Source organism: Pseudogemmobacter hezensis, assembly GCF_013155295.1.
Classification (GTDB): Bacteria; Pseudomonadota; Alphaproteobacteria; order Rhodobacterales; family Rhodobacteraceae; genus Pseudogemmobacter; species Pseudogemmobacter hezensis.
Window position 1 is genome coordinate 57,672 of record NZ_JABJXT010000003.1, and the last position, 113,444, is coordinate 171,115.

The 113,444-nt window shown below is 62.9% G+C and carries 105 protein-coding genes and 1 tRNA gene (2 of these 106 cut by a window edge); 42 read left to right on the forward strand and 64 right to left on the reverse strand.

The window, feature by feature from the left end; translation table 11 throughout:
• The 3 genes in view from clpS to HOY34_RS04170 are tightly spaced (at most 31 nt apart) and all read left to right on the forward strand, a layout consistent with a single transcriptional unit that may run on beyond the window.
• Positions 1 to 20 carry the end of an ATP-dependent Clp protease adapter ClpS gene (gene clpS / locus HOY34_RS04160; protein WP_436645013.1) on the forward strand. Its footprint begins 262 nt before the window's first position, so only the last 20 of its 282 coding nucleotides appear in the window; its start codon lies beyond the left edge, outside the window; the stop codon is at positions 18 to 20.
• A 30-nt stretch (positions 21 to 50) separates the two neighbouring features.
• On the forward strand, positions 51 to 1,052 hold the full coding sequence (locus HOY34_RS04165) for a class I SAM-dependent methyltransferase (protein ID WP_172360135.1): 1,002 nt from the start codon (positions 51 to 53) through the stop codon (positions 1,050 to 1,052).
• A 31-nt stretch (positions 1,053 to 1,083) separates the two neighbouring features.
• Positions 1,084 to 1,896, forward strand: coding sequence for an SDR family NAD(P)-dependent oxidoreductase (locus HOY34_RS04170; protein WP_172360137.1), 813 nt, complete (start codon positions 1,084 to 1,086; stop codon positions 1,894 to 1,896).
• 42 nt (positions 1,897 to 1,938) lie between these two features.
• Here HOY34_RS04170 and gph read toward each other — a convergent pair whose 3' ends face one another.
• From gph to ubiG, 5 genes are all read right to left on the reverse strand, one after another.
• On the reverse strand, positions 1,939 to 2,583 hold the full coding sequence (gph, locus tag HOY34_RS04175; protein ID WP_172360139.1) for a phosphoglycolate phosphatase: 645 nt from the start codon (positions 2,581 to 2,583) through the stop codon (positions 1,939 to 1,941).
• Positions 2,580 to 3,272 carry a ribulose-phosphate 3-epimerase gene (gene rpe, locus HOY34_RS04180; RefSeq protein ID WP_172360141.1) on the reverse strand — a complete coding sequence of 231 codons (693 nt, stop codon included), beginning with the start codon at positions 3,270 to 3,272 and terminating at the stop codon, positions 2,580 to 2,582. The genes gph and rpe overlap by 4 nt, the downstream gene beginning before the upstream one ends.
• Positions 3,273 to 3,379: 107 nt before the next feature.
• On the reverse strand, positions 3,380 to 4,237 hold the full coding sequence (locus HOY34_RS04185) for a YihY/virulence factor BrkB family protein (RefSeq protein WP_172360142.1): 858 nt from the start codon (positions 4,235 to 4,237) through the stop codon (positions 3,380 to 3,382).
• 90 nt (positions 4,238 to 4,327) lie between these two features.
• Complete coding sequence (locus tag HOY34_RS04190) at positions 4,328 to 5,287, reverse strand: Lnb N-terminal periplasmic domain-containing protein (RefSeq protein ID WP_172360144.1); 960 nt, start codon at positions 5,285 to 5,287, stop codon at positions 4,328 to 4,330.
• Positions 5,284 to 6,036 (reverse strand): bifunctional 2-polyprenyl-6-hydroxyphenol methylase/3-demethylubiquinol 3-O-methyltransferase UbiG, encoded by a 753-nt coding sequence (gene ubiG / locus HOY34_RS04195; RefSeq protein WP_172360146.1) that lies wholly within the window; start codon positions 6,034 to 6,036, stop codon positions 5,284 to 5,286. The genes HOY34_RS04190 and ubiG overlap by 4 nt, the downstream gene beginning before the upstream one ends.
• A 49-nt stretch (positions 6,037 to 6,085) precedes the next feature.
• Here ubiG and pip point away from each other — a divergent pair, with 49 nt between their 5' ends.
• Together pip and HOY34_RS04205 are read left to right on the forward strand one after the other, a co-directional pair.
• Complete coding sequence (pip, locus tag HOY34_RS04200; RefSeq protein ID WP_172360148.1) at positions 6,086 to 7,054, forward strand: prolyl aminopeptidase; 969 nt, start codon at positions 6,086 to 6,088, stop codon at positions 7,052 to 7,054.
• A gap of 93 nt (positions 7,055 to 7,147) precedes the next feature.
• A complete protein-coding gene (locus HOY34_RS04205) occupies positions 7,148 to 8,554 on the forward strand; it encodes an SLC13 family permease (protein ID WP_216654637.1) in 1,407 nt (468 codons plus the stop codon).
• A gap of 30 nt (positions 8,555 to 8,584) precedes the next feature.
• Here HOY34_RS04205 and HOY34_RS04210 read toward each other — a convergent pair whose 3' ends face one another.
• Positions 8,585 to 9,676 carry a branched-chain amino acid aminotransferase gene (locus HOY34_RS04210; RefSeq protein ID WP_172360150.1) on the reverse strand — a complete coding sequence of 364 codons (1,092 nt, stop codon included), beginning with the start codon at positions 9,674 to 9,676 and terminating at the stop codon, positions 8,585 to 8,587.
• Positions 9,677 to 10,305: 629 nt separating this feature from the next.
• On the opposite strand from HOY34_RS04210, the gene purU reads away from it, so the two are divergent.
• Positions 10,306 to 11,190, forward strand: a complete 885-nt coding sequence (purU, locus tag HOY34_RS04215; protein ID WP_172360152.1) for a formyltetrahydrofolate deformylase — start codon at positions 10,306 to 10,308, stop codon at positions 11,188 to 11,190.
• Between the two features lie 243 nt (positions 11,191 to 11,433).
• Here the strand turns inward: purU and HOY34_RS04220 are convergent.
• Positions 11,434 to 11,518 (reverse strand) — tRNA-Leu (locus HOY34_RS04220).
• Positions 11,519 to 11,710: 192 nt separating this feature from the next.
• Here HOY34_RS04220 and HOY34_RS04225 point away from each other — a divergent pair.
• The 7 genes from HOY34_RS04225 to HOY34_RS04255 all read left to right on the forward strand — a co-directional run bounded on the left by HOY34_RS04225 (position 11,711) and on the right by HOY34_RS04255 (position 22,196).
• Positions 11,711 to 12,697, forward strand: coding sequence for a complex I NDUFA9 subunit family protein (locus tag HOY34_RS04225; protein ID WP_172360154.1), 987 nt, complete (start codon positions 11,711 to 11,713; stop codon positions 12,695 to 12,697).
• 1 nt (position 12,698) lies between these two features.
• Positions 12,699 to 13,502, forward strand: coding sequence for an undecaprenyl-diphosphate phosphatase (locus tag HOY34_RS04230; RefSeq protein ID WP_172360665.1), 804 nt, complete (start codon positions 12,699 to 12,701; stop codon positions 13,500 to 13,502).
• Between the two features lie 161 nt (positions 13,503 to 13,663).
• Entirely contained in the window at positions 13,664 to 15,100 is a 1,437-nt protein-coding gene (locus HOY34_RS04235) for an NAD(P)-dependent oxidoreductase (RefSeq protein WP_172360156.1), read from the forward strand.
• Positions 15,101 to 15,262: 162 nt separating this feature from the next.
• A complete protein-coding gene (locus HOY34_RS04240; protein ID WP_216654639.1) occupies positions 15,263 to 16,012 on the forward strand; it encodes a hypothetical protein in 750 nt (249 codons plus the stop codon).
• Positions 16,002 to 16,442 carry a GFA family protein gene (locus HOY34_RS04245; protein ID WP_172360158.1) on the forward strand — a complete coding sequence of 147 codons (441 nt, stop codon included), beginning with the start codon at positions 16,002 to 16,004 and terminating at the stop codon, positions 16,440 to 16,442. Before HOY34_RS04240 ends, HOY34_RS04245 begins: the two co-directional genes overlap by 11 nt.
• A 3-nt stretch (positions 16,443 to 16,445) precedes the next feature.
• On the forward strand, positions 16,446 to 20,984 hold the full coding sequence (gltB, locus tag HOY34_RS04250; RefSeq protein ID WP_172360160.1) for a glutamate synthase large subunit: 4,539 nt from the start codon (positions 16,446 to 16,448) through the stop codon (positions 20,982 to 20,984).
• Between the two features lie 123 nt (positions 20,985 to 21,107).
• Positions 21,108 to 22,196, forward strand: a complete 1,089-nt coding sequence (locus HOY34_RS04255) for a glycosyltransferase (RefSeq protein ID WP_172360162.1) — start codon at positions 21,108 to 21,110, stop codon at positions 22,194 to 22,196.
• 24 nt (positions 22,197 to 22,220) lie between these two features.
• Here the strand turns inward: HOY34_RS04255 and HOY34_RS04260 are convergent, their stop codons facing one another.
• Positions 22,221 to 24,068 (reverse strand): sigma-54-dependent Fis family transcriptional regulator, encoded by a 1,848-nt coding sequence (locus tag HOY34_RS04260; RefSeq protein ID WP_172360164.1) that lies wholly within the window; start codon positions 24,066 to 24,068, stop codon positions 22,221 to 22,223.
• A gap of 337 nt (positions 24,069 to 24,405) precedes the next feature.
• Here HOY34_RS04260 and HOY34_RS04265 point away from each other — a divergent pair, with 337 nt between their 5' ends.
• Positions 24,406 to 25,476: a 2,3-butanediol dehydrogenase gene (locus tag HOY34_RS04265; protein WP_172360166.1), complete on the forward strand. Its 1,071-nt coding sequence runs from the start codon at positions 24,406 to 24,408 to the stop codon at positions 25,474 to 25,476.
• A gap of 78 nt (positions 25,477 to 25,554) precedes the next feature.
• Complete coding sequence (locus HOY34_RS04270) at positions 25,555 to 27,357, forward strand: NAD(P)-binding domain-containing protein (RefSeq protein WP_172360168.1); 1,803 nt, start codon at positions 25,555 to 25,557, stop codon at positions 27,355 to 27,357.
• A gap of 21 nt (positions 27,358 to 27,378) precedes the next feature.
• Here the strand turns inward: HOY34_RS04270 and HOY34_RS04275 are convergent, their stop codons facing one another.
• Positions 27,379 to 27,912, reverse strand: coding sequence for a hypothetical protein (locus HOY34_RS04275; protein WP_172360170.1), 534 nt, complete (start codon positions 27,910 to 27,912; stop codon positions 27,379 to 27,381).
• 353 nt (positions 27,913 to 28,265) lie between these two features.
• On the opposite strand from HOY34_RS04275, the gene HOY34_RS04280 reads away from it, so the two are divergent.
• Together HOY34_RS04280 and HOY34_RS04285 are read left to right on the forward strand one after the other, a co-directional pair.
• On the forward strand, positions 28,266 to 28,463 hold the full coding sequence (locus HOY34_RS04280) for a hypothetical protein (protein WP_172360172.1): 198 nt from the start codon (positions 28,266 to 28,268) through the stop codon (positions 28,461 to 28,463).
• Between the two features lie 219 nt (positions 28,464 to 28,682).
• Entirely contained in the window at positions 28,683 to 29,093 is a 411-nt protein-coding gene (locus tag HOY34_RS04285; protein ID WP_172360174.1) for a YbgC/FadM family acyl-CoA thioesterase, read from the forward strand.
• Between the two features lie 50 nt (positions 29,094 to 29,143).
• Here the strand turns inward: HOY34_RS04285 and rlmN are convergent, their stop codons facing one another.
• Both rlmN and HOY34_RS04295 read right to left on the reverse strand, forming a co-directional pair.
• Positions 29,144 to 30,355, reverse strand: a complete 1,212-nt coding sequence (rlmN, locus tag HOY34_RS04290) for a dual-specificity RNA methyltransferase RlmN (RefSeq protein ID WP_172360176.1) — start codon at positions 30,353 to 30,355, stop codon at positions 29,144 to 29,146.
• A 131-nt stretch (positions 30,356 to 30,486) separates the two neighbouring features.
• A complete protein-coding gene (locus HOY34_RS04295) occupies positions 30,487 to 31,008 on the reverse strand; it encodes an invasion associated locus B family protein (RefSeq protein WP_172360178.1) in 522 nt (173 codons plus the stop codon).
• Positions 31,009 to 31,192: 184 nt separating this feature from the next.
• Between HOY34_RS04295 and HOY34_RS04300 the strand changes: the two genes are divergently transcribed.
• Together HOY34_RS04300 and HOY34_RS04305 are read left to right on the forward strand one after the other, a co-directional pair.
• Positions 31,193 to 32,221: an asparaginase gene (locus HOY34_RS04300; protein ID WP_172360180.1), complete on the forward strand. Its 1,029-nt coding sequence runs from the start codon at positions 31,193 to 31,195 to the stop codon at positions 32,219 to 32,221.
• Positions 32,222 to 32,289: 68 nt separating this feature from the next.
• On the forward strand, positions 32,290 to 32,634 hold the full coding sequence (locus HOY34_RS04305) for a DUF2794 domain-containing protein (RefSeq protein WP_172360182.1): 345 nt from the start codon (positions 32,290 to 32,292) through the stop codon (positions 32,632 to 32,634).
• A 74-nt stretch (positions 32,635 to 32,708) separates the two neighbouring features.
• Here the strand turns inward: HOY34_RS04305 and HOY34_RS04310 are convergent, their stop codons facing one another.
• The 3 genes from HOY34_RS04310 to HOY34_RS04320 all read right to left on the reverse strand — a co-directional run bounded on the left by HOY34_RS04310 (position 32,709) and on the right by HOY34_RS04320 (position 35,480).
• The gene (locus HOY34_RS04310; RefSeq protein ID WP_172360184.1) at positions 32,709 to 33,548 is read right to left on the reverse strand and encodes a C40 family peptidase; all 840 of its coding nucleotides are present in this window, start codon (positions 33,546 to 33,548) and stop codon (positions 32,709 to 32,711) included.
• Position 33,549: 1 nt separating this feature from the next.
• On the reverse strand, positions 33,550 to 34,938 hold the full coding sequence (locus tag HOY34_RS04315) for a leucyl aminopeptidase family protein (RefSeq protein ID WP_436645014.1): 1,389 nt from the start codon (positions 34,936 to 34,938) through the stop codon (positions 33,550 to 33,552).
• Positions 34,939 to 35,099: 161 nt separating this feature from the next.
• Positions 35,100 to 35,480, reverse strand: a complete 381-nt coding sequence (locus HOY34_RS04320) for an Hpt domain-containing protein (RefSeq protein ID WP_172360188.1) — start codon at positions 35,478 to 35,480, stop codon at positions 35,100 to 35,102.
• A 243-nt stretch (positions 35,481 to 35,723) separates the two neighbouring features.
• Between HOY34_RS04320 and HOY34_RS04325 the strand changes: the two genes are divergently transcribed.
• Complete coding sequence (locus HOY34_RS04325; RefSeq protein ID WP_172360190.1) at positions 35,724 to 36,371, forward strand: carbonic anhydrase; 648 nt, start codon at positions 35,724 to 35,726, stop codon at positions 36,369 to 36,371.
• A 93-nt stretch (positions 36,372 to 36,464) separates the two neighbouring features.
• Here the strand turns inward: HOY34_RS04325 and HOY34_RS04330 are convergent, their stop codons facing one another.
• Complete coding sequence (locus HOY34_RS04330; RefSeq protein WP_172360192.1) at positions 36,465 to 37,703, reverse strand: FAD-dependent monooxygenase; 1,239 nt, start codon at positions 37,701 to 37,703, stop codon at positions 36,465 to 36,467.
• Between the two features lie 129 nt (positions 37,704 to 37,832).
• On the opposite strand from HOY34_RS04330, the gene HOY34_RS04335 reads away from it, so the two are divergent.
• From HOY34_RS04335 to HOY34_RS04345, 3 genes are all read left to right on the forward strand, one after another.
• A complete protein-coding gene (locus tag HOY34_RS04335; RefSeq protein ID WP_172360194.1) occupies positions 37,833 to 39,164 on the forward strand; it encodes an amidase in 1,332 nt (443 codons plus the stop codon).
• A gap of 157 nt (positions 39,165 to 39,321) precedes the next feature.
• Positions 39,322 to 40,500, forward strand: coding sequence for an aminotransferase class I/II-fold pyridoxal phosphate-dependent enzyme (locus HOY34_RS04340; protein WP_172360196.1), 1,179 nt, complete (start codon positions 39,322 to 39,324; stop codon positions 40,498 to 40,500).
• A 14-nt stretch (positions 40,501 to 40,514) separates the two neighbouring features.
• Positions 40,515 to 43,799 carry a DNA translocase FtsK gene (locus HOY34_RS04345; protein WP_172360198.1) on the forward strand — a complete coding sequence of 1,095 codons (3,285 nt, stop codon included), beginning with the start codon at positions 40,515 to 40,517 and terminating at the stop codon, positions 43,797 to 43,799.
• Positions 43,800 to 43,942: 143 nt separating this feature from the next.
• On the opposite strand, the gene HOY34_RS04350 is transcribed toward HOY34_RS04345, so the two are convergent.
• Complete coding sequence (locus tag HOY34_RS04350) at positions 43,943 to 44,254, reverse strand: ETC complex I subunit (RefSeq protein WP_172360200.1); 312 nt, start codon at positions 44,252 to 44,254, stop codon at positions 43,943 to 43,945.
• Positions 44,255 to 44,438: 184 nt separating this feature from the next.
• Between HOY34_RS04350 and uvrB the strand changes: the two genes are divergently transcribed.
• Positions 44,439 to 46,631 (forward strand): excinuclease ABC subunit UvrB, encoded by a 2,193-nt coding sequence (uvrB, locus tag HOY34_RS04355; protein ID WP_172360202.1) that lies wholly within the window; start codon positions 44,439 to 44,441, stop codon positions 46,629 to 46,631.
• Between the two features lie 133 nt (positions 46,632 to 46,764).
• Here uvrB and HOY34_RS04360 read toward each other — a convergent pair whose 3' ends face one another.
• The 8 genes from HOY34_RS04360 to HOY34_RS04395 all read right to left on the reverse strand — a co-directional run bounded on the left by HOY34_RS04360 (position 46,765) and on the right by HOY34_RS04395 (position 53,743).
• A complete protein-coding gene (locus HOY34_RS04360; RefSeq protein ID WP_172360204.1) occupies positions 46,765 to 47,019 on the reverse strand; it encodes a GlsB/YeaQ/YmgE family stress response membrane protein in 255 nt (84 codons plus the stop codon).
• Positions 47,020 to 47,238: 219 nt separating this feature from the next.
• Positions 47,239 to 47,586 (reverse strand): H-type lectin domain-containing protein, encoded by a 348-nt coding sequence (locus HOY34_RS04365; protein ID WP_172360206.1) that lies wholly within the window; start codon positions 47,584 to 47,586, stop codon positions 47,239 to 47,241.
• A gap of 130 nt (positions 47,587 to 47,716) precedes the next feature.
• Positions 47,717 to 48,118: a F0F1 ATP synthase subunit epsilon gene (locus tag HOY34_RS04370; RefSeq protein WP_172360208.1), complete on the reverse strand. Its 402-nt coding sequence runs from the start codon at positions 48,116 to 48,118 to the stop codon at positions 47,717 to 47,719.
• 9 nt (positions 48,119 to 48,127) lie between these two features.
• A complete protein-coding gene (atpD, locus tag HOY34_RS04375; protein ID WP_172360210.1) occupies positions 48,128 to 49,567 on the reverse strand; it encodes a F0F1 ATP synthase subunit beta in 1,440 nt (479 codons plus the stop codon).
• A 20-nt stretch (positions 49,568 to 49,587) separates the two neighbouring features.
• Positions 49,588 to 50,460, reverse strand: coding sequence for a F0F1 ATP synthase subunit gamma (locus tag HOY34_RS04380; protein ID WP_172360212.1), 873 nt, complete (start codon positions 50,458 to 50,460; stop codon positions 49,588 to 49,590).
• Between the two features lie 21 nt (positions 50,461 to 50,481).
• Positions 50,482 to 52,020, reverse strand: coding sequence for a F0F1 ATP synthase subunit alpha (gene atpA / locus HOY34_RS04385; RefSeq protein WP_172360214.1), 1,539 nt, complete (start codon positions 52,018 to 52,020; stop codon positions 50,482 to 50,484).
• Positions 52,020 to 52,580, reverse strand: coding sequence for a F0F1 ATP synthase subunit delta (locus HOY34_RS04390; protein ID WP_172360667.1), 561 nt, complete (start codon positions 52,578 to 52,580; stop codon positions 52,020 to 52,022). Before HOY34_RS04390 ends, atpA begins: the two co-directional genes overlap by 1 nt.
• A gap of 359 nt (positions 52,581 to 52,939) precedes the next feature.
• A complete protein-coding gene (locus HOY34_RS04395; RefSeq protein ID WP_172360216.1) occupies positions 52,940 to 53,743 on the reverse strand; it encodes a class I SAM-dependent methyltransferase in 804 nt (267 codons plus the stop codon).
• 112 nt (positions 53,744 to 53,855) lie between these two features.
• Between HOY34_RS04395 and gloB the strand changes: the two genes are divergently transcribed.
• Together gloB and clpA are read left to right on the forward strand one after the other, a co-directional pair.
• A complete protein-coding gene (gene gloB / locus HOY34_RS04400; RefSeq protein ID WP_172360218.1) occupies positions 53,856 to 54,623 on the forward strand; it encodes a hydroxyacylglutathione hydrolase in 768 nt (255 codons plus the stop codon).
• A gap of 168 nt (positions 54,624 to 54,791) precedes the next feature.
• Entirely contained in the window at positions 54,792 to 57,110 is a 2,319-nt protein-coding gene (gene clpA, locus HOY34_RS04405; protein WP_172360669.1) for an ATP-dependent Clp protease ATP-binding subunit ClpA, read from the forward strand.
• 111 nt (positions 57,111 to 57,221) lie between these two features.
• On the opposite strand, the gene HOY34_RS04410 is transcribed toward clpA, so the two are convergent.
• A complete protein-coding gene (locus tag HOY34_RS04410; RefSeq protein WP_172360220.1) occupies positions 57,222 to 58,817 on the reverse strand; it encodes a peptidoglycan -binding protein in 1,596 nt (531 codons plus the stop codon).
• A gap of 3 nt (positions 58,818 to 58,820) precedes the next feature.
• Positions 58,821 to 60,128, reverse strand: coding sequence for a biopolymer transporter ExbB (locus tag HOY34_RS04415; RefSeq protein WP_172360222.1), 1,308 nt, complete (start codon positions 60,126 to 60,128; stop codon positions 58,821 to 58,823).
• A 229-nt stretch (positions 60,129 to 60,357) separates the two neighbouring features.
• Between HOY34_RS04415 and HOY34_RS04420 the strand changes: the two genes are divergently transcribed.
• The 5 genes from HOY34_RS04420 to pnp all read left to right on the forward strand — a co-directional run bounded on the left by HOY34_RS04420 (position 60,358) and on the right by pnp (position 67,662).
• Positions 60,358 to 61,578: a Na+/H+ antiporter NhaA gene (locus HOY34_RS04420; RefSeq protein WP_172360224.1), complete on the forward strand. Its 1,221-nt coding sequence runs from the start codon at positions 60,358 to 60,360 to the stop codon at positions 61,576 to 61,578.
• Positions 61,579 to 61,902: 324 nt separating this feature from the next.
• Positions 61,903 to 62,553, forward strand: coding sequence for an ABC transporter ATP-binding protein (locus HOY34_RS04425; RefSeq protein WP_172360226.1), 651 nt, complete (start codon positions 61,903 to 61,905; stop codon positions 62,551 to 62,553).
• Positions 62,540 to 64,294, forward strand: a complete 1,755-nt coding sequence (locus HOY34_RS04430; RefSeq protein ID WP_172360228.1) for a KpsE/RkpR family capsule polysaccharide export protein — start codon at positions 62,540 to 62,542, stop codon at positions 64,292 to 64,294. Before HOY34_RS04425 ends, HOY34_RS04430 begins: the two co-directional genes overlap by 14 nt.
• Positions 64,295 to 64,324: 30 nt before the next feature.
• Positions 64,325 to 65,386: a hypothetical protein gene (locus HOY34_RS04435; RefSeq protein ID WP_172360230.1), complete on the forward strand. Its 1,062-nt coding sequence runs from the start codon at positions 64,325 to 64,327 to the stop codon at positions 65,384 to 65,386.
• 137 nt (positions 65,387 to 65,523) lie between these two features.
• Positions 65,524 to 67,662, forward strand: a complete 2,139-nt coding sequence (gene pnp / locus HOY34_RS04440; protein WP_172360232.1) for a polyribonucleotide nucleotidyltransferase — start codon at positions 65,524 to 65,526, stop codon at positions 67,660 to 67,662.
• Between the two features lie 207 nt (positions 67,663 to 67,869).
• Here the strand turns inward: pnp and rpsO are convergent, their stop codons facing one another.
• On the reverse strand, positions 67,870 to 68,139 hold the full coding sequence (gene rpsO, locus HOY34_RS04445) for a 30S ribosomal protein S15 (protein ID WP_172360234.1): 270 nt from the start codon (positions 68,137 to 68,139) through the stop codon (positions 67,870 to 67,872).
• Between the two features lie 394 nt (positions 68,140 to 68,533).
• Between rpsO and HOY34_RS22280 the strand changes: the two genes are divergently transcribed.
• On the forward strand, positions 68,534 to 69,748 hold the full coding sequence (locus tag HOY34_RS22280; RefSeq protein WP_172360236.1) for a calcium-binding protein: 1,215 nt from the start codon (positions 68,534 to 68,536) through the stop codon (positions 69,746 to 69,748).
• Positions 69,749 to 69,959: 211 nt separating this feature from the next.
• Here HOY34_RS22280 and truB read toward each other — a convergent pair whose 3' ends face one another.
• The 8 genes from truB to HOY34_RS04490 form a co-directional block, all read right to left on the reverse strand.
• Entirely contained in the window at positions 69,960 to 70,862 is a 903-nt protein-coding gene (truB, locus tag HOY34_RS04455; RefSeq protein WP_172360238.1) for a tRNA pseudouridine(55) synthase TruB, read from the reverse strand.
• A 2-nt stretch (positions 70,863 to 70,864) separates the two neighbouring features.
• Positions 70,865 to 71,635 carry a phosphodiester glycosidase family protein gene (locus tag HOY34_RS04460; RefSeq protein WP_172360240.1) on the reverse strand — a complete coding sequence of 257 codons (771 nt, stop codon included), beginning with the start codon at positions 71,633 to 71,635 and terminating at the stop codon, positions 70,865 to 70,867.
• Positions 71,632 to 72,048, reverse strand: coding sequence for a 30S ribosome-binding factor RbfA (gene rbfA, locus HOY34_RS04465; RefSeq protein ID WP_172360242.1), 417 nt, complete (start codon positions 72,046 to 72,048; stop codon positions 71,632 to 71,634). The genes HOY34_RS04460 and rbfA overlap by 4 nt, the downstream gene beginning before the upstream one ends.
• Before the next feature lie 215 nt (positions 72,049 to 72,263).
• Positions 72,264 to 73,280 carry a tyrosine-type recombinase/integrase gene (locus tag HOY34_RS04470; protein WP_172360244.1) on the reverse strand — a complete coding sequence of 339 codons (1,017 nt, stop codon included), beginning with the start codon at positions 73,278 to 73,280 and terminating at the stop codon, positions 72,264 to 72,266.
• A gap of 319 nt (positions 73,281 to 73,599) precedes the next feature.
• A complete protein-coding gene (locus tag HOY34_RS04475) occupies positions 73,600 to 73,824 on the reverse strand; it encodes a hypothetical protein (RefSeq protein WP_172360246.1) in 225 nt (74 codons plus the stop codon).
• 3 nt (positions 73,825 to 73,827) lie between these two features.
• Positions 73,828 to 74,358, reverse strand: coding sequence for a hypothetical protein (locus HOY34_RS04480; protein WP_172360248.1), 531 nt, complete (start codon positions 74,356 to 74,358; stop codon positions 73,828 to 73,830).
• Between the two features lie 56 nt (positions 74,359 to 74,414).
• Positions 74,415 to 75,167, reverse strand: coding sequence for a hypothetical protein (locus tag HOY34_RS04485; RefSeq protein ID WP_172360250.1), 753 nt, complete (start codon positions 75,165 to 75,167; stop codon positions 74,415 to 74,417).
• Positions 75,164 to 75,352, reverse strand: a complete 189-nt coding sequence (locus tag HOY34_RS04490; RefSeq protein ID WP_172360252.1) for a hypothetical protein — start codon at positions 75,350 to 75,352, stop codon at positions 75,164 to 75,166. Before HOY34_RS04490 ends, HOY34_RS04485 begins: the two co-directional genes overlap by 4 nt.
• Positions 75,353 to 75,443: 91 nt before the next feature.
• On the opposite strand from HOY34_RS04490, the gene HOY34_RS04495 reads away from it, so the two are divergent.
• The 3 genes from HOY34_RS04495 (at position 75,444) to HOY34_RS04505 (ending at position 76,821) form a co-directional block, all read left to right on the forward strand.
• Positions 75,444 to 75,644, forward strand: a complete 201-nt coding sequence (locus tag HOY34_RS04495; protein ID WP_172360254.1) for a hypothetical protein — start codon at positions 75,444 to 75,446, stop codon at positions 75,642 to 75,644.
• A 410-nt stretch (positions 75,645 to 76,054) separates the two neighbouring features.
• Positions 76,055 to 76,339, forward strand: a complete 285-nt coding sequence (locus HOY34_RS04500; protein WP_172360256.1) for a hypothetical protein — start codon at positions 76,055 to 76,057, stop codon at positions 76,337 to 76,339.
• Positions 76,340 to 76,359: 20 nt separating this feature from the next.
• Positions 76,360 to 76,821, forward strand: coding sequence for a hypothetical protein (locus HOY34_RS04505; RefSeq protein WP_172360258.1), 462 nt, complete (start codon positions 76,360 to 76,362; stop codon positions 76,819 to 76,821).
• 194 nt (positions 76,822 to 77,015) lie between these two features.
• Here HOY34_RS04505 and HOY34_RS04510 read toward each other — a convergent pair whose 3' ends face one another.
• The 19 genes from HOY34_RS04510 to HOY34_RS04600 all read right to left on the reverse strand — a co-directional run bounded on the left by HOY34_RS04510 (position 77,016) and on the right by HOY34_RS04600 (position 89,352).
• Entirely contained in the window at positions 77,016 to 77,372 is a 357-nt protein-coding gene (locus HOY34_RS04510; RefSeq protein WP_172360260.1) for a phage tail assembly chaperone, read from the reverse strand.
• Positions 77,372 to 79,699: a phage tail tape measure protein gene (locus HOY34_RS04515; RefSeq protein ID WP_172360262.1), complete on the reverse strand. Its 2,328-nt coding sequence runs from the start codon at positions 79,697 to 79,699 to the stop codon at positions 77,372 to 77,374. The genes HOY34_RS04510 and HOY34_RS04515 overlap by 1 nt, the downstream gene beginning before the upstream one ends.
• Positions 79,700 to 79,708: 9 nt before the next feature.
• On the reverse strand, positions 79,709 to 81,313 hold the full coding sequence (locus HOY34_RS04520; protein WP_172360264.1) for a terminase large subunit: 1,605 nt from the start codon (positions 81,311 to 81,313) through the stop codon (positions 79,709 to 79,711).
• Positions 81,313 to 81,774: a phage terminase small subunit P27 family gene (locus HOY34_RS04525; RefSeq protein WP_172360266.1), complete on the reverse strand. Its 462-nt coding sequence runs from the start codon at positions 81,772 to 81,774 to the stop codon at positions 81,313 to 81,315. Before HOY34_RS04525 ends, HOY34_RS04520 begins: the two co-directional genes overlap by 1 nt.
• Complete coding sequence (locus HOY34_RS04530; protein WP_172360268.1) at positions 81,774 to 82,088, reverse strand: phage head closure protein; 315 nt, start codon at positions 82,086 to 82,088, stop codon at positions 81,774 to 81,776. Before HOY34_RS04530 ends, HOY34_RS04525 begins: the two co-directional genes overlap by 1 nt.
• Positions 82,085 to 82,498: a DUF3168 domain-containing protein gene (locus tag HOY34_RS04535; RefSeq protein WP_172360270.1), complete on the reverse strand. Its 414-nt coding sequence runs from the start codon at positions 82,496 to 82,498 to the stop codon at positions 82,085 to 82,087. Before HOY34_RS04535 ends, HOY34_RS04530 begins: the two co-directional genes overlap by 4 nt.
• On the reverse strand, positions 82,495 to 82,905 hold the full coding sequence (locus HOY34_RS04540) for an HK97-gp10 family putative phage morphogenesis protein (RefSeq protein ID WP_172360272.1): 411 nt from the start codon (positions 82,903 to 82,905) through the stop codon (positions 82,495 to 82,497). Before HOY34_RS04540 ends, HOY34_RS04535 begins: the two co-directional genes overlap by 4 nt.
• Complete coding sequence (locus tag HOY34_RS04545; RefSeq protein WP_172360274.1) at positions 82,905 to 83,216, reverse strand: head-tail connector protein; 312 nt, start codon at positions 83,214 to 83,216, stop codon at positions 82,905 to 82,907. The genes HOY34_RS04540 and HOY34_RS04545 overlap by 1 nt, the downstream gene beginning before the upstream one ends.
• A 3-nt stretch (positions 83,217 to 83,219) precedes the next feature.
• Positions 83,220 to 83,708 (reverse strand): hypothetical protein, encoded by a 489-nt coding sequence (locus HOY34_RS04550; protein WP_172360276.1) that lies wholly within the window; start codon positions 83,706 to 83,708, stop codon positions 83,220 to 83,222.
• Positions 83,709 to 83,713: 5 nt separating this feature from the next.
• On the reverse strand, positions 83,714 to 84,070 hold the full coding sequence (locus HOY34_RS04555) for an HNH endonuclease (protein ID WP_172360278.1): 357 nt from the start codon (positions 84,068 to 84,070) through the stop codon (positions 83,714 to 83,716).
• The gene (locus HOY34_RS04560) at positions 84,070 to 84,456 is read right to left on the reverse strand and encodes a hypothetical protein (RefSeq protein ID WP_253944205.1); all 387 of its coding nucleotides are present in this window, start codon (positions 84,454 to 84,456) and stop codon (positions 84,070 to 84,072) included. The genes HOY34_RS04555 and HOY34_RS04560 overlap by 1 nt, the downstream gene beginning before the upstream one ends.
• 13 nt (positions 84,457 to 84,469) lie before the next feature.
• Positions 84,470 to 85,606, reverse strand: coding sequence for a phage major capsid protein (locus HOY34_RS04565; protein WP_172360280.1), 1,137 nt, complete (start codon positions 85,604 to 85,606; stop codon positions 84,470 to 84,472).
• A gap of 1 nt (position 85,607) precedes the next feature.
• Positions 85,608 to 86,111: an HK97 family phage prohead protease gene (locus HOY34_RS04570; RefSeq protein ID WP_172360282.1), complete on the reverse strand. Its 504-nt coding sequence runs from the start codon at positions 86,109 to 86,111 to the stop codon at positions 85,608 to 85,610.
• Positions 86,111 to 86,503, reverse strand: coding sequence for a hypothetical protein (locus tag HOY34_RS04575; protein WP_172360284.1), 393 nt, complete (start codon positions 86,501 to 86,503; stop codon positions 86,111 to 86,113). Before HOY34_RS04575 ends, HOY34_RS04570 begins: the two co-directional genes overlap by 1 nt.
• Positions 86,490 to 87,731 carry a phage portal protein gene (locus HOY34_RS04580; protein WP_172360286.1) on the reverse strand — a complete coding sequence of 414 codons (1,242 nt, stop codon included), beginning with the start codon at positions 87,729 to 87,731 and terminating at the stop codon, positions 86,490 to 86,492. The genes HOY34_RS04575 and HOY34_RS04580 overlap by 14 nt, the downstream gene beginning before the upstream one ends.
• 83 nt (positions 87,732 to 87,814) lie before the next feature.
• Positions 87,815 to 88,090, reverse strand: a complete 276-nt coding sequence (locus HOY34_RS04585) for a MerR family transcriptional regulator (protein WP_253944206.1) — start codon at positions 88,088 to 88,090, stop codon at positions 87,815 to 87,817.
• A 100-nt stretch (positions 88,091 to 88,190) separates the two neighbouring features.
• The gene (locus HOY34_RS04590; RefSeq protein ID WP_172360288.1) at positions 88,191 to 88,376 is read right to left on the reverse strand and encodes a hypothetical protein; all 186 of its coding nucleotides are present in this window, start codon (positions 88,374 to 88,376) and stop codon (positions 88,191 to 88,193) included.
• A 26-nt stretch (positions 88,377 to 88,402) separates the two neighbouring features.
• A complete protein-coding gene (locus HOY34_RS04595; protein WP_172360290.1) occupies positions 88,403 to 89,056 on the reverse strand; it encodes a helix-turn-helix domain-containing protein in 654 nt (217 codons plus the stop codon).
• Positions 89,053 to 89,352 (reverse strand): hypothetical protein, encoded by a 300-nt coding sequence (locus HOY34_RS04600; RefSeq protein ID WP_172360292.1) that lies wholly within the window; start codon positions 89,350 to 89,352, stop codon positions 89,053 to 89,055. Before HOY34_RS04600 ends, HOY34_RS04595 begins: the two co-directional genes overlap by 4 nt.
• Between HOY34_RS04600 and HOY34_RS04605 the strand changes: the two genes are divergently transcribed.
• Both HOY34_RS04605 and serA read left to right on the forward strand, forming a co-directional pair.
• Positions 89,346 to 90,500: a phosphoserine transaminase gene (locus HOY34_RS04605; RefSeq protein ID WP_172360293.1), complete on the forward strand. Its 1,155-nt coding sequence runs from the start codon at positions 89,346 to 89,348 to the stop codon at positions 90,498 to 90,500. The genes HOY34_RS04600 and HOY34_RS04605 overlap by 7 nt on opposite strands.
• A gap of 66 nt (positions 90,501 to 90,566) precedes the next feature.
• Positions 90,567 to 92,162 (forward strand): phosphoglycerate dehydrogenase, encoded by a 1,596-nt coding sequence (gene serA / locus HOY34_RS04610; RefSeq protein WP_172360295.1) that lies wholly within the window; start codon positions 90,567 to 90,569, stop codon positions 92,160 to 92,162.
• Between the two features lie 101 nt (positions 92,163 to 92,263).
• Here the strand turns inward: serA and gnd are convergent, their stop codons facing one another.
• On the reverse strand, positions 92,264 to 93,673 hold the full coding sequence (gene gnd, locus HOY34_RS04615) for an NADP-dependent phosphogluconate dehydrogenase (RefSeq protein ID WP_172360297.1): 1,410 nt from the start codon (positions 93,671 to 93,673) through the stop codon (positions 92,264 to 92,266).
• Between the two features lie 191 nt (positions 93,674 to 93,864).
• Between gnd and HOY34_RS04620 the strand changes: the two genes are divergently transcribed.
• Positions 93,865 to 94,602: a metallophosphoesterase gene (locus HOY34_RS04620; RefSeq protein ID WP_172360299.1), complete on the forward strand. Its 738-nt coding sequence runs from the start codon at positions 93,865 to 93,867 to the stop codon at positions 94,600 to 94,602.
• A gap of 132 nt (positions 94,603 to 94,734) precedes the next feature.
• On the opposite strand, the gene pbpC is transcribed toward HOY34_RS04620, so the two are convergent.
• Entirely contained in the window at positions 94,735 to 96,759 is a 2,025-nt protein-coding gene (pbpC, locus tag HOY34_RS04625; protein ID WP_172360301.1) for a penicillin-binding protein 1C, read from the reverse strand.
• A gap of 29 nt (positions 96,760 to 96,788) precedes the next feature.
• Positions 96,789 to 102,251, reverse strand: a complete 5,463-nt coding sequence (locus HOY34_RS04630) for an alpha-2-macroglobulin family protein (RefSeq protein WP_253944207.1) — start codon at positions 102,249 to 102,251, stop codon at positions 96,789 to 96,791.
• Between the two features lie 211 nt (positions 102,252 to 102,462).
• Here HOY34_RS04630 and HOY34_RS04635 point away from each other — a divergent pair, with 211 nt between their 5' ends.
• On the forward strand, positions 102,463 to 105,357 hold the full coding sequence (locus tag HOY34_RS04635; protein WP_253944208.1) for a response regulator: 2,895 nt from the start codon (positions 102,463 to 102,465) through the stop codon (positions 105,355 to 105,357).
• 450 nt (positions 105,358 to 105,807) lie between these two features.
• Here HOY34_RS04635 and HOY34_RS04640 read toward each other — a convergent pair whose 3' ends face one another.
• Both HOY34_RS04640 and HOY34_RS04645 read right to left on the reverse strand, forming a co-directional pair.
• A complete protein-coding gene (locus HOY34_RS04640; RefSeq protein ID WP_172360045.1) occupies positions 105,808 to 106,041 on the reverse strand; it encodes a hypothetical protein in 234 nt (77 codons plus the stop codon).
• Positions 106,042 to 106,214: 173 nt separating this feature from the next.
• Positions 106,215 to 107,234 carry a ribose-phosphate pyrophosphokinase gene (locus tag HOY34_RS04645; RefSeq protein WP_172360303.1) on the reverse strand — a complete coding sequence of 340 codons (1,020 nt, stop codon included), beginning with the start codon at positions 107,232 to 107,234 and terminating at the stop codon, positions 106,215 to 106,217.
• 225 nt (positions 107,235 to 107,459) lie between these two features.
• Here HOY34_RS04645 and HOY34_RS04650 point away from each other — a divergent pair, with 225 nt between their 5' ends.
• Positions 107,460 to 108,287: an alpha/beta fold hydrolase gene (locus HOY34_RS04650; protein ID WP_366926912.1), complete on the forward strand. Its 828-nt coding sequence runs from the start codon at positions 107,460 to 107,462 to the stop codon at positions 108,285 to 108,287.
• Between the two features lie 8 nt (positions 108,288 to 108,295).
• Here HOY34_RS04650 and HOY34_RS04655 read toward each other — a convergent pair whose 3' ends face one another.
• From HOY34_RS04655 to HOY34_RS04675, 5 genes are all read right to left on the reverse strand, one after another.
• Positions 108,296 to 109,318: a threonine aldolase family protein gene (locus tag HOY34_RS04655; protein WP_172360305.1), complete on the reverse strand. Its 1,023-nt coding sequence runs from the start codon at positions 109,316 to 109,318 to the stop codon at positions 108,296 to 108,298.
• A gap of 12 nt (positions 109,319 to 109,330) precedes the next feature.
• Positions 109,331 to 109,798 carry a YcgN family cysteine cluster protein gene (locus HOY34_RS04660; RefSeq protein WP_172360307.1) on the reverse strand — a complete coding sequence of 156 codons (468 nt, stop codon included), beginning with the start codon at positions 109,796 to 109,798 and terminating at the stop codon, positions 109,331 to 109,333.
• Between the two features lie 91 nt (positions 109,799 to 109,889).
• Complete coding sequence (locus HOY34_RS04665) at positions 109,890 to 110,813, reverse strand: bifunctional riboflavin kinase/FAD synthetase (protein WP_172360310.1); 924 nt, start codon at positions 110,811 to 110,813, stop codon at positions 109,890 to 109,892.
• Positions 110,814 to 110,862: 49 nt separating this feature from the next.
• Positions 110,863 to 111,315, reverse strand: coding sequence for a MaoC family dehydratase (locus HOY34_RS04670; protein ID WP_172360681.1), 453 nt, complete (start codon positions 111,313 to 111,315; stop codon positions 110,863 to 110,865).
• Positions 111,316 to 111,449: 134 nt separating this feature from the next.
• Complete coding sequence (locus tag HOY34_RS04675) at positions 111,450 to 112,343, reverse strand: TIGR01459 family HAD-type hydrolase (protein ID WP_172360312.1); 894 nt, start codon at positions 112,341 to 112,343, stop codon at positions 111,450 to 111,452.
• A gap of 169 nt (positions 112,344 to 112,512) precedes the next feature.
• On the opposite strand from HOY34_RS04675, the gene purE reads away from it, so the two are divergent.
• Positions 112,513 to 113,007: a 5-(carboxyamino)imidazole ribonucleotide mutase gene (gene purE / locus HOY34_RS04680; protein WP_172360314.1), complete on the forward strand. Its 495-nt coding sequence runs from the start codon at positions 112,513 to 112,515 to the stop codon at positions 113,005 to 113,007.
• Positions 113,000 to 113,444, forward strand: the beginning of a protein-coding gene (locus HOY34_RS04685; protein WP_172360316.1) for a 5-(carboxyamino)imidazole ribonucleotide synthase. Its footprint extends 632 nt past the window's final position; the window shows 445 of its 1,077 coding nt (coding positions 1-445); its start codon is at positions 113,000 to 113,002; its stop codon lies off the right edge, out of view. The genes purE and HOY34_RS04685 overlap by 8 nt, the downstream gene beginning before the upstream one ends.

Here is a 113,444-nt window from a genome sequence, read left to right on the forward strand (position 1 = left end):
GCACGATGGAAAAAGAATAGACGCGCAAACGGGCGCGACAGAGGCGGATCATGCGAGCATCACGGATTGAACTGGCCCTGGAAGAGGGCCTTTTTGCGCTTCCCGAGACGGGGCAGATCGCGGTTTTCCGCCCGCATCAGGGCGATGATCTCTCGGCCCTGCCGAAAGATCGGGTCGTGGTGCTGACAGGGTTCCGTCCCGACAGCGATTATTTCAAAGCCCGGGGCTATCAGGTCGAAAGCGCTGCGCCAGCGGGGGCGGCCCCCTATGCGGCGGCGCTGGTTTGCCTGCCGCGCGCACGCGATCATGCGAAAGCGATGCTGGCCGAAGCTGCGGTCCGGGTTGCGCCTGGCGCCACTGTGCTGGTTGACGGGCAAAAGACCGACGGAATTGAATCAATTCTGAAAGATCTGAAGCCCCGCGTCGCCCTGTCTGGCGCGATCTCAAAGGCGCATGGCCGTATCGCGGCTTTTGCGGCGGGGCCAGAGCTTGCCGATTGGGCCGATCAGCCGCGCCAGGTTGAGGGCGGCTTCATCACCCGCGCCGGGGTGTTCTCAGCGGATGGGCCGGATCCGGCCTCGGTTCTGCTGGCCGAACATCTGCCCGAAAAGCTGGGGCCGAAGGTGGTCGATCTGGGGGCGGGCTGGGGCTATCTTTCGCGGGCGATCCTGGCGCGTGCCAGCGTCAAACGGCTGGATCTGGTCGAGGCAGAGGCGCTTTCGCTGGAATGTGCCCGCCAGAACATCGACGATCCCCGCGCGAATTTCCATTGGGAGGATGCGACCGCCTTCCGCCCCGCCAATCTGGCCGAGACGGTGGTGATGAACCCGCCCTTCCATATCGGGCGCAGCTCTGATCCGACGCTGGGCATTGCCTTCATCACGGCGGCGCGGCGGATGCTGGCCCCGGATGGGGCGCTCTGGATGGTGGCCAACCGCCATCTGCCCTATGATGAGGCGCTGACGACCCATTTCCTTGAGGTCGAGACCGTCGTGCAGACCAATTCCTTCCGCGTGATCCGCGCCATCAAGCCGCGCCGCCAGGCCCGTTAAGGGCGGCGGCCCAGCCAGATCCGAGGCCAATATGTCCTTTTCCCTCTCCGGCAAGACCGCCATCGTAACCGGGGCCGCCAGCGGCCTGGGTCTCGCCATCGCGCGGCATCTGATCGACAAGGGCGTGCGCGTCATGCTGGCCGATTCCGATGAGGCGCGGCTGACGGCCGAGATGGGCGAGGCGGCGCAGGGCGACGGCCCGGTGCGGCTGTTCCCCGGTGATCTGACGCGCAAGCTGACGCTGGTGAACCTGGTTTCGGCCACGGTTGAGGCCTTTGACCGGATCGACATTCTGGTCAACGCCGCCCGCCGCTGCCAGATATCCGAGGTGCTGAACCCCGAGGCCGATCATGTCGAGGCGCTCTGGCAGCAAAATGTCCTCTCGACGCTGCGGCTCAGCCAGCTGGTGGCGAAGCGGATGATCCAGGTCGCCGAGGCGGCCGATCACCCTGAGCCCGGTGCCATCGGCTCGATCATCAATTTCTCATCGGTGGCGGCGGTGCGGGTGCAGCCGGAACTGCTGGCCTATTCGATGGCCTCGGCCGCGGTTGAACAGATGACCCGCACACTGGCCGTGGCGCTGGCGCCCAAAGGCATCCGGGTGAATGCGGTTTCCATCGGCTCCGTGATGAGCGCCAGCCTGCAACTGGCGCTGAAGGAATCGCCTGATCTGCGCGAGCGGATCGAAAGCGGCACGCCTTTGGGGCGGATCGCGGCCCCGGATGAGCTGGTCGAGACGATCCAGTATCTGGCGGCAGATGCCTCACGCTTTGTGACGGGGCAGGTGCTGGTGGTTGATGGCGGGCGCGGCCTGCTGGATGCGGTGGCCGCGCCCGCGTTCTGAGGCCCAGTTCTGAGGCTTGGTTCTGGGGATCAGTTTTGGGGCTTATCCCTGTTCCGCGACCAGCCAGGGCAGTTCGGCGAAATCGGAAAACCGGGCGGTTTGCGGCAGATCCTGCGCGGGCGATTTGCGATAGCCCTCGGTGTAAAGCAGGAAGGGCAGGTCTGCGGCCAGCGCCGTATCGGCGTCAACCTCACTGTCGCCGACAAAGATCGCGTGATCCGCGCCCAGCTCTGCCATGCAAAGGCGCAAAGGGGCCGGGTCGGGCTTTAGCGCCACCCGCCCGCCGCCGACGATCGACTGAAACCAGGGCGTCAGGCCCATCTGGTCCAGCACCAGCCGCGCCGCGCCCTCGGGTTTGTTGGTGCAGATGCCCAGCGGATGCCCAGCCTGGGCCAGCGCCGCCAGGGCCTCTGTCACGCCGGGGTAAAGCCTTGTGCGCAGGGTGGGCTCTGCCTCATAGGCGGCGGCGGTGGCCTGGAAAAGGCGCGGATGCGCGGCCGCATCAAGGCCACGCGCCTCAATGCCGCGCTGCACCAGATTGGCCATGCCCTTGCCGATGAAAGAGGTCACCGTCGGCAGATCAAAGGGCGCGACGCCCTCAGCCGCGAAGGCGCGGTTCAGCGCCGCCTGCAGATCGGGCACTGAATCGACCAGGGTGCCGTCGAGGTCGAAAATGACCGGGGTCATTCGCGTGCGGCCTCGGCCACGGCCCGCAGAGCGCTGATGTTTGCGGCATAGGGCGCGGGGTTTTTCACCGAGCCACCGCTGAACACGGCCGAGCCTGCGACCAGAACATCCGCCCCGGCTGCGACAACCAGCGGCGCTGTTTCCGTGGTGACGCCGCCGTCGATCTCGATATGGATCGGGCGGTCGCCGATCATCGCGCGCAGACGGCGGATCTTTTCCAGCTGCGAGGTGATCAGCTTCTGCCCGCCAAAGCCCGGGTTGACTGTCATCACATTGATCAGCTCGATCTGGTCCAGCAGATATTCGACCCCCTCGATCCCGGTGGCGGGGTTGATTGCGATCCCGGGTTTGACCCCAAGTGCGCGGATCGTCTGCAGGCTGCGATGCATATGCACCCCGGCCTCAAGGTGGACAGAGATGAAATCGGCCCCGGCTTTGGCGAAAGCCTCAAGATAGGCATCGACCGGGGAGATCATCAGATGGACATCCATCACGCCCTTGATATGCGGGCGGATCGCGGCGCAGGTGGCCGGGCCAAAGGTGATATTGGGCACGAAATGCCCGTCCATCACATCGACATGCACCCAGTCGGCGCCGGCGGCCTCGATGGCTTCACATTCGGCACCGAAATTTGCGAAATCGGCAGAGAGGATCGAAGGGGCGATTTTGATCGCACGCGAGAAGCTCATGATGCAGGCCTTTCAGCTGGGGATTGTGGCTGCAATAGCCGCAATCGGGGGGGCGTTCCAGTGGGGCCCGCTCCAATGGCGGAACTGGTCCCCGTGGAGTTGGTGGCCTATGCCATACGCCCCATCTGGCGGCGGATGCGGCGGGCCTGGTCCAGCTCGGCGTTGATGGCGCCCCCGGCCAGGATCGCCCAGACCGAAAGGTAAAGCCACATCATCAGGATCACCGCCGCCCCGATCGAGCCATAGATGCGGTTATAACTGTTGAAATTCTCCAGATAGAGCGAGAAGCCCATCGACACACCCGCCCAGGCCAGCGCCGCAAAGATCACCCCGCCGGAAAACCAGCGAGAGCGCTCATTGCGGGGCACATTTGGGCCGTAGCGGAACAGGATCGACAGGCAGACCAGCACCAGCAGCACCATCGCAGCCCAGGGCAAAAGCCGGGTCAGCCGCGGCGCGATCTGGTCCAGCGGCACCCAGGACAGCATCACGGGCACGATGACGATGGTGGCCAGCGCCCCGATCAGCGCCGCAATCAGCGAGAGCGTCAGCAGGAAATCACGGGCCATACCACCCAGCCACGAGCGCGGCACCGCGCGATGCACCACATCCAGCCCCTGGACCAGCGCGGACACCCCATTGCGGGCCGAGTAAAGCGCAACCAGCAGCGACAAAAGCGTGGCCCAGCCCAGCGTGGTGCGCGGCGCATTCACCAGCCCCATCACCTGATCGTGGATCAGACTGCTGGCATCGGGCGGCAAAAACCGCTCAGCCACCTGCAGATAGCCCGCAATCACCACCGGATCGGCCATCATCCCCCAGATCGCCACCACCGCCGCCAGCCCCGGAAACACCGCAAACATCGCGTAAAAGGCCACGCCCGCCGCGACGAGGCCGAAATGCCCGTCGCCCATCCGCTCGGTCACGGCAGTTATGAAGTGCCAGATTTTGCGCAGCAGTGTCATATGGGGGGTCGCCTGAATTGTTGTCGGGATGGTGGTCGGGGGCCTGTCCGGGGTGTGATTGGGGTGTGATCGGGGTCTGGTCGGCCTGGGCTATTCCCGGATCCATGCCGAGAAATCCGCATCCGGTGGCATGGCGCGCGCGCGGGGCGAGATCAGCGACCGCTCGCGCTTTTGTGGCAGCGTTCCGGGGCCTGTCAGAACCCCCAGCCGGTTCAGGTAGTCGGGCAGATAGCCGGGCAGGATCAGGCTTTTGTCCAAAGGCAGGCCGGGGGTCAGCTCGCGGGCCAGCCGCCAGACCACGGTAACGCAATTCGACAGAGCGGTGTTATACCAGGCGGGCGCGGCGTTCAGCTCATTCCCCAGCTCTACATAGCTGAGGAACACCGCCCGCAGCTGCGCGGGCGTCAGATCCAGCGGGTAAAGATGCACCTCTTCGCCCCGCGCCACCGCCCGCCATTGCACGATATCAGCCTCATCCGCTGCAATCAGCGACAGCTCGAACTGGCGGAAAAAGCCACCAAGCGCCGAGAACTTCTCGCCCTTTTCGCGGCGGATCTCGACCGAGAAGGTCAGCGGATCGGCATCGGCAAAGCGAAAGCTGACCAGCAGATGCGCGATCATCGGGTTGCCCCAGGATGAGGTGATCATATCTGCGCCGGTGAGTTTCGTCAGATCGACCACGCGGCTGGTCCAGGCCTCTTCAGCCTCGGTCGCGCTTTGCCAGCGAAAGCTGCGGATATTGTCGAGCCGGACAATATCGCCCTCGACCTGGCCCTTTACGATGCGGGAAACATCGCGGGCCCAGTCGCGGTCCTGGCGCGGCTGCATGCTGAAAAACCACAGCAAAAGCACAGCCGTCAGGGTGAAAAGCGCGATCCAGCCAAAGCCCGACCCCCAATTCGTGCCCAGCCGCGCCCAGGCAACCAGCGCGACCGCAACCGCCAGCCCGGCCAGCGCATAGGGCCGCGCCTGCGCGAACTGCACCCAAAGCGCAGCTGCGCCCCAGGCAGAGATCAGGGCCAGGATCAGCCAGAACAGCACTGCTTTCACCGCTTAACGCTCGTCGTTACGTAATTCACCGAAAGGTCGCGCGAAGACAGGCTCCAGCGCCAGGAGATGGGGTTGAATACCATCCCCTTGCGGTCCACCGGGTCAAGGCCTGCGCGGCGGATCAGGTCATAAAGCTCATCGGGCGTGATGAATTTCGCCCAGTCATGGGTGCCTTTGGGCAGCCAGCGCATGATCCACTCGGCACCGATAATCGCCATGGCAAAGCTTTTGGCGTTGCGGTTCATGGTCGAGCAGATCATCAGCCCGCCCGGTTTCAGAAGCTGCTGGCAGGCGGTCAGATAGGCCAGCGGATCGGCGACATGCTCGACCACTTCCATATTCAGCACCACGTCATAGCGCTCGCCGGCCTCGGCCAGCGCCTCGGCGGTGGTGTGGCGATAGTCGATCTTCAGCCCCGAGGCCTCGGCATGCACCCGCGCCACCGGGATATTGCGCTCGGCGGCATCGGCCCCGGTCACATCGGCCCCCAGCCGCGCCATCGGCTCTGACAAAAGCCCGCCACCGCAGCCGATATCCAGGATGCGCAGCCCCTCAAAGGCCTGCGGTGCGGTCAGATCCCGGCCGAACTCGCCCGCGATCTGGGTGGTGATATAGTCCAGGCGGCAGGGGTTCATCAGGTGCAGGGGGCGGAATTTGCCCTTTGGATCCCACCATTCCTCGGCCATGGCCTGGAATTTTGCCACCTCGGCGGGATCGACGGTTCCGGTGGTGGCGGCAGCGGCTGACATCTGATGTCCTCGTTCGACTTTGCGTTTCTTCCACGTTATATAGACCGCAATGGATCAGAGATCAGGACAAAAACGCGCAAGCGACTTCCTTTACCCGCCGATCGAGCCTTTCGATCAGCGCATGATGGATATGGGCGACGGCCATCAGGTCTATGTCGAGCAATGCGGCAACCCCGCAGGCATGCCGGTTTTTGTCTTTCACGGCGGGCCGGGCGGCGGCTGCAGCCCGCTGATGCGGCGCTATTTCGATCCGGCGTTCTTTCGCGTTGTGCTGTTTGATCAGCGCGGCTGCGGGCGATCAGTGCCGCGGGCGACGGTGATCCGCAACACGACCTGGGATCTGGTCTCCGACGCCGAGCGGATCCGTGAGGCGCTTGGCATCTCGCAATATGTGGCCTTTGGCGGCAGCTGGGGGGCGACGCTGGCGCTGATCACCGCGATCACCCATCCGACCCGCGTCTCGCATATGGTGCTGCGCGGCGTCTTTCTGATGACCCGGGCCGAGCTGGACTGGTTCTATGGCGGCGGCGCGGGGAGGTTCTTCCCCGATCTGTGGCGCAATTTCATCGGCCCGATCCCCGAGGGTGAGCGAGGCGATCTGATCCAGGCCTATCATCGGCGGCTGTTTTCGGGGGATCGCGCTGAAGAGGTGCGCTTTGCCCGGCTGTGGTCGGGGTGGGAGAATGCGCTTGCCTCTATCCACAATGACGGCTGGTTCGGTGAAAGTCCCGCCGATTATGCCCATGCCTTTGCCCGGCTGGAAAACCACTATTTCATCAATGGCGGTTTCCTGGATCATGACGGCTGGATCCTGGCCAATCGCTCGCGCATTGCCCATATCCCGGCCGAGATCGTTCAGGGCCGCTATGACATGGTCTGCCCGCCGCAATCGGCCTGGAGCCTGGCCGAGGGCTGGGACCGTGCCCGCATCAATATGGTGCCGATGGCCGGGCATGCCCTGTCCGAACCCGCGATTTCCGAGGCGCTGGTGCGCTCGATGGACCGTTTGCGCGGCTGATTTCTTACCTTCCGGTTGCTGGAGCCCACTGGCCCCCCTTCGCATCAGGCACTAGCGTCGCGCGAAATTCCTGAACGCGGGGGCGCGCGCGGCATGCAAAAGACTGAAAAATCCGGGACGGGCCTTGGCCTGCCGCAGGCGGTGGCCGGGCTGGTTTTCATGCTGGCGGGATTTGTGGCGCTGGTTCAGCCCTGGGGGCTGTCGAGCCTGCAGGCGCAGATGCTGGCGGTGATCCTGGTGACGCTGGTTCTCTGGGCGACGGCACTGGTGCCGGGCTATCTGGCCAGCCTTGGGTTCTTTGCCTTCGTGCTGGTGCTGGGGCTGACGACGCCGGATCTGGTGTTCAGCGGTTTTTCCTCGGCGGCGGTCTGGCTGATCGTGTCGGGCTTTGTGATCGGGGCGGCGATCGGGCTGACCGGCCTTGGGGCGCGGCTGGCAGCGGTGCTGGCGCCTTTGCTGGGCGGCAGCTATCCGCGGCTGATTGGCGGGCTGATGGTGACGGCTGCGCTGATGGCCTTTGTGATGCCCTCATCGGTGGGGCGGGCGGCGGTGCTGGCGCCTTTGGGGATCGCGCTGGCGGATCGGCTGGGGCTGGTGCCTGGCTCGCAGGGGCGGATCGGTGTGGCGGTTGCGGTGGCGATTGGCTGCAATATCCCGGGCTTTGCGATCCTGCCCGCGAATATCCCGAATATGGTGCTTTCGGGCGCGGCGGATACCATCCTTGGGATACATCTGGGCTATATGCAGTATCTGATCCTGCATTATCCCATCATGGGGCTTTTGAAATCGGCCCTGGCCGTGGTGCTGATCCTGCGTCTTTTCCCGGCCTCGACCACTGAGGCGAGCGCGCCGCCCGTTGTTGCGCCTGCCGCTGGCGACACCGGGGCGCAGCTGCGGGTGGGCCTGGTTTTGCTGGTGACGCTGGGCTTTTGGATGACCGACAGCCTGCATGGGATTAACGCCGCCTGGATCGGCCTGGTCGCCGCCTGTGCGCTTTTGCTGCCGCGTTTTGGCGTGGTGCCGCCGCAGGCCTTTCGGCAGGCGATGGATTTCGGGCTGCTTTTGTTTGTCGCGGGGGCATTGGCGCTTGGGGCGCTGGTCAATAGCTCTGGCCTTGGCGCGATGCTGGGCACGGCCCTTGCTGATCTGCTGCCGATCCGCGAGGGCGCGGCCTTTCTGAACTTCATGTCGCTGTCGCTGATGGCCACGGTGACCGGGCTTTTCACCACGGTGCCCGGCGTGCCTGCGGTGCTGACGCCGCTCGCGCCCGATCTGGCGCAATCCAGCGGTTTTGGCCTTGAGACGGTGCTGATGACGCAGGTCCTGGGCTTTTCGACGCCGCTTTTCCCCTATCAGGTGGCGCCGCTGATCGTTGCCATGCAGCTAAGCGGAGAGCGCCCGTCGCATCTTTTGCGCATCATCCTGCCGCTGGCGGGGCTGACGGTGGTGATGCTGCTGCCGCTGGAGTTTCTGTGGTGGCGGCTGCTGGGCCAGATCTGATCACCAGACCCGGCCCAGCCGTGGTTAAGTTCAGACCGAAACGCTGCGGATCCAGCCATGCGGATCAGCGATGCTGCCGCGCTGGATGCCCACCAGGGTTTCGCGCAGTTTGGTGGTGACGGGGCCGGTCTGGCCGTCGCCCATGGTAAAGCTGCCGCCCTCATATTTGACCTGGCCGATCCCGGCCACCACGGCGGCGGTGCCGCAGGCGAAGGCCTCTTTCAGCTTGCCGCTGGCGGCGTCTGCCTTCCAGGTCTCAAAGGAATAGGGGCGCTCGGTCACGGTGATGCCCGCATCTTTCGCCAGCTGGATCAGTGACTTGCGGGTGATGCCCGGAAGGATCGTGCCCAGAGGCGGCGTCGAGATCGAGCCATCCTCAAACACGAAGAACACGTTCATGCCGCCCAGCTCTTCGATCCAGTTGTGCTCTTTGGCGTCCAGGAACACCACCTGATCGCAGCCATTCTGCGCGGCCTCGGCCTGGGCCTGCAGGCTGGCGGCATAGTTGCCACCGCATTTCGCAGCCCCGGTGCCGCCGATTGCCGCGCGGGTAAAGCTTTGGGTGGCCCAGATGCTGACCGGCTTTGCGCCGCCCTTGAAATAGGGGCCAACGGGCGAGGCGATGACGCAGAAGATGAACTCTTTCGAGGGGCGCACGCCCAGAAACGCCTCATTGGCGAACATGAAGGGGCGCAGGTACAGGCTGGCGCCATCGGCCTCGGGCACCCATTTCGCGTCTGCGGCCAGCAGCGCCTCGACCGCGTTGATGAAATCGGCCTCGGGGATCTCCGGCATCGCCATGCGGCGGGCGGATTCGTTGAAACGGCGGGCGTTTTCTTCGGGGCGGAACAGGGTGATGGTGCCGTCTTTGCCGCGATAGGCCTTCATGCCCTCAAAGATTTCCTGCGCGTAATGCAGCACGCTTGAGGCCGGATCCAGCTCAAAGGGCTTGCGCGCCGAGACGGTGGCGTCGTGCCAGCCCTTTTCGACCGTCCAGTGAATGACCGCCATGTGATCGGAAAACAGGGTGCCAAAGCCCAGATTGCCAAAGGCGGCCTGGCGGTCAGCCTCGGGCATGGGGGCGGGGTTTTGGGTCGTGGTGAAGGAAAGCGGTGTGGTCATCTGCCTGGCCTTTGCGGAAGCGCCCTTTTGGGGTGCCTGAAACTGTCGTGGCGCCTGAAAACAGCGTTGCGCGAAATTAGACCCATCGGGCGCCGTGACGCCAGCCCCAGCTGTGCCGGATCTGCGCAATTTTTGCTGATTTGACGGCGCAGATCGGGGCGGCGCTGTTATCAGACTGCCAGTTCCTGCGCCGCAGGCCCCTGTATCTGCCCGCAGATAAGGCGTTGTGCAAAAACAGGGCGGATCAGGGCAATCAGATGCTTGCCGATGGGGGTGGTGTCACGCATTTGCATATCAGGAATGTAATTCCACTGTCAGGCATATGTGCAACCTGCAATCCTGCCGACAGTCGCCAACCGAAGGAGACAGACCGAATGGCCGCCGAGATGGACAGCCCCGCCGTGACTGACCGCGCCATTCGGGGCGTCCCCCTAAGGTCTACCGGGTATGCCCCGGACATCGCCTTGCCGGTGCAGGGCTTGACAGCGATGCGCATTCCAAGTCACGCCGCAGTTGCACAATCACGCCAGACTTGCGCAGCCGTCTGAACCGGATCCTGCCCAGAACTCAGGTTTCTTCCCATCACTGGCCCGCCAATCTGCCGCCAGGACCATCGCCCGGAGATCAATATGACCAAATATTGCCTGACTGTCACCTGTGAGAGCAAGCGCGGCATCGTCGCCGCCATCGCCGGCTATCTGGCTGAAAACGGTTGCAATATCACCGACTCTTCGCAATTCGATGACAGCCAGACCGGGCGCTTTTTCATGCGCGTCAGCTTCCGTTCCGAGGCTGGGACGGGGCTGGAAAAACTGCAGGCGGGTTTTGCCGATACCGCGAAGGCCCTGGGCATGCAGGCGCAATTCCATGATGAGGCGACCAAGCTGAAGGTCGTGATCATGGTCTCGCGCTTTGGCCATTGCCTGAACGACCTGCTTTATCGCTGGCGTATTGGCGCGCTGCCGATCGATATCGTGGCGGTGATCTCAAACCATATGGAATATCAGAAGGTTGTCGTGAACCACGACATCCCGTTCCACTACATCAAGGTTACCAAAGAGAACAAACCCCAGGCCGAGGCCGAGCAGATGCGGGTCGTGCGCGACTCGGGTGCCGAGCTGATCGTGCTGGCGCGCTACATGCAGGTTCTCTCGGATGAGATGTGCCAGGCGATGTCGGGGCGGATCATCAACATCCACCATTCCTTCCTGCCGTCCTTCAAGGGCGCAAACCCCTATAAGCAGGCGTTCGAGCGCGGGGTAAAGCTGATCGGCGCGACCTCGCATTACGTGACGGCCGACCTCGACGAGGGCCCGATCATCGAGCAGGACATCATCCGCGTCACCCACGCGCAATCGGCGGATGATTATGTCTCGCTGGGGCGTGATGTGGAAAGCCAGGTGCTGGCGCGGGCGGTGCATGCCCATATCCACCGCCGCGTGTTCCTGAATGGCGACAAGACGGTGGTATTCCCGGCCTCGCCCGGCTCTTACGCCTCCGAACGGATGGGCTGACAGATTTTTTGAGAGGGCCCTGATTTGAGGGGGCCCCGTTTTATGGTCCCCCGTTTTATAGCCCCCGGAAAGCCGCGCTTTGCGTCAGGCCTTTCGGGGGCTTTTCTGTTTGAAATACGGCAGTTCTGCGCGGCAATCTTGCGGCGTCATATGGCCCAAAAGAACATCGCCCGCTGGACCGGGGTCCAACGGGCGTTGATGTCTTGGTAGAAATATCTTCTGACACCGAAGTGTCTGAGGATATGGTGCCCAGAAGAGGACTCGAACCTCCACGCCTTGCGGCACTGGTACCTGAAACCAGCGCGTCTACCAATTCCGCCATCTGGGCGATGTCGTAGCGGCGATGTACCCCTGGCATCAGGGGTTGTCAACAAGCCATCTGACAGAAAATGCGAGATTTTTTTCTGACCCCGCGAAAGCCCTGCAATCAGCCCATAGAAATATGGCTTTTACCTTGCTGGCACCGACTGGCGGGGCTAAGGAAAAGAAAAGCACGTGAGCCCGCAGGGGAGTTTTCCGCATGAGCAAGCTGGTCACCATCTATGGCGGTTCGGGCTTTGTCGGCCGCTACATCGCACGCCGATTTGCCCGTCTGGGCTGGCGGGTGCGGGTGGCGGTGCGTCGCCCGAATGAAGCGCTTTTCGTCAAACCCTATGGCGCCCCGGGCCAGGTCGAGCCGATTCTGTGCAATATCCGCAATCTGGCCAGCGTGAAGCGGGCCGCGATGGGCGCGGATGCAGTTATCAACTGCGTTGGCACCTTCCGCCGTGGCGGCAAGAACAATTTCGACGCCGTTCATGTGGCGGGTGCGGCCAATATCGCCCAGGCCGCAAAAGAGGCGGGCGTCGCAAAGCTGATCCATCTCTCGGCGATTGGCGCAGATGCGGCCAGCGCCTCGCTTTACGGCAAGTCGAAAGCGGCAGGCGAGGCGGCCGTTCTGGCGGCATTCGAAGATGCGATCATCCTGCGCCCTTCGGTGATCTTTGGCACCGAGGATCAGTTCTTCAACAAATTCGCGGCCATGGCGCAATTCGCCCCGCTCTTGCCGATTGCAGGCGGCGCGACCCGATTCCAGCCGGTTTTCGTGGATGATGTGGCCCAGGCCGCCGTTCAGGCGATCACCAACCCGGCCGCGCCCGGCGTTTACGAGCTGGGCGGCCCCGAGGCTGCCCCCCTGTCCGAGCTGCTGAACCGCATGCTGCCGGTCATTCAGCGCCGCCGTATCGTGCTGAACCTGCCCGTTGGGCTGATGGCGCTGCCGGCTTTCGGCTTTGACCTGGTCGAGACGCTGACCGGCGGGCTGATCGTGAACAAAATCGTCACCCGCGATCATCTGAAGATGCTGGCGGCTGACAATGTGGTCGCCGAAGGGGCGCGTGGCTTTGCCGATCTGGGCGTGACGCCGCTGGCCTTTGAGGCGGTGATTGCAGATTATCTGTGGCGCTTCCGCCCCTCGGGCCAGTTTGCTGCCATTAAGGATTCGGCAAAGAACCTGAAGAAGGTCTGAGATTTTGGACAATACACTGATCGCCGCCTTTCTGGGTCTCCTGGAAGGGCTGACCGAGTTTATTCCTGTCTCATCTACCGGCCATTTGTTGCTGGCCGGGCATTTCCTGGGCTTCGAATCGGACAGCCGCACCTTTGAGGTGGTGATCCAGCTGGGGGCGATTCTGGCGCTGACCTCGGTTTTTGCCGCCAAAGTGACCCAGCTTTTCATCGCGGCCCGTCACAGCGATGCGGCGCGGCGCTCGATCGTTTCGGTGGCGCTGGCGTTTTTGCCCGCCGTGTTCATCGGCCTGCTGGCACATGGTTTCATCAAGAATGTGCTGTTTGAAACGCCGATGCTGATTGCGGTGATGCTGATCCTTGGCGGGGTGATCTTGCTGGTCGTTGACCGAATCTCGCCAAAACCGCAGCATTTCGACGCCCTGGCGCTGCCCTTTGGCAAGTCGCTGGCGATTGGCTTTTGCCAGTGCCTGGCGATGGTGCCGGGCGTCTCGCGCTCGGGGGCGACGATTGTTGGCGCGCTGATGATGGGGGTCGAAAAGCGGGCGGCGGCCGAGTTTTCCTTCCTGCTCAGCCTGCCGACCATGGTGGCGGCGGTTGGGTATGACCTGTTCAAGACCCGCCATGAGCTGGATTTCAGCGCGGTCTGGGATATCGCGGTCGGCTTCGCGGTGGCCTTTGTGGCAGCGCTGCTGGTGGTGAAATGGGTGCTCTCTTACATCAGCCGTCACGGCTATGCGGTCTTTGGCTGGTGGCGAATCATTGTCGGCTCGGCGGCCATGGTGGCGCTTTTGGCGGGTTACTGAGTGGATTTGGAACTTATGCTGACCTATATTTCGGATTGTCGTGCGTGTTTTTCGCGCCAATCCGGAAAAATCCACATATAGGTAAACTGTGCTGACTTTTATTTGAAATGCCGCAAGGCTAGTAAGGCGCACCCGGAACCTGCCTTGAGGGACGCGCAGCCATGGCCACGCAGAAAATGCTGAAATTCGTTTCACTGGGCAAAGAGACGCCCCAGAAACGCGAAGCAACCGAGCGCAACCGGGATTTCGATGAAATCTACCGCGAATTCGCCACCGAAAAGGCGGCAGAGCAGGCCAGCCGCTGCAGCCAATGCGGCGTGCCCTATTGCCAGGCGCATTGCCCGCTGCACAACAATATCCCCGACTGGCTGCGCCTGACCGCCGAAGGCCGCCTGAAAGAGGCCTGGGAAATCAGCCAGGCCACCAATTCCTTCCCTGAGATCTGCGGCCGCATCTGCCCGCAAGACCGCCTTTGCGAGGGGAACTGCGTTATCGAGCAATCCGGCCATGGCACGGTCACCATCGGCTCGGTCGAGAAATACATCACCGATACCGCATGGGAGGAAGGCTGGGTCCAGCCTGTCCGCCCCCATGCCGAGCGCCTGGAATCGGTCGGCATCATCGGCGCAGGCCCTGGTGGCCTGGCTGCAGCCGAGCGTCTGCGCCGCGCCGGAATTCAGGTCACCATCTATGACCGATATGACCGTGCGGGCGGGTTGCTGACCTATGGCATCCCCGGGTTCAAGCTGGAAAAGCCGGTCGTCATGCGCCGGGTCGAACAGCTTGAGGCCTCTGGCGTCAAATTCGTGCTGAACTGCACGGTCGGCGTTGATCAGTCGTTTGAGGAAATCCGCGCGCGCCACAATGCCGTGCTGATCGCCACCGGCGTCTATAAAATCCGCGAGATCGAGGCCCCCGGCGCGGGTGCCACCGGGATCGTCCGGGCGCTGGACTACCTGACCGTCTCGAACCGCCTGTCCTTTGGCGACACTGTCGCCGCCTATGAGGATGGCAGCCTGAATGCCAAAGGCAAACGGGTGGTGGTGATCGGCGGCGGTGATACCGCGATGGACTGCGTGCGCACGGCGATCCGCCAGGGCGCAACCTCGGTCAAATGTCTCTACCGCCGCGACCGCGCCAATATGCCGGGCTCGCAGCGCGAGGTGCAGAATGCCGAGGAAGAGGGCGTCGAATTCGTCTGGCTGGCCGCGCCGAAGGGCTTTTCGGGCGGCACGCAGGTTGAGGGCGTAATGGTGCAAAAGATGCGCCTTGGCGCGCCCGATGCCTCTGGCCGCCAGTCGCCCGAGGTGATCGAGGGCGCGGATTACGTCGAGCCCGCCGATCTGGTCGTCCAGGCGCTTGGGTTTGAGCCAGAGGCGATCCCGACGCTCTGGGGCGTCGACGCGCTGGCGGTCACCCGCTGGGGCACGATCAAGGCCGATTTCCGCACCCATGCAACCAGCCTGCCCGGCGTCTATGCGGTGGGCGATATCGTGCGCGGTGCCAGCCTTGTGGTCTGGGCGATCCGCGACGGCCGCGAGGCTGCCGACGCTATCGTTGCGCAATTCACATCGGCCGGGGCCGTCGCGGCCGAGTGAGTTTTCCGCAGGCTGTCGTTGCGGCGGGGTGGCGGCATCAAAGCCCGCCAGCTTTTGGCCCTGATACCAGCACTCTGCCCGACGCCGAAGTGAACAGCATCATCGTCCGATCCGGGTTAGACTCGGGCGTGATGTCGAAACGAAACAAAGGTTGACCGTTCCATGAAACGCCCTCTGACCCTTGCCCTTCTTCCCGTCCTGGCTGCTTTCGCAGGCCCGTCTGCGGCGCGCACCTGGAGCGCGCCCGAGGGCTGCGAGATCAATATGACCGTTCAGGCCAAGGGCTGCCGGGTCTCGAACCATTACATCTGCAGCAATGACGCCAAAGGCGATCAGTGGCGGGCCGATTTCGACCAGGAAGGCCTGTTCTTCCAGTCCCGGATCAATTTCGAAACCCAATGGGTGGAAAGCATTTCGCTGGGCGATGGCGAGGTGCAGTATCTGGGTGATGTGGCCGAGGATCCCGCCTCTTTCTCAGAGCTGCTGGATACCGGGCTGGACACTTTCGATTTCACCCTGACACGCAATTTCGGGCCGGACAGCCGGGTGATCGGCTTTGACCGTCTGACCGGGCGCAGCATCACCATCGACGGTGTCGTGCTTGAGGAAACCGAGTTTGAGGCCACCGAGGCCGATCTTGACGGCAATCCGCTGCGGGCCTCGCGCGGGCATGAGTATATCTCACGTGACAAGCGGATGTTCTTTGCAGGCCCCGGCCAGACCGATCTGGGCGACGGGCAATGGGTGCCGATTGACGGCAGCCCCATCGACTTCATCTTCCCGGGCGAGCCTGGCTTTGCCGCGACCCGCCCGCTTTATGACTGCGATCCGCTGCTGACCAATGCGCCCGCACCTCAGGGCCCGGCGCAGCAGGGTCTCGAACGGCTCTGGAGGGCGCGTTATGGCGAATGACAGTCACGGCCAATGCCTGTGCGGCGCGGTGCAGATCACGGTCTCGCATCCGCCGCATGAGGTGAATGCCTGCCATTGCGGCATGTGTCGGCGCTGGACCGGGGTGGCGCTGGTCACGCTCGATGTGCCCGAGGCGAATATCCGCATCGAGGGCCTTGATACCGTGCGCCGCTATACCTCGTCTGACTGGGCCGAGCGGGCCTTTTGCGGCACCTGCGGCAGCTCGCTTTGGTATCGGCTGACGGCGCCGGGTGCGCCCGACGATTACTACCTGGCGGCGGGTCTGATGGATGATCCCTCAGACCTGACCCTTGCCAATGAGATTTACATCGACCACCGGCCCCCGGCTTTCGCCTTTGCCGGACCCGCCAAACAGATCACGGAAGCCGCGTTTCTTGCCATGCTTCCAGCGCCAGCCCAGGAGGAGTGAGCCATGACCACCTATGATGAAGCCTGGGTGAAAGCCGAAGAAGCCAAGCGTGCCTTCATGGCCGAGCACAGCCTCTACCGTGATGAGGATGAGCATTCCTCCTGCGGCGTCGGCCTGGTGGTTGCAACCTCTGGCAAGCCCTCGCGCAAAGTCGTCCAGGCCGGGATCGACGCGCTGAAGGCGATCTGGCACCGCGGCGCGGTTGATGCCGATGGCAAAACCGGCGACGGCGCAGGCATCCATGTGCAAATCCCGGTCGAGTTCTTCTATGACGTGGTGCGCCGCACCGGGCATGAGCCGGATCAGAAAAAATGGATCGCGGTCGGCCAGGTCTTCCTGCCGCGCACGGATTTCGCCGCGCAAGAGCGTTGCCGCACGATCGTGGAAACCGAAGTGCTGCGCATGGGCCATTACATCTATGGCTGGCGTCACGTTCCCGTGGACATCTCGGTCCTGGGTGAGAAGGCCAATGCCACCCGCCCTGAGATCGAGCAGATCCTGATCCGCTGCGAAAAGGAAATCGACCGCGAGCAGTTCGAGCGCGAGCTTTACATCATCCGCCGCCGGATCGAGAAAGCCGTTACCGCCGCCGGGATCCATGGCTGCTATCTGTGCTCGCTGTCCTGCCGCTCGGTGATCTACAAGGGCATGATGCTGGCCGAACAGGTCTCGGTCTTTTACCCCGACCTGCAGGATGAGCGTTTCGTCTCGGCCTTTGCGATCTATCACCAGCGCTATTCCACCAATACCTTCCCGCAATGGTGGCTGGCGCAGCCCTTCCGCATGCTGGCCCATAACGGCGAGATCAACACGCTGAAGGGCAACGTCAACTGGATGAAATCGCACGAGATCCGCATGGCATCCTCTGCGTTTGGCGAGATGGCAGAGGACATCAAGCCGATCATCCCCGGCGGCACCTCGGATTCGGGTGCGCTGGATGCGGTGTTTGAGGTGATGGTGCGCTCGGGCCGTTCGGCGCCCATGGCGAAAACCATGCTGGTGCCGGAGGCCTGGTCGAAACAGACCGACACCATGCCCCAGGCCTGGGCGGATATGTATTCCTATTGCAACTCGGTGATCGAGCCATGGGATGGCCCGGCTGCGCTGGCGATGACCGATGGCCGCTGGGTCTGCGGCGGGCTGGATCGCAATGGTCTGCGCCCGATGCGCTATGTGGTCACCGGCGACGGGCTGCTGATCGCGGGCTCTGAGGCTGGGATGGTGCCGGTGGATGAGCTGACCATCCGCGAAAAAGGCGCGCTTGGGCCGGGGCAGATGATCGCCGTCGATATGGTTGAAGGCAAACTTTACCACGATACCGAGATGAAGAACAAACTGGCCAGCGCCCAGCCTTACAGCGAATGGGTCGGCAAGATCACCCATCTCTCGCCCGATCTCGACGCGCTGCCCGAGCACCCCGTTTTCAAAGGCGGCGAGCTGCGCAAGCGCCAGATCGCGGCGGGCTATTCGGTCGAGGATCTGGAACAGGTTCTCGCGCCCATGGCCGAGGACGGCAAGGAAATGATCGCCTCGATGGGCGATGACACGCCGCCTGCGGTCTTGTCGAAGATCTACCGGCCGCTGTCGCATTACTTCCGCCAGAACTTCAGCCAGGTCACGAACCCGCCGATCGATAGCCTTCGTGAAGGCCGGGTGATGTCGCTGAAAACCCGCTTCGGCAATCTGCGCAATGTGCTGGATGAAAACTCCAGCCAGACCGAGATCCTGGTGCTGGAAAGCCCCTTCGTTGCCAATGCCGAATTTGAGGCGATGGTGAAGCAGTTCGGCGATCATGTCGCCTATATCGACTGCACCTTCCCGGTCGGCCCGACGCTGAACGATCTGCAAGGTGCGCTGGAGCGGATCCGGGCCGAGGCCGAGGACGCCGTGCGCTCGGGCGCGGGGCAGCTGGTGCTGACCGATGAACATCAGGGCACCGAAAAGGTCGGCATGCCGATGATCCTGGCGACTTCGGCCGTGCACAGCTGGCTGACCCGCAAGGGGCTGCGGACCTTCTGCTCGATCAACGTCCGTTCCGCCGAATGTATCGACCCGCATTATTTCGCGGTGCTGATCGGCTGCGGTGCGACCACGGTGAACCCCTACCTTGCGCAGGACAGCATCGCTGACCGGATCGAGCGCAACCTGCTGGATGGCAGCCTGCTGGACGCGATGCGCCGCTACCGCGATGCGATTGATGCGGGGCTGTTGAAGATCATGGCGAAGATGGGGATCTCGGTGATCTCGTCCTATCGCGGTGGTCTGAACTTTGAGGCGGTGGGCCTGTCGCGTGCCATGGTGGCCGAGTATTTCCCCGGCATGAACAGCCGCATCTCGGGCATCGGTCTGCACGGGATCGAGCAAAAGCTGGAAGAGGTTCACGCCCGCGGCTGGCTGGGCGGCGCCGAAGTGCTGCCGATTGGCGGCTTCTACAAGGCGCGGCGCTCGGGCGAAAAGCACGGCTGGGAAGCGCAGACCATGCATATGCTGCAGGCGGCCTGCGACCGCGCCAGCTATGATCTGTGGAAGACCTATTCGGCGGCGATGCGCTCAAACCCGCCGATCCATCTGCGCGATCTGCTGGACATCAAAACGCTGGGCAAGCCGGTGCCGATTGAGGAAGTCGAATCGATTACCTCGATCCGCAAGCGGTTTGTGACGCCGGGCATGTCGCTGGGGGCGCTGTCGCCCGAGGCGCATATGACGCTGAACATCGCCATGAACCGCATCGGCGCGAAATCCGACAGCGGCGAGGGCGGCGAGGATCCGGCACACCAGCACCCCTTCCCGAATGGCGACAACCCCTGCGCCAAGATCAAGCAGGTGGCCTCGGGGCGCTTTGGTGTCACCGCAGAATACCTGAACGCCTGCGAAGAGCTGGAGATCAAGGTCGCCCAGGGCGCAAAGCCCGGCGAGGGCGGCCAGCTGCCGGGGATGAAGGTCACCGATCTGATCGCGCGGCTGCGCCACTCGACCAAGGGTGTGACGCTGATCAGCCCACCGCCGCATCACGATATCTATTCCATCGAGGATCTGGCGCAGCTGATCTATGACCTGAAGCAGATCAACCCGCGCTGCAAGGTGACGGTCAAGCTGGTGTCAGCCAGCGGGGTCGGCACGATTGCGGCGGGCGTGGCCAAGGCCAAGGCCGATGTGATCCTGGTCTCGGGCCATAACGGCGGCACGGGCGCCAGCCCCGGCACCTCGATCAAATTCGCGGGGCTTCCGTGGGAGATGGGCCTGACCGAGGCGCATCAGGTGCTGTCGATGAACAACCTGCGTGAGCGGGTGACGCTGCGCACCGATGGGGGCCTTCGCACGGGCCGCGATGTGGTGATGGCGGCGATGATGGGGGCCGAGGAATTCGGCATCGGCACCGCCGCGCTGATCGCCATGGGCTGCATCATGGTGCGTCAGTGCCAGTCGAACACCTGCCCGGTGGGCGTCTGCACCCAGGACAAGGCGCTGCGTGACAAGTTCACCGGCAATGCCGATAAAGTGGTGAACCTGATCACCTTCTACGCCCAGGAAGTGCGTGAGATCCTGGCGTCGATTGGGGCGCGCAGCCTGGATGAGATCATCGGTCGCCCGGATCTGCTGGTCCAGGTCTCGCGCGGTGCGGCAAGCCTGGATGATCTGGATCTCAACCCGCTGCTGATCACCGTCGATGGCACGCAGAAGATCACCTATGACCGCTCGAAGCCCCGCAATGCGGTGCCCGACACGCTGGATGCCGAGATCATCAAGGATGGCCACCGCTTCTTCGAAGACGGCGAAAAGATGCAGCTGTCCTACGCGGTCAGGAACACCTCGCGCACCATCGGCACCCGCGCCTCGTCGCATATCGTGCGCAAGTTTGGCATGCGCAATAACCTGCAGCACGACCATCTGACGGTGAAGCTGACCGGGAACGCCGGGCAAAGCCTTGGCGCCTTCGCGGTCAACGGCATCAAGATTGAGGTCCAGGGCGACGCCAATGACTATGTCGGCAAGGGCCTGTCAGGCGGTGTGATCGTGGTGCGCCCGCAGATGGCCTCGCCGCTGAAGGCCGAGGAGAACACCATCATCGGCAATACCGTGCTTTATGGCGCGACCGACGGGTTCCTCTTTGCCTCTGGCAAGGCGGGCGAGCGCTTCGCGGTCCGGAATTCGGGCGCAAGCGTGGTGATCGAGGGCTGCGGTTCGAACGGTTGTGAATATATGACCGGGGGCGTCGCGGTAATCCTGGGCGAGATCGGCGCGAATTTCGGGGCGGGGATGACGGGCGGCATGGCCTATCTCTACGACCCGGAAGGCAAGGCCGCTGAGATGGTCAATCCCGAGGGCCTGCTGACCAATGGCATCGGCCATCCGCATTGGGAAGCGCAGCTGAAAACCCTGGTCGAGCGCCATCTGGCCGAGACCGGCTCGCGCAAAGCGGCCCGCATCCTTGCCGACTGGGAGGTCGAGCGCGGCAATTTCCTGCAGGTCTGCCCGAAGGAAATGCTGCCGCATCTGGCCCATCCGCTGGTCGAGGCCGCCGGAAAAATCCCCGCTGAATAAGCGGTGACAGACAGCATCGCCCCCGGCCTGCGTGTGCGGGGGCGATGCGCCACAGATCCCCTGCACCAGCGGCATTTCTTTGCTATACCCGGCTTGCGGGCCGTATCGGTACAGGAGCGGATGATGGATCTTTGCCTGAACATGATTGTGCGTGATGAGGCCGGAATCATCGCGCAAACGCTGTCGAACCTGCTGGATCATGTGCAGATCTCGACCTGGGTGATCCATGACACCGGATCGCGTGACGGCACGCCGGAGGTGATCCGCGCGTTTTTTGCGGCGCGGCAGATTCCGGGCGAGTTGATCCACCGCGAATGGGAAAACTTCGGCGCAAATCGCCAATATGCGCTGGAAGATGCAAAGGGCCGCGCCGCGTTCGCGCTGTTTTTCGATGCCGATGACGGGTTTGAGGGCCAGCTGCCCGCGCTACCCGTGGATTGCGACTCGCTGACGCTGAATATGACGCGCGGCGCGGTGACCTATCCGACCAAACTGATCGTGCGCAACGATGGCCGCTATCGCTGGCGCGGCGTGGTGCATGAGGGGCTTTATTTCAATCCTGGCCCCGATCACCCGCATGAAAAGGTCGCGCATGTGGCGGGGGATTACAGGGTGATCAGCCGCTGTGCGGGCGCGCGTTCGCGCGACAATACCACCTTTTTGCGCGATGCGAATACGCTGGCGCGTGCTGTGGCCTCGCTGCCCGCCGAAGATGCTGATCTCTTGCCAAGATATTGCTTTTACTGCGCAAACTCATGGCGCGATGCAGGCGCCCCGCATGAGGCCGCGCATTGGTATCGCAAGCGCATTGGGCTTGGCGGCTGGAAGGATGAGGTGTTCCTGTCCTGGCTGGGCCTTGGGATAGAGCTGCGCAAGACAGGCGATACCGAGGGCGCGATCCGGGCCTTTATGCAGGGTCATGAGGTCTGCCCGGATCGCAATGAATGCCTGTTCCATCTGGTGCAGGCGCTGCGTCTGGCCGGACAGGTCGAGATGGCTCTGCTGCTTGCGCGTGAGGGGCTTCGCATCCCAAAACCCGGTGGCATGCGGTTGTTCCTCTGGCATGATGTCTATGCCTGGTGGATGGATTTTGAGTTCCTGATGTGCCTGAAAACCCTGAACCACCAGGCCGGGACTGAAAGCGAAGAGGCGCTGGCACGGATGCGGGCCGCCGGGGCGCCCGCGCATCTGTTCCCCCTGGTTGGTGCCTGAAGGGGGCCGGCGACTATTCCCGCATCAATCGCCGCGCATCAGCCCATGGCGGCGGATCTGGCGGTGAATGGTGCTGCGATCCACCCCCAGCTCTCGTGCTACGGCTGAGACATTCCAGCCGTGGCGGTCCAGCAGATGCGCCAGCATGGCGGGGCCGTCGCTAATGCCTTCTGGCTGGTGAAACTGCGCAGGCAGATGCGTCAGGCCCAGGGTCACCATACGGGCGGTGCCCCTGTCCCAGGCCAAAGCCAGTGCCCCCGCCAGGGCGGTCAGTTCCTGCAGATTGCCGGGCCAGGGATGGCGGGTCAGCGCCCGCGCCGCCTCGCGCTCAAAGGTGACGGGGGTGGCGAAGGCATGCGAGAAGATGCGGCTGGCCAGCGCGATCAGGTCGCGCCGCTGCGCGAGGCCGGGCAGGCGAAGCCGCCCCGCCGCGATCCGGTGCAAGAGATCCTCGCGCAGCCCGTTTGGGGCTGCCGTGTCGCAGGTCAGGATCAGCCGCGCCGCCGAAGGCCTTTCGCGCAACCCGCCGACGGGGCGAAAGCTGTGCTCGCTTACCAGCGGCAAAAGCCTGGCCTGCAGGCGCGGCGGCAGAGCACCGGGGTTTTCCAGCACCAGGGTTCCGCCCTCGGCCTGGTCGATCAGCCCTGGCACATAGGCCCGCGCATCGCCGCGCCCGAACAACAGCGCCGCCTCGTCCTCGGCCAGGGTGTCGCAGGCGAGCGTTACAAAAGGGCCGCGCCGCGCCGCATCATGGATCGCCCGCGCCAGCGTCGATTTTCCGCAGCCCACAGCGCCCTCGATCAGCAGGGGCAGCCTGCCCGGGGCCATTATCGCCGCGCGGGCCGCAATCTCGCGCATCTGGGGGTCATCGCCCGCCACCTCGCGCAGTGCGGCGGGAATGACCTGTGGGCGCGGGGGCAGGGGCGCGGGCCTCGGGCGCGGCTCGATCGCATGGGCGAAAAGGCGATAGCCGTCGCGGGTTTCCAGCAGACGGTCACGGGCGGCGTGCTGGCGCGTCAGCCCCTCCAGCCCGGCCAGATCCAGGTTGAACATATCCGAGATATGGCGGCCAATCAGGCCCGCCCCCTGCCGCCAGTCCTGACCCAGGCTGCGCGCCATCAGCCGCGCGGCCCCATTGGTCATGCCGATCACCCGGCCCGCCTGATCCAGCCGGATCGCCGCCTGCGGATCGACATCCAGGAAGTCCGGGCTGCCCGCCAGCCGCAGCACCCAATCGGCCCGTGCCTCGGCCATGATATTGGCCATTTCGATGCGCCTTGCGGTCTGGCGCACCAGGTTCAGCGCCAGAAACTGGCTGGCCCTGGCCCGGGGCGATGAAAGCAACGAGATATCCAGCACCGCCGCCAGCCGCCCGCCCGTGTCATAGATCGGCGCGGCGGTGCAGGACAGCCCGCCATGCGTGACATCGAAATGATCGCTTTGGTGGATGATCAGCGGCTCGCCCGTCTCGATACAGGCGCCAAGCGCGCAGGTGCCCGCCCGCGCCTCGGACCATTCCGCACCCATATAGAGGCCCGAGCGGCGCAGCTCTGCCTTTTGGCTGTCTTCGCCCAGATATTCGACCGTCACCCCCGCATCATCGGACAAAAGCAGCACGTAGTTCTGCCCGGCGACCAGCTTGTAGAGATCGTCGATCCCGGAACGCGCGATGCGGATCAGATCCTCTGAACGCTGCCGATGCTGGCGAAGCGCCGCCTCGGGCAGGATATAGGCCTCGGCCCGGTTCGCCGGATCCAGCCCGTGTTTTTGCAAGCAGCGCAGCCAGCTTTCCACCACAACCGGGTCGCGGGTCTCGCTGCCCTGATGCGAGACGCCCTCGATCTCGCGGATATGGTCGATATCTGCCTGCATCTCTCCCCCGTCACAGATCGTATTCCATGGGCATCACAGCATGGCGCGTCTTCTGTGCTTCCCTGTGTGCTGCCCTTTGGCTTCCCTGTCCGAGGCCCCCTCCCGGGCCGGAACAGGGCGATAGTGGCACATAATCTGCGGTTGCAGAACCAGGGCGTCTGCGTGGTGCAGCATCACGCTGCACTGCCGCGAACCTGTTGCAGGGAAATGCAACAGGTGGGGCAGGGGATGCCACAGTCCTGTTGCGTAACTGTCTGAAAAGATTGAGGGCGATTTTCCCGCTTCGCCTTTTGCCGGGACTGCGGCCAGCATTGTTCAACACCTGACAGGAGATGATATGAAAGCCCTGCGTTTTCACGCTGCCAAGGATCTGCGGATCGAAAACATTGATGCGATTCCCGCGCCAGGCCCCGGCCAGGTGGCGATTTCGAACCGCTTTGTCGGGATCTGCGGCACCGATCTGCACGAATATGCCTATGGTCCGATCTTTATCCCGACTGCCCCGCATCCTTTCACCGGGGCCTCGGGTCCGCAGGTGCTGGGCCATGAGTTCGGCGGCGTGGTGACGGCTGTCGGCCAGGGCGTCAGCCATGTTGCGGTGGGCGACCGGGTCTCGGTTCAGCCGCTGATCATGCCGCGCTCTGGCGATTATTTCGCAGATCGCGGGCTTTTTCACCTGAGTGAGAACCTGGCGCTGGCGGGCTTAAGCTGGGTCTCCGGCGGCATGGCCGAGGCGGCGCTGCTGAATGATTACAACGTCGTTAAGATCCCCGACAGCATGAGCGACGAAGAGGCCGCCCTGGTCGAGCCAACTGCCGTCGCCGTCTATGCCTGCGACCGGGGGCAGGTGACGGCGGGCCATTCGGTGCTGGTCACCGGGGCGGGGCCGATCGGCATTCTGACCGTGATGACGGCGCTGGCCTTTGGGGCGACGAAGCTGTTCCTCTCGGATCTGAACGACACGCGGCTGCAGTTGGCGCGTCAGATCCTGCCGGGTGTCATAACGCTGAACCCGAAGCGCGACGATATCGGCGCGGCGATCCGGGCCCAGACCGAGGGCGGCGTGGGCGTCGATGTGGCGCTGGAATGTGTGGGCAATGAGAAGGCGCTGCAAAGCTGCCTTGATGCGGTTCGCAAACAGGGCACCATCGTCCAGGTCGGGCTGCATCCGGGCAACTCGGGGCTGAACTGGCACAATGTCACCTTCAAGGATGTCGATGTGCGGGGGTCATGGGCCTATCCGACGCATCTGTGGCCGCGTGTGATCGACCTGATCGCCTCTGGCGCGATCCCGGCCAGCAAGGTGGTGACGAAGAAAATCCGCCTCGATGAGGCGGTGGCCGAGGGGTTCGATGCCCTGCTCGACCCGGCCGGAACCCAGCTGAAGATCCTGATTGATCTGACCTGAGACCATCCGATCCGGGCGGCGTTTCGGGGTTGGGAGGCCCCGCTGCCCGGATCCTTCACAGCATAGGGAGGAGAAACCATGCTTGATTCCACGAAAGAAACCGCGCTTGCTGCATTGGTCGCCGATCTGGAACGCGCCCTGGTGGCGCAGGATGCAGATGCGGTGGCCGGGCTGTTCCTGGAAACCGGCTTCTGGCGCGATCTGGCGGCCTTTACCTGGAACCTGAAAACCTGTGAGGGCCGGGCGCAGATCGCGGAAATGGCCCGGGCGCAGCTGCCGAAAGTTGCGCCCAAAGCGCTGGCGCTGGATCCGGCAGAGACGGTTTCCGAGGCGGGCGGCGTCACCGAGGGTTGGGTGACGCTGGAAACCGCTACTGGCCGCGGCCAGGGCTATATCCGCATGAAAGACGGTAAGATCTGGACGCTTCTGACCACGCTGCATGAGCTGAAAGGCCATGAAGAGCCGCGAAAGCTGCGCCGCCCGATGGGGGCAGAGCATGGCCATGACCCGAACCGCAAGACCTGGAAGGAAAAGCAGCTGGATGAGGCCGCGCGGCTGGGGTTCGAGGAACAGCCCTATGTGCTGGTGATCGGCGGCGGCCAGGGCGGCATCGCGCTTGGCGCGCGGCTGCGGCAGCTTTCCGTGCCGACCATCGTCATCGACAAACACCCGCGCCCGGGCGATCAGTGGCGCAACCGCTATAAATCGCTCTGCCTGCATGACCCGGTCTGGTATGATCACCTGCCCTATATCCCCTTCCCCGACAACTGGCCGGTCTTCGCGCCGAAGGACAAGGTCGGCGACTGGCTGGAGATGTATACGAAGGTGATGGAGCTGAACTACTGGTCCTCGACCACCGCGAAATCGGCGAAATATGATGAGGCGAAGGGCGAATGGGAGGTGGTGGTCCATCGGGACGGGCGTGACATCACGCTGCGCCCGAAACAGCTGGTGCTGGCGACCGGGATGTCGGGCAAGGCGAATGTTCCGGTGATCCCGGGCCAGGATGTGTTCAAAGGCGAGCAACAGCATTCCAGCCAGCACCCCGGCCCCGATGCCTATAAGGGCAGAAAGGTCGTCGTGATCGGTGCCAATAACTCGGCCCATGACATCTGCGCGGCGCTGTGGGAGGGCGGGGCCGATGTGACCATGGTGCAGCGCTCATCCACCCATATCGTGAAGTCAGACAGCCTGATGGAGGTGTGTCTCGGCGGGCTTTATTCCGAGGCGGCGGTGGCCAAGGGGATCACCCATGACAAGGCGGATATGATCTTCGCCTCGGTGCCCTATAAGATCATGGCCGATTTCCACGTGCCGCAATATGACGAGATCAAGGTGCGGGATGCGGCTTTCTACGCGGCGCTGGAAAAGGCGGGGTTCATGCTCGATTTCGGGGATGATGAATCGGGTCTCTTCATGAAATACCTGCGCCGTGGCTCGGGCTATTACATCGATGTGGGCGCCTGCGATCTGATCATCGACGGCTCGATCAAGCTGCAATCCGGCAAGGGGATCAGCCATCTGTCGGAAGGCGCGGTGGTGCTGGATGATGGCACCGAATTGCCCGCCGATCTGGTGGTCTATGCCACGGGGTACGGGTCAATGAACGGCTGGGCGGCGGATCTGATCAGCCAGGAAGTGGCGGATAAGGTGGGCAAATGCTGGGGTCTGGGTTCTGAGACCACCAAAGATCCAGGCCCATGGGAGGGTGAGCAACGCAATATGTGGAAGCCCACCATGCAGCCCGGCCTGTGGTTCCATGGCGGCAACCTGCATCAGTCGCGCCATTACTCGCGCTATCTGTCCTTGCAGCTGAAGGCGCGGCATGTGGGCATCGACACCCCGGTCTGGGGGCTTGAGGCCCCGCATCATCTGCGCTGAGATCGATCTCCGGGCCTGCCGCTATGTCTCAATCGGCATAGCTGCGGGTCTTTCTGATGCGGGATCTGCCTTCGCAGGTTCTGGGCTGCGCGTTGCGGTATCAACCGCTGTTTCCGCTGCCGCCGCCTGACCCCGGATCAGCCCCAGGGTCTGCTGGCAGCCGGGCTGATCCGAGCGCAGCGGCTCTGCCGCAAGCGCCCAGATTTCAGCCAGGGCGGGGGCTGCAACCGCGTCGCGGGCCTGGCGCAGCGCGATATATCCGCAGGGCTGATGCTCGGCCATGAACATCTCAAGCCAGGGGCCAAGATAGTCATCGCCCGCGGCGATATACGGCGCATCCGCCTCTAAGGCGTAGACAAGGATCTGTGCCGCCTCTGGGTCTTGTGCGGCCGCAAAGGCATAGCGCCCCAAAAGCCAGGCCAGGGTCTGTGCGGGGCAGGCGTTCAGAATACCGGGCAATGCGGCCCTGTCCGGCACCGCCATCGGCAAAGCCGCACTGTCGAGAAAGCGCCATTGCGCCGCCTTGTCGGAGTGAAAAACGAGGAGAAACCGCATCGCCGCCCGCCCTGTAAGATCCTGGTGAGATCGTGATCATGCTACCGGTGGGTTACACCACAGTGATGGTTAAAATTTCCCCAGGATTCAAGCGCCTGCTGCGCTTTTACCGGCCCCAGCCCAGCGGATTTTTGCCAGCGTATCTGGCTGATAGCGGGGGTGTTCAGACGCAATCCGACAGAAACGCCAGGGCATAAACTCCTGACTAATAGTGTCAACCATTTGAAAACATACAATAAATTTTAAAATTCTTCTTGCGTGACCGCCTCTTTGTTGTTTATAACGATTCTAAGAAAGCCAGCCAGCATCCTTGCCAGCCAGCCATCGAATTTATCATCCGAGAGGAGCCAGCCATGGCCCAAGCCGCCTGCAACACCTGTGCCTTTTACGAAGATCACGTCGCAAATTCCGCGAGCCAACTGGCTGATGCGGGCCTGTGCCGCGCCAATCCGCCCGTCACCCAGAAAGACGCCGAAACCCGCGGTTTCTGGCCGGTGGTGCAAAAGAATGACTGGTGCGGCAAGTTCGCAACCGTATTCGCGGCAGAGTGATCTCTGACTGACACTGACTGGCCCGCCGAAAAGGCAGGGCAAAGTCAAAGCGATGCAGCAAGGCAGCCCTCGGGCTGCCTTATGCGTTTTGCGGGTTATGCTTGGATCCGGTTGATGCTCTTTGTCAGGACAGCAGGTTTTGCGATAGGGTAGGGCGCGGCTCGTTCTCTCTGCCCTTGCAGGGAGGCTGCCGATGACGCGTTGAAATGAGGGGATCACGTGCGCCAAATACCTGGTCAGTTCACGCAGGAAATTCGGGTCTATTATGCCGATACCGATGCGGGGGGGATTGTTTACCACGCCCGCTATCTGGAGTTCGCCGAAAGGTGCCGGTCAGAGTTTCTCAGGCATATTGGCTGCCCGCTTGTCTCGGATGAGGGGAACAATTTCGTGGTCAGGCGTGCGCAGATTGAATGGCACGCCCCGGCGCGGCTGGATGATCTGCTGATCTGTCAGACCCTTGTGATCTCGGCCAGGGGCGCAAAGGTCAATATGGAGCACCGCTTTTTCGCGGGTGAGGTGATGACCACCCAGATCAGCGTTGAGCTGGCCTATATCACGAAAGCTCTCAGGCCAGCGCGTCTGCCTGCGAGCCTGATCGCCGCCATGCTGCCGCCCTCAGAAATGTGAAAATCTGAGGGGGCGCTGTTTTCGGTTGGCAGCCCGTTTCAGAGGGCGCCTCAGACGGTGCTGTCGGCCGCAGCCTGCGCCGAAACGCCGGTTTTTTGCCGCCTTGCCCGTTCGGTTGCGGATTTCAGCTGGCCACAGGCCGCCATGATATCCTCACCGCGCGGGGTGCGGATCGGCGAGGCATAGCCCGCTTTGTAGATGATATCGGCGAAGGCCTCGATCCGCTCCCAGTCGGAGCGCTCATAGGGCGAGCCGGGCCATTCGTTGAAGGGGATCAGGTTGATCTTCGCCGGAATCCCCTGGATCAGTTTGACCAGGCGGCGGGCGTCGGCGTCGCTGTCATTCACATCTTTCAGCATCACATATTCAAAGGTGATGCGTTCCGAATTCGACAGGCGCGGATAGTCGCGCAGCGCCGCCAGCAGCGTTGCCAGGTTCCATTTCTTGTTGATCGGCACCAGCTTGTCACGCACCTCATCGGTGGTGGCGTGGAAGCTGATCGCCAGCTGGCAGCCGATTTCCTCGGCGCAGCGGGCAATTTCCGGCACCACGCCCGAGGTCGACAGCGTGATCCGGCGGCGGCCAAGCGCGATGCCCTCATCGTCGCGCACGATCAGCATCGCGTCGCGGACGGCGTCAAAATTGTAAAGCGGCTCGCCCATGCCCATCAGCACGATGTTGGACAAAAGGCGCTCTCCGGTGGAGCCCTGGCCGGGTTCCGGCCATTCGCCCAGATCGTCGCGGGCCAGCATGACCTGGCCGACGATTTCACCCGCTGTCAGGTTGCGCACCAGTTTTTGCGTGCCGGTATGGCAGAAGGAGCAGGTCAGCGTGCAGCCAACCTGGCTGGACACACAAAGCGTGCCGCGGCCTTCTTCGGGAATATAGACCGCCTCGACCTCATGGCCGCCGGCGATGCGCAGCAGATACTTGCGGGTGCCATCGGCAGAAACCTGGCGGGTCACGATCTCTGGCAGCGCGATCTCGAATTTCGCGGCCAGGAGCGCGCGGTAGTCTTTCGCCAGATTGGTCATCAGGGCGAAATCGCGCACGCCCCAATAGTAGACCCATTGCCAGATCTGGCCGACCCGCATCTTCGCCTGCTTCTCAGGCGTGCCAGCGGTGATCAGGGCTTCGCGCAACTGGGCCCGGGTCAGGCCGACCAGGTTCACCTTATCCGTTTCCGGCAATTTGCGCGGAATCGTCATAACGTCCTGGGTGATCGGGGCTGCAACCGCGCGGGCGGGGGTAAGGTCGTTCATCTGGCAGATCCTTCGGGTTCAGCCTTGTTACAGGCGATCTGGCTGCTGGGTCCCGGGCCTATAGACGATTCCCGGCGAAAAAGAAAGCGCCCCGCCAAAGCGGAGCGCGTGATTTCCGTAAGGTGATGCGCTTATTTGCAGCGGGCTGCGGCATCATCCATGGCGGCGGTGAAGCCGCGCAGGCTGAAGGTGTCTTTGGTCTGGGTGCCACGGCCCGAACGCGCGGTGACCACGGCATCGGCACCGCCGCGAAGGGCGCGGATCAGCGCGGCATCATCCTCGGCCGAGCCTGACCAGGCCCATTCGCCATCGCTGAACAGCTCAAACTTGGTGCCGCCGATGGCGACGCCCACGGTCGAGCCCGCCGCGAAGGGGTAGCCGCCGGTGAAAGAGACCTGCGGGGCCGTGCCCGGGCGGTGGGTAACAAACAGCAAGATGTCGCCACGACGCACCGAGACCGGGGCACCATCCTTGGTGTTCACGGTTTCACGCGGTTTCGAGACGCCCCAGCATTCCTTGGGGTTGCCGTCCACGAAGACGTTCCAGTCGGTCATGGTTCCGACGCGATTGCTGGATTCCTGAGCGCTCGCGCAGAACGGAGCGATGATTGCCAGTGCGGCGGCGCCCATGGCGCGGCGAAGGACGATAGTCATATGTCTGACGCAGCCTCCAAGCTGTATCTTGCCTCTGTCAACGCGCCACTTCAGCCTTGCGATCATTGGATCTGATCATTCTGATCTGGCAGGCGCTTTCTTAACCCGATATTGCAGAAATACTTAAAAAGGGCAGGGGGCGAAAGCCCTTTGGGCAGAAAATCGCACATCTGTGAGGGACGGCATGGCGCGAGCAAGCGGAAAAGACGGTCGCAAGGTCGATATTGGCGCGGCCCCACTGGCCGAATTGTGGCGCGGGGGCGTGCTGGAAAGCACCCATCTGGGCCATGTGGTCATCTGTGACAGCAAGGGAATTATCGAGGCCTGGGGCAATCCCTCGGCGGTGATCTTCCCGCGATCATCGTGCAAGATGATCCAGGCGCTGCCGCTGATCGAAAGCGGCGCGGCGGCGTCCCATGGGCTTGGAAGCCAGCATCTGGCGCTGGCCTGTGCCAGCCATGAAGGGGCGCATCTGCATGTCGAAAAGACCGGGCGCTGGCTGGCCGATCTGGGGCTGAATGAGGCCGATCTGCGCTGCGGCGCCCATGAGCCTGCCGATAAGATTGAGCGTAACAGGCTGATCAAAAACGACGAATCCCCATGCCAGCTGCATAACAACTGCTCTGGCAAGCATTGCGGTTTTCTGACCGTGGTCCGGCATCAGGGCTGGGGGCCAGAGTATCACGAGATCGACCATCCCCTGCAGCAGGCCATCCGCCAGGCCACCGAAGAGCTGGCGGGTGAAGAGATTTCCGGCTGGGGGATCGACGGCTGCTCGGCCCCGAATTTCGCCATCAGCCTTGAGGGGCTGGGCCGTGCGATGGCGGCTTTCGCCACCGCGCATGAGGGGCAGGGCCTGCGGGCCGAGGCGATGGTCGCCCTGCGCCAGGCGATGATGGCGCATCCCGATCTGGTTGCGGGCGAGGGCCGTGCCTGCACCGGGCTGATGCGGGCTGCGGGCGGGCGGGCTGCGGTGAAAACCGGGGCCGAGGGCGTCTTTATCGGCATCCTGCCCGAGCGTGGCATTGGCGTGGCGCTGAAGGCGGTTGATGGCAACCACCGCGCCTCTGAGGCGGCGATTGCTGCGATCCTGGTGCGTCTGGGTATAGTTGAGGCCGGAGATCCGCAGGTGATGCGCTGGCTTAATCCGGTGCAGAAGAACTGGCGCGGCCTGGTCACCGGCGAGGTGCGGGCGGCCCCCGGCCTGATGTGACGGCAGATGTAACGCAGGTGTGACGCGTAACGCTTGATTTGGGGGCGCTGCGGGGGCAGACTGAATCCATGAACATGGAAGCCCCCCTTCCCTTTCCGCCGCATCAGGGTGATGGCGGGATGGTCGCCTTTCAGCGGCAGGAATTGTCAGTGATCCTGCGCCTTTACGGGATGATGGTCGCTGCAGGTGAGTGGCGCGATTATGGCATCTCACATGGGCGAGAGGTTGCGGTTTTCTCGATCTTCCGGCGCAGCGCTGAGAACCCGCTTTACCGGATTGAAAAGCGCCCGAAGCTGCGGATGAAGCAGGGGATCTATGCCGTGCTTGGCGAAAATGGCCAGGTGCTGCGCCGTGGCCATGAGCTGGCGCCGGTGCTGCGGGTGCTGGAGCGCAAGCTGATCCGCCCCGTCTGATCCGCCCCGTCTGATCCGCCCCGTCTGATCCACCCCGTCTGATCCACCCCGTCTGATCCGCTTACCCTGTGGCGTTATAAAGCCAGCGAAACCGCGTCAGGGCGTCGTCTTGCGATGATCTCGCCGCCATAATGGGTGCTGATGCGCTGCGTTGCGGCAGCGAGCGGCTCATAGGCGACGGACATCGTATAGCCATTCGCATGGATCAGCCGCTCTGGGCTGGTCATCAGGGCGACATGGCCGCGCCAGAACAAAAGATCGCCGCGTTGGGGGGCGGTGCCCGGCGCAAGCTCGGTGCCTAAGCTTTGTTGCAGGTCACTGTCGCCCGGGCAGGCCAGCCCCGCTGCATGAAAAGCCAGCTGGACGAGGCCAGAGCAATCGACCCCTGCGGCCGAGTTCCCGCCCCAGAGATAGGGCGCGTGCAACAGGCTTTCGGCGACGGCGACCGGGTCGGGCGCATGGTCCCCGCAGGCCGCCAGATGCGATTTGGGGATGAAACCCTCAGGCGTTTCCGCCCATGAGCCACTTTCGCCAATCACCCGAACCCGGGCATTCAGGAAAAGGGCCATTTTGGGCGGGGCCTGGACGCGCGGCTCTGGGTAAAGATGGGTGGCCGGGCTGATCACGCGATGGTCTGGCTGTTCTGATGCGCCCAGATCGGTTGCGCTGACCCAGCCGCAATAGCCATCTTTTTCAGCCATGACAAAGGTATAGCCGTCGCGCCGGTCGATGATGGTGACCGCATCACCATAGATTAGCTGGCGGTCGATCGCGCCCTGGGGCGCTGACAGCAGCGCGGTCAGGGATGCGGTGACCCGCGCGGGCTCGCCCTCGGTCAGGGGGGTATCTGCCAGAATGCTGCGCAGCGAAATATGGCCGATGCGGCCGGAAAACGGGGTCAGGCGGCGGTCCAATTCACAGCCCCAGCATATCTGGCAGCGCGTTCAGGATCGCCCGCGCCCCCTGGCCTGCGCCGCCTTTGGGGCGGGCCGGGGCGTCGGTGGGCGTGTGACCGTAAATGTCGAAATGCATATAGCGCGGGTGATCGGCGAAGCGGCGCAGGAAAAGGGCTGCGGTAATCGCGCCCGCAAAGCCAAAGCCGGGCGCATTGTCGAGATCGGCGATGCCCGGCTCGATCACTGGCTCATAGGGGGTGTGGAAGGGCATACGCCAGACCGGATCGAAGCCGGATTTCGCGCCCCGCTCCAGCGCAAGGGCGGTGGCGTCGTCCTGGGCCCAATAGGGCGCAAGGTCGGGGCCGACCGCGATTCGGGCCGCGCCCGTCAGCGTGGCCATAGAGATCAGCAGGTCGGTCTCTTCCTCGGTTGCCAGGGCCAGCGCATCGGCCAGCACAAGGCGGCCCTCAGCGTCGGTATCATTGATTTCGACCGTCAGCCCCTTGCGGCTGGTGACGATATCCTTTGGCTTCTGGGCATTGCCTGCGATCACATTCTCAACCGCCGGAACCAGCAGGCGCAGCCGGATCGGCAGGTTCAGCGCCATGATCATCTTGGCAAGGCCCATGGTCGTGGCGGCCCCGCCCATGTCTTTCTTCATCAAAAGCATGCCGTTGGCGGGTTTGATGTCCAGCCCGCCGGTGTCGAAACAGACGCCCTTTCCCACCAGTGTCAGACGCGGGCCCTGATTGCCCCAGTGCAGATCCAGCAGGCGCGGAGCGCGGGGGCTGGCCTGGCCAACCGCATGAATCAGCGGAAAATTCTGGCTGATCAGATCCTCGCCGGTGATGACCTTCACATGGGCGCCATGGGCTGCGGCCAGCTCGCGGAAGGCGGCTTCCAGCTGATCGGGCCCCATGTCGCGGGCGGGCGTGTTGATCAGGTCGCGGGTCAGACATTCGCCAGCAACCATCGCCTCGATCCGGGGGGCGTCGATATTCGCCGGGGCCTTCAGCCGGGCCGGATCGGCGGGCTTTTTGCCCGGGCGATAGCGGTCAAACCGATAGGCGGCCAGCAGCCAGGCCAGGGCGGCCTCTGCCGCCAGATCATCGGGCAGTTCGGTTGCGAAATGCCAGACCGTGCCCTCGGGCAGGGCGCTGGCCGCGCGGGCGAGGCCAAAGCGCTGGCGCTGGCGCGATTTTGCGCTGCCAAGCCCGGCCACCGCGCCAGAAATGCCGCCCGGCCCGGGCAGCAGCCGCAAAGCGCCAAGGCTGGCGTCGAAACCGCTGGCCTGCAGCCAGGCGCTGTGGCTGGCTCCGGCCCCTTGCAGGAAAGCGGCCAGCTCATCCTCGGCGATGATGTAAAGCGGAAGCGAGGCGGCATCAGCCCCCGCAAAGCGCGGCGGGATGGCAGAGGTCTGGGCAACTGGCATTTTGGCATCCGGTCTTGCCGCCCGCTTTGACAGCATTGGCGCGGCGGTGATTTTCGCCAAGACTGGCGCAGCCAGCCCGCCGCCGCAAGCGGGCTTTGCCGCCCGTTGCCAGATGTGACCGGGCCGCCAGCGGCGGCTCAGATACTTTGATCGGCGAAATCGCTTTGCGCGTTCAGCGCCCGCCCCGCGATCCGCAAAATCCTGGCCCAGATCGCCGCAAAAGCGGTGCCGTCACCGCGCTGCAGGCAGCACCGCGCATCTGCCGCCGCATCGGCCAGGCTGGTCAGGCCCAGATTGCTGGCCATCGAGCGCAGCTTGTGCAGCTGACGCTCGGCCGAGGCCAGATCATGCAGCCGGATCCGCCCCGCCAGACTGGCCAGCGCCAGGGACAGCTCGCCCAGGGCGCGGCTGACCATCTGATCCGCCGCCGCCGTTCCCAGATTGCGATAGATCGAGGCGATCACCTCTCCATCGTGCAAAAGCCGCTCTTGCGGTTGCAGCGTAACAACTATTCCCATCTTCATACCCCTGGCCCCACCAGGCCAAGCCCCACAATCCGCCGCAAGAGCTGCAGGTGCCCCCGGGGGTTCCCCCTTCCGGATGGCAAAAGCCCTGCAAATCCCACGACGTATTCCCATTACCCGGGGGTGATCATGGGGCCGCATCCTTTCGATTTTACTAAGCCGGATCGGGGCAGGTCGATTTTGCCACTCGCAATTTCTGCAAATGCTAAGTAACCAGAGCCAACAAGGAGCAAGCCCATGATCAAGGCCCGCATATTGCCGCAATACCTTGTCCAGCGCTTTCACGGCTGGCGTGCGACGAGCTATCAGAACAACCGTGCATGGTATCGCCGTCTGGCAGAAAGCGGTCAGCATCCGCGTGCCATGGTGATTTCCTGCTGCGATTCGCGCGTGCATGTGACCTCGATCTTCGGGGCTGACGAGGGCGAGTTCTTCATTCACCGCAATATCGCGGGTCTTGTGCCGCCCTATACCAGTGATGGCGGTACGCATGGCACCTCGGCGGCGCTGGAATATGCGGTGACCGCGCTGAAAGTGGCCCATATCCTGGTGGTCGGCCATTCGAACTGCGGTGGCGTCAAGGGCTGCCATGACATGTGCACCGGCCATGCGCCCGAGCTGGAAGAGAAAACGAGCTTTGTTGGCCGCTGGATGGATATTCTGCGCCCGGGCTTTGAAAAGGTCTCGCATCTGCCGAAGGATGTGATCCTGCCTGCGCTGGAAAAAGAGGCGGTTCTGACCAGCCTTGAAAACCTGATGACCTTTCCCTTCGTGCGCGATGCGGTCGAAAATGACCTGCTGACGCTGCACGGGATGTGGAACAATACCGGCGAGGGCGAGCTGGAGCAGTATGACCCCGATCGCGGGGCGTTCATTCCGGTCTGATCTGTGGGCAGGCGGCTGTCATGCTGCCTGCTGCCAGGCAGTATGTCGTCGGGCAGTATGTCGTCAGACGGCGGCCTGTCAGACGGCAGGCTGTCAGACGGGCCGCCCGCTCAGCAATTTCGGCAGCTCTCCGGTCAGGCCTGCGGCCTGGCGGATAAAGCGGCGGCGCAGGCCGGGGGTGGCATTGACCAGCCCCATGCCCAGATCGCGCCCCAGACGCAGCAGCGGATTGTCGTTTGAGAACAGGCGGGTAACCCCGTCCATCCCAAGCGCAAGCAGCGTTGAATCAAACCGCCGCCAGCGCTGATATTCCTCAAGCGGCACGCCGCTGCCGATATCCTCGCCACGCCTGCGGGCAAGGATCAGCACCTCGGCCAGTGCCGCCACATCGCGCAGCCCAAGGTTCAGCCCCTGGCCCGCCACCGGATGCACGCCATGCGCGGCATCGCCCACCAGGGCCACCCGGTCAGAGACGAAATGCTCGGCCAGCGACAGCGACAGCGGATAGGTGAAACGCGCCCCCGCCAGCTGAATCTCGCCCAGGAAATCGCCAAAGCGCGGGCGCAAAGCGGTCAGGAAATCATCGTCGCTCAGCGCGGCAATCTTCGCGGCAAGGCTGCTTTCCTCGCTCCAGACGATTGAGGAATGGTATCCGCCCGCCAGCGGCAGGATCGCAAGCGGCCCGCCTGGCATGAAAAACTGCTGGGCGCAGCCCTCGTGGTGGATTTGGTGATGGACGGCGGTGACCAGCGCGGTCTGCCCATAGCCCGCCGCCTGCCGCCGGATGCCCGCCCGCAAAGCCACGCCCGAGCCGCGCCCGTCACAGCCAACCAGCAGGCTGGCCGTCAGCGCTTCGCCGGAGGCAAGCGTAACCGAGGCCCCGGCTGGCCCGATCTGCTGATCGGTGACCGCCTGGCCGGAAATCAGCGTGATGCCGGGGGTCTCATTCATGGCCTGCAGGAAGGCGGCGTAAAGATAGCGGTCCTCGAGCATAAAGCCCATCGGACCCTCTTCGATCTCATCGGCGTCAAAGGTCAGGAAGAAAGGGGCAGGGCCCTGGCCCGGGCGCCCGTCACTGGCCTTGATCTGGTGGATCGGCTGCGATTTCGCGCCGACCTGATCCCAGATGCCGATGGCCGACAAAAGCCGCTTTGACGCGATGGAAAGCGCATAGGCGCGGCCGTCAAACCCGGCCTCGGCCCGCGCAGGCGCAGGGCGCTGATCGACCACGGTGACCGACAGCCCGCCCTGGGCCAGCGCCAGTGCAAGCGCGGGGCCGTTCAGCCCGCCGCCCGCAATCACCACATCGCTTTGATGGTTCCGTTTTGACATATGCCATGGCTAGTCCTGCGGGGCGGCTTTGTCCATGTTGCTTTGTTGCCGCTGTGATCTGTCTGCCATTGTCGGCGCATCAACATGCCGCTAGCGTCTGCGCAAATGCGAACAGGAGGCGCGGCGGGCATGAGCGGTATCTGGTTCAATATGACAGCGGCAGAGCTGGGGCGCGGGATCGGCGAGGGCCGGATCAACCCCGTCAGCCTGGCTGAGGCCTTTCTGGATCAGATCGCAAAGCACCCGCAATCGGGCCGCATCTATGCCCGCGCCAGCGAGGCCCGCGCCCGGGCCGAGGCCGCCGCCGCCGCGGAACGCGCCCGCACCGGCTTTCGCAAAGGGCCGCTCGATGGGGTGCCGATCAGCTGGAAAGACAATTTCGACAGCGCGGGCATCGCCACCGAGGCCGGCTCGGCGCTGCTGCGCGGGCGCACCCCGGATCGTGACGCCGAAGCGCTTGAAATGGCGACGCTTTCTGGCCTGGTTTGCCTGGGTAAAACCCATATGTCAGAGCTGGCCTTCTCGGGCCTTGGGCTGAACCCGGTGACCGCGACGCCGCCCTGTCTGAATGACGAGCGGGCGGTTCCAGGGGGGTCATCCTCGGGGGCGGCGGCCTCGGTGGCCTTTGGTCTGGCCCCGGCGGCGATTGGATCGGATACCGGGGGATCGGTTCGGATCCCGGCGGCCTGGAATGATCTGGTCGGGCTGAAAACCACGCTGGGGCGGGTGTCTGCGCGGGGTGTGCTGCCGCTGTGCGAGCGGTTTGACACCGTCGGCCCGCTGGCACGTTCGGTTGAGGATTGTGCGCTGCTGCTGGCCGCGCTTGAGGGGCGCCGTGCCCCCGATCTGACCGGGTCAACGGTTGCGGGCATGCGCTTTGCGGTGCTGGAAACGGTGGCGCTGGATGATGTGCGCGAGGCCCCGCTGAAGGGCTTTGAGGACGGGCTGAAATCGCTGACCCGCGCCCGCGCCCGGGTCGAGCGCGTCGCTTTGCCAGAGCTGAAAGAGGCGATGACGCTGTCTGGCGTGCTTTTCACCGCCGAGGCCTGGGGCATCTGGCGCGACACCATCGAGGCCGCGCCCGATCGGATGTTCGCGCCGATCCTTGAGCGGTTCCGCTCTGGCGCGGCGATATCGGCGGCGGATTACGTCGCGGCCTGGCGGCGGCTGGAGGAGATCCGCGCGATCTGGCGTGATCGGATGGCGGGCTATGACGCGGTGCTGACCCCCACCGCGCCGATCCTGCCGCCTGATGCCGAACGGCTGATGACGGACAACGCCTATTACGTGCAGGAAAACCTGCTGGCGCTGCGCAACACCAGGATCGGCAATCTGATGGGGCTGCCCGCGCTTAGCCTGCGCAGCTCGCAACCCTCTTGCGGCATTCAGTTTCTGGGTGCGGCAATGGGCGAAGAGCGGCTTTTGCGGGTGGGGGCTGCGGCTGAACGGGCGCTTGGATAGGCGCGTTATTGCCCGCCTGTAACAGCGCGGGGCATAAAAGCCACAATCCATGGGCCTAACCCCCTGGGGATGGGTGATAAATTCTGGACCACCGCAGGATAGGGCGTTATGCTGGTTTCTTAACGGGGCGATCAACGACCCCGGGACTGAGGCAGATATGGCATTTCCTGAGCGGTTCTCGAACCTGCCAGATTACGCATTTCCGCGCCTGCGGAAGCTGTTGGACGCGCATGCCCCCGGGGCGGCGCCCATTGCCATGTCGATTGGTGAGCCAAAGCATCCGATGCCCGATTTCGTGGCCGGGATCCTGGCGGAAAATATCGGCGGCTTTGCGGTCTACCCGCCAAATGACGGCACGCCCGGCCTGTTGGATGCGATCTCTGGCTGGGTTTCGCGCCGCTATGGCGTGGCGCTGGACCAGGACCGGATCATGGCGCTGAACGGCACCCGCGAGGGGCTTTTCAACGCGGCCCTGGCGCTGGCACCTGAGGAAAAATCCGGCAAGCGCCCGGTCATCCTGATGCCCAATCCGTTTTACCAGGTCTATGCGGTGGCGGCGCTCGCGGTCGGGGCAGAGCCTGTCTATGTGCCGGCCACGGCTGCCACCGGCTATCTGCCTGATTACGCATCGCTTCCGGCGGATATCCTGTCGCGCACCGTGCTGGCCTGGATCTGCTCGCCCGCAAATCCGCAAGGGGCGGTCGCGTCGCGCGACTATCTTTCCGACCTGCTGGATCTCTCTGAGAAATACGATTTCCGCCTGCTGGCCGATGAATGCTATTCCGAGATCTGGCGCGAGGCACCGCCCCCCGGTCTGCTGGAAATTGGCGCGGCCAAAGGTGCCGACCCCGAGAAATACGCGGTTTTCCATTCGCTTTCAAAGCGCTCGAACATGCCGGGGCTGCGCTCTGGCTTTGTGGCGACGGGGCCAGAGTCTATGCAGCGCATCCGTCGTCTGCGTTCGTTCGCGGGGGCGCCTTTGCCCCTGCCTTTGCAGATGGTGGCCGAAGCCTGCTGGCGTGATGAGGCCCATGTCGCGGCAAGCCTGGCGCTTTATCAGCAAAAATACCGCATGGCGGCAGAGATCTTTGCGGGGCATCAGGGGTTCCGGCTGCCCGATGGCGGCATGTTCCTCTGGCTTCCTGTGCAAAATGGCGAGGCGGCGACGCTGAAACTGTGGCGCGAAACCGGGGTGCGGGTGCTGCCCGGGGCCTATCTGTCGCGCGATGTGGGCGGGGATAACCCCGGCAAAGACTATATAAGGGTGGCGCTTGTGGCGCCCGAAGAAGAAACGCGGCGCGGGCTGATCAGGCTGCGCGACTGCCTGTTCGGTTAAGGGATGGCGAAGGCATGGCGAGCTTTCAGATGAGACAACGTGATCCGCTGCTGGATCAGGGCACCCAGGCAATGCTGGAGCGCCGTGGCCGTGAACTGATCGGTATCGCGCTGGTGATTGCCGCCCTGCTGCTGGCGCTGATGCTGGGCAGCTATTCCCCGAATGATCCGGGCTGGATGGTCTCTACCCAGGAGCCTGCGCAGAATATCCTGGGCCGGTTCGGCGCGGCGGTTTCCTCGACGCTGATCATCCTGATCGGGCAGGGGGCCTGGTCGGTGCCGCTGATCCTGGGCGTCTGGGGTGGTCGTTTCATCCTGCATCGCGGGGCCGAGCGTGTGCTGGGCCGCATCTTCTTTGCCGTGCTTGCGGTGGCGGCGGCTTCGGCCTGGGCCTCTACGCTGAGCGTGCCGCAGGGCTGGCCGCACAGCTTTGGCTATGGCGGTCTCTTTGGCGATACGGTGGTTGGGGCGCTGATGGGGATCGTGCCCGGCTCTGACGGCTTCTCGTTGCGGGTTGTCTCGGCGCTGGCCTTCTTCGGGGTGATCGCGGCGATCCTTTTCGTGACCGGCTTCAGCCGGGCAGAGCTGCAGGCGATCCGTGTCGCGCTGTTGCAGGGCTCGGTGCTGTTGTATTCGATGCTCTTGCAGGTGATGGGCAAAGGGGCCAGCAACGCGATGGAGCGCGCCCGCCACATGGCCGGAGATATGGTCGAGCGCCGTCGCCTGGGCCGTGAGGTAAATGCCCGCCAGCCCGCCGCACAGCATCCCGACTATGACGCGCCGCAGCCGATGGCCAATCGCACCGCCCTGGTGCGCCGCGCGGCTGCCCCTGCCGCTGCGCCTGGCATGGCCCGGGCAGAGCCGCAGCTGATCGCTGAATATGAGCCGCAGCCCCTGAATGCGGGTGCCGCCTGGAATGCGCCCTCAACCCTGCGTGCGCCGCCCCGCCAGCCCGAGCCTGCGCCAGAAATGGTGCGCGAAAAGCCCGGCTTCCTTGCGCGGATGCGCCGGATGGTCGACCCCGAGCCAGAGCTGATCGAGCCGCCGCTGGCCGCTGGCATTGATGAGACCGAGGCCCCCGGCGATGACCGGATCCGCGCCCGTATCTCTGATGCGATCCGCGCCCGCGCGCGGGGGGCTGGCGTTGCAGCTGCCGCCCCGGCCGTGGCGATGACGCCCCTGCAGGCCGCGATTGCGGCGCGCCGGGCCGAGCCGCCCGTTCTGCGCCCGCGCCGCCCGACACCGCTGATTGCCGACACCCGTCCGCTGACCACCGCGCAGATGCGTCAAAGCCTGCATGCAGAGCCGCCGCTGACCGCCGCCCAGGCGCTGGCCCAGGCCGATCAGATGCAGGACGCCGAGGCGCTGGACTGGGACAGCAATGCCGACCATCTGCTGATGTCGGATCAGGCCATGGCAGAGCACGACAGCTATACCGACGACCAGGCCTGGAGCCATGACGGCTATGATGACCGCTTCGACGCCGAAGCGGATGATCGGGCGCTGGATCAGCAGGCCGACAGGCCTGCCGCGCTGCAGCAGCCGCAGGCCCGCGCCCTCTATGGCAGCGAGCCCGCCATCGAAGAAGACTGGTCGCAGGACTGGCAGCCAGGCGATGATTACGAGCCTGACTATGACCCGGCCCCGGTGGTTCCCGTGGCGGCGCCGCGCATCGCGCCGGTGCTGGATCGCCGCCCGATTGTGCAGCCTGCGGTGAAAAAGCCCATGCAGCAATCGGTTCGCGCCCAGGCCGAGGCGCAGCCCTCGCTGCGCTTTGAAGAGGCGCATAGCGATTTTGAACTGCCGCCGCTGAGTTTGTTGTCGGCCCCTTCGGGATCTGCAGGCCAGCAGCTGTCTGACGAGGCGCTGGAAGAAAACGCCCGGATGCTGGAATCGGTGCTGGATGATTACGGTGTGAAGGGTGAGATCGTCTCGGTCCGCCCCGGCCCCGTCGTCACCATGTATGAGCTGGAGCCCGCGCCGGGCCTGAAGGCCAGCCGGGTGATCGGGCTTGCCGATGATATCGCCCGCTCGATGTCGGCCCTGTCTGCGCGGGTTTCCACCGTGCCGGGCCGCTCGGTCATCGGGATCGAACTGCCGAACGCGCATCGTGAGAAAGTCGTGCTGCGCGAGATCATCGCCAGCCGCGAATTTGGCGACGGGCAACAGCGCCTGCCGCTGGCCTTGGGCAAGGATATTGGTGGCACGCCCGTGGTGGCGAACCTGGCCAAGATGCCTCACCTTTTGATCGCGGGGACCACGGGTTCGGGTAAGTCGGTGGCGATCAATACCATGATCCTGTCGCTGCTTTACAAGCTGACGCCCGAGGAATGCCGGCTGATCATGATTGACCCGAAGATGCTGGAACTGTCGGTCTATGACGGCATTCCACATCTGCTGTCGCCCGTGGTGACCGACCCGAAAAAGGCGGTTGTCGCCCTGAAATGGGTCGTCGGCGAGATGGAAGAACGCTATCGCAAGATGTCCAAAATGGGCGTGCGCAATATCGAGGGCTATAACGGCCGCGTCCGCGAGGCGCTGTCCAAGGGCGAGATGTTCAAGCGCACGATCCAGACTGGCTTTGATGATGAAACCGGCGATCCGGTTTTTGAAACCGAAGAATTTGCGCCGCAGCCCTTCCCCTTCATCGTGGTGATCGTCGACGAGATGGCCGATCTGATGATGGTGGCCGGGAAAGAGATCGAGGCCTGCATCCAGCGCCTGGCGCAGATGGCGCGGGCCTCTGGTATCCACCTGATCATGGCAACGCAGCGGCCCTCGGTCGATGTGATCACCGGCACGATCAAGGCGAACTTCCCGACCCGGATCTCTTTCCAGGTGACCTCAAAAATCGACAGCCGCACGATTCTGGGTGAGATGGGGGCCGAACAGCTGCTGGGCCAGGGCGACATGCTTTATATGGGCAATGGCCAGCGTATCGCGCGGATCCACGGGCCGTTTGTCTCGGATGAAGAGGTTGAGGAAATCGTCAACCATCTGAAGAGCTTTGGCCCGCCGTCCTATATGTCGGGCGTGGTTGAAGGCCCGGATGAGGATAATACCGCCGATATCGACCAGGTGCTGGGTCTGGGCGGCAATACCGACGGCGAGGATGCGCTTTACGACCAGGCGGTGGCGATTGTCGCACGCGATCGCAAATGCTCGACCTCTTACATCCAGCGCAAACTGGGGATCGGCTATAACAAGGCCGCGCGTCTGGTTGAGCAGATGGAAGAAGAGGGCGTGGTGACGCCCGCGAACCATGTCGGCAAGCGTGAGATCCTGATCCCTGAGACCTGACTCTCGGCTGCGGCCGAAAAGAGCGTAACAAAAGGCCCCTGCCGGATTGCGGCAGGGGCCTTTTTGACTGAATGAGGCAGCGCGAAGGCCTTCCCTGATCGACATCGATGGCCAGAGCGGCGCTTTGGCGGTGGATCTGACGCTTAATGCGTCCAGGGGCTGCGGCGTTCGGTTGCGAAATTCTCGCCATAGCCGCGCGGGCGGATATTTGCCTTGCGCGGGCTGGGCTCGATCACAGTATAGGCAATGTTGTTTTGCCGGGCGTAGGCGATCGCCTCTTCGCGGGTCTCAAACCGCAGGCGAACCTGGGTCTGCGTGTCAGAGGACGAGGTCCAGCCCATCAGCGGATCAACCTCACGCGCCGAGGCCTGGGCAAACTCCAGCACCCATTGATGGGTCTTGCCCATGCCGGATTGCATTGCGTTTCTGCTGGGTTGATAGATACGGGCTCGCATCGGGCTGACCTCCGGATTTATGGGGCCTGTTCTGGCCGAAACCGCAGCATAGTGCAAGAGATCCTCGTTCGGCAGATGGCAGTCATGGCAAAGGCGCTGTAACTGGGGTTGAAACGGAACAAAAACGGATCAAATTAGCTGCATCCCGGTGTCACGCCGCCCGGGGCTCTTTCTGAGGCCAGAAATGCATTACAACGCGCCCGATCAGCTGCCTGACATCTCTTACATCACCCCGGCAAAGCGCGAAAAGCTTGAGGGGGGCAGGCGGTTTGTGCTGAACACGCCTTTTCAGCCCGCAGGCGATCAGCCCACGGCGATTGCAGAGCTGAGAGGCGGCATCGAGGCCGGCGATCATGATCAGGTGCTGCTGGGCGCAACCGGCACAGGCAAGACATTCACCATGGCCAAGGTGATCGAAGAGACGCAGCGCCCGGCGATCATTCTGGCGCCCAACAAGACGCTTGCCGCGCAATTATACGGCGAATTCAAAGGCTTCTTCCCCGATAACGCCGTTGAGTATTTCGTAAGCTATTACGATTACTATCAGCCCGAGGCCTATGTCGCGCGCACAGACACATTCATCGAGAAGGAAAGCCAGATCAACGAGGCCATCGACCGGATGCGCCACTCTGCCACCCGGGCCCTGCTTGAGCGTGACGATGTGATCATTGTCGCCTCGGTGTCGTGTATCTACGGCATCGGCTCGGTCGAGACCTATTCCGCCATGACCCAGGATCTGATCCAGGGCCAGCTTTACGATCAGCGCAAGTTCATTGCTGAACTGGTGGCGCAGCAATACCGGCGCTCGGATGTTGGCTTTCAGCGCGGCGGCTTTCGGGTGCGTGGTGATGTGGTCGAACTATGGCCCGCCCACCTTGAGGATCGGGCCTGGCGCTTTTCCTTTTTCGGCGAAGAGCTGGAATCGATTACTGAATTTGACCCGCTGACCGGGGCGAAGACCGGCAGCTATTCCCAGATCCGCATCTATGCGAACAGCCACTATGTGACGCCGCGCCCGACGATGGCCCAGGCGATCCAGGGCATCAGGACCGAGCTGCATCACCAGCTGAAGCGCTTCAATGATGAGGGCAAACTGCTGGAAGCGCAGCGCCTGGAACAGCGCACCCGCTTTGACCTCGAAATGCTTGAGGCCACCGGGGTCTGCAACGGGATCGAGAATTACTCTCGCTATCTGACCGGGCGCGCGCCCGGCGAGCCACCGCCGACGCTGTTTGAATTCATCCCCGACAATGCCATTGTTTTCGCAGATGAATCCCATGTTTCCGTGCCGCAGATCGGTGGCATGTATCGGGGCGACTTCCGTCGGAAATCGGTGCTGGCCGAACATGGGTTCCGGCTGCCGTCGTGCATGGACAACCGCCCGCTGAAATTCGAGGAATGGGATGCGATGCGGCCGCAGACGGTCTTTGTCTCGGCCACGCCCGCCCCCTGGGAGATGGAGCAGGCGGGCGGCGTCTTTGCTGAACAGGTGATTCGCCCGACCGGCCTGCTGGACCCGGTGATCGAGATCCGTCCGGTCGAGATGCAGGTCGATGACCTGCTGGATGAGGTGCGCCGGGTCGCGGCGCAGGGCTTGCGGGTGCTGGTCACCACGCTGACCAAGCGCATGGCCGAGGATCTGACCGAATATCTGCATGAGCAGGGGATCCGCATCCGCTATATGCACTCTGACATCGACACGATCGAGCGGATTGAGATCCTGCGCGATCTGCGGCTGGGGGCCTTTGACGTGCTGGTCGGCATCAACCTGCTGCGCGAGGGGCTGGATATCCCCGAATGCGGGCTGGTGGCGATTCTGGACGCCGATAAAGAGGGCTTCCTGCGCTCGGAAACATCACTGATCCAGACCATCGGGCGGGCGGCGCGCAATGCCGAAGGCCGGGTGATCATGTATGCCGATAAGATCACCGGCTCGATGAGCCGCGCCATGGCCGAGACCGAACGGCGCCGCGAAAAGCAGATCGCCTATAACCAGGAACATGGCATCACCCCGCAGACGGTGAAGAAAAACGTCGAGGATGTGCTCGCGGGCCTGTGGCAGGGTGATACCGATCAGTCGCGGGTCACGGCGAAGGTGGATCGCCCGGCGGTCGGCCAGAACCTTGCGGCGCATCTGGATGCCCTGCGGGTGGCGATGCGCAAGGCGGCAGAGAACCTGGAGTTCGAAGAGGCGGCCCGGCTGCGCGATGAGGTCAAGCGGCTTGAGGTGGTCGAACTGACGGTCTCGGATGATCCGCTGGCGCGGCAGTCTGCGGTCGAAGAGGCGGTTGATGAGGCGACCAAGGCCTCCGGGCGCTCGACCGCGGGGCGGGCCGGACAGCGCGGCGGCAATAAGAAAAGCCGCAGGCAGCGCTGATGGGCCTGCTTTGAAACCAGCGGATCGCTGAGCGGCCGAAAACGGAAACGGGCCCGCATGTGCTGCGGGCCCGTTTTGTCATTCTGGCGGGTGGTTCCGGTCTGGCAAAGCGCCTCTGGCCCCGCGTCGCCGTTCAGGCGCGCTTGATCACCCGGATCAGAAGCAACAGGATAACCGCACCGATGGTTGCGTGAATGATCGACGCAAGGATCGCGTTGCCACCTACGGTGAAACCCACATAGGGCAAAAGCAACCCGGCCACCAAAGAGCCGACGATACCGACGACGATATTGCCGCCAAGGCCAAATCCGTAACCTTTCACCAGCTGCCCTGCGAGCCATCCGGCAATCGCGCCGACAAGAATCAGAATCAACAGGCTTTCAATCATTTACGTCACCTCTTTTGAGGAAACGCTACAGAGACAGCCAATGCAAAGCGCTCTGTGAACGTTTCAGACATCTTCGCTGGTATAGTCCCCCATGCGTAGCGCGATGTGCCGGCTTTGTTAAGCAAAACTTGGTCTCGCCCGTTTTGTCGGCTTTATACCGCAACAGGGGGCAACAGGGGGCAACATGGGGGGCAGGCGAAGAGAGTGCCGCAGCCTTCGTTATGGAACATCCCAGGTTTCTTCGTCTGGCAGGCTGCCGATTGCTGTCCAGTCTGCTCTGACCCTTGCAATACGGCTGTCGCCCCAGGTGCGGAACACGATCCAGAAGCCTGCCCCGGTAACGGTATCCGATGAGATATCCACCCGCGAATTGGTGCCCTTGTCCATATCCCACATCGACAGGCTTAGCATCACCGCAGGCGGCGCCAGAAAGGGGGTGGCGAATTCGATCCGGTGGCGGGTCTCACGGGGGCCATCGCCGGCCCACATCGGGCCGTCATTCTCAAAATCCGAAAACAGAAGCTCTGAGCCCTGCTGCATACCAATAGGAGAGGTCAATCGTCTCATTTCAGAAAATCGCAATTTTTGGACAGCACTATAGGACGAGGAATTTGACAAAAGAAAAGGCCCCATCCGGGGATGAGGCCTTTGATCCGGTATCAGCCGTGGCTCGGAACGATGCCCGGGCCAGCTGATCTCAGCGTTTTTGCACCGTGTCGCGCAGCGCGGTCACATCCGAGACGATCTTCTCGGCATGCGCCTTGTCCTCGGGCAGCGCCGCATCGGCCAGCGAACGGGCCTCAGCGACCAGCTCGTCGAGGACCGAGTTCGATGCCTCTTCGGTCGGGATCGCGCGTTCCGCCAGAACGGTCACACCCGCAGCAGAGATATCTGCGAAACCGCCGGTGACGATATAGGACTTAACGCCCTCTGCCGTCACGGCGCGCAGGATCCCTGGGCGCAGGGTGGTGATGGTGGGGCTGTGCCCCGCCATCGCCGTCATCTCACCCTCGGCTGCGGGGATCTGCACTTCGGTCGCAGAGACCGATGCCAGTTTCCGCTCGGGGCTGACGAGGTCGAATTGCAGATTGCCTGCCATGTCGCCCCCTTACGCCGCTGCCGCAGCGAGTTTGGCAGCCTTGGCTTTCACTTCTTCGATGCCGCCCACCATGTAGAAGGCCGCTTCCGGCAGGTGGTCGTATTCGCCAGCCACAACTGCCTTGAACGAGGCAATGGTGTCTTCCAGCGGAACCTGCTTGCCGTCTGCGCCGGTGAAGACCTTTGCAACGTCGAAGGGCTGCGACAGGAAGCGCTCGATCTTACGGGCGCGTGCCACCGTCAGTTTGTCGTCTTCCGACAGTTCGTCCATGCCGAGGATGGCGATGATGTCCTGCAGCGACTTGTATTTCTGCAGGATGCGCTGAACGCTGGTTGCGACGTTGTAGTGCTCTTCGCCGATGACCAGCGGATCCAGCAGACGCGAGGTCGAGCCAAGCGGGTCCACAGCCGGGTAGATGCCTTTTTCCGAGATCGAACGGTCAAGAACCGTGGTCGCGTCAAGGTGGGCAAACGAGGTTGCAGGTGCCGGGTCGGTAAGGTCGTCCGCGGGAACGTAAACGGCCTGAACCGAGGTGATCGAGCCGTTCTTGGTCGAGGTGATGCGTTCCTGCATCGCGCCCATATCGGTCGCCAGCGTCGGCTGGTAGCCCACAGCGGACGGGATACGGCCGAGCAGAGCCGACACTTCCGAACCAGCCTGGGTAAAGCGGAAGATGTTGTCGACGAAGAACAGAACGTCTGCGCCGGTCTCATCGCGGAACTGTTCTGCGATGGTCAGACCCGACAGAGCGATCCGCATACGCGCGCCCGGAGGCTCGTTCATCTGGCCGTAAACAAGGGCGATCTTCGACTTTTCCAGATCGTCGGGAACGATAACGCCCGATTCGATCATCTCGTGGTAAAGGTCGTTGCCTTCACGGGTCCGCTCACCCACGCCTGCGAACACGGACACGCCCGAGTGCACTTTGGCGATGTTGTTGATCAGTTCCATGATGAGAACGGTCTTGCCCACGCCCGCACCACCGAAGAGGCCGATTTTGCCGCCTTTGGTGTAAGGTGCCAGCAGGTCGATAACCTTGATGCCGGTCACGAGGATCTCGGTCGCGGTCGATTGCTGGGCGAAATCCGGGGCCGGGGCGTGGATCGCGCGGCGGGTCTCGGTTGCGACCGGGCCTTTTTCGTCAACGGGCTCGCCGACGACGTTCAGGATGCGGCCGAGGGTGGCCGAACCAACCGGAACCGAGATCGGAGCGCCGAGGTCTTTCACGGGCGCGCCGCGAACCAGACCTTCGGTTGCGTCCATAGCCACGGCGCGAACGGTGTTCTCGCCAAGGTGCTGGGCCACTTCGAGGATCAGCGGCTTGCCGTTGTTTTCGGTTTCGATCGCGTTCAGAATCGCGGGCAGCTCGCCCTCGAACTGAACGTCCACAACTGCGCCGATAACCTGGGTAACCTTACCCGTGGCGGCAGCTTTCGGTGCTTTTGCCATTGTCTAAATCTCCGGGTTCGTCAGAGCGCCTCGGCGCCCGAGATGATTTCGATGAGTTCCTTGGTGATCGCTGCCTGACGGCTCCGGTTGAACTGGATGGTCAGCTTGTTGATCATGTCGCCGGCGTTGCGGGTCGCGTTGTCCATAGCGGACATCCGCGCGCCCTGCTCGGAGGCGCCATTTTCAAGGAGTGCGGTAAAGATCTGGGTCGCGACGTTGCGCGGCAGCAGGTCGGCGAGGATCGCCTCTTCCGAGGGCTCATATTCGTAAAGCGAAGAGGCTGCGCCTTCCGTTTCATCGAACTGGGCCGGGATGATCTGCTGCGCGGTCGGGGTCTGGCTGATCACCGACTGGAACCGCGAGAAGAAGATCGTCACCACATCGGCGTCGCCATTGTCGAAATAAGCCGTCGCCTGGCGGGCGATGTCAGCGGCATTGGCGTAACCAATGCGTTTGACGTCCGACAGATCGATATGGCCGACAAAGGCATGGCCCCAGTCGCGCTTCAGCTGTTCGCGGCCCTTTTTGCCGACGGTGAGGATCTTCACCGTCTTGCCCTGAGCGGTCAGCTCCTGGGCTTTGGTCCGCGCCAGTTTGGCGATCGACGAGTTGAAGCCACCGCAAAGCCCGCGCTCGGCTGTCATCACCACCAGCAGGTGGGTCTGATCATTGCCGGAGCCCGAAAGCAGGCGCGGCGCATCGGGCGAACCCGCGACGCCACCGGCGAGCGAGGTCATGACCGCGCTCATCCGTTCTGCATAGGGGCGGGCAGCCTCCGCTGCCTCTTGCGCACGGCGCAATTTGGCAGCGGCGACCATTTGCATCGCCTTGGTGATCTTCCGCGTGTTCTTAACGCTGTTGATCCGGTTTTTTAGGTCCTTAAGGCTGGGCATTTGCCTTCTCCTTCAGGGCGCTTATGCGAAATCTTTGGCGAATTCGGCGATTGCTTCTTTCAGCTTGGCCTCGTCGGCGCCTTTGATCTTCGGGTCAGCCGTGGTCAGCCAGTCGAGGATCTCTTTCTTCGGGCCGCGCAGGAAGGCCAGCAGACCAGCCTCGAAACGACCGACATCTTTCACAGCGACCTTGTCGAGGAAACCGGCGGTGCCCGCATAGATCACGGCGACGATTTCAGCATTGGTCAGCGGCGAGTATTGCGGCTGTTTCATCAGCTCGGTCAGGCGTGCACCGCGGTTCAGCAGGGCCTGGGTCGAAGCGTCGAGGTCGGAACCGAACTGTGCGAAAGCCGCCATCTCGCGGTATTGTGCGAGCGACAGTTTCACCGGGCCAGCCACGGTTTTCATCGAGTTGGTCTGAGCGGACGAACCCACACGCGAAACCGACAGACCGGTGTTCACAGCCGGACGGATGCCCTGGTAGAAGAGTTCGGTTTCCAGGAAGATCTGGCCGTCGGTGATCGAGATCACGTTCGTGGGGATAAAGGCCGAAACGTCGCCGCCCTGGGTTTCAATGACCGGAAGCGCGGTCAGCGAGCCCGAACCGAAGTCCTCGTTCAGTTTCGACGAACGCTCCAGCAGGCGGGAGTGCAGGTAGAAAACGTCGCCCGGGTATGCTTCGCGGCCCGGCGGGCGGCGCAGCAGGAGCGACATCTGACGGTAAGCCACGGCTTGCTTCGAGAGATCATCATAGATGATCAGGGCATGGCGGCCATTGTCGCGGAAGAATTCTGCCATAGCGGTCGCCGAGTAAGGCGCCAGGTATTGCAGCGGGGCCGGGTCGGATGCGGTTGCAGCCACAACGATGGTGTAGGCCAGCGCGCCGGTTTCTTCCAGTTTCTTCACCAGCTGAGCCACGGTCGAACGCTTTTGACCGATAGCCACATAGATGCAGTAAAGCTTCTTCGACTCGTCGTCGCCAGCAGCGTCGTTATACGACTTCTGGTTCAGAATGGTGTCGAGCGCCACAGCGGTCTTGCCGGTCTGACGGTCGCCGATGATCAGCTCGCGCTGGCCACGGCCAACCGGGATCATAGCGTCGATGGCTTTCAGGCCGGTCGCCATCGGCTCATGCACCGATTTGCGCGGAATGATGCCCGGGGCTTTGACGTCAGCCACGCGACGCTCGGTTGCCGCGATCGGGCCTTTGCCGTCGATCGGGTTGCCAAGGCCGTCAACAACGCGGCCCAGCAGGGCGTTGCCAGCAGGCACGTCCACGATGGACTTGGTGCGCTTGACGGTGTCGCCTTCTTTCACGTCCTGGTCGGAACCGAAGATAACGATACCGACGTTATCGACTTCGAGGTTCATCGCCATGCCGCGGATGCCGCCGGGGAATTCCACCATCTCACCGGCCTGGATATTGTCCAGGCCATGGACGCGGGCAATGCCGTCGCCGATGGACAGCACGCGGCCGATTTCGCTCACTTCGGCGTCTTTACCGAAGTTCTTGATCTGCTCTTTCAGGATCGCAGAGATCTCAGCAGCCTGAATTCCCATCACCCAACCTCTTTCATGGCATTCTGCAAGGAAGCGAGCTTCGCCTTGACCGACGTGTCGATCATGGTCGAGCCCAGCTTGACGACAAGACCGCCGATGAGGCTTTCATCGACGGTTGTTTTCAGTTTCACGGTTTTCCCGACCTTCGCCTTCAGCGTCGCGGTCAGCTTGCTGATCTGGATCGGGGTCAGCGCAACGGCGGAAGCCACCTCGGCGGTCACTTCGCCTTTTTCTTCGGCAATGCGTGCGCGCAGCAGGTTCAGGAATTGCGGCAGCACGAAAAGGCGGCGCTTGGCGGCCAGCAGACCCAGCGTATTCGCGGTCAGGCTGTCCAGTTTCAGCGCTTTGGCAAGGGCGGCGATCACGCCTGCCTGCTCTTCGCGCGAAACCACGGGTGAATTGATGGCAGCGCCGAGGTCCGGCGAGGCAGCCAGGGCGTCAGAAAGAGCGGTGACATCGGCCTCAACCGATTTCAGCGCGTCCCCTTCTTTCGCCAGATCGAAAAGCGCGGTGGCATATCGCGCCGCAATGCCCTGAGAGATCGAAGCTGATTCCGCCACGGTCGTCCTTCCCATCTAATGGCCTCACTTCACCTGACCACTGGCGTCGCCATCGTGCGTGCGCCATGGACAAACGAGGCCCTTTGTATCCTGCTGTCGCGGGCGTCATTAACAGAGCGTGCATAATGCCGCAACCTTATCAGTCGCGGTTTCGTGAGGGTTTCAGGCAGGATAATGCGTCTGGGTGACATCCGGCGGGGGTCGAAGGGGTGTCCGTGGCCGGGCTGCGACTTTTTGCAGCGCTTTGGTGCGGCGGAATGACGCAGATCAGAGCCATTTCGCAGGGATTTGGGCAGAATCACATGCGACAGGGCAGGCGGGCTGCAATCCGGCCGCCCGGGTCTGCCTCAGGCCACAGTTCAGCGTGGGAAATTGCCTTCCGGGGGCGCGGCTCTTTCCCGGCTTTGCCTTGGGTTCAGGGCGGGTTCCGGGGCAGGGGTGCCGCGCACCCCTTCCAGCACTTTCAGCGGCCGGGTCACCACCGCCTTCAGCCCGCCGCGCGTCGGCGCATAGACCTGTTTCGTCGCCTCGACCATCAGCACGCCGCCCGAAAGCCAGGGCAGGCGACGGCCCATCCTCTCCCACAGGTCGGCGGTGCGCAGCCAGAAAGGGGCCTGGCTTGGCGGCGCATGCAGTACCGTCACGCTGCGCTCGGGCGTGAAACCATGCAGCCGCAGCTGCGCCTCAAGCTGGGTGCCGGAATAGGGGCGGCCATAGCCGAAAGGCGTGCCATCCCTGCGCGCCCAGAGGCCAGAGCGATTGGGCACCACAAATACCGCCCGCCCGCCAGGCCCCAGCACGCGATGCGCCTCTTCCAGCACCGCAGGCGGCTGGTCGGATGTCTCCAGCCCATGCATCAGCACCAGACGGTCGACAAATCCGGTCGAGATCGGCCAGGCATGTTCCTCGCACAGGACCGAGACATTGGGCATGCCCGCAGGCCAGGGCATCACGCCCTGCTGGCCCGGCATCAGCCCGATCACCCGACGCGCGTCTGCCAGCCAGGGCCGCAAAAGCGGCACCGCAAAGCCAAAGCCCGCCACCGTCAGCCCGCTTGCTGCAGGCCACATCCTGACCAGCTGATCGCGGATCGCACGCTGCGCCACCCGCCCCAGCTGGGTGCGGTAATAGAAATCGCGCAGATCCTGGACATCGAGGTGCATTGTGGTCGCGGGCTCCCTCTGGTGAACTGGCCGGGATGGTCTGTCAGATGCTCTGTCGGTCTGCCCGGTCGCCGCCGGGATTTCCATCCTAACCGCACGTGAAGGAAAAGCCATGGCCCTTGAACTGGTAACGATCCCCTGCCTGAAGGACAATTTCGCCTTTCTTCTGCATGATGCGGCCAGCGGTGAAACCACGCTGATCGACGCGCCAGAGCCCGGGCCCGTGCTGGCGGCGCTGCGCGACAGGGGCTGGAGCCTGACGCAGATCCTGCTGACCCATCACGACTGGGACCATATCGACGGCGTGCCGGGCATCGTTGCCGCAACCGGCGCACGGGTGCTGGGGGCTGCGAAAGATACCCACCGCCTGCCGCCGCTTGACCGGGCGCTGGAAGATGGCGACCGCATCCCCGTTGGTCCTGAAGAGGCCATCGTGATCGCGGTGCCGGGCCATACGCTGGGACATATCGCCTTTCACCTGCCCGCCTCTGGCTATGCTTTCACCGCCGATACGCTGATGGCGGCGGGCTGCGGGCGCATCTTTGAGGGCACGCCCCCGATGATGTGGGACAGCCTGTCAAAACTGGCCGCCCTGCCGCCAGAGACGCTGATCGGATCGGGCCATGATTACCTTGACAGCAATCTTCGTTTCGCGCTGACCCTTGAACCGGACAATCCCGCGCTTATCTCTCGTGTCGAAACCCTTGCCAGGTTGCGCCGCGAAGGCCGCCTGCCCATGCCGTCCACCCTTTCCGAAGAACTGGCCACCAACCCATTCCTGCGGGCCCATCTGCCGCAGATGAAGCGGGCTGTCGGCCTGCCAGACGCCTCTGATGTTGCGGTTTTTGCCGAGATCCGGGCGCGTAAGGACAGGTTCTGATCTGAGAGACGCGCGAAACATCACATTCGTGCAATCAAAACAGAGAAATCCGGGTGGGCAACAGATTGCGCTTGAAACGCGCCGAATAAAACCGAACTTTAACCTTATGAGGCCATGGTCGACGGGGGAGCGCAAATTCCCCCCGGCCCCGAGGAACAGGAGCAGGCAGTGCCGTCATTCTCGTCCACGCTCGAACAAGCCATTCATGGTGCGCTGGCCCTGGCCAATGCCCGCCGTCATGAGCTGGCAACCCTTGAACATCTTCTGCTGGCCCTGATCGATGAACCCGACGCTGCGCGGGTGATGAAAGCCTGCTCGGTCGACCTGGATGAGCTGCGCAAGACGCTGACCGATTTCGTCGATGAGGATCTCTCGACGCTGGTGACATCGGTCGAAGGCTCTGAGGCGGTTCCGACCGCCGCCTTCCAGCGCGTGATCCAGCGCGCGGCGATCCATGTGCAATCCTCGGGCCGGACTGAGGTCACCGGGGCCAATGTGCTGGTGGCGATTTTCGCTGAACGCGAATCGAACGCGGCCTATTTCCTGCAGGAACAGGATATGACCCGTTATGATGCGGTGAACTTCATCGCGCATGGCGTGGCCAAGAACCCCGCCTTCGGCGAGGCCCGCCCGATCCAGGGCGCGGATGAACCGCAGGAGACCCCCAAGGCCGAGGCCGGTGAGGCCAAGGAATCGGCGCTGTCGAAATATTGCGTCGATCTGAACATCAAGGCGAAGAAAGGCGATGTCGACCCGCTGATCGGCCGCGAGGCCGAGGTGGAACGCGCCATTCAGGTGCTCTGCCGCCGTCGCAAGAACAACCCGCTGCTGGTGGGTGATCCGGGCGTGGGTAAAACCGCGATTGCCGAGGGCCTGGCCTGGAAAATCGTGCGCGGCGAGGTGCCAGAGGTGCTGTCAGGCGCCACGATCTTCTCGCTGGATATGGGGGCGCTGCTGGCCGGCACCCGCTATCGCGGTGATTTCGAGGAACGTCTGAAAGCCGTCGTCAAAGAGATGGAGGACCATCCCGACGGGATCCTCTTCATCGATGAGATTCATACCGTGATCGGCGCCGGTGCCACCTCGGGCGGGGCGATGGATGCGTCCAACCTGCTGAAACCTGCGCTGCAGGGCGGCAAGCTGCGCACCATGGGCTCGACGACCTACAAAGAGTTCCGTCAGCATTTTGAGAAAGACCGGGCGCTGAGCCGGCGCTTCCAGAAGATCGACGTGAATGAGCCTTCGGTCCCGGATGCGATCAAGATCCTGATGGGTCTGAAGCCGCATTTCGAAGAGCACCACGATCTGCGCTATACCAATGACGCGATCAAAACGGCGGTCGAGCTGGCGCATCGTTACATCAACGACCGCAAGCTGCCCGATTCGGCGATTGACGTGATCGACGAGGCTGGGGCTGCGCAGCATCTGGTCTCGGAATCGAAACGGCGCAAGCAGATCGGCACCCGCGAGATTGAGGCGGTCGTCGCCAAAATCGCCCGCATCCCGGCGAAAAACGTCTCGAAAGACGATGCCGAAGTGCTGCGCGATCTGGAGAAAACGCTGAAACGGCTGGTCTTTGGTCAGGACAAGGCGATTGAGGCGCTTTCAGCCTCGATCAAACTGGCCCGGGCTGGCCTGCGCGAACCTGAAAAGCCGATCGGCAATTACCTTTTCACCGGCCCGACCGGGGTGGGCAAAACCGAGGTGGCAAAGCAGCTGGCGAATACGCTGGGTGTTGAACTGCTGCGGTTCGACATGTCGGAATATATGGAGAAACACGCGGTCTCGCGTCTGATCGGTGCGCCTCCGGGTTATGTCGGTTTCGACCAGGGCGGCATGCTGACCGATGGCGTCGACCAGCATCCGCATTGCGTGCTGCTGCTTGATGAGATCGAAAAAGCGCATCCGGATGTGTTCAACATCCTCTTGCAGGTGATGGACCACGGGAAGCTTACCGACCATAACGGCCGGGCGGTCGATTTCCGCAATGTGATCCTGATCATGACCTCGAACGCGGGCGCCTCCGACATGGCAAAGGCCGCAATCGGCTTTGGCCGTGAGAAACGCACCGGCGAGGATACGGCGGCGGTCGAGCGCACCTTCACGCCCGAATTCCGCAACCGTCTTGATGCGGTCGTGGCCTTCGGGGCGCTGCCGAAAGAGGTGATCCTGCAGGTGGTTGAGAAGTTCGTCCTCCAGCTGGAGGCACAGCTGATCGACCGCGGCGTGCATATCGAACTGACCTCTGAGGCGGCAGCCTGGCTGGCGGATCGGGGCTATGATGAGAAGATGGGGGCGCGTCCGCTGGGCCGCGTTATCCAGGAACACATCAAGAAGCCTCTCGCCGAAGAGTTGCTTTTCGGTCGTCTGACCAAGGGCGGCGTCGTCAAGGTCGCGGTCAAGGATGGTGCCATCGACCTGCAGGTGCAGGAACCTGGCAAGCCGCAGATCGCAAACCAGAAGCCGCCGCTTCTGACGGCCGAATGAAGGCTGGCGTAACCAGAAATACACCTCAAAGCCCCGCTTCGGCGGGGCTTTTTTACGCTCACATCCTGGAATGGGCACGACCCCTGTCTGCGGCCTGCTGCCCAAACGGCCTCAGCGTTCGGTAAGTTTCAGCTCGATCCGGCGGTTCTGGGCCCGGGCGGCCTCACTGTCACCCGGGGCAACCGGGCGGTATTCGCCAAAACCCGTGGCGGCAAGGCGATCCGGCGGAAAGCCCAGATCGTTTTGCATATAGCGCACCACCGACAGCGCCCTTGCCTGGCTCAGCTCCCAGTTGTCGCGGAAGGCCCCGGCCCCTGACAGCGGCGTATTGTCGGTGTGGCCGTCGACCCGAATGATCCAATCGATGCCCGGCGGGATCTGCTGGCGGATTTCGTTCAAAAGCACGGTCACCGCGCCGATCTGGGCCTGGCCTTCGGGGGAGAGATCGGCCGAGCCCGGGCGGAACAGCACCTCTGACGAGAAAACAAAGCGATCGCCGACCACCCGGACGCCGTCGCGCCCGGCCAAAAGCGATGACAGCTGGCCGAAAAATTCCGAGCGAAAGCGCTCCAGATCCTGGTTTTCGGCCTCAAGGCGCAGCCGCTCAGCCTCTTCCAGCGCGGCCCGTGCGCGTTGTTCGGCCGCCACCTGCGCCAGCGCCGCGTTCAGATCACGCCCGAGCGAGTCGAGCTGTACATTCGTTGCCGCCCGCGCCGTCTCAGCCTCATCAAGCACCGATTGCAATGTGCCCAGCTGGCTGCGCAGCTGGGTAAGCTGTTGGTTCAAAAGCTCCATTTCGCGGGCTGAGGCCAATACCTTTTCCTGCTCGGCCAGCAGGGCAGTTTGGGCGACAGCCAGGGCTGCGTTTTTTGCACTGGCGGTTCCCGCCGTTTGCGCCGCAGCAGTTCGGGCCGCCGCCAGCAGGGTCAGCGTCTCTTCGGCGCGTTTGCGTTCAGCCTCCAGCGCCAGCGCCATCGCGGTCAATTCGCTGTCCGACCCTTCCAACTGTTTGCGCAAGGCCGCGAGGGCGGCCGCATCGGCCAGTGCCGCCACCTCTTTTGCGTCAAGTGCGGTGCGGGTGCTGGCCAGCTCGGCCTCTGCGCTTTCGGATTTGCCGCGTAACTCTGCGACCAGCGCCTCAAGTGCCTCGCGCCGGGCCGCATCCAGCCGGGCGGCCTCGGTCACCTGATCAACCTCAGTTCGCGCCGAGGCCAGCGCAAGGCGCAGCGCCTCGGCATCGCTGATCAGCTGGCGCTGGTTGTCTTGCAGATCACGCAGCTGCGTGCCGATCTGGTCGCGTGCAGTGATCAGCGCGGCGACCTGAGCCTCAAAGCTGGTGATCCGCTCATTCGCGGCCGTCAGTTCGGTATTGCGTGTGGCGATGTCGGTTCGCAGCTGCGCGATCACGCCATCCTGTTCCTGGCCACGTGCCATTGCCGCCGAAAGCGAGGCCTGCAGGCTGCCAACCTCGGTCTGCAGGTCGCCCGCCCGCCGCCGTTCCATTCCGAGGGCCTCGGACAGGGCGGAAACCTGTTGATTTAGCGAAGAAAGTTCATCGTCGCGCACGGTGATCTGTTCCTGCAGCACCGATTGCATAACGGTGAAAATGGTCAGCACGAACATCAGAACCATCAGCAGCGTCGTGACAGCATCGACGAAACCCGGCCAGATCAGGTTTGAATCGCGGCGGTTGCGCGACAGGGCCATGGGTCAGCGCCCCGGCGGCGTGCCAGCCGATGGCTGGCGTGTCAGCTGGCGCACGGCAAGGGTCAGCTGCGCAAGGTCGTGGCGCAGATCGGCCAGGGTTTCCTGCCGCCCGGCGCTGATCTCTTCAAGGATCCGCAGCATCTGCACATCAATCGAGCGCAGCCGCATCCGGCTTTCGGGATCTTCTGCGGCGGGCTGGCCGGGCTTCTGGGCTTTGGCCAGAAAGGCCAGCAGCTGCTCCTGGCTGTCGGCCAGGCGGCTGAGGGTGGCGGCGCTGTGCTGGCTGGCCTGTTCACCTGCGGCGAGCCGCGCATCGAGGCCGGTGGCGATACGGTCCACCGCCGTTGTCAGGCCGATCAGATGCGCAGCCAGTGCGCCCTGTGCTTCGGTGTTTTGCGCCTGCATTTGTGCAAGCGCTGTCTGAAATTCCCGGTTTTGCCGGGCGCTGAGATCGGCCATCTGCCCGGTCATCTGATCCAGTGCCTGCAGCAGAAGCGACTGGTCCTGGCCAGTTTCGCCATCGGCAAGGCCGATGCGGGTGATCGAGGACAGCCATTCCTCAAGCTCGCGGTAAAAGCGGTTCTGGCCGTGTCCGGCGAACAGCTCCAGCAGGCCCAGCACCAGCGAGCCGCCAAGGCCCAGCAGCGAGGATGAGAAGGCCGTGCCCATCCCGCCCAACTGCCCCTCAAGCCCCTGCATCAGCTTGCCAAAGACGGCCAGGCCGCTTTCGCCCTCGGCGGGTTCCAGGCTGCGGATGGTCTCAACCACGGCGGGAACGGTGGTGGCCAGCCCCCAGAATGTGCCCAAAAGACCTAAGAAAACCAGCAGGTTGATCAGGTAGCGGGTGATGTCGCGGGCCTCATCAACCCTTTGCGCGACGGAGTCCAGGATCGAGCGCCCCGAGGCCGATGAGATTGCCAGCCCCCGCCCGCTGCGCGATTTCAAAAGCGTCGCAAGAGGGGCCAGCAGCAGCGGGGCCTCGGCCTCATCGGGGGGCGATTGCCGGTCAATTTCCGGATTTTGATCGCGGCTTTGGCGGACATAGCGCTCGATCCAGCTGACCGATTGCGCAAGGATCCACAGTTGCCAGAAACAGGTGACCACGCCCAGCCCGAACACGAAGGCGATCATCCCGTTCAGCCAGGGGTTGATCAGCATGATGTCTTCGAGGCGTTTGTGCATGAACCAAAGGCCCACTGCCACAAGCACGCAGACGATCAACATGGTTACAATCGCGCGGATCGGCTGGCTGAATGTGGTGCCATTGGCGGCACCATTTGCTGCGCCCGTCGCGGCCTCGGGTCTTTGCATGGACGACTGCCTGCCCTTTGACTGCTTTGGCAGGACTCTAGCAGGTTGTGCTGCGCTGCCAATTAAAAACCTGCGGATGGCCGAAGTCACTGTGACGGCCAGGCCCGTTTCGCGGCGGCTGCCTCTGGCAGAGTGGCAACAGAGGCCAAGTCATGCCAGGCAGGGCGTTGCCGATGGCGACAGTGGCGATTAATCGGACGGTAATGCTGCTGCTGTCAGATCTGTGAAAATGTATCGAATCTCTCCCCATATCCGCACTTTCGCGCTGGCGCTTTTGGCCGGGGCCGGGCTTGCCACGCTTTGGGTCAATCTGGATCCGGCAAGCTATTATGATTTCATCGAATGGCGGATTGCCGATCTTATTCTGCCCGGCTGGGTCTGGGCGGGTTCGGTCAGTCTGACGCCGTTCATGATTGTTACCGATATCCTGATGGCGCTGTTTTTCTTTGTCATCGGCAAAGAGCTGTGGGAGGCGCTGACGCTTGAGCGTGGCTCGCTTTCCGGGCGTCGCGCGATTTTGCCGCTGGGGATGACGCTGGGCGGTCTGGTGGGGGTCGGTGCGGGCTGGCTGATCCTGTCGGCCCTGCTTGAGACAGCGCAAGAGGCTGTGCCCGGTGGCGGCTGGCAGGCCCCGCTGGGCAGCGATACGCTGTTGGTTTGTCTGTTCGGGCGGATGGTTTTCGGGCGGCGGCGGGCCCTGCATCTGGTGATGCTGCTGGCGATTGGCACCGATATCCTGGCGCTGCTGATCCTGGGGCTAAGCAATATGACGCTGTCGCCGCGCCTTCTGTGGCTGGGGCTGACGGTTGTGGCGGCGGTTGTCGTGCACCGCCAGTTCGGCCGCCCCGCCCAGCATACCAGCGAGCGCGAGCGGCGTGCAGCCGGTGCCCTCTGGCCCTATGTTATTGGCGGGGCGCTGTGCTGGTTCGGCGTGGCGGCGGCGGGGCTGCCTGCGACGCTGGGGCTTTTGCCTTTGCTGCCTGCGATTGCCCATTCCGATCGCAGCTTCGGGCTGTTTGCCGAGGCCGAGAATTTTCTGCCGGATGCGCTGAACCGTATGATCCGCATGCTGGTCTGGCCGGTTGTGGTGATCCTTTTCCTGTTCGGGCTGATCCGGGGCGGTGTGGATCTGGCCGCTTTTGCGCCGACGACGCTGGTTATGCTGGGGGCGCTGTGGATCGGGCGGCCGCTGGGTATGGCGGTGGTGGTGCTGGCGCTGGCGGCGGTCTTTGGCACCAGGATGCCACGCGGGCTGCGGGTGCGTGATCTGGTGCTGTCGGTTATCCTGCTGTCGCTGGGCTTTACGGTGCCCGCAGTTGCCATTGAGGCCAGCCTGCCAGGCGGCGCGATGCGCGAAGCGGCCCGGATGGGGATGGCGATCAGCCTGTTGGCCGGACCACTGGCGATTTTGCTGTCTCGCGCTCTGATGCGGCCATCGCCGCAGGGGTGAGGTGCGACCTGAAGTTGCAAAGTTCACAATTGATTGTATGTGGGCGCCATAATCCGACATAATGCGGCCAGATTGTCGCGGAATATAACGCGTAAGCCTGCGTTAACATATCAGACGCAGTATAGAGCCAATGGGGCCCTGCACCAGGATCCTGGACCTGGATTCTGGACGGCGGCTCTGGATGGCGGCCCCGGATGCAGGTCCTGAGCAGGCACGGCCGGATTGCCATGGCTGGATTGGCGCAGGCCGATGTTGGGTCAGGCAGTGTTGGGTCAGACGGATTGAAGGTGAAGGCGGCCCCCCGAGCTTGCCACAGGTGACGAAATGATCGAATTCGACAATGTTTCAAAGTCATTCTGGACCGGCACCCGTCGCAAGGTGATTCTTGACCGTGCTTCTTTTCGGGTCGAGCTGGGGCGCTCTTTGGGCATCCTTGCGCCAAATGGCACCGGCAAGACCACGCTGATTCAGATGATGGCAGGACTTGAAAAGCCCGATGAGGGGCGGATCACCAAGACCAGCCGGGTCTCATTTCCGCTGGGCTTTATGGGCGGGGTCGCCGGCAAGATGTCGGCGCTTGAGAACAGCCGTTATATTGCAAGGCTTTATGGCCTTGATCCTGACTATGTTGAAAGCTTCTGTCGCTGGGTCTGCGATCTGGGCGATTATTTCCGGATGCCGGTGGCGACCTATTCCTCTGGCATGCGCTCTCGTTTCAATTTCGCGCTGATGCTGGCGCTGGAGTTCGACATCTATCTGATTGATGAGGGCATGCCCTCGACCGGGGATGTCGAGTTCAACCGCAAAGCAGGCGGTATCCTGCGAGAGCGGCTGCGCAATGCGACGGTTGTCATCGTCTCGCATTCGGCGCAAACGCTGGAAAAATTCTGCCGCCAGGCGGCGGTGCTGCGCAATGGGCAGCTTTATATGTTCGACACACTCGAAGAAGCGAAACGCCTCTATGACTATGCTTAAGGCCGCACGGTTCAACATCCGCCAAACGGAAGCACCACCGGCCGCGCCGCCCAGGCGTCAGGCCCGGCGTGCGGCACCTGTGCCTGCGAAGGACGAGATGCTCTTCGACAATCCCGAGGATGGCTTCGGGGATCAGAAATTTGAAACCGCGGGCGGGCCGCTGTCGCAACCGGATCCTGCGCCCGTCGGGAAACCGGATGAAAACAAGGCTGAGCAGGGCGCTTCCGCGGCGGCAGATCCCGCGGATCCGCTTCAGCTTGAACTGGCGGCGATCCGCAAAGAGGGGCTGACGGGGCGTCAGCTGCGCACGGCCCGTCGCCTGGCGCAGAGCCATAATCTTCCGGCAACCTCAGATTATGATGCGGTGCGTCTGTTGCGGGCGGCCGGGATAAACCCGTTTGAGCGGGCCTCGATGCTGGATATGGTCACCGCAGAACCCGCTGCCGCGCAGGCGGGGCAGGGTGGTGGAGCGGGCTCTCCTCCGGCAGAGCCGGGCCGTGCCCTTACCCCGCTGCCGGGCGATGGGGTGAAACTGCCCCAGACCGTGAAACCCATCCAGGTGCCCTCGACCGAAGCCAGGGCAGAGGTAAATCACGCCGCTGAGATCCTGCGAATGCAGCAGGATATTGCAAAGCGCCGCCGCCGTAAGCTGGCGTTGCTGTTTACGCGAATGTTCATATTCGTGCTGCTTCCGACTGTGATTGCCGGCTGGTACTTCTCTTCGGTCGCCACGCGGCAATATGGCACCAAGTCGGAATTTGCGGTGCATATGGCCGAAAACCCGCAGGCCACTGGCGGTATGGGGGGGCTTTTGCAGGGCACCTCTATGGCGACCTCGCAGGATTCGATTGCCGTCCAGGGCTATCTGCAATCGCGTGAGGCCATGCTGCGCCTGGAAAACGATGTCGGCTTCCGTGAGTTTTTCAAGGGCGATCAGATCGATCCCCTGCTGCGACTGGCGCCGGATGCCTCATCCGAGGATGCCTATAAGCTTTATAAGTCCCATGTTCTGATCTCTTATGATCCGTCTGAGGGCCTTATCCGCATGGAGGTGATCGCCCCCAATCCCGAGATTTCCGTCGAATGGTCAAAGCAGCTGATCTCTTACGCCGAGGGGCAGATGGATCAGCTGACACAGCGCCTGCGTGAGGACGCGATGCGCGGTGCCGAGGAAAGCTATCTCGAGGCCGAGGCCGCAGTTGTGACTGCCCAGGAGCGGGTGATCTCTTTGCAGGAGCAGTTCAAGGTTCTGTCCTCTGAAACCGAGGTCTCACTGCTGACCTCGCAGATTGGCACGCTTGACACCCAGCTGATGCAGGAAAAGCTGGCACTGGCCCAGATGGAGGCCAATCCCAATCCGAACGCAGCCCGGCTGGAGCCGGTCAAGCGCCGGATCACAACCCTTGAGGCCGAGATCGCCGCTTTGCGCAGCCGCCTGACAGAGGGGGATGCCAGCGGCACTTCGCTGGCGCAGATCCAGGGCAAGCTGATGGTGGCCCAGGCCGATGTCGAGACCCGGCAGCTGATGCTGGCGCAATCCCTGCAGGCCAAAGAAAACTCGCGCATCGAGGCGAACAGGCAGACCCGCTATCTTTCGACCTCGGTCGCGCCGGTCCCGCCTGATGTGCCGACCTATCCGCGCGTCTTCGAAAATACGCTGGTGACGCTGCTGATCCTTGTGGGGATTTATCTGATGATCTCGATGACGGTCGCAATCCTGCGCGAACAGGTCTCGTCTTAATCGCGTTGCGCCAGGGCGGAGTTTACTGATTTGACTGCGGAACAGACCCGTCAGCCCAGCCCGGACACCACAAGGCTGTTTTGCTTCAGGAATGCCGATGCGGGCTGGATGCCGGTCAATCATCTGATCGACATGACCGCCCGGTTGCTGGAGGCAGAGATCTGCGATCTTTCGCAGATCCAGCCAGGCGTGTTGCAGCGTGTGGGCGCAACACTTCTGGCACCGCCGCGTGGCGGCAGCGGCGGCGACATCTTTCTGTTGCGCTCACCGCAAGAGCTGATCCGGGCCCTGGCCCACCCGCTCTGGCGTGACAGAAGGCGCTTCCGGGCGGTCTGGATCATTGACAGCTTCTGGACGGAAACCTTCCCGCGCCCGGCAAAGCATCTGCTGTCTCGCTTCGATCTGGTCGCCTGCACCCGCGCGGGCGATCTGCCGGATTATGAGGCGCTGGCACCGGGGCGCGCGATCTGCCTCGGCTGGGGTGCGGATGTGCTGGATATGGGCAGCGCGGCAGCAGAGCGTCCGCTTGATATATTGCGGGTCGGTCGTCAGCCGCCGGAGTGGGATGATGATGCGCGTATCGCCGCCGCCTGCGCCGCGCGAGGCTTGCGGTTTCACGGCCGCCCGCCCTTTCCGGTCTCAGTCCAGACCCAGCAACGCGAGCTGATGCGCGACTGGTATGCGCGGGCGAAATTCATCATTGCCCATTCCAACCTGGCCGCGCCTGCGCCCTATACCCACCGGGGCCGCGCCTATATCACGGCCCGCTGGACCGATGCGCTGGCCTGTGGTGCCTCGGTCGCGGGGCGCCAGCCTGAGGGCGATATGGCGCTGATCGATTGGCCCGGCGCGACGCTGGAAACCGGCGTGATTGATCCTGAGAAGAACCTGGACCAGATCGCCGAAGCTGTCAGCGCCTGGACGCCAGAGGTCGCGCAGCGCAATCATCAGATGGCGCTGGAACGGCTGGACTGGCGCTGGCGCGTGCTGGATCTTGCCACCCGTCTGGATCTGCATCCCGCCGCGCTGGACGTGGATCTTGATCGGTTGCGGCAGGCGCTTGGGCGCGATCAGGCTTCCCAAAGCGTCTGATTTATAGTATGTCCGCTGCCATCTGAGACGTGATCGCCCCCGGCCCCGGGCACATGCGTGAGGATTGGGGCGGCGACAATGGGGTCGCCACATATCGGGAGACCGGCAGGGGCCGGGGTGCTCCCAGAGGAAAATGAATGTTCAAAATCTCTAAAAAGTCGATCCAGTGGGGCAATGAAACGCTGACCCTGGAGACTGGGAAAGTTGCGCGTCAGGCCGATGGTTCGGTGATTGCGACCCTGGGTGAGACCCAGGTCATGGCCAATGTGACCTTTGCCAAAACCGCAAAGGAAGGCCAGGACTTCTTCCCGCTGACCGTGCATTATCAGGAAAAATACTACGCCGCCGGTAAGATCCCTGGCGGCTTCTTCAAACGTGAGGCGCGTCCTTCGGAAAAGGAAACGCTGGTCTCGCGTCTGATCGACCGTCCCTGCCGCCCGCTTTTCGTTGAGGGCTTCCGCAACGAAGTTCTGGTCATGGCGACCGTTCTGTCCTGCGACCTGGTGAATGATCCCGACATCGTGGCGATGATCGCGGCTTCGGCTGCGCTGACCATCTCGGGCGTGCCTTTCATGGGCCCGATCGGTGCGGCGCGCGTTGGCTTCTCGAACGGCCAATATGTGCTGAACCCGGCCATGGACGACATGACCCAGCTGCGCAACAACCCGGAGCAGCGCCTGGATCTGGTCATCGCCGGCACCAAAGACGCCGTGATGATGGTGGAATCCGAGGCCTATGAGCTGACCGAAGAGGAAATGCTCGGCGCGGTGAAATTCGGCCATGACGCGATGCAGCCGGTGATCGATCTGATCATCGACCTCGCCGAAGATGCCGCGAAAGAGCCCTTCGACTTCCAGGCCCCGGATTACTCGGCGCTTTATGGTCGCGTTGCTGCCGCCGGTGAGGCCCAGATGCGCGCCGCTTTCGCCATCCGCGACAAGCAAGAGCGCACCAATGCGATCTCGGCCGCCGTCAAGGCGATCAAAGAGGCGCTTTCGGAAGAGGATCTTGCCGACAAGAACCTTGGCTCGGCGATCAAAAAGCTGGAATCGGGCATTCTGCGCGGTGACATCATCAATGGTGGCGCCCGGATCGACGGTCGTGACAACAAAACCGTGCGTCCGATCTTCTGCGAAAACGGCATCCTGCCGCGTGCGCATGGCTCGGCTCTGTTCACCCGCGGGGAAACCCAGGGCCTCGTGGTCACCACGCTGGGCACCGGCGAGGATGAGCAGATCATCGACGCGCTGAACGGCAACTACCGTTCGAACTTCCTGCTGCATTACAACTTCCCGCCCTATTCGGTTGGTGAAGTTGGCCGCGTGGGCTCGCCCGGTCGCCGTGAAATCGGCCATGGCAAGCTGGCATGGCGCGCGCTGCAGGCGGTTCTGCCGGCTGCGACCGACTTCCCCTATACCGTCCGCGTCGTGTCGGAAATCACCGAATCGAACGGCTCTTCGTCCATGGCTTCGGTCTGCGGCGGTTCGCTTTCGATGATGGATGCGGGTGTGCCGCTGAAATCGCCGGTGGCTGGTGTGGCTATGGGCCTGATCCTGGAAGACGATGGCCGCTGGGCGGTTCTGACCGACATCCTCGGCGATGAGGATCACCTCGGCGACATGGACTTCAAGGTTGCGGGCACCGCGGCTGGCATCACCACCATGCAGATGGACATCAAGGTCGCAGGCATCACGCCTGAGATCATGGCGCAGGCTCTGGCCCAGGCCAAAGACGGCCGTCTGCACATCCTGAACGAGATGAATGCCGCGCTTTCGGCCCCGCAGGGCTTCTCGGCCTATGCACCGAAGATCGAGACCATGTCGATCCCGACCGACAAGATCCGTGAAGTGATCGGCTCGGGCGGCAAGGTGATCCGCGAGATCGTCGAGACCTCGGGTGCGAAAGTCGACATCAATGATGACGGCATGATCAAGATCGCGTCGAATGACGCGAATGCGATCAAGAAGGCCTATGACATGATCTGGTCGATCGTGGCAGAGCCGGAAGATGGCAAGATCTACACCGGCAAAGTCGTCAAACTGGTCGATTTCGGTGCCTTTGTGAACTTCTTCGGTAAGCGTGACGGTCTGGTTCACGTGTCGCAGATCGCCAATAAGCGCCTGCAACACCCGAATGAGATCCTGAAAGAGGGCCAGGAAGTCAAAGTGAAGCTGCTTGGCTTCGATGATCGCGGCAAGGTCCGTCTGGGCATGAAGATGGTCGACCAGGAAACCGGTGAGGAAATCACCGAGAAGAAAGAAGAAGCCGAGGGCTGAGCCCAGCTTCGGTAATTCGAAAGGCCCCGGAGAGATCCGGGGCCTTTTGCTTTGCCGGTGCGCTCCATCTGGGCGCTCCATTTGGGTGGCCGATCTGGGTGGCCCATGTGCCCGGGCAGGGGGGGCGGGCAGGGGTGCGGAATGCAAAACACCCGCGCCTTGCGGCACGGGTGTCGGAAAACCAGACCGGAAGTTCCGGTCTTTGACTTAGCGGCGCAGGCCGAGGCGCGAAATCAGCGAGCTGTAACGGCCTTCGTCTTTTGCTTTCAGATAGTCCAGCAGCTTACGGCGCTGCGCGACCAGCATCAGCAGACCACGACGCGAGTGGTTGTCTTTTTTGTGCGATTTGAAGTGCTCGGTCAGGGTGGCGATGCGCGAGGACAGGATTGCAACCTGTACTTCGGGCGAACCGGTGTCACCGGCTTTGGTCGCGTATTCCTTGATCAGGCGGGCTTTTTCTTCGACAGTGATCGACATCGGATGCTCCTTTCGGGGTTGCGAGAGACGGCACAAGCCGGGATGTCGTCCAGCAGGGCCCTTAATATCCTGCCAGGAAGCGTTAAGCCGCGAGACAGGATATGCGTCCATAGAGGGAATCGCCTGAAAATGAAAGCCCCAATGCCGGGCGCTTTGTAACGATCCCTGGTGTCCCTGGTCGGCCCTTTGACGGGGGCGCGGCCTGATTTTTCGCCAAAACGACGCTTTGGGAAACAGAGCGCTGCCGAATTATCACAACTTAACCATAGTGCGCGCTTTGAGATTTCCACCATACGTGGTATTTTTTCGGAGATAAGTTTCCATATACGTCAAATAGTTAACAGAAATATTGGTTAACGGGCGCCTGCGAGGTGGCCCCTTATGAGGTGCGGTCATGCTTGGTTTGCTTGGATTGCTGGGGGTGGTTTTTGCCGGCGCCGCAGTTGATGGCTGGATGACACGCCAGTCCGATGACGACGAAGACGATGAGAATGGCCATGATGACGATTCTCAGGGTGGCGGAAACCTTTTGGATGACGACGATACGGCCGAGGATCCGTTTCGCGGCGTGAACCCGTTCCGCTTTGGTGGCGGAAATCCCGGTCTTTGGTCACCCGGTGGCGGCGGCAGCGATGGCGCGGAACCGGGCGAGGGTGCGCCCGATCTGACGGGTGACGATCTGACAGATGGCGATGTGCCGGGCTCGGTGCCCGTTCCCGTACCCGTACCCGTGCCGGGGCCAGTCGGGGGGGCAGTCGGGGGACCAGTCACTGCGGACGGTGCGACGGATGCGGCCGGTGATGACGCGACGCAGGCCACCCTCAATGGCACGGCGGCAGATGATCTGCTGGACGGCAGTGACGATGCCGATCTGATCTATGGCGGTGCGGGTGGCGATCAGATCAACGGCCTCGATGGGGCAGATTCGATCTATGGCGGGGCAGGTGACGATATCGTCAATGCCGGGGCAGGCGACGACCTGGCCTATGGCGGTGCGGGCAATGATGAGCTGCATGGCGATGCCGGCAATGACACACTCTACGGTGAGGATGGCGACGATCGGCTGATGGGCCATGAGGGCGATGATCTGCTCTTAGGCGGTGCCGGCAATGACACGCTGTTGGGCGGTGAGGGGGACGATACGCTGCTTGGCGACCAGGGGGATGACTGGCTTTGGGGGGGGGAAGGTGATGACCTGCTGATCGGTGGCAGCGGCTCGGACACCCTGGATGGCGGCGCTGGAAATGACACGCTCTGGGGGGCCTTCCCTGAAGGTGGTGACGATTCTGCGGTTGATTTCCTGAACGGCGGTGACGGCGATGATGTGCTCTATCTTGGCTCTGGTGATTACGGGAATGGTGGCGCAGGGAATGATACATTCGTCCTGACCAGGTGGCTGGATGAGGGCGGGATGGCGACGATCACCGATTACAACGCAGACGACGATCAAATCGTGCTTGTCTATGATCCCGCCGTTCACACATCCCCTGCAATCACCATCAGCCAGCCAGAGGGGGGAAGCACGTCTCTGATCAGTATTGACGGTTTTGTTGTGGCCGAGGTGAACGGCCATATCGACGCCGAAGAAGTCAGGCTGATCGCCGCCTGATACCTGCCCGATTTCGGGATGTCGGGCAGATCAGGGCAGAAATCCATAGACAGGTCGGGCAGTGGTCCGGTCTGTTTGCTGAATGCCAGTTTCGCTGGCTGTCTTATGGCGAGTGCCTGCGCGGTTAAGCCAGCCGCAGCCCCTGACCGGGAAAAGCCTGTGCCGCCGGGCAAGGGCAGCACAGGCAAAGGGCAGCCACAAAAGGCTGATCTTACAGATTGAACACGCGGGCCGGATGCAGCTCGCCGCCCATATAACGGCCAAGCGCCAGCGCCCGCCCGTCAAAGCTGGCCCAGGCCTCATCGCCATAGGGGATATGGGTCAGTACCTGGCCTGGATTGCCATTTTTCAGCCGAACAGCCCCTTCCGGGGTGGCTTTCAGCTCTGGCAGGTCGGCCAGCGCCAGCTCCAGCGGTGCCAAAAGCGTGTCGATTGCGTCCTGGCGCGCCAGGGCCTCGATCTGCTCCATTGTCACCGCCCGCTGCGCCTCAAACGGGCCCGACCATTCGCGCCGCAGCCAGGCCACATGGCCCAGGCATCCCAGAACCTGCCCCAGATCGCGGGCGATCGCGCGCACATAGCCGCCTTTGCCGCAGACCATTTCCAGATCCACATGATCGGCATCGGGCCGCCCCAGAACGGTCAGGCTGTCGACCCAAAGCGGGCGGGCGGCCAGCTCCATCTCGACACCTTCGCGGGCCAGATCATAGGCGCGTTCGCCGTCGACCTTCACGGCCGAGACCTGGGGCGGAACCTGCATGATGTCACCGCGAAAGGCGGGCAGGGCCGCCTCTATCTGCGCATCCGAGGGGCGCAGGTCACTGGTTTGCAAGACAGTGCCGCTGGCATCATCGCTGCTGGTCGCAGCCCCAAAACGGACCCGAAAGCGATAGCATTTCAGCGCATCGGCGACGACGGGCACACATTTGGTGGCCTCGCCCAGGGCGACGGCCAGAACGCCGGTCGCATCAGGGTCAAGCGTGCCGGCATGGCCCGCTTTTTGCGCCTGAAACGCCCATTTCACCTTGTTGACGACATCGGTAGAGCCGATTCCGGCGGGCTTATCGACGATCACCCAGCCATGCACCGGGCGTCCCTTGCGCGTTCTCGCCATGTCTATTCCTTAACGGCAGCCGAATCGATGACGGTGCCCACAATCGGCCCCATCGAGAAGCCGCCGTCATGCCGCCCCAGCTCGGGCGCGTAAAGGCGGGAAATATTGCCGTCGAAATAAAGCGCGTTTTTCAGCCCCAGCCCGTCACGGAAAAACCGCGCAAACTGATGGAAGTTCACGGCACGATCACTCATGACAAAGACCGCGCGGGTGCCCGCCTCATCAACGCCGACGCCATTGCGCAAATAGGTCGAATCGCTGTCCTTCAGAAAACGCGGATGCAGCTTTCCGTCGATCACCAGCATCGGGCCAGACTGGGTTGCATAGCGGCAATTGCCGCGAATCGGCTCGAATTTCCGGCTGTCGGTGATGTAAAAACTGCCATCCGCCCAGCAGAAAACCCCATTGGGCAAAAGCCCGAAATTGCCCGGTCCGGCGGCCGTCACGATGGCATGTTTTTCGACACCATCCTCAATATAAAGCCCAACGGGCGAGCGGTCGCGGTGATACATGCCCGCATTCATCGCAAAGCCAAGCGCCTTGCCCTCAGCGGCCAACGCCTGGTCTATCGCTCTGAAATTGCCGTAATTTCCGTTCGGGCCGGTCAGGAAAAGCCGCAGATCATCGGCGGCGGTGACCTCACAAAGGCTGTAAGAGGTTTCTTCATAGACCTGCTGGCGACAGCTGGAGGCCCCGGCCGCAGACAGCCCGCCGATCGCGCCTGCGCCAAAAGTCGCCAGGGCTGCAGCCGCAAGAAGGGCGCGGCGGATCACTCTTCGTCCTCCGCCTGCCCTCCGATGTCGCGCTGGACCTTCGGGTCGGAAAACAGCCGCCGCGTTTCATCCAGGCGATCGAATGTCTCATCGGGGCGAAAGCGCAGATCCGGCGCATATTTCAGCGTCAGCTCTGCCGCGACCCGGTGGCGCAGCTCGCCTTTGTGCTTTGCCAAAAGCTTGACCGCCTGTTCCACCGGCGCCGTTCCCAGCAGCGGCATCACGTAGACGGTCGCCACCTTGAGATCGGGCGAGCAGGAAACCTCGCCGACGGTGATTGGCATGGCGTTCAGTTCCGGGTCGTGAATCTCGGCCCGGTTCAGAACATCAGAGAGGGTGCGTCGGATCAGTTCGCCAACCCGCAGCTGACGCTGGGACGGCCCCTGACCGGAGGGAGTGCGTTTTGCGGCCATGACCCAGCATCTAAGCGCTTTCCGTTCGCCCTGCAACGGCGGCGTTGCAACCTGACGCCGAAGTGTTTGCGTCATTCTGACAGCGCAGACTGCAAGACGCCCACTGACGGGGCGATGGCGGGGTAAGGAAAATGCCGCATAAATTTCTGTTGCACAGTTCGAAAAGCAGGAGTAGGTGCCGAGGTGGGACACCTCTCCCCAACGAGGGACAGTGTTCATGAGGATTTTTTTCTTTCTTTTCCAACACTTGATTTTTTAGGCTTCGCATTTTGTGCGGATTTTGTGCGGAATATCGCATCCGTCACGGTCAGGTCAGAAATCGCATGGGCATAGGTCCGCAAGACCACCGTGGCATCCTTCCAGCCACCGCGCGCCGCCACCGTCTTCACATCGACACCAGCCCGCAGGAGCAGCGTGGCAAAGCCATGACGGCAGCAATGCGGGCTGCGGTAGGGCAGCTTGGCCCGCTCCACCGCCTTCTTCCACGGCTGCCAGACACTGTCCCGGCGCTCATAGCCGAAGACCAGCTCATCGGGCTTCCGGTTGCTCGGGATCGCCTCCAGCGCGGCCACCACCTCAGCGGCCAGATGGACCATATGCTCTTCATTGTTCTTCCGGGACAGCGGGACATTCGCCCGGCCGGCGTTCAGATCCACCCTGCCCCAGGTCAGCGCCACCGCCTGCCCCGCCCGCGCCCCGGTGCCCAGCATGAAGGTGCAGAGCGCACCCAGATGCAACGAGGCGTGAGCGCTGAAGGACTCGGCCCATTCGGGATCCACGATTTCCTTGACCTTCACCTCAACCGGGAAGCGTTTCACCTTGACCGGCTGGCACCAGTTCAGGCCCGCCGCGTGGTTGATGATCGCCTGCGTCGGCACGATCACCTGCCGATTGCGCGTCGCGCCCTTTGCGGTCGGGTAGAGCTTAAATGCCGACTGGCGGATGCCCTCGGCGGTGATCTCGCGCAGCAGGGTATCTTTCCAGTGATCCGCAATCGGCACGATAAAGCGGTCTGACTTTTCGGCTTCCAGATAAGCCAGCGCCGCCTGGGCAAAGGTTACGTGGGCGTGCGGCCCGTCGAGGTGGCGTTTCCATTCCGCCGCTTCGAGTTCTGCGGCGATCCTTTGGGCGATCCCTTTGTCAGTCGCTCGCGTAGTGCCTCGTAATTCCCGGCCGGCGACTGTGCCCCGGTAATGCCAGATCCGACCGCGCTTGAAGATTGTGAGCGACATTCAATCGCCTCCATAAAGGCTGCGACATGGTGGAGCAGCATCACTTTAGTTTTTCCGAGCTTGCAGTAAGTCCCGAGTTCCTTGATCTTGTCTTCAACTGCCCGCTCCGACATACGCAAATGCGCCGCCAATTCGGCAGGCAACACATGCGGAGGAAGGAGCGGGTTTGGCAGCATCAGTCAGGCATTCATCATCTTGTTTCAGCTTGTCTTTTTCTAAAAATACGGATTTTCGCACTTTCAGAACCAGAAGATCACAGGGATATAATCGGCTATCTCAGTGAAAATCCAAAGCACCTGATTCACGTTTTCCACATGAATCAGGCTGCCGTCTCGGATTCGACCTTGTAAAACTTCGGAAAGGTAATTCGGGGACCGCGTTTCAACAGAACTTTTCCGCCCTCGGCATCCGCATCAATCATATAGAGGTGCTTGCGGTAATATCGGTTGTCGTCATCCTCGCCATCCGGCTCACGCAAGATAAGCATATGGAGAGCATGGAAGGGTTCCGGGATATTCCATGCCGTGAAAGTTTTGGCGTCCATGGATTAGGCCTCCGGCTCGAAGTTCATGCCGGAAACGATCTTGCACACGGCACTCGACGCGAAGCTAGCAAGGGCTTTGGTGTTCACCACATCCATTGCGTAGAGGTCGAGCGACTCGATCTGCTCATAGGTATTGGCCTTGAACCGGATCGGGCGGTTCAAAGACAGCGTCTCACCGTGCGGAGACATCCCTTTCTCATTGCGGACATCACCATGCCCCCAGAACACCGGGGCATCACGCCCTGCAATATGCTTCGCCACGAACTCAGCGATGATCCACGAATGCTCGAAGAGGCGCTTCAGATCCATGGGCCGCTCGCCCTTCACGGGCAGATCGAGCTGCTTGCCCCGCCCGTGAAGAATTTCGGCAACCCAGAATGCAACAAGGTCGCGGCCCGAATAGAGCCAGTGACCGTTTGCGCCTTTCTCTCCATAGGGCTCGAGATAGCCCTTCAAGCGATAGTCGCGGAGCAGCTCCGGCGACCAGAATGACACGGCACGAACATCAGCAGGCGTGTGGGTGTAGGTTTTCATTGCTCAACTCCATAGCTGTCAGCAATGGATATACCATCGCCAACAGCTACGGTCAATCACATCAGGACCTCCAGAAGCGCCCTCCCGAGCATCGCACCCATGTGACCCTTCGGGCCAGTCATGTCCCTGAGGTTGCCCCAGGTCGCGTCATAGGGCCGCAAGTTCCCAAGTGCGGCAACCGCCCGCGCCTTGATCCGCACCCCTTCGATAGTGGCGGCCGGCTCCCCGAGAACCTGCCTGGCAAAATCGAACATCCGATCCCGAGCCGCGACACGGGCAGCCTCCAGCGCCTCAAAATCCGAGGCTTTCCTGATGCGCTCGCATTCCGACAAATACCCCGGCAGAAGCGCAATCCCCAGTTCCGCCCGGTCTATCTCACTTTGCCAGTAGTTCAGCGTCCGCCTCGACGAAGGCTTCTTGCGCTTTGCATCCCGGGCAAGCGCAGCGAGCATGCTGTCCCGGCGACTTTCCATGTTGTGAAGTTCAAGACGGCGCATTGGCTTGTCCTGCCCGGGGCGGACGAGGCCAGAGCCATTAAGATCCCGCTCGATCTCTCCGATCCACCCGCCGCCTTGCACAACACACGGATCCGGGGCCAGCGGCCATTGCGGATGCCACTCACGCCACATCGCATCCCAGGCCGTGCAGGCATTGTGATAAGCCGCCTCCACGCCGGGGAGTTCCTGCCCAAGCGCAAGCAGAGCCGGATTTTCCGCAGGGGCCGGCGCAGCGACCGACGGCGCCTCACAAACGGCCAGCGGGGCGAGCGCAGCAACCGGGGCGGCGGTGATGAACTGGCGGCGCTTCATTGGGCCACCCCCATCAGACGCTCGGTCTGGCGCAGGGCGCGCCGGCAGTAGCTGCGAGCCTCGCGGATGTGCTGGGGATAGCCCGAGGCGCTCTCGGTCGCGTCCAGTGCGAGGGTGAGCATGTCGGCGATTTCGTGCAGGCTTGCCACAGGCATGGCCGGGCCGTTATGGCTGGTGATAGCCATTCTCTGATCCTCCAATGATCAGTGTTTCGGTTAGGGCCGGAGTGAAGGTGCAAACTTCCTTCGGCCCGATTATTGTGATAACCCGGTTAGTATGGTCGAGCAAGAAAAAACTGTGATAACCCGAAAAGGGAAACGCGGCCCTGCCCCAACCGGCAAGGGCACCCTCATCGGTGTGCGCTTGCACCCTGACCTGCTCGACTGGGTCGACACCGAGCGCGCCAAACAGACCCCCGAACCCACCCGCCCGGAATTCATCCGCCAGGTGTTGGAAGAGAGGAAGGAAACCAAATGACCCGCGTTTGTATCGTTGGTATTGAGGGGAAACCCAAGTCTGGCGAGTATGAGTATCTGCTCCTTGATCCGGTGCCAGTAGCGGGAGACATTCTGCACATCAGATTACATGGCCGAGAGGCTAACTTTGAAGTCGTGAAACGGCACTTCGGGATAGAATTGCTACGTAGTGGACACGCTCACGAACTGGATATGGTCTACTTGCACGTTCGTGAGAGCAAGCTGCCCAACCCAGCAAATCTGGCACCGATCCCGGGCTAAAGGAGCCCCCCCTGTGTCCGGCCTGTCGGACCCGGCCCGTGTCCGATTTTCAGCACTTTCCGTGTCCGGCTGCCCGGACACTAACCTGTAATAGAACCAGTAATTAACCCGCGCGAGGCTACTCGCAAACCGAAGGACTGGACCTGAGCAATGGCCTATCAGATCTTCAACACGTTCGAACCCGGCTCCGTAGACGTCGGGCAACTGATTGAGGTTGAGTATCTCGGTTTTGGATTTCACCATCGCTATCTCGCGAAAATCCTGCATGTCGAATACGACTGCATCACCGCAGAGGTGCGGTATATCTGGTCCTCGAACAAAAAAGACGAAAACGGGCATCCAGTCTGGGCCAGGCTAATGTCACGCGGAGTGGTCGGTATTGGAGAACGAGTCCAAGTGTCCCACGGTCATATCGACAAGGCTTCCCTCGAGTAATTTTCAGGAAGGTGAAGTAAATGGATATTGTTTCTCTGATACTCTCTGCCCTTGGCCTTGGTCAGTCTATTGAAGCAAAGATCAGCGACCGCCGCACTGAAGCTATGAAAATTGCAAACGATGTCTCAACGCAGCTGGGGATCGCATCCCAAACTCTGAAATGGGAGGCCCTTCGGGTGAGACAACGTTGGACCGCCAGCACACCACCAGGCACACCATTCCCAGATATAGCAGGCAGCAAGCTGGACGAAATGATAGCTGGCTACGAGATCGCGGTGGCAGCGTGGGCCCCTGAGAAGCTCATGAAGGAGTTTGCAGAGGTCCCGCGCGGAAACCTTCGCCAGTGGGACTTCATCATCCAGTCTCTTCATGCGAAGAAGGGGGCCGCGGAGCAGATGATCCATCAGCAATTAGGTGGCATCAAGGCGATGGATCATGCGCTGGATAATGCCATGAAGGCTGAGCAGGGCTTCTTGTCCTGAGCGGTTGTTTTGACGGGATCTGGATAAGAAGCCATCTTTCCGACGTCCAATGCTGCGACCGCGAAAGATCCGACAATATAGGGTTAACGGCAAAACCAGCCTCCAAATCCATATTATCGAGCCTCAGCGCTCATGGCTCGATAATAAAACCCGCGCCTCGGCCAGGCTCGATAATATGGGGTGAGCGGCTCCGATCACCCCAGAACCAGATCGGCAAGAGCAGCGGTCAGAGGCTGGCTGGACCTTTGCGGCAAGGTCTTCATGCCCTCGGGCGCGCGCTGGTTTTTGGCATAGGCCTGATCCAGCCAGGCGCGATCCATCTCCATCAGGATCGAGATGTGACGCGGCTCCAGGGCAAGGCGCATCATCCGGCAATATGCTTCCACCTCCGAGGGCTGAAGCGCGTTCGGGCCAGCGGGGTGATAGGTGCGGGTCAGGCTCAGGCGCTGAAACGTGTTCCAAAGGAGCCGGCCTGCCTCTGGCGGGCGGACGTTCTCCCCCTTCAAGGCGGCGGTGACGGCAGCACTGAGCTGGCGGGACAGGCGGCGCATCAGCGGATACCGAAAGCGGTTTTAGACCGGCGTGAAGCCTGCATAGAGGATGAGACCGATTTTCCGACAATACCCGGCGCAGCCTTCCCCACCACATTGCCAGCGGTGCGGGTCGAGATCCGCTCGACTGCCGCCTGCCAGTTACCATCCTGATCCACCGAAACCCGCACATCGACCTGCGAGGAACCGCCGCCGGCGCTCTGGCCGCGCGTGTGATCTACCACCGTCTCGCGCGGGTGCATCATTGCGAGGAACCCGCCTTTACCGTCCAGCCCGCCAGAGCGCGGCGCGTCACCGGTATAGCCGCCGCCGTCGAAGCTGCCGCCCAGAAGGTTGCCGACGAAGCTGAACAGCCCGCCGCCGCCCATGCCTTCGATCATCTTGAACATCGCGGCCTTGAACTGGGCTTTCGCGATTTCCATCAGAAGATCGGCAATCGCTTCCTTCGCGCTCTTGCTGCCGTCGAGGATGGAATCGAACATGCTGCCAAGGGCATCCTTGCCGCGCTCGGTTGCCTCCTCGATCTTTTGCATCTTCTCGGCCGCCGCTTCCGCCTCCAGGCCAGCCGTGGCATAGGCACGGGCCTGCGCCTCGATCTGCGCCGTGAGCTCGGGCGTGATCGCAATCCCCTGCTTTTGCGCCGCCATCAGAAGTTCGGCCTTCTTCTTCGCGTAATCCGCCGCGCCGGCATAATCACCGCGCGCATCGGCGGCCGACAGGAAGGCCATTGTCTCGGCCTCCAGCATGGCGATCTGCTCGCGGGTCTGTTCCATCGCCTCGGCAAACTCGTCGCGAGAACGGCCACCGCCGCCCCGACCACCACGACCGCCGCCGCCCGTGTTTCCGGTGTCCCCCAGATCGACGGTATTGTCTCGCCAGTTGGGGCGCGGGCTGGACGGCATGTCGCTGTCAAAGGTGGGCGGCATGTTTGCAGCCGCGCCGCCCTGGAGAGGGGTGCCCGTGGTGACGTTCGAGGTGTCAATGCCTGCGACATGGGCCAGCCAGCCCGCAAGACTCCGTGCCATGCCGACAGCATACATCAGCCCATCGGCCAGCGAGAGCACATCCTCGATTGCCCCGGCCATGGAAATCTTGTCCGCTTCTGATAGGGTGCTGAATGCCTCGGCAGCGCGGTCTCGCACATCGACAAGCCCGAGGGCGAGTTGCTCTGCTGTGATATCACCCTGTTCAAACTGATCGTGGAGCGTCCGCATCTCGGCAGCGAGCGCTATCAGCTTCGCTTCAAGATCCGTATTTCCAAGCGCAGCGGCCTCCTGAGCGGCATCAGTCAACCCGCCCACCATCTCGCGCAAAGACCAGACCATATCGAAGACGGCCTGATCCAGCCCTTCAATGGCCTCAACGTTATCATCGACGGCCTGCTGGTTCTTCTTCAGATCATCATAGACTTCGTTCCCGAGAATGGTGCGCGCACGGCCCTCATCGCCCAAAAGGTCATCAAGGCTGTTTTGCAGCCCTACAATCCATGTGATGAAATCAGCCGTGTGAACCGCCGCTTTCTGAAAACCCGCGCCGATGGCGCTGGTGACGGCTTGCCATTTCCGGTCCAGTTCATCGGCCTTGTCGAACATCTCCCGCGACAAAACCCCACCGAACTCATGCGCGGTTTCGATGGCCTTCCTGATCCCAGCCTCGCCCTGATCGAGCAACTGGACGAACTGTTCGCCCCCGGTGCCACCGAAAAGCTCATCCGCGATCCGGATCTGCGCCGCCTTGTCGAGGCCTTCCAGCCGGCCGATGATTTCCAGCATCAGGGCAGAAGGGTCTTTCAGCTTCTTCTTCAGGTCTTGTGCCGTGAAACCGAGTCGGTTGAACGCCTCGGCCGCCGACCCGCCGCCCGTTACGATGAACTCATCGGCTCGCAGGTTCAGTTCTTTGAACCCATCGACCAGCGCGTCGATGCCGATCCGGTTCTGTTCTGCGACGAACTTCCATTCCTGGAACGCCTGAAGGCTGAGACCCGAGCGCTTAGCCTCATCCCCGACCTGAGCAATACCGCGCACTGTCTGGTGCAGGCCCGAGGTCAGACCCGCCAACGCGGCGGTGACGGCACCACCTGCAAACCCCAGGGCGAAGGTTTTGGCAAAGCTGCCGATCTTCGTGCCGGTCGAGGCCAGCGCCTGGTTGATGCGCGTTGTCGAGCGGAGCATATCCGTTTCCATCTGGGCAGTGGCGCCGCGCGATCCTTGCCGCAGGCGGGTATAAGACCGGGTGCCGGTGCCCTCGGCCTTGCGCATCCGCTTTTCGAATTCCGAGACCCGGGCCTCGAGCATCACCACAAGGCGTTCATCCGCTGACTGGCTCATGCCTGCCCCCTATGCAATCAACATGTCTTCGTTGAACCAGTCCTGCGAGGTGATGAACTGGGTTTCACCGGCAGCGGCGCGCGCCACCGCCATCGCGGTCGCAACCGCGCCATCAATCTTGTTTCCGGACTTACCCTTGTGGAACATCCTGTTTCCGGCCTTGTCGGTCTCGACCTGAATATTGGCGAAGTTCCAGCGCAGGATCGGGTTGCCGCTGTGGCGCAGCGCGCGGGCGAGGATCGCGCGTTCCAGTTCCATCACGGCGGGCGCCATGCTGACCCAGCCCTGCCGGAACTCAGCGACCGGAAAACCGTCATCGCCGAGGCTCGCCATCATCAGCCGGCCAATATGCGGATCGAAGGCGATCTCCTGCACATTGAACCGGGCGCAAAGCTCGCGGATATGTTCCTCGACGGCCCGCTGATCCACCACATTCCCGGGCGTCGGGATGATCAGACCCTGTTCGGCCCAGCCGACATAATCCACGCCGTGATATTCGCCCCGGGTGCGGAGGTTATCCTCTGGGCAAAAGAACACGGGATGCACATCATAGGTATCGCCATCCCGGAACACCGCGACACAGCAAGTCAGATCCTCATTCTTGGACAGATCGACCGCCAGCCAGCATTCCACCTGCCGCGCTTCCAGATCCTCCAGATCGACCTCATGCGCGCCCTCGTCCCAGATTGTCATCTCGACAAAGGGTGAAGTGGACTGGTCGAGCCAGCGGTTGAGGTTGAACTGAAGGAAGCTGTCCCGCTCGAACGGGGAATTCAGCGCCTTCTGCGCCTTGTCCCGGTATGCGTCGAGATCGGGATAACCATGCTCGAGGCCGGGATTGACGGCATGCCACAACTCTTCGTCCTGCCAGTCGTCATCGGCCTCTGCCATGAAGATAACCGGCAGCGTGGCCGGATCCTCGATCTCGCCCTTCTGAACCCTGATCGCATATTCGACATGCTTCCACGCAAGATTGTCCTGGCCGCGCCCCGAGGTCGAGGCGATGATCAGCAGCGTTTCAGCGACCTTGACCATGGCCGATTCCAGCGCTTCCCAGAGGAGAAGCCCGGGGCGCCCCTGCCAGACATGGATCTCATCGGCAATGACGACATTCGGCGTCAGGCCGTGGTGCGATTTGCCCTCGCCGGAAAGCGCTTTGTAAACCGAGCTGATCTTCGGGCACTTCACCTCGGATGTGTGATCGGTGACGGTCAGGTGCCGGCGCAGTTCGGGATCGTTCTGGATGATCATCGAAGCTTCGCGGAACAGTTCCCGCGCCTGTTCCTGCGCCGAGGCGGCGGAATAGACCCGCTGGCCAAAAGCGCGCTCCGGCCCCATCAGGTGCAGCAGGGTCAGCAGGGCGCAAAGCGCGGTCTTGCGGTTGCCGCGCGGCACGATCAGCACAACCCGGCGCACCATGCGCGACCCGTCCGGATGGCGCGGGCCGTAAATCTTGCGGATCATCCGTTCCTGCCAGCGGTCCAGCTGCACGGCGCGGCCGGGAAGGCGGCTCTTCGGGTGCAAGAGCTTGCGGAGCCATTGCACCGCGGCCTCACCATGCCCGAGCGGGTCAGGGATATCGCTGTCGTCGTCGATCCATGCAGGGCGCAGCATCAGGCGCGCCCCCCGTTCACCGTCGAAACCAGACCCTCGCTCCAGAGGTCGCGCTGCGCCCCGTCATTCTCCTCGATCGACGGACGCGAGCGCGAGGCCGGGGTGCATCCCAGTTCGGCCGCCAGAAGCCGCGCCTTGTTGATCGTGTCGGAGAGGATCGAGATTGCCGGGTTTTTCCGGATGCCGGTCATGACGGAATCGCCGTCCTTATCGACCTTGTAGATTTTGAAGCTCATGCCGTTTTCGCGGATATCGCGCTCGGCCTCGCGGGAAAGGCCCACCATGACGCAATAGCTTTCGAACATCGCGAGATCGGCTTCTGTCATGACCCGGCGTTCTGCGAGGATCGGCAGGGTCCGTTCCCATTCGGCGGCAGCATCGTCGCCCATCTCCTCGGGTGCAGGCATGTCTTTCAGGGCGTCCCGGTCGATCCGGATATGCTGGGGCTTTCTTCCGCGCATCACGAAAACCTCACGCAACGGAACTCGTATCCCCGATCCCGGCCGAGGGTGACGATTTCCTTGATGTTGAAATTCTGGCCCGCGAACACGAGCCGGTCGGCATTGGTCACGCCCGGAATGAAACGGGTGCGGAACACGGCCAGCGCTTCATCACCGGGGCCATAGTTCCGGATGAATTCCGTGGTGCTTTGCTCGACCTTCTCGGCCCGCAGCGTGGCGAGATCCGCCCAAGTTTCTACCGGCGTTCCCGCATCATTCAGGGTCTCGGTCATACGCTGGATCTTCACCACGCGCGAAAGCTTTCCGGCCTTCATGCCTGATCCTCCGAAACCAGAACCTCGACCGTCACCACGCCATGCGAAGTTTCGCCGTCAGGATCGCGAATCTGGCGCATCGAGGACACCAGCGCATCGGCGCAATGCAGCCCCGGCCCGAGATCGAGACGGCCGGCATGGATCGCTTTGCGGATCGCGGCGCAGATCACCTTGACCTGTTCCAGCGTCGGCTCTTTCACCCAAACATGCAGGGTATGGAAGACGCGCACATGCAGGCGGGCGAGGCTCGTGCCCTCATCCACCGCCTGACTTTCGCCCAGGGCAATCGTCGGGAAATCCTTCGGGCGAATACCGACATCGCGGATCTTCGCCGCCGGCACCAAGGCGACAACGGCAGGCGTTGCAACCAGCCGGTCGCGGATCGCCACTTGCACCGCGCGTTCCATCATCTTGCCTTTCTGATCGCAGCGCCGATGCCGCGTTTGATGGCCCGCAGCGCTTTTGCCCGGTGCAGGCGGAAGGCGGGCCAGAAAAAGGGCTGCGCCGCAGCTTTCGTGGTGCCGTATTCGACCAGATGCGGGTAACGCACATTGGTATTGCCGACCGTCACCGCCGCCATGTTCTCGGGAATGACCGTCGCGCCGCCAGGCTGCGAATAGGGCGGCGTGGCCTGCCCCGGTTCGGTGACAGCGATACTGGTGCGCAGGTCGCCCTCATCGACCGAAGCAAGGCTGCGCATGGTATCGGCCATGGCATCGGCCTGTTTCACCAGAACCACCTGTGTCGCCGCGCGCGCCGCTTCCGGGATCGCGCGCATCCGGCGCTGGAAGCTGGAAAGGCCACCATCATCCGCCATCAGAAGCTCCAGTCCCGGAAATCGTCGATGATCATCGAGACGCCAAAAGGCACCTCACGCGAATTGTCGCCGGCGGTCTCGCGGGTCTCATACCACCAGGCCGCCAGCATCAGGACCGCCTCGATCAGCGCGGGCGGAATCGCCTCCTGATCCGTGCCGCCGAAGCGCTCCGCGATCTTGAAGCCAAGGCGGCGCTCGATCAGATCCTGCGCCGCCGCAGCCTTCCGGCCCAGCAGATCACCATCCACCGCGCCCATGTCATCGGTGAAGGCGAGCTGCTCTTTCAGCTGGTCGGTGGTGACGATAGCCATGGATCAGCCGCCGCCGCCAGGCGCTGCATTGATCTTGACCGAGTTGCTGTTGACCCAAAGCGAGGCGTTAAGCTTCATGACATTGTTCGCAGCATCGAATGCTTCCGCGACCGATCCGACCGCCGCCGCGAACATGCGCTCCGAAGGGGTGCCCCCGGGCGGCGCGTCATTCAGGACAAGGCGGAAGGCGTAATCGAAGCGCTCTTTTTCTGCGGCAAGCAAAGCGAGCTGACCCGGATCAGAATAATCGAGGCCGCAGATCACCTCCATGGTGCCCGCGTTCCGGGTGCCTTTCAGGCGCCGCGTCCGGTTCTGATCAATGCTGTCGAACGGGATTTCCGCCGAGGTATCGCCCACAGTGCCTAGATTTTCGGTTTCCTTGATCTGCACCCAGGTTTCCCCGGTGAAGTCAGATTGTTGCAGATCGCCAGACGGGAGAGAGATAACCCCGCCGATGTAGAGCTTTGCGCCATTGGTCGCGTAGATACCCATATGAATTACCTCTGGGTGTTGCGCCGTTCCTCGCGTTGCTTCAGGCGGGAATGGCAGGGTTTGCAGAGCGTTTGCAGGTTTGTCGGATCGAGGCGCCGCTCTGGTGCGACCCGCCGGGGTTTGATGTGATCCACCTCGAGAGACCCCTCATCCTCGCCGCAGATGCGGCAGCGCGGGTGCCGTTCGAGGTGTGCATCGCGGACCTTGCGCCAGTCGGCACCAAGCCCGCGCTGCGTGGCGGAAGGCCTGCCCTTGTCAAAACGGGCCTTCCGCTCTGCCGCCCGCTTCGCCTCGCAGGGGCAAAGGATCTTCGGTGCGACCCTGTGGCCGCAGCGACAGATCCGGGGCGGCTTCGAAGGCATCAGGGCACCGGGCGGTCAGCGGTGCTGCCGAGGATCGCCACCGCGCCCGCCGCAATCGAGGTGCCACCCTCTTTGGTGAGCGACAGCCGGACAAAGCGCTTCCAGCCGAGATAGCCGAGCTTCACCGTAGCCGAGGCCGCAAGCGTTTCCGGCGCATTGCTCTGCACCTGATCCGCCGCGACATCGGCCCAGCCGGTCGCGCCGTCATCGCTCTCCTGCAGGGTGACGCCGAAGTCACCGGAACCGGCGACGGCCCCGGTGGTCAGGGCGAAGGCCACGCGCCCCACGCCCTTGAGGTCGATGGCCGGGCCGGTAACGGCGGCGGTCTGGACGGCGGGCGCAAGCGCCAGCACCGTGCCGATATCGGAAAAGAGATCACGCATCATCGTCAGGGTCTCCTCAGGCCGCAGCGATCTTGAGCTTGCGGAACTTTGCGGGTTGTAGAACGCCGCCGCCGACCCGGCGATTGGCATGGATCCGGGTCATGCCGTTGGTGCGGCGGGTGAAGGGATCGACGAGGATGTCGAGGCCCGTGTGATCGAGGATCCGGTAGCCCGAGAAATCGCCATAAATGATCGGGAAGGCCCCGGCGGCGATATCCGGCATGTCGATCATCTCGACCACCGGGCGCCCGAGCAGGGTTTCCGGCTGGCCAACCTGATAGCTGGGCTGCCAGAGGAAATTGCCCTGACCATCCTTCAGCTTGCGCAGGATGCCGAGCGTGGTGCCGTTCATCGCCCAGGTGCCAGCATTGCGATAGGTCGCGGGCATGGCGTAGAGCAGCGTGATCAGCGCATCGGCGGTGACCGTCCCCGCCGCACCGCTAACCGTTTCCTCGATCTTGTCATGGCGCATGAAGCCCTCCGGCTCCAGCCCGCCCTGTCCCCAGACGAAGGCAGTGGCTTCCGTCTTCCCGAAATCTTCGGCCAGGGCGGCGCGGACCTCGGCCTCGGCCTGAGGCGCATCCGACAACAGGCGGTTCGAGATATCGACGAAGGTGGCGAGCTCCTTCACCGCCAGTTCCTTCTGGCCGAAGGTGATCCCCGATTCCTTGCGCTCCTGCGTTTCGCCGACCCATTTGGCATTGGTCAGGTCGCCGCGCGTCGGGTAGATCGTCGAGGGCGCAGTGGTGCCGCGCACAGAGGCGACCGAGCGGATCGGCGAATATTCGACCAGATCGCGGATGATCTCCGAAGACAGCTCCGGCGGGGCGAGATAGCCGCCATCGGGGTTGCTGGCGACGGTCAGCGCCTTCTTGTCCTCTTCCGAGATCGCATCACCCCGGCTGAGATAGGCGGCAAAGGCCTTGCGCTCGACCGAAGGTTCATCCTCGGCCTTCTTCTTGTCGCCGGGATCGGGGCGGTTCGCCTTCGCCTCGATCTTGTCGATCCGGGCGCCCATCTCGGTCATCTTCGTTTCGACGGTCTTGGTCAGATCGCCGATGGCTTTGGTGACCATATCGGCGGGATCATCCTCTTCGCCTTTCAGGCAAAGGGCGGTGCTGGCGAGCAGCTGGTGGCGGAAAACGTGTTTCATATTACCTCTGGGCAAGCTGCGCCGTGGCGCGTTGAAGGGCAGCGGTGTAGCGCAGCGCGCAGACCGCATCTTTCGCGCTGGTGACCCGCGCGCCGGGGTGCATGGGCAGCGTCACGAGAGACGCCTCCATGAGATTCAGGGCAGAGATGTTGCGACCGCGCGGCTTGCGGGGCAGGGCTTTGATCGTCTGGAAGCCGATTGAAATCCCGCGCACGGCCCCGGCCTGCACCAGGGCGCGGACCTCACGGGCGCGGGGAAGATCCTCGACCAGCAATCGGCCCTTGAGGTGCAGCCCGTCCGCCTTCTCCTCGGCTTCCTCCCAGACGCCGATGGGGTCATTCTGGTCATGGCCGAACAGCATGGGGATCGGCAGGGTGACGCCCGCGAAGGCGCCCTTCTCGATCATGTCGCCGACCCGGTCAGGTGTAGCAAAGGGCCAGGCGAGCGCGGAAATCGTGCCGGTATCGTCCGACTGGAACTTGGTCTCGATCTCGATCCGGTCCATCAGGCACCGCCCTGCGCAAAGGCGCGGCGCGAGCCGGCGAAATCGTCGACCTGTTCCTGCACCCAGCGGCCCGCCTTCAGAAGGCGCAGCGCCGCGTCGAAGCTGAAGGGAACGGGCTGGCCGTCTTCGCTGGCTTCCCAGTTCAGGATGCAGCGGGCGAGGTTGCGCAGCCGGCAGATCTCGCGGTTCTCGCCCGAGACCCGGCCCTCATCATCGGCCATGTCCGCCAGTTCATCGGCGAGCTTCAGACGGGCGCGGGCCTGCGCCGAGCTATCCGGGCCAGCGATCAGCAGCCGGATGCCGACCGGCTTGCCGTCGCGCAGGTCAAGCAGATCGAGCCAGCGGCCCCGGTCCTGGTCTTCAGAGATATTGGCAACCTCACTCAGGTTCATGGGCTTTCTCTTTTCCGGGTTCAGGGTGTTCTTGTTTCGGGTTGGGGTTTTCTTTTCCGGTCTCCTGATTGCCCTGTGAGATGTTGGGGTTCAGGAACTCGTCACCGCCTTCGCGCGGCGGCAGGCCCAGCCACTGGCGGCCTTCGTTGTTGTTGATGGTGCGAGAGGCGATCAACGAGTTGATCACCGTGGCGCGGGTGGCCAGATCCGCGCGGGTCAGATCGTCCCGGTCGAAACGGATCACATGCGAGCCGCGCTCTTCGGGCAGGAACAGCGCGCGGCGCAGCGCGCCTTCCAGCCCCCGGAGCCACGGCTCCAGCGTGTAGGACAGGAACTCGCGGCCCTTCTGCTCGCTGTTTGACCAGGTAGCGCGGGACAGATCCCCGACCATCGGGGCCGGGATGTTGAAGATCCGGGCCAGCTCCTCGATCTGGAAGCGGCGATTCTCGAGGAACTGGGCATCGGTCGAGCTGAATGCGAACGGCGTGAAGGTGGCCCCATCGTAGAGAACCGCCGTCCTGCCATCCTTCCCGCTGCCCTCGTGGGTGGCGCGCCACGCGCTGATGATGCGCTTCACGGCATCCTCGCCGAGCTTAGCCGGCATCATCAACGCACCAGACGGGCGCGCGCCATTCGTGAACAGGCGGGCGGCGTGGCGCTCCAATGCAACCGCAACCGCGATGGCCTCCCGCGCCAGCGTCAGCGGCGCGCGCCCGAGCGGCGACAGGAGGTGGATCACGTTCTGGGCGGGGATGGTCTGGGCGTTAAGTTTGTAGGTCCGCTCGCCCGTGGTCTGATCGATATCAACCACCAGAATTCCCGGCGTGTATCGGATGATTTCGAGCGGCCGCCCGTCATCGGCGCGAACCACCAGCGCCATGCCGCCTTGATCGAGGGTGAGCGCGTCGATCACGATCTGGCGGAAGAACTCGAAGGAGCTGGTCCAGCCGTTGACCTCATCGCGCAGGAGCGGCAGCAACTGGTGGGCTTCGTCGTCGGTTTCCGTGCCGCCCTCAATCCGCTTCACGAACACGTCGAGCGAGGCCACGGCTTCCGAGATCAGCTGCACCGCGTTCGCGACCACCGGAACCCGCATCGCCTCCGAGGCGGTGACCGTGATCCCAGCCGCAGTCGGAGCGGCGCCCGTGATCAACTCCCACCAGCTGGCAGCGCTGGTGAGCGATTTCGTTTCGGCCTCAGGGGCTTTTTTGGCGAAGGGGTTCCACATTCTCAAGTTTATGAGCGACGATGACGGCTGCCGAGAAGATGGAGAAATCTAGGAAACCGTGGGTTTTCGTGGGTTTTGAAAAATTATTTCGAGCGCAACCAGGCATCCAGTTCGGCAGACCAGGCAAAATATTTTCCGGACGGCCGATAGATGGGCGTGTCCTCTCGCGAGGCGAGCTCCCGGACGGTGTCAACCGAAAGGCCCAATCGGCCGGCGATCTGCGCAAGGCCCCAGATCGGCCCGTTCGGCTCAAGAATTTCGTCCGCCCGATAGCGATCAAGCGGAGGAAGATCCTCCATCGTCGCATTGTTTTTCGCCAATTTCCTGACACTCGACATAGCAATCTGCCCCTTATCCATAGCGTAACTTATTGAAAAAGCCTATTTAACCGCTCTCTAGCGCTTGCCTCCCCGCGCCGGTCCCCGCCTCAGGCCCAAAGTCGAAGACCACCCCCCGGGGTCAGGCCCGACCGGCGACCCGCGCGGCGGCGAGGTCGACACCCGCGACCGGATCGCCGCGCTGCACCCGACCGATGGCCCGCCGCGCCCCGGCCAGCACCGCGCCAAGCGACATGCCGTGCTTCCCCACCATCTCGGCCAGCAGCGACATGACCTCGCTTGCCGCCGCGTCCTCCTCACTGACCAATCGCGGCATTCGCATTGCCTTGGCTGTCATCGCGCCTTCCTCCGTTCCTCGATCCATCGCAGCACAATCCCTTCCTCGATCCTGTCACCCGCCCTCGGCGGGCTGCGGATCGGCAAGAGCCAGACCGGCTCACCGGCATGCTCTGCCCGCTCAGCCAGCTCATCGATTGGGGGGTGATCGGAACGCTTCAGCCAGGCGCTCCAATTCTCAGCACCTGAACCGCTGACCGGGATCGGATGCATTGAACGTTTGGGCGCCCCGGTTTCGCGCGCGTGTTTTCCAGGTTCTTTTACAGGGTTCTTTGTGTCCGAGTTTCGGACACGGCTTTCGGGCTTTTTCGGACACGGCTTCCGTGTCCTATTTCCGGACGCGGTCCGTGTCCGATTGTCGGACTCGGCTTCCCGTTCAAACCCGATCAGGACATAGGCCGTTGGGCGCTGCCGCTTGGTAGCACCGTCAATGGTCACAATTCGCCTGATCAGCCCCAGCCGCTCCAGTTCGTTCAGGTGCAGGTTCAGCGTGGAGCGCGACATCTCGCAGTCCTGCGCAAGGCGCTCCTGCTTTGGGTTGCACTGGCCTGTATCGCCATTGTGGCGGTCGGCAAGATGCCAGAGGACAATCTTCGCCGCAGGCTTAAGCCCGCGCTGCCTGATCGCCCAGTTGGTCGCGGCGTGGCTCATGCGATCACACCACGAATCAAGCGCTCCAGCAGCGGACTATGTGAGGAAATGCGCCGCAGACCCGAGAGAACATTCCGGGCCGTATCAGGAACACGGCTGGAACATTTTGTGCGGATTTTGTGCGGATTTTTCTGTGTAGTATTTGGTTTGTTCTGTCTTTTCTCTCCTGTTCCCGCAAACGGAGCAAAGTAAGTTTCTTTTTTTCTTGCAGTATTTTCAGGGTGCGAGTAATCTCGGCGGTGGGACACCTCTCCCCAACGAGAGGCATTTATCTGTAAGGATACCAGATATGGCACTCACCGCCCCGGCAACGCGCCCGGTCAATCCGCGTTTTTCTTCGGGCCCTTGCGCGAAGATCCCTGGTTTCTCCCTCGATATGCTTGCTGATGCGCCGCTGGGCCGCTCGCACCGTGCCACTGTTGGCAAGGCAAAGCTGAAAGAGGCGATTGACCTTACCCGTGAAATTCTTGGCGTTCCCGCGGATTACCGCATCGGGATCGTCCCCGCCTCGGACACCGGCGCGGTTGAGATGGCGCTTTGGTCGCTGCTGGGCGCACGTCCGGTTGAAATGCTGGCCTGGGAATCGTTTGGCGAAGGCTGGGTGACCGATGTCGTCAAACAGCTGAAACTGGATGCGACGGTACGCAAGGCGCTCTACGGCGAGATCGTTGATTTCACGCAGGTTGATTTCAACAAAGACGTGGTTTTCACCTGGAATGGCACCACCTCGGGCGTGCGTCTGCCGAATGCCGATGTGATCCCGGCGGATCGTGAAGGTCTGACCATCTGCGACGCCACCTCGGCGGCTTTTGCGATGGAGATGGACTGGGCCAAGCTGGATGTGACCACCTTCTCCTGGCAAAAAGTGCTGGGCGGTGAGGGTGGCCATGGTGTGCTGATCCTGTCGCCCCGCGCTGTCGAGCGGCTGGAGACCTATACCCCCGCCTGGCCGCTGCCGAAGATTTTCCGCCTGACCTCGAAGGGCAAGATCTCGGAAGGGATCTTTGTCGGCGAGACCATCAACACGCCCTCGATGCTTTGCGTTGAGGATTATCTGGTGGCGCTGAAATGGGCGAAGACCATCGGCGGGCTGAAGGGCCTGATCGGGCGTTCGGAAGCCAATGCGGATGAGGTGAAAACCTTCATCGCAGACAAGACCTGGATCGCCAATCTGGCGGTGGATCCGGCGACGGCATCCTGCACCAGCGTTTGCGTGAAATTCACCGATCCGCGCATTACCGATGGGGCGGCTTTCGCCAAGGCTGTTGCGAAACGGCTGGAAAAAGAAGGCGTTGCTTTGGATGCAGGCGCTTACCGTGACGCCCCTCCGGGTCTGCGGATCTGGTGTGGCGCGACGGTTGAGCAGGCGGATGTGAAAGCGCTGATGCCCTGGATCGAATATGCCTTCAACGCCGAGATCGCGGCGCTGGCTGTTCCGGCCTGATCCTTTTCCAAAGGGGGCGCGATGCCCCCTTCCTCTTCCCAGAATTTCATTTCAAGGAGCCCTGCAATGGCCCCCCGCGTTCTCGTATCCGACGAACTGAGTGAAACCGCCGTCCAGATCTTCCGCGACCGTGGCGTCGAGGTTGATTACATGCCGAAGCTCGGCAAGGACAAAGAAAAGCTGGCCGAAATTATCGGTCAATATGACGGTCTGGCGATCCGCTCGGCCACCAAAGTGACCGAAAAGCTGCTGGCTGAGGCGACCAACCTGAAGGTCGTCGGCCGCGCCGGGATCGGTGTCGACAATGTCGATATTCCGGCGGCGTCCAAAAAAGGCGTGATCGTGATGAACACGCCCTTCGGCAACTCGGTCACCACGGCTGAGCATGCGATTGCGATGATGTTTGCGGTGGCGCGTCAGCTGCCTGAGGCCAGCGCCTCTACCCATGCCGGAAAATGGGAAAAGTCGAAGTTCATGGGGGTTGAGCTGTTCAACAAGACCCTGGGCGTGATCGGGGCCGGGAATATCGGCGGCATCGTTTGCGACCGCGCGGTTGGGCTGCGGATGAAGGTTGTGGCTTTTGACCCCTTCCTCTCGGAAGAGCGCGCGAAACAGCTGGGCGTGACCAAGGTCGAGCTGGACGAGCTGCTGGCGCGGGCTGATTTCATCACGCTGCATGTGCCGCTGACCGACAAGACCCGCGGCATTCTGAACGCTGAAAACATCGCCAAGACCAAAAAAGGCGTGCGGATCATCAACTGCGCCCGTGGTGGCCTGGTGGATGAGGCGGCTTTGGCCGAGGCGCTGAAATCCGGCCATGTCGCAGGCGCGGCCTTTGACGTCTTTGAGGTTGAGCCCGCGACGGAAAGCCCGCTTTTCAACCTGCCGAATGTGGTTGTGACCCCGCATCTGGGCGCCTCGACCACCGAGGCGCAGGAGAATGTTGCGCTGCAGGTGGCCGAGCAGATGTCGGATTATCTGCTGACGGGTGCGGTCCAGAACGCGCTGAACATGCCGAATGTGACCGCCGAAGAGGCCGCCGTGATGGGGCCGTGGATCCAGCTTGCCTCGCATATCGGGTCATTCATCGGGCAGATGACGGATGAGCCGGTGAAGGCCGTGAACATCCTTTATGACGGTCGCGTTGCCGAGATGAACCTGCCCGCGCTGAACCAGGCGGTGATTGCGGGTGTGCTGAAGGCGCATAACCCGGATGTGAATCTGGTGTCGGCGCCCAGCGTGGCCAAAGACAAGGGCATCCAGATCTCGACCACGCGTCAGGACAAGTCGGGCTCGTTCGATGCCTATATCAAGGTGACGATGGTGACCGACAAGCGCGAGCGCTCGGTCGCGGGGACGGTGTTCTCGGATGGGAAGCCGCGCTTTATCCAGATCAAGGGCATCAATATCGATGCCGAGATCGGGGCGCATATGCTTTACACCACCAATGAGGATGTGCCCGGAATCATTGGCCTTTTGGGCATGACCATGGGCAAGAACAACGTCAATATCGCAAACTTTACCCTGGGCCGCTCGAATGTGGGCGAGGATGCGATTGCGCTTTTGTACCTGGATGCGCCGATTGACACGAAAGTTGTCGAGACGCTGGAAGCCACGGGCATGTTCCAGCAGGTCAAGCCGCTGGTTTTTGACGTGGCGTGATCTGGCCGGCGGTGGCGGGGGTTTCACACCCCCGCACCCCCGTGGGATATTTAAGGACAGATGAAATTAAAAAGGGAGCCGTTTTGGCTCCCTTTTTTGTTTTATGCGTGGTTGCCCCAGGGGCCGTGGTGGATGGGTTTGCCGTCGAGGCGGTCGAACCCATGGGCGCCGAAGAAATCGCGTTGGGCCTGCAGCATATTGGCGGTGCCGCGTGCGGTGCGCATCAGGTCGAACCAGGCGAGACCCGACGAGAGGGCGGGCAGGCTGTGGCCTTTCAGTGCGGCATTGGCGACCACGCGGCGCAGGGCCTCATGATGTTGTTTCAGAAGGGCTGTGAAGGTGGGGGCCAGAATCAGGTTGCGGGCCGGGTCTTCGGTCAGCGCCTGGGCCATATGGTCGAGCATGTCAGAGCGGATGATGCAGCCCTCGCGCCAGACCTTTGCGCATTCGGGCAGCGGCACGCCCCAGCCATAGGTTTTCGAGGCCGCGTCCAGCATGGTGAAGCCCTGGGCATAGCACAGGATTTTGCCCGCGATCAGCGCCCCTTCGATATCGGCGAGGCTGAGCGCATCGTTCAGCGGCTGCGGCCCGGCGCCGAAAACAGCCTCACCCGCGCGGCGCTCTTCAAGTCTTGAAGAGACATTGCGGGCCATCACGGCCGCCTCGATCACCGGAACGGGGGCGGCGAGGTGCTGGGCCTCGATTGCGGTCCAGCGGCCGGTGCCCTTCTGGCCTGCCGCATCCAGGATCACGTCAAGCATCGCGGCCCCGGTTGCCGGGTCGGTGGCGCGGGCAACCTTGCCCGAGATCTCGATCAGGTAAGAGCGCAGCGCGCCTTTGTTCCAGGCCTCGAACACCGGGGCGATTTCGGCGGCGCTAAGGCCCATGCCGTCACGCATCAGCCCGTAAGCCTCTGCGATCATTTGCATATCGGCATATTCGATGCCGTTGTGGACGGTTTTCACGAAATGGCCTGCGCCCGCCGGGCCCATCCAGGTGGCGCAGGGTGTGCCTTCGTGTTTGGCGGCAATCGCCTCCATGATCGGGGCGACGCGGTTCCATGCCTCACGCGGGCCGCCGCCCATGATTGCCGGGCCGTGACGCGCCCCTTCCTCGCCGCCCGAGACGCCCATGCCGATGAAGGGGACGCCTTTGGCTTCGGCCTCGGCCGAGCGACGCTCGGTATCGTGGAAATTCGCGTTGCCTGCGTCGATGATCAGATCATTCTGGCCCAAAAGCGGGCGCAATGCTGCGATCATCTCATCGACTGGCTCGCCTGCGGGCACCATCAGGATGATGGCACGCGGCTCTGCGATGGCGGCGACCAGATCTTTCAGCCCCTGGGTGGCGGTGATCCGCGCGGCCAGTTCGCCTGCGCCTGCCGCGAATTTCTCTGTCACGTCAAAGCTGCGGTTCCAGACCGCGATGCGATGTCCTTTTTCCGCGATGTTCAGCGCGAGCGCTGCGCCCATCACGCCGAGCCCGACCAGACCGATTTCTGCCAGTGCCATCTGAGCCTCCTGAAAATATGCTGCATTCCCCTTACGCCCAGAGCTGTGTTAGCGCAAACACTCCTTGCGATTATGCGGGGGGTCGCGGGGCCATTCAGTTGCGGCCAGGGGGCTACAGGCATAGCCTTGCCGCAACCGCGGCTGCAGCACAATAGCTGGCGCGTCCCGCGGCAGCGACGAAGGAGAGCATTATGCGCAGCTATGCAATCGGCGATATCCATGGCCATCTCGACCTGCTGCAGCGGGCGCATGAGCGTATCGCCCGTGATATGGCGCAGCATGGCGCGGCCCCGGTGATCCATCTGGGCGACCTGCCGGATCGCGGGCCCGACAGTCGCGGCGTGATCGAATGGCTGAAAAACGGCATTGAGCGTGGTGAGGACTGGGTGGTGCTGAAGGGCAATCATGACCGTCTTTTCAACCGCTTCATCGGCGATCCCTGGTGGTCTGATCCCGGCCTGTCGCGCCCCTATACCTGGCTGCATCCGGCGGTGGGCGGGGCTGCGACGCTGCGCTCTTACGGGGTGCGAAACGCCGCTGACCGCCCGGTCGAGGTGGTGCATCGTGACGCGCTGGCCGCCGTGGACCCGGCACATCTGGCGTTTCTTGAGGCGCGACCCACCAGCCTTTTGCGTGGCGATGTGTTCTTTGTGCATGCGGGCATCCGTCCCGGCATCGCGCTGCAGGACCAGGCCGAGGATGATCTGGTCTGGATCCGCAAGGGCTTTCTCGATGACAGCCGCGATCATGGGCCGCTGATTGTGCATGGTCATACCGCGCTGGACCAGCCGACCCATTTCGGAAACCGCGTCGATATTGACAGCTCGGCGGCCTATGGCGGGCCGCTGACGGCGGTAGCCATTGAGGGGCGCGAGGTGTTCTTGCTGACCGATCAGGGCAGGGTGCCGCTTTTGCCTGAGGCGGGCTGAGGCCCGACCGGGGCAGATTGATGGCGCATATTACCTGATGCGCGTGTCGGGTTTGGGCCGGCGGCTAAGGCGACAGACCCGGAGGGCATTGGCGCGAATGGGGCAGGGCCAGCTGCGCGACTGTCCGCGCCATTACCACAGGCGCACGCGCGAGCGGGCCGCACGGCCCTCGGCGTCGATCACGCTCAGGGTGACGAAGCCGCGCTCTGACAGGGCCAGCAGCGCCTCACGGTCGCGCAGCGCGACGGCCAGAGGCGTGCCGTCGATCAGCCAGGTGAAAGGCCCGGTGCCGCCCGAGACCTTGACCTTCAGGCCAGAGGCCAGCAGCTCAACCTCGGCCCCGTCAGGCGGGAAATCGACCTTCGGCGCGTTTACGACCATAAAGGCGGCATTGCGGGGGCGGAATTTCTGCAGGGGCGGCGGCAGCTGGCGATTGGCCACCATCAGCGTGGCCGCAGGGGGCGCGGGCTGCGGGTCAAGGCTGGGTTTCAGCCGCGAGAAGGCCTGGAACAGCACGGGGGCTGCGGTATCGGCCCCAAAGGCCCCGGGCACCGGCGTGCCATCGGCGCGGCCCATCCAGACGCCGATCACATGGCGGCCGTCATACCCGATCGCCCAGGCATCGCGGTGGCCGTAAGAGGTGCCGGTCTTATAGGCCAGCCGATTCGCGGGTGCCCCGGGCGGCGGCGCCAGCCCCGCCAGAATATCGCCCACCTGCCAGGCCGCCACCGCTGAGACGACGCGACTGCCGCCGATCTGCGCATCTGCCGCCTCATCCGTCAGCTGCCAGCGCAGAGGCAGCATCACACCGCCGCGCGCCAGCGCCGCATAAAGCTGCACCAGATCCTGCAGGCTGACTCCAACCCCGCCAAGGCTGACCGCCAGACCCGGCTGACCGCCCGGAATGCGGTATTTCATCCCCGCCTTGCCCATGGCCGAGATCAGCTTTGCCGGGCCAATCGCATCGGTCAGCGCCACGACGGGGATGTTCAGCGACAGCTGCAAGGCCTCACGCAGGCGGATCTCGCCGCGATACTGGCGGTCGAAATTCTGCGGCGCGTAATTGCCAAAAGAGGTGGGGCGGTCCTCGACCATGGTCTCGGGATGGGCCAGGCCCTCGTCAAAGGCCAGCGCATAGACCAGCGGCTTCAGCGTCGAGCCGGGTGAGCGCAGCGCCTGGGTCATATCGACGAAACCCTGCCGCCCGTCATCCTGGAACCCCGCCGAGCCGACCGAGGCCAGGATCTCGCCAGAGCGGTGATCGGCCACCAGGATCGCAATCTGGATCTGGGCACCGCGGGCCTCGACCACCTGGGCGGCCAGGGTTTCCAGCCGCTTTTGCAGATCCAGATCCAGCGTCAGCCGATGGCTGCCAATGGCGGGATTTGCGGCCCGCGCCCGGTCGGCCAGATGCGGCGCGAAGGCGGGGAAGGGCTTGCGCAGGCCGGGCACTTTCTCGGTCAGGGCGGCCTGGGCCTCTTCGGGCTCGATCAGGCCGAAGCGCACGGCGCGGCTGAGAACGCGGTCACGCGCGGCCTCGGCGCGGTCGGCGGCACGGTCGGGGCGGCGGCTTTCAGGGCTTTGCGGGATCGCCACCAGCAGCGCGGCCTCTGCGGGGGTCAGGCGGCCCGGCTCTTTGCCGAAATAAGACAGCGAGGCGGCGCGAACCCCCTCAAGATTGCCGCCAAAAGGCGCAAGCAACAGATAAAGCTGCAGGATCTGATCCTTGGACAGCTCTCGCTCCAGCTTCAGCGCGACGCGCATCTGGCGCAGTTTGCCGCCCATCTGGCCGGTGGTGCCCTCTTCCAAAAGGCGCGCCACCTGCATGGTCAGCGTCGAGCCGCCAGAGACCACGCGCCCAGAGCGTGCGGCCTGCACTATGGCTCGCGCCATTGCCCGCAGGTCGACGCCGCCATGCTCGCGGAAGCGGCGATCCTCATAATTCAGCAGCATTTCGATATAGCGCGGGTCGACCCTGTCGAGATCGGCCTGCAGGCGCCAGCGCCCGTCGGCCACGGTATAGGCCCGCAACAGATCGCCATCGCGGTCATTGACCTCAACCGAGGTGGCGATGCTCAGGGGGGGCAGGGTGGTCGCGTCTATCCAGGCGTCGAACCCGTCGCGGCCCATGGCGGCAAGCCAGAGGCCCGCCGCCATGGAAAAGATCCAGCGTGACCGCACCTGGGTCACTCGGCGCTGACAGTCAGCCTGCCGGTGCCGGTGCGGGCGCGGTAGTCAGGCCGATACATATCCTCGACCGAGGCCGCCGGGTGGTGGTAATTGCCCGGGCTGATCGCCCGCACGATATAGGCCACACGGAAGCTTTCGCGCGAAGACCAGTCCACCTGGGTGATGAAGCGGTCCTGACGGAACTCGGAATGGGCGGTCTGGCCAAGTGCGTTCAGCCAGGCCAGCTGCGCCGTATCGCCGCCCGAGATCAGGTTCGGGTTGTCGATCTCAAATCCTGCGGGCAGCGGGTCTGCGATGATCAGACGGCCCTCAGAATAGTCCCATGGCGTGACCTCAAGCTCTACGACATAGCGGTTGCCGGTGACCACCCCATCCAGGCCGACGGCCTCGCCATCGAGGGTGTAGTAGTTGCGGGTGATCGCATAGCCATTGCCGCCGGCCGGTTCCGCCTCGGCGGGGACGCCAAAGGTGGTGACGGTCAGATAGGTGTCCTGGCCGTCATTTTTCACCACGACCGGGGCAGAGCCATCCTCGAGCACCCTGACCAGTGGGCCGCTGGCCGCCTGGCCGTCGATGGTGACGCCCGAGACATCCGGCGCGTCGATCAGCGCATTGGTGGCCATCAGCGCCCAGGTCGCTTCCTGGGTCGAGAGGTGACCCTGACGCAGTGCGATGCGGTTCACCAGCTCTTCGCGGTTGATCGCGGTGCTGCCTGCCTCAACGGCAAGGGTCAGGATCGCGGCGCTGTCGCGGTAGGTGGTGCCGTAATCGGCCCGCAGAACCTGGGCCGGATCGTCGCCCGGCAGCGCCAGAACACGTGCGCCTGCTTTGCGGAACATCGCATCCGCCCGTGCCTGATCGCCGTAAGAGGCCAGCGCCGCGCCGATCTGGGCCTGGGCCAGCGGCGTTGCGAAATCATCGCCCTTCACATCGGCGTAATAGCGCAGATCCCCGATGGCTGCCGCCCCTTCACGGGCCAGAACCATCAGCGCATAGGCCAGATCGGTGCCGCCATCGCGGGTTTCAGCGTCGAAATTCGCCGCATAATTCACCCGATTGCGCAGGTTGGACAGCGCGTTGCGGAAGGCCAGATCCGGCACCGCGTAGCCCTGCGCCCGTGCCCGGCTGAGGAAGTCGGTCACATAGGCATCCAGCCACAGATCGCCCGAGGACGGCCCCCAGAGGCCAAATCCGCCGCCCGAACCCTGGTTCATCAGGATTTCAGACACCGCCTCGTCGATGCGTTTCTGGATATTGTCGGCGTGTTCCAGATCCATCGCCCGCGCCACCTGATCGAAGTAGATCAGCGGCATCGCGCGCGAGGTCATCTGCTCGGTGCAGCCATAGGGATAGCGGTCAAGCGACGCCAGCAGACCCGGCGCATTCAGCCGTGCCAGCGGGCCAATGGCCATCACCGACTTGCCGGTGCCGCGCACCATATCGGCAAAGACAGCCTCGTCGAAGGTGAAGCTTTCGCCCGCTTTCAGATCAAAGCGCGAGATTTTGGCGATCTCGGGGTCATTGACCTGGACCGGGATTTTCAGACCCTTCACCAGCTCTTTGCCGTCGGGGGTGGTCAGGGTGACGCTGATGTCAGAGACACCAACCCCGCCTGCGATCACCTCGACGCTGAACTCGGCCTTGCCTTTGTCGGCCAGGGTCACTGTCGCGGGCAGCTCGCCCAGCGTCAGATCATCCGAGGCAACCGCCAGCTTCATTTCGCCCGAGGGGCCGCTGGCATGAACGATTTCCAGGAGCAGGCGGCTTTGGTCGCCAGGCGCCAGGAAGCGCGGCAGCGAGGCGGTGACCACCACCGGATCGCGCACCAGCACGTTTTTGTCGGCCTGGCCGACCCCGGTCTTTGACCAGGCCAGCGCCATCACCTTGACCGAGCCGTTGAACGAAGGCAGCTGGAAGGTCGTCCGCGCATAGCCATCGGCATCAACCGTGACCGGGCCGGTGAAGTAAGCGACCAGCTCTTCGGTGGGGGGCGGCGTTTGCAGACGCGCCTGGGCGGCCGCATCCCCGCCCGAGCGCACCTCGCCCTCGGCCCCGTTCAGCCCGTCGATCAGACGGCCATAGACGTCGTGGATGCCGATGCCCAGCTTGCGCTGACCAAAGAAATGCCCTTTCGGATCAGGGGCTTTGAAGCCCGTCAGGTTCAGAATGCCCTCATCGACTGCGGCGATGGTGACATAGGCGGTCTCGCCGGGCTCGACGCCCTCGACCTTGACGGCGACATCCATAGGGCCGCGCGGATCAACCTCATCTGCGACTTCGATCGTGGTGGTCAGGGCGCGTTTGCCCGGATCGACCGAGGCATAGGACAGGCCAAGCGCCCGCGACGGCACCCGCCCGGCGGCCACATCCATCGGACGCAGCACCGAGGCGGTGACATAGACGCCCGCACCCCATTCATCGGTCACATTCAGCGGGATGACATTCTCGCCCTCTTTGACCTCGACCGCCTCCATATGGATCAGCCGGTTGGAAAGCACGGTGATCAGCGCGGTGCCAGCGGCACGCGGCACGATGCGCAGCTCGGCGGTATCACCCGATTTATAGGCGGGCTGGTCCAGCGACAGTTCAAGCGTGTCGGGGGTCGCGGTGGCGTCTGCAGGCGCATACCAGCCGGCCCAGAACTCGGTCGAGGTTTCGGTGGTGACGCCGTCGATACGCTCGACCTTCAGCTCATAATTGCCCCAGTCGACTGCGGCCGAGATGGCCACCGGATCGGCACCGCCCAGCGTGGCCTCGCCCTCGGCGATGGGGGTGCGGTTGGTGACCGGCTCCCAATACCAGCTGCCATAGCTTTGATACCACTGCCAGTCATTCTCGACGCGGGTCAGGGTCCATTTCACCTGCATTGCGGCGGGCTTCTGGTCTGCACCAACGCCTTGCAGCAGGAAGCGGGCCTCCTGGCCACGGCCAACCACGCCGTCAAATTCCGGCTTTACGCCGATCATCGCGCGGGCAGGGGTGACCAGCTTTTCCACGCGCCGCTCGACCGGGCGGCCAGAGCCTTCGGCCACGCGCACAACCAGGGTGGCAGTCAGCGGGCGGTCGCCTGCCTCTTCGCTGATTTCTGGCAGACCGGGGTCCAGTTCGGCATTGCCTTCACTGTCGGTCTGAGTGGGGGCGTTCCCCTGCATCACGGTGCTGAAGGGCTGGTCATAGCGGCCAAAGATATAGCCAGGCCAGGCTTTCAGCCCGTTTGCGGCGCGCAGATAGATCTCGCTTTCAACCGCCATATCGGCTGCGGGCGCCCCAAAGAGGTACTTGGCCTGCAGCGAGACATTCATGATCGGATAGGCCAGCGTCAGATCCTCTTCGCCCGCATCAAGGGTGAAGTCGATCCGCTCGGGCAGGAAATCTTCCACAAGGAAGGTGGTGCGGCGCAGCGCCTGGCCTTCGGTATCGGCAAAGATCGCCAGCGACCAGGTGCCCCGCGGCGCCGAGCCTGCGATGGGCAGCTCGAACACATAGCCGCCCGCGCCTGCATCACTCAGCAGCTGGCGCGAATGCTCGACCCCGTCAGGGCGCGACAGGATGGCGGTCAGCGGCAGGCCGGTGACGGCCTCGGCCTTCGGATCACGCGCAATCGCGGTGGCATAGACGGTCTCGCCAGCGCGGTAGGCCCCACGCTCGGTGGTCAGGAATACATCGACCGGGGGAGCGGGCTCGCGCCCCTCGACGCCACGGTCGGACAGGTCAAATTCCGGGTCGGTCAGCGACAGGAATGAGATATCGGTCTCGCCATCGCGCACCACGATCAGCGAGGGCGAAGCCCCGCCCGTGCCGCGCATCAGACCGGCGTCAAAGCGGGCATAGCCCTCGGCATCGGTGGTGGCGCGGCCAAGCGGCGAATTGGCGCGGTTCAGCAGTTCAACCGTCACCCCCTCTTTGGGCCCGGCCGTGCCCAGGCTGCGCACAAAGACATGCAGCCCGTCGATGCCGGACATGGTGGTCAGGCCCAGGTCAGAGACCACGAACCACTGCCATGCGGGCGCGGAATCGTAGCCCTCTTTGCCCGGCACAGCCGCACGAAGCGCGTAGATCCCGGCTTCGCGGCCTGCCAGCGCCTCTGCCATCGGCAGGCGGGTGGTGACATCCTTGTTCACCTCGATCTTCATCGAGGCGGTGCCGTTCCAGACCTTCTCGCCGATATCGCCGTCAAAGGAATATTCATCGTAATAATCGATGGGGGTGCCGAAGTAATTGTTCTGAATGGCCCGCAGCATGTTGCGGTCGGTGATGCGGAACAACTCAAGATCGAGGCTGTCGATATTGACGGTTTCCACCGGCAGCGCGGCATCGCCTGCTTTGGGCAGCACATAGCCACGCCCGGGGAAGCGTACGGCGGCGGTGCGGTCACCGACATAGGCGGTGATCTCGATATCCTTCGCCAGGGTCTGGCCGTCATTGGCGGGCAGACCCTCGCGGAAGGTCAGGCTGTAACGCTCGCCATGGGTCAGGCCGGTGACGCACAGACGGCGCGAATCTGACAGCTCGACGGCGGTGCCGCCTGCGGGCAGGCGCACGTAATCGCCGTAATCGACGCCGGTCGGCTTCAGATCATCGCTGAAGACCGCGCAGATACGGGGGCGGGCCAGATCGGATTCGACCTGATGCTCGGCGATGCGGAAGCCATATTTGCTGATCGCGTCATCCAGCATGGCCTCGGTATCGCTGCGCTCTTGCAGCGATTGCGCGAGGCGCAGCACCGGGATCATGTCGCGGCCGAGGCCCATCTGCTCCTGCACCTGGGCAAGCTGCACCAGAATCGAGTGGCGCTGCGCGGCGCTTTCGGTGCGAAGATAGGCGTTCAGCGAGGCGTAATAGGCCTGCTGCTGATACCAGGAGCGATTGTCCTGGTTGGGCAAATCCGCCGTTTCGGCGGCGCGGCGCGCATATTCGGCCCAGGTCGCGCCATCATCCAGGATCGCCAGTGCCGCGCCGGTCTGCGCGACTGACTGTTCGATATTGCCGTTGTTTTCGGATTCGCCCGCGAGGCTCAGCCATTCATCTGCGCCCAGATTTCCGGTTGGGTAGGTGCGGCCGATATTGGTCGCAGTGTCCTGCGCGGTTCCGAAGGACGAATCATCCACGAAACCCAACTCGGCGCGGCGGGTCTTTGCCAGGGCTTCGGCCCCCGGGGCAGAGGCGACAACCCAGGCGGAAACGGCATTGGCGAAATCCTGCGGCGCATCCGGATTGGCCTTCAGAAAACAGCTGCCATTGCGCTGATTGAAGGTCCAGGCCTCACATTGTGTATTGGTAAAGCAGGCCCGCTCACAGGCAGAGATATTGGTGTCATAGACCGAGCCGATATCGCCGCCGGGCAGATCCGAGCCGGACATAACAACCGAGCGCCGCGCGGGGATCAGCTCTTGTGACCAGGCGCTGGCAGGCATCGCCAGGGCCAGGGCCGTCACCATGGCCGTCATCAATCTGCGCATTTTTCTCACCCCGGAATTGCCTGTGATTTGTGCAGCGCAGTCTCGCATGCGGCCCGTGTTCGGGCAAGAGCCGGGACCAGCGCCGAGGGATGGGAATCCTGACCTCGGGGGCGGGGAAAGGGTGTTTTTCCGGGCGAAATTAACCTGGGCTTCACTTTGAACGGCGAAGCTGGCGCAGATATCCGATCCGCAGCAGGAGAATCCAGCGGCAATGGAACTGGCGGAAAGACTGGCTCTGGAACTGCGGGCGCGACTGGCGGCGGAAAGGCTGCTGGAATTTCGCACCCGTGAGTTGGCCAGTGCGGAAGAGCGGCTCGCCAGACAGAATCGGGATATGATGCGCCGCGTGGCAGGGCAAAGACGGGCCGAAATCAGCCAAAGCGGCGCCGATGTCGGGCATGCAGGCACGGCGGCACGGGCGGCAGGGCGCGACCGGGGGGGGCAGGCGGGCGATTTCGATGGTGGCGATACGGGTGGCGCGGCGGCCCTTGCGGATGACGTCCTCAGCGGCCAGCCCCCCGCGACCTTTGCTGCGCAGCCAGAAGCTGCACAGTCAGCATCTGCGCAGTCTGAACCTTTGCGGGCAGCACCTTTGCGGGCAGCACCTTTACGGGCAGAGCCTGCGGAAGCTGTTGTCCCCGATGTGCCGCCGCCAGAGGCCCTGGCGCGGCAGGAACCGGCGCCCCAACCTCTGTTGCCACCAACTGACCCGCTTCCAGAAGCGGCGCGGCCCCGGATGTCCATGTCCGATAGGCCCGACGAAGGGCAATCTCAGGCGCAGACCGATGCCGAGGCTGGCCCCGACAGTGACACAAGCGGTGATTTCTGGGCCGCAGCCGATGCCCTGCACGATGGGCTGGCGCTTTTTGATCGCCAGGGGGGGCTGATTGCGGCCAATCGGGCCTTTCGCCGGGCCCTGGGCACAGACGATCATGCTATTGGCCAGCCGATCTCTGCCATCCTGGACGCTGCGGATCGCAATGGCCTGATCCGCAGCGGCGATCCCGATTTCGCGGGATGGCTGCGCGAGACAGGCGGCTCTTCGACGGCCCTGCGCTCGGATATCTTCCTGCAAGAGGGGGAGGGCGGCTGGATCCGCCTGACCTCACGCGGCATCCGCTCTGGTGAGATGATCTGCCAGATCTCTGATATTACACAACAAATGCGGATATGGGCCGCAGTTGAGGCAATTCCCGACGGCTTCGTGCTGTTCGACAGCGAGGACAGAATGGTGATCTGCAATCAAAGCTACCGCGACATTTATCAGACGTCGGCCCCCGTGATGAACCCTGGCATCTCTTTTGAGGAAATCCTGCGCTACGGCCTTTCACATGGCGAATACCCCGAGGCGCAGGGCCGCGAAGAGGCCTGGATCAGCGCCCGCCTGCAAGAGCATCGCGGCCAGGCGGCCGAGGGGGAACATCAGCTGAAAGACGGGCGCTGGCTGCGCTCGATCGACAAAGAAACGCCCGATGGCGGCCGGGTGGGTCTGCGCGTTGACATCACCCATCTGCGCGAACAGGCCGTCGCGCTTGAGGCGGCGCGACTGGCGGCGGAATCGGCCAATCGGGCGAAATCTGCCTTTCTCGCCAATATGTCGCATGAGATTCGCACGCCAATGAATGGCGTCGTGGGCATGGCCGAACTGCTTTGCGATACGATACTGTCGGATGAGCAACGGCTTTTCGCCGAGACGATCCGCTCTTCCGGCGAGGCGCTGCTGGTCATCATTAACGACATCCTGGACTATTCCAAGATTGAGGCCGAGCGGCTGACGCTGCATCCGGTAGACTTCGATCTCGAACGCACGATCCATGAGGTCGTCATGCTCTTGCAGCCCCGCGCGGGCGAAAAGGGCATTGATCTGATGATTGATTATGACGTGTTCCTGCCTACGCGTTTTACCGGGGATCCGGGGCGGCTGCGGCAGGTGCTGACCAATCTGATCGGAAATGCCGTCAAGTTTACCGAAAAGGGGCATGTCCTGACCCGTGTGGTGGGGATGGAGGTCGAAAACGGCTGCCATCAGCTGCATGTCACGGTTGAAGACACCGGAATAGGCATTCCGAACAGCCTGCTCGACCATGTTTTTGGTGAATTTTATCAGGTGGATGACGAGCAGAACCGAAAATTCGAAGGGACAGGCCTGGGGCTTGCGATCACGCGCCGCCTGGTCGAGCGGATGGGCGGTGCGGTCTGGGTCGACAGTGAACACGGCAAAGGCTCTGTCTTCGGGTTTCGTCTTTCGTTGCCGCTGGCCGAAGACAGTGTGCCTGCACGCATGCCTGTTGGCATCACCTCGGCGATGGTTGTTGATGATCAGTTTATCAATCGCACGATATTGGAGCGTCAGCTGGCCCCCTGCGGGATTGAGATTTTGCTCAGCCGTTCTGGTGCTGATGCGCTGGCCGAGGTGCAAAAGGGCGCAGATCCGGATGTGGTGCTGATTGACCACGATATGCCGGGTATGGATGGGCTGGATCTGGGGCAGCGGCTGCGCGACATCGGCTATGTTCGCCCGATGGTGCTGCTATCCTCGAATATCGTGAGGCTGCGCGGGGCCGGGGCCGATCACTTCGACGCAATTTTGCAAAAGCCTGTTCTGCGGGCAGAGCTTTATCGGCAGCTGACGAACCTGACCAATCCCACGCCCGAGCAAGAGGCCACTCCCCTGCCTCCGGCTGAAAAGGCGCCGGGTCTGCGGGCGATGCGCATTCTGGCCGCCGAGGATAATCGGACGAATCAGCTGGTTTTGCAGAAAATGGTGCGGGATCTGGATATCGATCTGCATTTCGCGGCGAATGGCCATGAGGCGGTGGCCCTTTGGCAGCAGATCCGGCCGGATCTGATCTTCATGGATATCTCGATGCCGGGCATGGACGGAAAAGAGGCGACGGCTGCGATACGGGCGCAGGAAAAGGCCGAAAACCTGCCTGCGGTGCCGATTGTCGCACTGACAGCCCATGCGATGCAGGGGGATGAAACGGGGATCCTGGCGGCCGGTATGGACCGTTTCATGACCAAGCCGCTGCGGAAATCCGAAATCTGTGAGGTGGTGCGTGAGATGAAACCAGAGGATTGCCGTGCCCCTGATGGCACCAGCTAGACTGGTTCTTTTCGCCTGCTGCCGACCTGGGGCGCACCGCAGGCAGCCGGTGCCCGGTCTGGCGATCGCGGCAGGCTTTGTTCGGGGCGCTGGGCGTTCTTAAAAATTGTTCAGGGATTGTTAACCTTGCTTTGCAAGGCTGCTTTCATGACACTCTGGATAACGCTTCCCATTCTTACCCTGTTGATCTCCGGCTGTGGTGCCCAGCCGGCCCCTCATATGTTTGGGGCCGAACGATTTGAGGCGCAGCGGGACGGGCGCAATTATGTCGTGTTCCTGAAAGGCACGCGGGTCGAGGTGATCCGCCTGGGCTTTGCCGGCCCGGGCGAGCATCAGAAGATCCGGGCCACCATGATTGACCTGATCCCTGAACTTACGGGCTGCCGCTTGCGTGAAAGCTCATTGCAAGGGGATTCCGGCGAGATGCGCGGGCTTGTCAGCTGCCCGCGATCAGTCCCGGTCTTTGGTGATCCGGTCGGAGCCGCTTCCGTCGGGGGGGCCTTTGGGGCGCACGATGTAGAACATGTAAGCGGCATATAGGCCCGCAGCCAAAAAGGCCGCCCCGAACAGCGGGCTGCCAAAGACAAAGAACTCCAGCCCGGACCACAGGATCGGCAGGACTGAGGTCAGCAGCCGCGCGATGGGGCGATCAAACATCGGATGAAAGGGGTCAAGAAACTGCATGGCCGGGGTCCCGATTGCTGTGCAAGGCATACCGCCAGCATTGCGGCCCGGCAGCAATGGCAGTTGTCCGATCTGCCTCGGCCATAGTCAACCCGGCAGCACCAGGGGCGCCTTGCCATAAAAGGATCCCCTGCACCGCCGGGATTTAGCCGCGGTGCAGGGGGGGGGCAGCATCAGCCGCGCGGATAGAGGCCTTCGTAGATCGGGATCAGGGTTTCGGTTTCAAACAGCGATGAAACCGACATGCCGCCCCAGATGTTAAGAACCGCCTGCGCAAACATCGGCGCGGTCGGCACGATGCGGATATTGCTGCAGTTTTGCACAGCCGCAGTCGGCGCGATGGAATCGGTGATCACCAGCGATTTCATCACCGATTTCGTCACGCGCTCGACCGCCGGGCCAGAGAGAACACCGTGGGTGATATAGGCGTGAACCTCGGTCGCGCCCGCCTCGATCAGGGTCTCGGCGGCTTTGCACAGGGTGCCTGCGGTGTCGCAGATGTCGTCAACGATGATGCATTTCTTGCCGGTGACATTGCCGATCACGGTCATTTCAGCGACCTCGCCAGCCTTCTCGCGGCGTTTGTCGACGATAGCCAGCGGCGCATTGATGCGTTTTGCGATCTCACGGGCGCGGGCAACACCGCCCACGTCGGGCGAGATGATCATCACATCATCCAGCTGGCCTTTGAAATGGTGCTCGATATCCAGGGCAAAGACCGGGCTGGCATAGAGGTTGTCGACGGGAATGTCGAAAAAGCCCTGGATCTGCGCGGCATGCAGATCAAGCGTCAGCACGCGGTCAACGCCTGCGGTCTGGATCAGGTTGGCGACCAGCTTGGCCGAGATCGGCGTGCGGGCCTTGGTGCGGCGGTCCTGGCGGGCATAGCCGAAATAGGGGATCACTGCGGTGATGCGGGCCGCCGAAGAGCGGCGCAGCGCGTCAACCATGATCAGCAGTTCCATCAGGTTGTCATTCGCGGGATTCGAGGTCGGCTGGATGACATACATGTCCTCGCCGCGCACATTGTCGAAGACCTCGACAAAGATTTCCTGATCGTTGAAGCGCTCAACCCGGGCGTCGACCAGGCTGATCGACATGCCGCGATGCATGGACATGCGACGGGCGATGGATTTGGCAAGGGGGAAGTTGGCATTGCCGGAGATAAGCTTCGGCTCGTTGATGGCGGCCATGGTCTGGGGCTCCGTGTGGGCAGCGGAATTGAATGCGCGCGGGATAGCACCCTGGCCCGGGCGGCGCAAAGGGGCGAAAGGCGCAATCCGGGCCCTGACTGGCCATGAGGCGCGGAAAGTGTCAGATTGAGGCGCTTCGCAGCCGCAGCATGGCGAAACAGACACAGGATTGAGGCCTTGATCAAAGAAAAAACGCCCATCGGGCGCGGGTCCATGGGGCCTGCGGTGTCACAAAAGAGAATCGCTGGCCATCTGACCGGGCTGCGACAGCTGGCCGATGGGGCGCGCCCGGCGCTTGCGCTGCATTGCAGCCTGGCGCATGGCGGGGCCTGGGGGCCGCTTGCGCAGGCCTTGCAGGCTGCTGGCTGGGCGGAGTCGCGCCTGATTGCCCCCGATCTGCCGGGGCATGGGGCCAGCGACCCGCCTGGGGATCAGGATCTTCATGCGCTCAGCACCCGGATTGCGGTGGCGCTGGCCGAAGAGGCGGGTGGCCCGGTCGATCTGATCGGCCATAGCTTTGGCGGCACGCTGGCGCTGCGTCTGACGCTGGAACGCCCTGATCTTGTGCGCAGCCTGACCCTGGTCGAGCCTGTTATCTTTGCCGCTGCCCGCGAAACCGCAGGTGGCGAGGCGCTTTATGAACAGACCCGTGCCTCACAAGAGCATGTGGCGCAGGTTCTGGCGCAGGATCCTGCCAGCGCGGCGGCGCAGTTTCATGCGATCTGGGGCGGCGGCGTGCCCTTTGCGGCCCTGTCGCAGCGCCAGCAGGACAATCTCAGCTCGCATATGTATCTGGTCACCACTTTGTCGGCGATTTTGCTGGATGATGCGGCGGGGCTGCTGCGGCCCGGGCGGCTTGAGGGGATCGGGGTTCCGGTCTTGCTGGCGGCGGGCGGTGCCAGCCCGGCGGTGATCCAGGCGATCCATCAGGCGCTTGCCGCGCGGATCCCGGATGTGCAGGCGATCACCGTGCCCGGGGCTGCGCATATGCTGCCGATCACCCATCCGCAGCCGCTGGCTGAGGCGATGGCGTCCCTGCTGTCGCGCAGCTGAAGGGGCGGTTAAAGCGCCTCGAGGAAAAGGTCGATCTCTTCTTCGGTGGTCGCCCAGCTGGTCACCAGCCTTGCGCCCTCGCGGTCAGCGCAGTCTTCGGCGTAATAGCTGGCCCCTTTGGCCTGCAGGCGGGCATGGGTGCCCGGGCCCCAGGTCGGGAACATGATATTCGCCTCGACCGGGTAACGCTGCGCGACGCCCGGCTTTTGCGAAAGCCCATCCGCCAGCCTGGCGGCCATCCGGTTTGCGTGGTGGGCCAGATCCAGCCAAAGCCCATCCTGCAGCCAGGCCGACATTTGCGCGGCCAGAAAGCGGTGCTTTGACAGCAGATGACCGCCGCGTTTGCGCCGCAGCTGAAACTCCCATGCGCGGGCGGGATCAAACAGCACCACGGCCTCGACGCCCATACAGCCGTTCTTGGTGCCGCCGAGCGACAGGATATCAACGCCGGCACGCCAGGTCAGATCTGCGGGGCTTTCGCCGGTTGCGGCCACGGCATTGGCAAAACGTGCGCCGTCAAGATGCACCGGCAGGCCGTAATCCCGCGCCACCCGGGCAAGGGCCGCGGTCGCGCTGGCGTCAAGGACCGTGCCCGCCTCGGTCACATTGGTCAGTGACAAGGCCCCGCGCTGGACGCCATGAACGCCGCCATTACCGCTGCCGGCGATGGCGGCGTTCATGGCTGCTGGCGACATGCGGCCGTTCTCGCCCGCGACGGTGATCAGCTTGGCGCCATGGGTGAAGAACTCGGGCGCGCCGCATTCGTCATGGGCGATATGGGCGTTCTGGTGGCAGTAAATCGCAACCCAGGGCGGGCAAAGCGTGGCCAATGACAGCGCATTGGCGGCGGTTCCGGTGGCAACCAGGGCGATTTCAGCCTCGGGCGCGTCGAAAACCGCGCGGATCTGTGCGGTCAGCCTTTTGGTCAGGGCGTCATTGCCATAGCCGGGGCTGGTGCCCTCATTGGCCGCAATCAGCGCCGCCATGATCTGCGGTGCAACGCCAGAGCAATTGTCGGATGCGAAATTCATAGCCTTCCCCTGTCACTCGTCTGCGTCAAGCAGATAGTCTTCCCAGTCCTCTTCGGGAACCGTCAGTTCTGAGACGGTCTGGCCGCGGATCGTCGGGCCCATGCTGTGGGTGCTGTCGGGATCGCCGGTCAGCAAAGGGTGCCAGTCTGGCAGCGGCTCATTGTAATAGAGCCGTTTATAGGCGCAGGTTTCGGGCATCCAATAGGCGGATTTCGCAAGCGTTTTGGGGGTCAGGAATACGCATTCCGGCACGTGGCGCTTGCGATTGACATAGTCCGAGCACAGGCAGGTGGCATTGTCGAACAGGCGGCAGGCGACGCGGGTAAAGACCAGCTCGCCCGTGTCCTCAAACTCCAGCTTGTTCAGGCAGCATTTGCCGCATCCGTCACAAAGCGCCTCCCATTCCGGGGGGGTCATCTTTTTCAGCGGCACCGTTTCCCAAAAACGGGGGCGCAATTCTGGCTTTGGGCTTTGCGACATGCGCTCTATTTGATGCGAGGCACCAGGAAAGGAAAGGGGGCGCAAAAATCTTCAAAGATTTTTGCCCGGTTTCTTCGAAGAAACCGGGGCGTCACTCGGCTGCAAGTACCGCCCGCGCCTGTTCGCAGTCACTGTTCATCTGATCGATAAGCGCCGGGAGACCGTCGAATTTCAGCTCTGGCCGCAGGAAGTCCACCAGGGCGACCGAGAGGTGATGCCCATAGAGATCCCCTTTGAAATCCAGCAGATAGGTTTCCAGATTGGCGGCCTGGCCGTTGAACATCGGCCGCACGCCCAGGCTGGCGGCCCCCATATAGCTGCCCGCCTGCGGCCCGGTCAGCACATCAACGCGCACCGCATAGACGCCATAGCGCGGCAGATGCAGCCCGGTCAGATCCATATTGGCGGTGGGAAAGCCCAGTTCGCGGCCGCGTTTCTCGCCGTGGATCACTGCACCTTCGATCCGGTGCAAATGGCCCAGCATCGCGGCCGCATCGCGTGGGCGCCCCTGGCTGAGGGCCTCGCGGATCGCGGTTGAGGAAATGCTGATTCCATTGCGTTGCAGCAAAGGCGCGATGGTGGTTTTGATGCCGTTCTCTTCGCCAAGGCGCTGCATATCTGCGGCCGTGCCCGCCCGGCCTTTGCCGAAGCAGAAATCCTCGCCGATCACCACATGGCTGAGGCCAAGGCCCTCGGCCAGCACATTGCGCACGAATTCCGCCGGGGTCAGCGCGGCAAGGCCCGCGTTGAAGGGCAGCTGAAAGAGATGCTCGACGCCCAGCTTGGCCAGGCGGTTGGCCCGCGCCTCGGCATTCATCAGCCGAAAGGGCGAGGCGTCGCGCTGAAAGAACTGCCGGGGATGGGGCTCGAATGTCACGATGCCCAGGGGGGCCGGGCCACGGGCGAGGTCGATCACGGCCTGATGGCCCAGATGCACCCCGTCGAAATTGCCAAGCGCACAGGAGGTTCCCCGCGCTTCAGCACCCAGCCAGTGCCAGTCCTGATAAATCTGCATGCGTCCCGCAGGCCTTATCGGGGGGCAGGCAGACGGATCTGGTGCCCGGTCAGTCGAATTTGCGGCTTGGCGCCAGAACGACGGCCTCACCTTTCAGCACTGTTGTTTTACCGACTGATGCGGTGGTTTCAAGGGTAACGCGCCGTTTCGCATGATCAATCGCCAGCACGCTGACCTCGGCGGTGACAATATCGCCAGGGCGCACCGGGGCCAGGAATTTCAGCGACTGACCCAGGTAGACGGTGCCGTGGCCGGGCAGCTGCTCGCCGATCACGGCTGAGATCAGCCCGGCGGTCAGCATGCCATGCGCGATACGGCCCTGAAAAATCGTGTCCTGGGCGTAGGATTCGTCCAGATGAACCGGGTTGCGGTCGGTCGAGACCTCGGCAAACAGCTCGATATCGCGGTCGCTGACCTCTTTGGTCAGGCTGCGGCGCATGCCGATTTCAAGGTCTTCGATGCAGATCGTGCCGCGGGGCTGATTGTGACTGTTGTCGAGCATCATGGCCTGTCCTGTCGTGACGAATCCCTTTCGTCACGACAGAAGCTAGCAGATGCTGCGGCGCAGCGCAATCGTATGCGCAAGTTGTTTGCTGATTTTGGCAATTATCAGCAATAATATTTCGCGATGAAATGTCAGGCGAGTTTGGCAATGGCGTAAAGCGGGGCCTGCATTTCGCGGTCAAGCCAGGCGTTCAGCTTGGCCGGATCGGGGTTCAGCGGATCGGCCCCGAATTCCTCTGCATGGATGCCGCCGGTGATGAACAGCGCATCCAGCGCCTCGCCGCCTGCGCCGCGAATATCGGTGGGCAGGCCGTCGCCGATGCACAGGATCCGCATATCGCTGCGCCCGGTCAGCGCGTTCAGACGGCGGCGGGCCAGATCATAGATCGGCGGATGCGGCTTGCCGAAGTAAAGTGCGGTGCCGCCCATTTCCTCATAGGCCTGGGCCAGCGCCCCGGCGCAATAGATGCGCCGATCGCCCCAGTCGACGATGATATCGGGATTGGCGCAAAGCATCTTCAGGCCCTGGGTTTTGCCATACAGCAGCTCGGCGCGGTAATCGGCGGGGGTTTCGGTCATGTCATCGCGCAGCCCGGTGCAGACGATGCCCTCTGCCTCAGCCAGTGGCACCAGCGTGATCGGCGGCGATGAGGCCGCCAGATCGGCCAGATCAGGCGCGAAAGTGTCGAAGAAGGCCATGTCTTTTTCGGCGCCGATATGGAAAACCTTCCGCCCGACCGCACCCGTCAGCAGGCCGAACTGCGCCGCATCGCCCGAGGTTGCAATCTCATCCCAGGCGTCACGCGGCACGCCGATCCGGTCAAGCTGGGCGATCACCGATTGCTTCGGACGCGGCGAATTGGTCAGCAGCAGGACCGTCACGCCCCGCGCCCGCGCCGCCTGCAGGGCTGCGACAGCATCGGGGAAGGCCACTTCGCCATTGTGCAGGCAGCCCCAGAGATCGCAAAACAGCGCATCATAATTGCCCGAGATATCTGCGAGCGAGGAGATCAGGGTCGTGGCCATGGCGCGTCCTTTGCGGTCTGTCGTCACCAATGGCTTACGCCAGGTCGGGGCGAATGGCAAAGACCCGTGCTGAAAACCGCGCTTTGGCGGGCTGTTCTGCTTGCCCCGGGGCGGCCATGCGGTATAGGTGCGGGAAAACCGGCAAAGGGCCGGAAACGGGGGCCGTTTTATGCCGGAAAAGACCGTATCCGTTGGCATCATCATGGGGTCGCAATCCGACTGGACCACGATGAAAGAAGCCGCGATCCTGCTGGATGAGCTGGGCATCGCCTATGAGGCGAAGATCGTCTCGGCCCATCGCACGCCAGACCGGCTGTGGGATTACGGCAAATCGGCGGTATCGCGCGGGCTGAAGGTGATCATCGCAGGCGCGGGCGGTGCGGCGCATCTGCCGGGCATGATGGCGTCAAAGACGCGGGTGCCGGTGATCGGGGTTCCGGTGCAGACAAAGGCGTTGTCGGGCGTCGACAGTCTTTATTCGATCCTGCAGATGCCCAAAGGCTTTCCGGTGGCGACCATGGCGATTGGCGCGGCGGGGGCGGCGAATGCCGGGCTGATGGCGGCGGGGATTCTTGCGGTCTCTGACCCGGCCATTGCGGCCCGTCTGGATGCCTGGCGCGAGGCGCTTTCCGCCTCTATCCCCGAGGAGCCGAAAGATGAATGATCAGGCCAAACCCTTCGCGCCGGGCGCGGTGATAGGCATTCTGGGCGGCGGCCAGCTGGGGCGCATGCTTTCGGTTGCGGCCAGCCGTCTGGGCTATCTCACCCATATCTATGAGCCGGGCGCGGCCCCGGCGGGCCATGTTGCGGAAAAGGTGACCACGGCCCCCTATGAGGATCTCGACGCGCTGCGCGCCTTTGCCGCCAGCGTCGATGTCGTGACCTATGAGTTTGAGAATGTTCCGACCGAGGCGCTGGATGTGATCGAAAGCCAGCGTCAGATCCGCCCCAACCGCCGCACCCTGGCGATCAGCCAGGACCGGATCACCGAGAAGCAGTTCCTGAACGGGCTGGGCCTGAAAACCGCGCCCTGGGCGCAGGTGGACAGTCTGGATGATCTGCAGGCGGCGGTGGGAAACCTGGGCCTGCCCGCGATCCTGA

Coding starts and splice junctions, on each gene's coding strand:
- HOY34_RS04165 (WP_172360135.1), top strand. CDS start 51: ATGCGAGCATCACGGATTGAACTGGCCCTGGAAGAGGGCCTTTTTGCG.
- HOY34_RS04170 (WP_172360137.1), top strand. CDS start 1,084: ATGTCCTTTTCCCTCTCCGGCAAGACCGCCATCGTAACCGGGGCCGCC.
- gph (WP_172360139.1), bottom strand. CDS start 2,583: ATGACCCCGGTCATTTTCGACCTCGACGGCACCCTGGTCGATTCAGTG.
- rpe (WP_172360141.1), bottom strand. CDS start 3,272: ATGAGCTTCTCGCGTGCGATCAAAATCGCCCCTTCGATCCTCTCTGCC.
- HOY34_RS04185 (WP_172360142.1), bottom strand. CDS start 4,237: ATGACACTGCTGCGCAAAATCTGGCACTTCATAACTGCCGTGACCGAG.
- ubiG (WP_172360146.1), bottom strand. CDS start 6,036: ATGTCAGCCGCTGCCGCCACCACCGGAACCGTCGATCCCGCCGAGGTG.
- pip (WP_172360148.1), top strand. CDS start 6,086: ATGGATCAGAGATCAGGACAAAAACGCGCAAGCGACTTCCTTTACCCG.
- HOY34_RS04205 (WP_216654637.1), top strand. CDS start 7,148: ATGCAAAAGACTGAAAAATCCGGGACGGGCCTTGGCCTGCCGCAGGCG.
- HOY34_RS04210 (WP_172360150.1), bottom strand. CDS start 9,676: ATGACCACACCGCTTTCCTTCACCACGACCCAAAACCCCGCCCCCATG.
- purU (WP_172360152.1), top strand. CDS start 10,306: ATGACCAAATATTGCCTGACTGTCACCTGTGAGAGCAAGCGCGGCATC.
- HOY34_RS04225 (WP_172360154.1), top strand. CDS start 11,711: ATGAGCAAGCTGGTCACCATCTATGGCGGTTCGGGCTTTGTCGGCCGC.
- HOY34_RS04235 (WP_172360156.1), top strand. CDS start 13,664: ATGGCCACGCAGAAAATGCTGAAATTCGTTTCACTGGGCAAAGAGACG.
- HOY34_RS04240 (WP_216654639.1), top strand. CDS start 15,263: ATGAAACGCCCTCTGACCCTTGCCCTTCTTCCCGTCCTGGCTGCTTTC.
- HOY34_RS04245 (WP_172360158.1), top strand. CDS start 16,002: ATGGCGAATGACAGTCACGGCCAATGCCTGTGCGGCGCGGTGCAGATC.
- gltB (WP_172360160.1), top strand. CDS start 16,446: ATGACCACCTATGATGAAGCCTGGGTGAAAGCCGAAGAAGCCAAGCGT.
- HOY34_RS04255 (WP_172360162.1), top strand. CDS start 21,108: ATGGATCTTTGCCTGAACATGATTGTGCGTGATGAGGCCGGAATCATC.
- HOY34_RS04260 (WP_172360164.1), bottom strand. CDS start 24,068: ATGCAGGCAGATATCGACCATATCCGCGAGATCGAGGGCGTCTCGCAT.
- HOY34_RS04265 (WP_172360166.1), top strand. CDS start 24,406: ATGAAAGCCCTGCGTTTTCACGCTGCCAAGGATCTGCGGATCGAAAAC.
- HOY34_RS04270 (WP_172360168.1), top strand. CDS start 25,555: ATGCTTGATTCCACGAAAGAAACCGCGCTTGCTGCATTGGTCGCCGAT.
- HOY34_RS04275 (WP_172360170.1), bottom strand. CDS start 27,912: ATGCGGTTTCTCCTCGTTTTTCACTCCGACAAGGCGGCGCAATGGCGC.
- HOY34_RS04280 (WP_172360172.1), top strand. CDS start 28,266: ATGGCCCAAGCCGCCTGCAACACCTGTGCCTTTTACGAAGATCACGTC.
- rlmN (WP_172360176.1), bottom strand. CDS start 30,355: ATGAACGACCTTACCCCCGCCCGCGCGGTTGCAGCCCCGATCACCCAG.
- HOY34_RS04295 (WP_172360178.1), bottom strand. CDS start 31,008: ATGACTATCGTCCTTCGCCGCGCCATGGGCGCCGCCGCACTGGCAATC.
- HOY34_RS04300 (WP_172360180.1), top strand. CDS start 31,193: ATGGCGCGAGCAAGCGGAAAAGACGGTCGCAAGGTCGATATTGGCGCG.
- HOY34_RS04305 (WP_172360182.1), top strand. CDS start 32,290: ATGAACATGGAAGCCCCCCTTCCCTTTCCGCCGCATCAGGGTGATGGC.
- HOY34_RS04320 (WP_172360188.1), bottom strand. CDS start 35,480: ATGGGAATAGTTGTTACGCTGCAACCGCAAGAGCGGCTTTTGCACGAT.
- HOY34_RS04325 (WP_172360190.1), top strand. CDS start 35,724: ATGATCAAGGCCCGCATATTGCCGCAATACCTTGTCCAGCGCTTTCAC.
- HOY34_RS04330 (WP_172360192.1), bottom strand. CDS start 37,703: ATGTCAAAACGGAACCATCAAAGCGATGTGGTGATTGCGGGCGGCGGG.
- HOY34_RS04335 (WP_172360194.1), top strand. CDS start 37,833: ATGAGCGGTATCTGGTTCAATATGACAGCGGCAGAGCTGGGGCGCGGG.
- HOY34_RS04340 (WP_172360196.1), top strand. CDS start 39,322: ATGGCATTTCCTGAGCGGTTCTCGAACCTGCCAGATTACGCATTTCCG.
- HOY34_RS04345 (WP_172360198.1), top strand. CDS start 40,515: ATGGCGAGCTTTCAGATGAGACAACGTGATCCGCTGCTGGATCAGGGC.
- HOY34_RS04350 (WP_172360200.1), bottom strand. CDS start 44,254: ATGCGAGCCCGTATCTATCAACCCAGCAGAAACGCAATGCAATCCGGC.
- uvrB (WP_172360202.1), top strand. CDS start 44,439: ATGCATTACAACGCGCCCGATCAGCTGCCTGACATCTCTTACATCACC.
- HOY34_RS04360 (WP_172360204.1), bottom strand. CDS start 47,019: ATGATTGAAAGCCTGTTGATTCTGATTCTTGTCGGCGCGATTGCCGGA.
- HOY34_RS04365 (WP_172360206.1), bottom strand. CDS start 47,586: ATGAGACGATTGACCTCTCCTATTGGTATGCAGCAGGGCTCAGAGCTT.
- HOY34_RS04370 (WP_172360208.1), bottom strand. CDS start 48,118: ATGGCAGGCAATCTGCAATTCGACCTCGTCAGCCCCGAGCGGAAACTG.
- atpD (WP_172360210.1), bottom strand. CDS start 49,567: ATGGCAAAAGCACCGAAAGCTGCCGCCACGGGTAAGGTTACCCAGGTT.
- HOY34_RS04380 (WP_172360212.1), bottom strand. CDS start 50,460: ATGCCCAGCCTTAAGGACCTAAAAAACCGGATCAACAGCGTTAAGAAC.
- atpA (WP_172360214.1), bottom strand. CDS start 52,020: ATGGGAATTCAGGCTGCTGAGATCTCTGCGATCCTGAAAGAGCAGATC.
- HOY34_RS04395 (WP_172360216.1), bottom strand. CDS start 53,743: ATGCACCTCGATGTCCAGGATCTGCGCGATTTCTATTACCGCACCCAG.
- gloB (WP_172360218.1), top strand. CDS start 53,856: ATGGCCCTTGAACTGGTAACGATCCCCTGCCTGAAGGACAATTTCGCC.
- HOY34_RS04410 (WP_172360220.1), bottom strand. CDS start 58,817: ATGGCCCTGTCGCGCAACCGCCGCGATTCAAACCTGATCTGGCCGGGT.
- HOY34_RS04415 (WP_172360222.1), bottom strand. CDS start 60,128: ATGCAAAGACCCGAGGCCGCGACGGGCGCAGCAAATGGTGCCGCCAAT.
- HOY34_RS04420 (WP_172360224.1), top strand. CDS start 60,358: ATGTATCGAATCTCTCCCCATATCCGCACTTTCGCGCTGGCGCTTTTG.
- HOY34_RS04425 (WP_172360226.1), top strand. CDS start 61,903: ATGATCGAATTCGACAATGTTTCAAAGTCATTCTGGACCGGCACCCGT.
- HOY34_RS04430 (WP_172360228.1), top strand. CDS start 62,540: ATGACTATGCTTAAGGCCGCACGGTTCAACATCCGCCAAACGGAAGCA.
- pnp (WP_172360232.1), top strand. CDS start 65,524: ATGTTCAAAATCTCTAAAAAGTCGATCCAGTGGGGCAATGAAACGCTG.
- rpsO (WP_172360234.1), bottom strand. CDS start 68,139: ATGTCGATCACTGTCGAAGAAAAAGCCCGCCTGATCAAGGAATACGCG.
- HOY34_RS22280 (WP_172360236.1), top strand. CDS start 68,534: ATGCTTGGTTTGCTTGGATTGCTGGGGGTGGTTTTTGCCGGCGCCGCA.
- truB (WP_172360238.1), bottom strand. CDS start 70,862: ATGGCGAGAACGCGCAAGGGACGCCCGGTGCATGGCTGGGTGATCGTC.
- rbfA (WP_172360242.1), bottom strand. CDS start 72,048: ATGGCCGCAAAACGCACTCCCTCCGGTCAGGGGCCGTCCCAGCGTCAG.
- HOY34_RS04470 (WP_172360244.1), bottom strand. CDS start 73,280: ATGTCGCTCACAATCTTCAAGCGCGGTCGGATCTGGCATTACCGGGGC.
- HOY34_RS04475 (WP_172360246.1), bottom strand. CDS start 73,824: ATGGACGCCAAAACTTTCACGGCATGGAATATCCCGGAACCCTTCCAT.
- HOY34_RS04480 (WP_172360248.1), bottom strand. CDS start 74,358: ATGAAAACCTACACCCACACGCCTGCTGATGTTCGTGCCGTGTCATTC.
- HOY34_RS04485 (WP_172360250.1), bottom strand. CDS start 75,167: ATGAAGCGCCGCCAGTTCATCACCGCCGCCCCGGTTGCTGCGCTCGCC.
- HOY34_RS04490 (WP_172360252.1), bottom strand. CDS start 75,352: ATGGCTATCACCAGCCATAACGGCCCGGCCATGCCTGTGGCAAGCCTG.
- HOY34_RS04495 (WP_172360254.1), top strand. CDS start 75,444: ATGGTCGAGCAAGAAAAAACTGTGATAACCCGAAAAGGGAAACGCGGC.
- HOY34_RS04500 (WP_172360256.1), top strand. CDS start 76,055: ATGGCCTATCAGATCTTCAACACGTTCGAACCCGGCTCCGTAGACGTC.
- HOY34_RS04505 (WP_172360258.1), top strand. CDS start 76,360: ATGGATATTGTTTCTCTGATACTCTCTGCCCTTGGCCTTGGTCAGTCT.
- HOY34_RS04510 (WP_172360260.1), bottom strand. CDS start 77,372: ATGCGCCGCCTGTCCCGCCAGCTCAGTGCTGCCGTCACCGCCGCCTTG.
- HOY34_RS04515 (WP_172360262.1), bottom strand. CDS start 79,699: ATGAGCCAGTCAGCGGATGAACGCCTTGTGGTGATGCTCGAGGCCCGG.
- HOY34_RS04520 (WP_172360264.1), bottom strand. CDS start 81,313: ATGCTGCGCCCTGCATGGATCGACGACGACAGCGATATCCCTGACCCG.
- HOY34_RS04525 (WP_172360266.1), bottom strand. CDS start 81,774: ATGCGCGGAAGAAAGCCCCAGCATATCCGGATCGACCGGGACGCCCTG.
- HOY34_RS04530 (WP_172360268.1), bottom strand. CDS start 82,088: ATGAAGGCCGGAAAGCTTTCGCGCGTGGTGAAGATCCAGCGTATGACC.
- HOY34_RS04535 (WP_172360270.1), bottom strand. CDS start 82,498: ATGATGGAACGCGCGGTGCAAGTGGCGATCCGCGACCGGCTGGTTGCA.
- HOY34_RS04540 (WP_172360272.1), bottom strand. CDS start 82,905: ATGGCGGATGATGGTGGCCTTTCCAGCTTCCAGCGCCGGATGCGCGCG.
- HOY34_RS04545 (WP_172360274.1), bottom strand. CDS start 83,216: ATGGCTATCGTCACCACCGACCAGCTGAAAGAGCAGCTCGCCTTCACC.
- HOY34_RS04550 (WP_172360276.1), bottom strand. CDS start 83,708: ATGGGTATCTACGCGACCAATGGCGCAAAGCTCTACATCGGCGGGGTT.
- HOY34_RS04555 (WP_172360278.1), bottom strand. CDS start 84,070: ATGCCTTCGAAGCCGCCCCGGATCTGTCGCTGCGGCCACAGGGTCGCA.
- HOY34_RS04560 (WP_253944205.1), bottom strand. CDS start 84,456: ATGATGCGTGATCTCTTTTCCGATATCGGCACGGTGCTGGCGCTTGCG.
- HOY34_RS04565 (WP_172360280.1), bottom strand. CDS start 85,606: ATGAAACACGTTTTCCGCCACCAGCTGCTCGCCAGCACCGCCCTTTGC.
- HOY34_RS04570 (WP_172360282.1), bottom strand. CDS start 86,111: ATGGACCGGATCGAGATCGAGACCAAGTTCCAGTCGGACGATACCGGC.
- HOY34_RS04575 (WP_172360284.1), bottom strand. CDS start 86,503: ATGAACCTGAGTGAGGTTGCCAATATCTCTGAAGACCAGGACCGGGGC.
- HOY34_RS04580 (WP_172360286.1), bottom strand. CDS start 87,731: ATGTGGAACCCCTTCGCCAAAAAAGCCCCTGAGGCCGAAACGAAATCG.
- HOY34_RS04585 (WP_253944206.1), bottom strand. CDS start 88,090: ATGGATAAGGGGCAGATTGCTATGTCGAGTGTCAGGAAATTGGCGAAA.
- HOY34_RS04595 (WP_172360290.1), bottom strand. CDS start 89,056: ATGAGCCACGCCGCGACCAACTGGGCGATCAGGCAGCGCGGGCTTAAG.
- HOY34_RS04605 (WP_172360293.1), top strand. CDS start 89,346: ATGGCACTCACCGCCCCGGCAACGCGCCCGGTCAATCCGCGTTTTTCT.
- serA (WP_172360295.1), top strand. CDS start 90,567: ATGGCCCCCCGCGTTCTCGTATCCGACGAACTGAGTGAAACCGCCGTC.
- gnd (WP_172360297.1), bottom strand. CDS start 93,673: ATGGCACTGGCAGAAATCGGTCTGGTCGGGCTCGGCGTGATGGGCGCA.
- HOY34_RS04620 (WP_172360299.1), top strand. CDS start 93,865: ATGCGCAGCTATGCAATCGGCGATATCCATGGCCATCTCGACCTGCTG.
- pbpC (WP_172360301.1), bottom strand. CDS start 96,759: ATGGCGGCGGGCCTCTGGCTTGCCGCCATGGGCCGCGACGGGTTCGAC.
- HOY34_RS04630 (WP_253944207.1), bottom strand. CDS start 102,251: ATGCGCAGATTGATGACGGCCATGGTGACGGCCCTGGCCCTGGCGATG.
- HOY34_RS04635 (WP_253944208.1), top strand. CDS start 102,463: ATGGAACTGGCGGAAAGACTGGCTCTGGAACTGCGGGCGCGACTGGCG.
- HOY34_RS04640 (WP_172360045.1), bottom strand. CDS start 106,041: ATGCAGTTTCTTGACCCCTTTCATCCGATGTTTGATCGCCCCATCGCG.
- HOY34_RS04645 (WP_172360303.1), bottom strand. CDS start 107,234: ATGGCCGCCATCAACGAGCCGAAGCTTATCTCCGGCAATGCCAACTTC.
- HOY34_RS04655 (WP_172360305.1), bottom strand. CDS start 109,318: ATGAATTTCGCATCCGACAATTGCTCTGGCGTTGCACCGCAGATCATG.
- HOY34_RS04660 (WP_172360307.1), bottom strand. CDS start 109,798: ATGTCGCAAAGCCCAAAGCCAGAATTGCGCCCCCGTTTTTGGGAAACG.
- HOY34_RS04665 (WP_172360310.1), bottom strand. CDS start 110,813: ATGCAGATTTATCAGGACTGGCACTGGCTGGGTGCTGAAGCGCGGGGA.
- HOY34_RS04670 (WP_172360681.1), bottom strand. CDS start 111,315: ATGCTCGACAACAGTCACAATCAGCCCCGCGGCACGATCTGCATCGAA.
- HOY34_RS04675 (WP_172360312.1), bottom strand. CDS start 112,343: ATGGCCACGACCCTGATCTCCTCGCTCGCAGATATCTCGGGCAATTAT.
- purE (WP_172360314.1), top strand. CDS start 112,513: ATGCCGGAAAAGACCGTATCCGTTGGCATCATCATGGGGTCGCAATCC.